The 112263-nt window shown below is 70.3% G+C and carries 107 protein-coding genes and 4 tRNA genes (1 of these 111 cut by a window edge); 47 read left to right on the top strand and 64 right to left on the bottom strand.

From position 1 onward, the window contains the following. The 3 genes in view from HCT63_RS03560 to mshD are tightly spaced (at most 52 nt apart) and all read left to right on the top strand, a layout consistent with a single transcriptional unit that may run on beyond the window. Positions 1 to 40: the 3' end of a response regulator transcription factor gene (locus HCT63_RS03560; protein ID WP_167001405.1), read on the top strand. 719 nt of this gene lie to the left of the window's left edge; only the last 40 of its 759 coding nucleotides appear in the window; its start codon lies off the left edge, out of view; its stop codon occupies positions 38 to 40. A 52-nt stretch (positions 41 to 92) separates the two neighbouring features. After that, complete coding sequence (locus tag HCT63_RS03555) at positions 93 to 1595, top strand: carboxyl transferase domain-containing protein (protein WP_167001404.1); 1503 nt, start codon at positions 93 to 95, stop codon at positions 1593 to 1595. After that, the gene (mshD, locus tag HCT63_RS03550) at positions 1592 to 2413 is read left to right on the top strand and encodes a mycothiol synthase (protein WP_167001403.1); all 822 of its coding nucleotides are present in this window, start codon (positions 1592 to 1594) and stop codon (positions 2411 to 2413) included. The genes HCT63_RS03555 and mshD overlap by 4 nt, the downstream gene beginning before the upstream one ends. A 7-nt stretch (positions 2414 to 2420) precedes the next feature. Here the strand turns inward: mshD and HCT63_RS03545 are convergent, their stop codons facing one another. Both HCT63_RS03545 and HCT63_RS03540 read right to left on the bottom strand, forming a co-directional pair. Further along, positions 2421 to 3065: a hypothetical protein gene (locus HCT63_RS03545; protein WP_167001402.1), complete on the bottom strand. Its 645-nt coding sequence runs from the start codon at positions 3063 to 3065 to the stop codon at positions 2421 to 2423. A gap of 32 nt (positions 3066 to 3097) precedes the next feature. After that, complete coding sequence (locus HCT63_RS03540; protein ID WP_243842866.1) at positions 3098 to 4150, bottom strand: alpha/beta hydrolase; 1053 nt, start codon at positions 4148 to 4150, stop codon at positions 3098 to 3100. 85 nt (positions 4151 to 4235) lie between these two features. Here HCT63_RS03540 and HCT63_RS03535 point away from each other — a divergent pair, with 85 nt between their 5' ends. Together HCT63_RS03535 and HCT63_RS03530 are read left to right on the top strand one after the other, a co-directional pair. Next, positions 4236 to 6440 carry an RNA degradosome polyphosphate kinase gene (locus HCT63_RS03535; RefSeq protein WP_167001401.1) on the top strand — a complete coding sequence of 735 codons (2205 nt, stop codon included), beginning with the start codon at positions 4236 to 4238 and terminating at the stop codon, positions 6438 to 6440. Further along, positions 6437 to 7354 carry an NUDIX hydrolase gene (locus HCT63_RS03530; protein ID WP_167001400.1) on the top strand — a complete coding sequence of 306 codons (918 nt, stop codon included), beginning with the start codon at positions 6437 to 6439 and terminating at the stop codon, positions 7352 to 7354. Before HCT63_RS03535 ends, HCT63_RS03530 begins: the two co-directional genes overlap by 4 nt. Here HCT63_RS03530 and HCT63_RS03525 read toward each other — a convergent pair. Further along, positions 7254 to 8525, bottom strand: coding sequence for an MFS transporter (locus HCT63_RS03525; protein ID WP_167001399.1), 1272 nt, complete (start codon positions 8523 to 8525; stop codon positions 7254 to 7256). The genes HCT63_RS03530 and HCT63_RS03525 overlap by 101 nt on opposite strands. Before the next feature lie 60 nt (positions 8526 to 8585). Between HCT63_RS03525 and HCT63_RS03520 the strand changes: the two genes are divergently transcribed. The 5 genes from HCT63_RS03520 (at position 8586) to pstB (ending at position 13205) form a co-directional block, all read left to right on the top strand. Beyond that, entirely contained in the window at positions 8586 to 8972 is a 387-nt protein-coding gene (locus tag HCT63_RS03520) for a MerR family transcriptional regulator (RefSeq protein WP_167001398.1), read from the top strand. 145 nt (positions 8973 to 9117) lie between these two features. Next, on the top strand, positions 9118 to 10215 hold the full coding sequence (gene pstS / locus HCT63_RS03515) for a phosphate ABC transporter substrate-binding protein PstS (protein ID WP_208322250.1): 1098 nt from the start codon (positions 9118 to 9120) through the stop codon (positions 10213 to 10215). An 85-nt stretch (positions 10216 to 10300) separates the two neighbouring features. Further along, positions 10301 to 11266, top strand: coding sequence for a phosphate ABC transporter permease subunit PstC (gene pstC, locus HCT63_RS03510; RefSeq protein ID WP_243842865.1), 966 nt, complete (start codon positions 10301 to 10303; stop codon positions 11264 to 11266). Further along, on the top strand, positions 11263 to 12348 hold the full coding sequence (gene pstA, locus HCT63_RS03505) for a phosphate ABC transporter permease PstA (RefSeq protein WP_167001397.1): 1086 nt from the start codon (positions 11263 to 11265) through the stop codon (positions 12346 to 12348). Before pstC ends, pstA begins: the two co-directional genes overlap by 4 nt. A 2-nt stretch (positions 12349 to 12350) precedes the next feature. After that, positions 12351 to 13205, top strand: a complete 855-nt coding sequence (gene pstB, locus HCT63_RS03500; protein ID WP_167002297.1) for a phosphate ABC transporter ATP-binding protein PstB — start codon at positions 12351 to 12353, stop codon at positions 13203 to 13205. Positions 13206 to 13315: 110 nt separating this feature from the next. Here the strand turns inward: pstB and HCT63_RS03495 are convergent, their stop codons facing one another. From HCT63_RS03495 to HCT63_RS03465, 7 genes are all read right to left on the bottom strand, one after another. Then, positions 13316 to 14326, bottom strand: coding sequence for an inorganic phosphate transporter (locus tag HCT63_RS03495; protein WP_279587721.1), 1011 nt, complete (start codon positions 14324 to 14326; stop codon positions 13316 to 13318). 2 nt (positions 14327 to 14328) lie between these two features. Continuing rightward, positions 14329 to 14946, bottom strand: coding sequence for a DUF47 family protein (locus HCT63_RS03490; protein WP_167001396.1), 618 nt, complete (start codon positions 14944 to 14946; stop codon positions 14329 to 14331). A gap of 97 nt (positions 14947 to 15043) precedes the next feature. Beyond that, entirely contained in the window at positions 15044 to 15211 is a 168-nt protein-coding gene (locus tag HCT63_RS03485) for a hypothetical protein (RefSeq protein WP_167001395.1), read from the bottom strand. Positions 15212 to 15456: 245 nt separating this feature from the next. Then, positions 15457 to 17550, bottom strand: a complete 2094-nt coding sequence (locus HCT63_RS03480; protein WP_167001394.1) for a S8 family serine peptidase — start codon at positions 17548 to 17550, stop codon at positions 15457 to 15459. Between the two features lie 103 nt (positions 17551 to 17653). Continuing rightward, positions 17654 to 17726 (bottom strand) — tRNA-Lys (locus HCT63_RS03475). A gap of 84 nt (positions 17727 to 17810) precedes the next feature. Then, entirely contained in the window at positions 17811 to 18620 is an 810-nt protein-coding gene (locus HCT63_RS03470; RefSeq protein ID WP_167001393.1) for an endo alpha-1,4 polygalactosaminidase, read from the bottom strand. Continuing rightward, positions 18621 to 19286 (bottom strand): hypothetical protein, encoded by a 666-nt coding sequence (locus HCT63_RS03465; RefSeq protein WP_167001392.1) that lies wholly within the window; start codon positions 19284 to 19286, stop codon positions 18621 to 18623. A gap of 156 nt (positions 19287 to 19442) precedes the next feature. Between HCT63_RS03465 and HCT63_RS03460 the strand changes: the two genes are divergently transcribed. Continuing rightward, positions 19443 to 20675, top strand: a complete 1233-nt coding sequence (locus HCT63_RS03460; RefSeq protein ID WP_167001391.1) for an SGNH/GDSL hydrolase family protein — start codon at positions 19443 to 19445, stop codon at positions 20673 to 20675. Between the two features lie 71 nt (positions 20676 to 20746). Here the strand turns inward: HCT63_RS03460 and HCT63_RS03455 are convergent, their stop codons facing one another. The 5 genes from HCT63_RS03455 to HCT63_RS03435 all read right to left on the bottom strand — a co-directional run bounded on the left by HCT63_RS03455 (position 20747) and on the right by HCT63_RS03435 (position 26688). After that, positions 20747 to 21754, bottom strand: coding sequence for a sugar phosphate isomerase/epimerase family protein (locus tag HCT63_RS03455; RefSeq protein ID WP_167001390.1), 1008 nt, complete (start codon positions 21752 to 21754; stop codon positions 20747 to 20749). Further along, positions 21751 to 22986, bottom strand: a complete 1236-nt coding sequence (locus HCT63_RS03450; RefSeq protein ID WP_167001389.1) for a Gfo/Idh/MocA family oxidoreductase — start codon at positions 22984 to 22986, stop codon at positions 21751 to 21753. Before HCT63_RS03450 ends, HCT63_RS03455 begins: the two co-directional genes overlap by 4 nt. Before the next feature lie 77 nt (positions 22987 to 23063). Then, positions 23064 to 24110 (bottom strand): substrate-binding domain-containing protein, encoded by a 1047-nt coding sequence (locus HCT63_RS03445; protein WP_167001388.1) that lies wholly within the window; start codon positions 24108 to 24110, stop codon positions 23064 to 23066. Between the two features lie 20 nt (positions 24111 to 24130). Then, positions 24131 to 25141: an ABC transporter permease gene (locus tag HCT63_RS03440; RefSeq protein WP_167001387.1), complete on the bottom strand. Its 1011-nt coding sequence runs from the start codon at positions 25139 to 25141 to the stop codon at positions 24131 to 24133. After that, a complete protein-coding gene (locus tag HCT63_RS03435; protein ID WP_167001386.1) occupies positions 25138 to 26688 on the bottom strand; it encodes a sugar ABC transporter ATP-binding protein in 1551 nt (516 codons plus the stop codon). The genes HCT63_RS03440 and HCT63_RS03435 overlap by 4 nt, the downstream gene beginning before the upstream one ends. Positions 26689 to 26798: 110 nt before the next feature. Here HCT63_RS03435 and HCT63_RS03430 point away from each other — a divergent pair, with 110 nt between their 5' ends. Next, entirely contained in the window at positions 26799 to 28004 is a 1206-nt protein-coding gene (locus tag HCT63_RS03430; RefSeq protein WP_167001385.1) for an ROK family protein, read from the top strand. A 67-nt stretch (positions 28005 to 28071) separates the two neighbouring features. On the opposite strand, the gene HCT63_RS03425 is transcribed toward HCT63_RS03430, so the two are convergent. The 3 genes from HCT63_RS03425 to xylB are packed head-to-tail and all read right to left on the bottom strand — an operon-like array spanning position 28072 to position 31789. Continuing rightward, positions 28072 to 29229 (bottom strand): ROK family transcriptional regulator, encoded by a 1158-nt coding sequence (locus HCT63_RS03425; protein WP_167001384.1) that lies wholly within the window; start codon positions 29227 to 29229, stop codon positions 28072 to 28074. Then, the gene (gene xylA / locus HCT63_RS03420; RefSeq protein ID WP_167001383.1) at positions 29226 to 30389 is read right to left on the bottom strand and encodes a xylose isomerase; all 1164 of its coding nucleotides are present in this window, start codon (positions 30387 to 30389) and stop codon (positions 29226 to 29228) included. The genes HCT63_RS03425 and xylA overlap by 4 nt, the downstream gene beginning before the upstream one ends. Before the next feature lie 14 nt (positions 30390 to 30403). Next, entirely contained in the window at positions 30404 to 31789 is a 1386-nt protein-coding gene (xylB, locus tag HCT63_RS03415; RefSeq protein ID WP_167001382.1) for a xylulokinase, read from the bottom strand. Between the two features lie 105 nt (positions 31790 to 31894). On the opposite strand from xylB, the gene menB reads away from it, so the two are divergent. Together menB and HCT63_RS03405 are read left to right on the top strand one after the other, a co-directional pair. Then, entirely contained in the window at positions 31895 to 32731 is an 837-nt protein-coding gene (gene menB / locus HCT63_RS03410; protein ID WP_167001381.1) for a 1,4-dihydroxy-2-naphthoyl-CoA synthase, read from the top strand. After that, complete coding sequence (locus tag HCT63_RS03405) at positions 32728 to 33222, top strand: thioesterase family protein (RefSeq protein ID WP_167001380.1); 495 nt, start codon at positions 32728 to 32730, stop codon at positions 33220 to 33222. The genes menB and HCT63_RS03405 overlap by 4 nt, the downstream gene beginning before the upstream one ends. A gap of 67 nt (positions 33223 to 33289) precedes the next feature. On the opposite strand, the gene HCT63_RS03400 is transcribed toward HCT63_RS03405, so the two are convergent. Both HCT63_RS03400 and HCT63_RS03395 read right to left on the bottom strand, forming a co-directional pair. Continuing rightward, positions 33290 to 33829, bottom strand: a complete 540-nt coding sequence (locus tag HCT63_RS03400) for a hypothetical protein (RefSeq protein WP_167001379.1) — start codon at positions 33827 to 33829, stop codon at positions 33290 to 33292. Positions 33830 to 34586: 757 nt separating this feature from the next. Beyond that, positions 34587 to 35978: an NAD-dependent malic enzyme gene (locus tag HCT63_RS03395; protein ID WP_167001378.1), complete on the bottom strand. Its 1392-nt coding sequence runs from the start codon at positions 35976 to 35978 to the stop codon at positions 34587 to 34589. A 77-nt stretch (positions 35979 to 36055) separates the two neighbouring features. On the opposite strand from HCT63_RS03395, the gene HCT63_RS03390 reads away from it, so the two are divergent. Beyond that, entirely contained in the window at positions 36056 to 37219 is a 1164-nt protein-coding gene (locus HCT63_RS03390) for an SLC13 family permease (protein WP_208322249.1), read from the top strand. Between the two features lie 22 nt (positions 37220 to 37241). On the opposite strand, the gene HCT63_RS03385 is transcribed toward HCT63_RS03390, so the two are convergent. After that, positions 37242 to 37634 carry a pyridoxamine 5'-phosphate oxidase family protein gene (locus HCT63_RS03385; RefSeq protein WP_167001376.1) on the bottom strand — a complete coding sequence of 131 codons (393 nt, stop codon included), beginning with the start codon at positions 37632 to 37634 and terminating at the stop codon, positions 37242 to 37244. Positions 37635 to 37728: 94 nt separating this feature from the next. Here HCT63_RS03385 and HCT63_RS03380 point away from each other — a divergent pair, with 94 nt between their 5' ends. Genes HCT63_RS03380 through HCT63_RS03370 form a run of 3 tightly spaced genes read left to right on the top strand, consistent with a single transcriptional unit; the run spans position 37729 to position 40444 of the window. Then, positions 37729 to 38808 carry a Dyp-type peroxidase gene (locus HCT63_RS03380; protein WP_167001375.1) on the top strand — a complete coding sequence of 360 codons (1080 nt, stop codon included), beginning with the start codon at positions 37729 to 37731 and terminating at the stop codon, positions 38806 to 38808. Further along, on the top strand, positions 38805 to 39602 hold the full coding sequence (locus tag HCT63_RS03375) for a family 1 encapsulin nanocompartment shell protein (RefSeq protein WP_167001374.1): 798 nt from the start codon (positions 38805 to 38807) through the stop codon (positions 39600 to 39602). The genes HCT63_RS03380 and HCT63_RS03375 overlap by 4 nt, the downstream gene beginning before the upstream one ends. Continuing rightward, positions 39599 to 40444: an alpha/beta hydrolase gene (locus HCT63_RS03370; protein ID WP_167001373.1), complete on the top strand. Its 846-nt coding sequence runs from the start codon at positions 39599 to 39601 to the stop codon at positions 40442 to 40444. The genes HCT63_RS03375 and HCT63_RS03370 overlap by 4 nt, the downstream gene beginning before the upstream one ends. 7 nt (positions 40445 to 40451) lie before the next feature. Here the strand turns inward: HCT63_RS03370 and HCT63_RS03365 are convergent, their stop codons facing one another. Next, entirely contained in the window at positions 40452 to 41069 is a 618-nt protein-coding gene (locus tag HCT63_RS03365; protein WP_167001372.1) for a hypothetical protein, read from the bottom strand. A gap of 133 nt (positions 41070 to 41202) precedes the next feature. Between HCT63_RS03365 and HCT63_RS03360 the strand changes: the two genes are divergently transcribed. Next, complete coding sequence (locus HCT63_RS03360) at positions 41203 to 42261, top strand: alpha/beta hydrolase (RefSeq protein WP_208322248.1); 1059 nt, start codon at positions 41203 to 41205, stop codon at positions 42259 to 42261. On the opposite strand, the gene HCT63_RS03355 is transcribed toward HCT63_RS03360, so the two are convergent. The 4 genes from HCT63_RS03355 to HCT63_RS03340 all read right to left on the bottom strand — a co-directional run bounded on the left by HCT63_RS03355 (position 42205) and on the right by HCT63_RS03340 (position 46236). Continuing rightward, on the bottom strand, positions 42205 to 42753 hold the full coding sequence (locus HCT63_RS03355; protein WP_167000411.1) for a hypothetical protein: 549 nt from the start codon (positions 42751 to 42753) through the stop codon (positions 42205 to 42207). The genes HCT63_RS03360 and HCT63_RS03355 overlap by 57 nt on opposite strands. Before the next feature lie 34 nt (positions 42754 to 42787). After that, positions 42788 to 44656 (bottom strand): glycosyltransferase family 39 protein, encoded by a 1869-nt coding sequence (locus HCT63_RS03350; protein ID WP_167001371.1) that lies wholly within the window; start codon positions 44654 to 44656, stop codon positions 42788 to 42790. Beyond that, positions 44653 to 45906 (bottom strand): bifunctional glycosyltransferase family 2/GtrA family protein, encoded by a 1254-nt coding sequence (locus HCT63_RS03345; RefSeq protein ID WP_167001370.1) that lies wholly within the window; start codon positions 45904 to 45906, stop codon positions 44653 to 44655. Before HCT63_RS03345 ends, HCT63_RS03350 begins: the two co-directional genes overlap by 4 nt. 120 nt (positions 45907 to 46026) lie before the next feature. Further along, positions 46027 to 46236, bottom strand: coding sequence for a helix-turn-helix transcriptional regulator (locus HCT63_RS03340; protein ID WP_208322247.1), 210 nt, complete (start codon positions 46234 to 46236; stop codon positions 46027 to 46029). A gap of 23 nt (positions 46237 to 46259) precedes the next feature. Between HCT63_RS03340 and HCT63_RS03335 the strand changes: the two genes are divergently transcribed. Beyond that, positions 46260 to 46451 (top strand): hypothetical protein, encoded by a 192-nt coding sequence (locus HCT63_RS03335; protein ID WP_208322246.1) that lies wholly within the window; start codon positions 46260 to 46262, stop codon positions 46449 to 46451. A gap of 14 nt (positions 46452 to 46465) precedes the next feature. Here the strand turns inward: HCT63_RS03335 and HCT63_RS03330 are convergent, their stop codons facing one another. Together HCT63_RS03330 and HCT63_RS03325 are read right to left on the bottom strand one after the other, a co-directional pair. Further along, a complete protein-coding gene (locus HCT63_RS03330) occupies positions 46466 to 47926 on the bottom strand; it encodes an ATP-binding protein (protein ID WP_167001369.1) in 1461 nt (486 codons plus the stop codon). Beyond that, positions 47923 to 48621 carry a response regulator transcription factor gene (locus tag HCT63_RS03325; protein WP_167001368.1) on the bottom strand — a complete coding sequence of 233 codons (699 nt, stop codon included), beginning with the start codon at positions 48619 to 48621 and terminating at the stop codon, positions 47923 to 47925. The genes HCT63_RS03330 and HCT63_RS03325 overlap by 4 nt, the downstream gene beginning before the upstream one ends. Positions 48622 to 48799: 178 nt before the next feature. On the opposite strand from HCT63_RS03325, the gene HCT63_RS03320 reads away from it, so the two are divergent. The 7 genes from HCT63_RS03320 to mnhG are packed head-to-tail and all read left to right on the top strand — an operon-like array spanning position 48800 to position 55278. Beyond that, complete coding sequence (locus HCT63_RS03320) at positions 48800 to 49078, top strand: GlsB/YeaQ/YmgE family stress response membrane protein (protein WP_167001367.1); 279 nt, start codon at positions 48800 to 48802, stop codon at positions 49076 to 49078. A 10-nt stretch (positions 49079 to 49088) separates the two neighbouring features. Continuing rightward, entirely contained in the window at positions 49089 to 51992 is a 2904-nt protein-coding gene (locus HCT63_RS03315) for a Na+/H+ antiporter subunit A (RefSeq protein ID WP_167001366.1), read from the top strand. Continuing rightward, entirely contained in the window at positions 51989 to 52429 is a 441-nt protein-coding gene (locus tag HCT63_RS03310; RefSeq protein WP_167001365.1) for a Na(+)/H(+) antiporter subunit C, read from the top strand. The genes HCT63_RS03315 and HCT63_RS03310 overlap by 4 nt, the downstream gene beginning before the upstream one ends. Next, the gene (locus tag HCT63_RS03305; RefSeq protein WP_243842864.1) at positions 52426 to 54054 is read left to right on the top strand and encodes a Na+/H+ antiporter subunit D; all 1629 of its coding nucleotides are present in this window, start codon (positions 52426 to 52428) and stop codon (positions 54052 to 54054) included. Before HCT63_RS03310 ends, HCT63_RS03305 begins: the two co-directional genes overlap by 4 nt. After that, entirely contained in the window at positions 54051 to 54638 is a 588-nt protein-coding gene (locus tag HCT63_RS03300) for a Na+/H+ antiporter subunit E (protein ID WP_167001364.1), read from the top strand. Before HCT63_RS03305 ends, HCT63_RS03300 begins: the two co-directional genes overlap by 4 nt. Then, positions 54635 to 54949, top strand: coding sequence for a monovalent cation/H+ antiporter complex subunit F (locus HCT63_RS03295; protein WP_208322245.1), 315 nt, complete (start codon positions 54635 to 54637; stop codon positions 54947 to 54949). Before HCT63_RS03300 ends, HCT63_RS03295 begins: the two co-directional genes overlap by 4 nt. Then, positions 54946 to 55278 (top strand): monovalent cation/H(+) antiporter subunit G, encoded by a 333-nt coding sequence (gene mnhG / locus HCT63_RS03290; protein ID WP_167001363.1) that lies wholly within the window; start codon positions 54946 to 54948, stop codon positions 55276 to 55278. The genes HCT63_RS03295 and mnhG overlap by 4 nt, the downstream gene beginning before the upstream one ends. Before the next feature lie 43 nt (positions 55279 to 55321). Here mnhG and HCT63_RS03285 read toward each other — a convergent pair whose 3' ends face one another. The 3 genes from HCT63_RS03285 to HCT63_RS03275 all read right to left on the bottom strand — a co-directional run bounded on the left by HCT63_RS03285 (position 55322) and on the right by HCT63_RS03275 (position 56389). After that, positions 55322 to 55732 carry a type II toxin-antitoxin system VapC family toxin gene (locus HCT63_RS03285; RefSeq protein ID WP_167001362.1) on the bottom strand — a complete coding sequence of 137 codons (411 nt, stop codon included), beginning with the start codon at positions 55730 to 55732 and terminating at the stop codon, positions 55322 to 55324. Next, positions 55729 to 55971 (bottom strand): type II toxin-antitoxin system Phd/YefM family antitoxin, encoded by a 243-nt coding sequence (locus HCT63_RS03280; RefSeq protein WP_167001361.1) that lies wholly within the window; start codon positions 55969 to 55971, stop codon positions 55729 to 55731. Before HCT63_RS03280 ends, HCT63_RS03285 begins: the two co-directional genes overlap by 4 nt. A 61-nt stretch (positions 55972 to 56032) precedes the next feature. Next, positions 56033 to 56389 (bottom strand): VOC family protein, encoded by a 357-nt coding sequence (locus tag HCT63_RS03275; protein WP_167001360.1) that lies wholly within the window; start codon positions 56387 to 56389, stop codon positions 56033 to 56035. A 90-nt stretch (positions 56390 to 56479) separates the two neighbouring features. On the opposite strand from HCT63_RS03275, the gene HCT63_RS03270 reads away from it, so the two are divergent. Next, positions 56480 to 57019, top strand: a complete 540-nt coding sequence (locus HCT63_RS03270; protein ID WP_167001359.1) for a putative immunity protein — start codon at positions 56480 to 56482, stop codon at positions 57017 to 57019. Positions 57020 to 57041: 22 nt separating this feature from the next. Here HCT63_RS03270 and HCT63_RS03265 read toward each other — a convergent pair whose 3' ends face one another. Next, a complete protein-coding gene (locus tag HCT63_RS03265; protein ID WP_167001358.1) occupies positions 57042 to 59324 on the bottom strand; it encodes an Orn/Lys/Arg decarboxylase N-terminal domain-containing protein in 2283 nt (760 codons plus the stop codon). A gap of 136 nt (positions 59325 to 59460) precedes the next feature. On the opposite strand from HCT63_RS03265, the gene HCT63_RS03260 reads away from it, so the two are divergent. Then, on the top strand, positions 59461 to 60249 hold the full coding sequence (locus HCT63_RS03260; RefSeq protein WP_167001357.1) for an exodeoxyribonuclease III: 789 nt from the start codon (positions 59461 to 59463) through the stop codon (positions 60247 to 60249). Positions 60250 to 60301: 52 nt separating this feature from the next. Here the strand turns inward: HCT63_RS03260 and HCT63_RS03255 are convergent, their stop codons facing one another. The 3 genes from HCT63_RS03255 to HCT63_RS03245 form a co-directional block, all read right to left on the bottom strand. After that, positions 60302 to 60625, bottom strand: coding sequence for a DUF2812 domain-containing protein (locus HCT63_RS03255; RefSeq protein WP_167001356.1), 324 nt, complete (start codon positions 60623 to 60625; stop codon positions 60302 to 60304). Positions 60626 to 60707: 82 nt separating this feature from the next. Next, the gene (locus HCT63_RS03250) at positions 60708 to 61352 is read right to left on the bottom strand and encodes a response regulator transcription factor (protein WP_167001355.1); all 645 of its coding nucleotides are present in this window, start codon (positions 61350 to 61352) and stop codon (positions 60708 to 60710) included. Further along, positions 61304 to 62638 (bottom strand): sensor domain-containing protein, encoded by a 1335-nt coding sequence (locus HCT63_RS03245; RefSeq protein ID WP_167001354.1) that lies wholly within the window; start codon positions 62636 to 62638, stop codon positions 61304 to 61306. Before HCT63_RS03245 ends, HCT63_RS03250 begins: the two co-directional genes overlap by 49 nt. Before the next feature lie 137 nt (positions 62639 to 62775). On the opposite strand from HCT63_RS03245, the gene HCT63_RS03240 reads away from it, so the two are divergent. Continuing rightward, positions 62776 to 64971: an MMPL family transporter gene (locus HCT63_RS03240; RefSeq protein WP_167001353.1), complete on the top strand. Its 2196-nt coding sequence runs from the start codon at positions 62776 to 62778 to the stop codon at positions 64969 to 64971. A gap of 67 nt (positions 64972 to 65038) precedes the next feature. On the opposite strand, the gene HCT63_RS03235 is transcribed toward HCT63_RS03240, so the two are convergent. Genes HCT63_RS03235 through HCT63_RS03210 form a run of 6 tightly spaced genes read right to left on the bottom strand, consistent with a single transcriptional unit; the run spans position 65039 to position 69972 of the window. Next, entirely contained in the window at positions 65039 to 65611 is a 573-nt protein-coding gene (locus tag HCT63_RS03235; protein ID WP_167001352.1) for a hypothetical protein, read from the bottom strand. 21 nt (positions 65612 to 65632) lie between these two features. Further along, a complete protein-coding gene (locus HCT63_RS03230) occupies positions 65633 to 66904 on the bottom strand; it encodes a cyclopropane-fatty-acyl-phospholipid synthase family protein (RefSeq protein WP_167001351.1) in 1272 nt (423 codons plus the stop codon). Positions 66905 to 66924: 20 nt separating this feature from the next. Then, complete coding sequence (locus HCT63_RS03225; protein WP_243842863.1) at positions 66925 to 68331, bottom strand: FAD-binding oxidoreductase; 1407 nt, start codon at positions 68329 to 68331, stop codon at positions 66925 to 66927. 59 nt (positions 68332 to 68390) lie between these two features. Further along, entirely contained in the window at positions 68391 to 68816 is a 426-nt protein-coding gene (gene aroQ, locus HCT63_RS03220) for a type II 3-dehydroquinate dehydratase (protein WP_208322300.1), read from the bottom strand. Then, entirely contained in the window at positions 68813 to 69634 is an 822-nt protein-coding gene (locus HCT63_RS03215; RefSeq protein ID WP_208322243.1) for a pirin family protein, read from the bottom strand. The genes aroQ and HCT63_RS03215 overlap by 4 nt, the downstream gene beginning before the upstream one ends. Further along, positions 69631 to 69972 carry a metallopeptidase family protein gene (locus HCT63_RS03210; RefSeq protein ID WP_167002283.1) on the bottom strand — a complete coding sequence of 114 codons (342 nt, stop codon included), beginning with the start codon at positions 69970 to 69972 and terminating at the stop codon, positions 69631 to 69633. The genes HCT63_RS03215 and HCT63_RS03210 overlap by 4 nt, the downstream gene beginning before the upstream one ends. A gap of 115 nt (positions 69973 to 70087) precedes the next feature. Here HCT63_RS03210 and HCT63_RS03205 point away from each other — a divergent pair. The 4 genes from HCT63_RS03205 (at position 70088) to HCT63_RS03190 (ending at position 71220) form a co-directional block, all read left to right on the top strand. After that, positions 70088 to 70163 (top strand) — tRNA-Glu (locus HCT63_RS03205). Between the two features lie 89 nt (positions 70164 to 70252). Then, a tRNA-Asp gene (locus HCT63_RS03200) sits at positions 70253 to 70329 on the top strand. Between the two features lie 105 nt (positions 70330 to 70434). After that, positions 70435 to 71043 (top strand): malonic semialdehyde reductase, encoded by a 609-nt coding sequence (locus HCT63_RS03195; protein WP_167001349.1) that lies wholly within the window; start codon positions 70435 to 70437, stop codon positions 71041 to 71043. 100 nt (positions 71044 to 71143) lie between these two features. Then, positions 71144 to 71220 (top strand) — tRNA-Phe (locus tag HCT63_RS03190). 100 nt (positions 71221 to 71320) lie between these two features. On the opposite strand, the gene HCT63_RS03185 is transcribed toward HCT63_RS03190, so the two are convergent. Both HCT63_RS03185 and HCT63_RS03180 read right to left on the bottom strand, forming a co-directional pair. Further along, a complete protein-coding gene (locus tag HCT63_RS03185; RefSeq protein WP_167001348.1) occupies positions 71321 to 71773 on the bottom strand; it encodes a hypothetical protein in 453 nt (150 codons plus the stop codon). Between the two features lie 79 nt (positions 71774 to 71852). Next, positions 71853 to 72068 (bottom strand): BldC family transcriptional regulator, encoded by a 216-nt coding sequence (locus HCT63_RS03180; protein ID WP_167001347.1) that lies wholly within the window; start codon positions 72066 to 72068, stop codon positions 71853 to 71855. Positions 72069 to 72245: 177 nt separating this feature from the next. Here HCT63_RS03180 and HCT63_RS03175 point away from each other — a divergent pair, with 177 nt between their 5' ends. Next, on the top strand, positions 72246 to 73322 hold the full coding sequence (locus tag HCT63_RS03175; RefSeq protein WP_243842862.1) for a Glu/Leu/Phe/Val dehydrogenase dimerization domain-containing protein: 1077 nt from the start codon (positions 72246 to 72248) through the stop codon (positions 73320 to 73322). Between the two features lie 41 nt (positions 73323 to 73363). On the opposite strand, the gene HCT63_RS03170 is transcribed toward HCT63_RS03175, so the two are convergent. Next, positions 73364 to 74236, bottom strand: coding sequence for a siderophore-interacting protein (locus tag HCT63_RS03170; protein ID WP_167001345.1), 873 nt, complete (start codon positions 74234 to 74236; stop codon positions 73364 to 73366). Further along, complete coding sequence (locus HCT63_RS03165) at positions 74220 to 75191, bottom strand: ABC transporter substrate-binding protein (protein WP_167001344.1); 972 nt, start codon at positions 75189 to 75191, stop codon at positions 74220 to 74222. The genes HCT63_RS03170 and HCT63_RS03165 overlap by 17 nt, the downstream gene beginning before the upstream one ends. A 72-nt stretch (positions 75192 to 75263) precedes the next feature. Here HCT63_RS03165 and HCT63_RS03160 point away from each other — a divergent pair, with 72 nt between their 5' ends. The 5 genes from HCT63_RS03160 to HCT63_RS03140 are packed head-to-tail and all read left to right on the top strand — an operon-like array spanning position 75264 to position 81575. Beyond that, positions 75264 to 76283 (top strand): iron ABC transporter permease, encoded by a 1020-nt coding sequence (locus tag HCT63_RS03160; RefSeq protein ID WP_243842861.1) that lies wholly within the window; start codon positions 75264 to 75266, stop codon positions 76281 to 76283. 20 nt (positions 76284 to 76303) lie between these two features. Further along, on the top strand, positions 76304 to 77356 hold the full coding sequence (locus HCT63_RS03155) for an iron ABC transporter permease (RefSeq protein WP_208322241.1): 1053 nt from the start codon (positions 76304 to 76306) through the stop codon (positions 77354 to 77356). Next, positions 77349 to 78134, top strand: coding sequence for an ABC transporter ATP-binding protein (locus HCT63_RS03150; RefSeq protein ID WP_167001343.1), 786 nt, complete (start codon positions 77349 to 77351; stop codon positions 78132 to 78134). The genes HCT63_RS03155 and HCT63_RS03150 overlap by 8 nt, the downstream gene beginning before the upstream one ends. Beyond that, positions 78127 to 79830, top strand: a complete 1704-nt coding sequence (locus HCT63_RS03145) for an ABC transporter ATP-binding protein (RefSeq protein WP_167001342.1) — start codon at positions 78127 to 78129, stop codon at positions 79828 to 79830. The genes HCT63_RS03150 and HCT63_RS03145 overlap by 8 nt, the downstream gene beginning before the upstream one ends. Further along, positions 79827 to 81575 carry an ABC transporter ATP-binding protein gene (locus HCT63_RS03140; RefSeq protein WP_167001341.1) on the top strand — a complete coding sequence of 583 codons (1749 nt, stop codon included), beginning with the start codon at positions 79827 to 79829 and terminating at the stop codon, positions 81573 to 81575. Before HCT63_RS03145 ends, HCT63_RS03140 begins: the two co-directional genes overlap by 4 nt. 72 nt (positions 81576 to 81647) lie before the next feature. Here HCT63_RS03140 and HCT63_RS03135 read toward each other — a convergent pair whose 3' ends face one another. The 3 genes from HCT63_RS03135 to purF form a co-directional block, all read right to left on the bottom strand. Then, a complete protein-coding gene (locus HCT63_RS03135) occupies positions 81648 to 81842 on the bottom strand; it encodes a DUF3073 domain-containing protein (protein WP_167001340.1) in 195 nt (64 codons plus the stop codon). 138 nt (positions 81843 to 81980) lie between these two features. Then, positions 81981 to 83030 carry a phosphoribosylformylglycinamidine cyclo-ligase gene (gene purM / locus HCT63_RS03130; protein WP_208322240.1) on the bottom strand — a complete coding sequence of 350 codons (1050 nt, stop codon included), beginning with the start codon at positions 83028 to 83030 and terminating at the stop codon, positions 81981 to 81983. A gap of 17 nt (positions 83031 to 83047) precedes the next feature. Continuing rightward, on the bottom strand, positions 83048 to 84562 hold the full coding sequence (gene purF, locus HCT63_RS03125) for an amidophosphoribosyltransferase (RefSeq protein ID WP_167001339.1): 1515 nt from the start codon (positions 84560 to 84562) through the stop codon (positions 83048 to 83050). Between the two features lie 61 nt (positions 84563 to 84623). Between purF and HCT63_RS03120 the strand changes: the two genes are divergently transcribed. After that, positions 84624 to 85091 carry an SRPBCC family protein gene (locus HCT63_RS03120; RefSeq protein ID WP_167001338.1) on the top strand — a complete coding sequence of 156 codons (468 nt, stop codon included), beginning with the start codon at positions 84624 to 84626 and terminating at the stop codon, positions 85089 to 85091. On the opposite strand, the gene HCT63_RS20640 is transcribed toward HCT63_RS03120, so the two are convergent. Further along, positions 85063 to 85188 carry a hypothetical protein gene (locus HCT63_RS20640; RefSeq protein ID WP_255490689.1) on the bottom strand — a complete coding sequence of 42 codons (126 nt, stop codon included), beginning with the start codon at positions 85186 to 85188 and terminating at the stop codon, positions 85063 to 85065. The two genes, HCT63_RS03120 and HCT63_RS20640, sit on opposite strands and share 29 nt — an antisense overlap. A 165-nt stretch (positions 85189 to 85353) precedes the next feature. Here HCT63_RS20640 and HCT63_RS03115 point away from each other — a divergent pair, with 165 nt between their 5' ends. Beyond that, the gene (locus tag HCT63_RS03115; RefSeq protein ID WP_167001337.1) at positions 85354 to 86925 is read left to right on the top strand and encodes a long-chain-fatty-acid--CoA ligase; all 1572 of its coding nucleotides are present in this window, start codon (positions 85354 to 85356) and stop codon (positions 86923 to 86925) included. Between the two features lie 188 nt (positions 86926 to 87113). Here the strand turns inward: HCT63_RS03115 and HCT63_RS03110 are convergent, their stop codons facing one another. Next, positions 87114 to 88247, bottom strand: coding sequence for a hypothetical protein (locus tag HCT63_RS03110; protein WP_167001336.1), 1134 nt, complete (start codon positions 88245 to 88247; stop codon positions 87114 to 87116). A gap of 110 nt (positions 88248 to 88357) precedes the next feature. After that, entirely contained in the window at positions 88358 to 89695 is a 1338-nt protein-coding gene (locus HCT63_RS03105; RefSeq protein ID WP_167001335.1) for a dipeptidase, read from the bottom strand. Between the two features lie 21 nt (positions 89696 to 89716). Between HCT63_RS03105 and HCT63_RS03100 the strand changes: the two genes are divergently transcribed. Then, entirely contained in the window at positions 89717 to 91039 is a 1323-nt protein-coding gene (locus HCT63_RS03100; RefSeq protein ID WP_167001334.1) for a glycoside hydrolase domain-containing protein, read from the top strand. A gap of 10 nt (positions 91040 to 91049) precedes the next feature. On the opposite strand, the gene HCT63_RS03095 is transcribed toward HCT63_RS03100, so the two are convergent. Then, positions 91050 to 91424, bottom strand: coding sequence for a sterol carrier family protein (locus HCT63_RS03095; RefSeq protein ID WP_167001333.1), 375 nt, complete (start codon positions 91422 to 91424; stop codon positions 91050 to 91052). Further along, on the bottom strand, positions 91424 to 92275 hold the full coding sequence (locus tag HCT63_RS03090; protein ID WP_167001332.1) for a patatin-like phospholipase family protein: 852 nt from the start codon (positions 92273 to 92275) through the stop codon (positions 91424 to 91426). The genes HCT63_RS03095 and HCT63_RS03090 overlap by 1 nt, the downstream gene beginning before the upstream one ends. A gap of 153 nt (positions 92276 to 92428) precedes the next feature. Here HCT63_RS03090 and HCT63_RS03085 point away from each other — a divergent pair, with 153 nt between their 5' ends. After that, the gene (locus tag HCT63_RS03085; RefSeq protein WP_167001331.1) at positions 92429 to 93469 is read left to right on the top strand and encodes an NAD(P)-dependent alcohol dehydrogenase; all 1041 of its coding nucleotides are present in this window, start codon (positions 92429 to 92431) and stop codon (positions 93467 to 93469) included. A gap of 56 nt (positions 93470 to 93525) precedes the next feature. Here HCT63_RS03085 and HCT63_RS03080 read toward each other — a convergent pair whose 3' ends face one another. The 4 genes from HCT63_RS03080 to HCT63_RS03065 form a co-directional block, all read right to left on the bottom strand. Then, the gene (locus HCT63_RS03080; RefSeq protein ID WP_243842914.1) at positions 93526 to 94458 is read right to left on the bottom strand and encodes an AEC family transporter; all 933 of its coding nucleotides are present in this window, start codon (positions 94456 to 94458) and stop codon (positions 93526 to 93528) included. 98 nt (positions 94459 to 94556) lie between these two features. Further along, positions 94557 to 96209: a cation acetate symporter gene (locus HCT63_RS03075; protein WP_167001329.1), complete on the bottom strand. Its 1653-nt coding sequence runs from the start codon at positions 96207 to 96209 to the stop codon at positions 94557 to 94559. Further along, entirely contained in the window at positions 96206 to 96544 is a 339-nt protein-coding gene (locus tag HCT63_RS03070; protein ID WP_167001328.1) for a DUF485 domain-containing protein, read from the bottom strand. The genes HCT63_RS03075 and HCT63_RS03070 overlap by 4 nt, the downstream gene beginning before the upstream one ends. Before the next feature lie 181 nt (positions 96545 to 96725). Then, positions 96726 to 98231, bottom strand: a complete 1506-nt coding sequence (locus HCT63_RS03065; RefSeq protein WP_167001327.1) for a glycosyltransferase family 39 protein — start codon at positions 98229 to 98231, stop codon at positions 96726 to 96728. Between the two features lie 209 nt (positions 98232 to 98440). Between HCT63_RS03065 and HCT63_RS03060 the strand changes: the two genes are divergently transcribed. Further along, a complete protein-coding gene (locus HCT63_RS03060) occupies positions 98441 to 99898 on the top strand; it encodes a DEAD/DEAH box helicase (protein WP_167001326.1) in 1458 nt (485 codons plus the stop codon). Positions 99899 to 99905: 7 nt separating this feature from the next. On the opposite strand, the gene HCT63_RS03055 is transcribed toward HCT63_RS03060, so the two are convergent. From HCT63_RS03055 to HCT63_RS03045, 3 genes are read right to left on the bottom strand one after another with little or no spacing between them, the layout of a single operon-like run. Beyond that, entirely contained in the window at positions 99906 to 100586 is a 681-nt protein-coding gene (locus HCT63_RS03055; RefSeq protein ID WP_167001325.1) for an SIMPL domain-containing protein, read from the bottom strand. A gap of 22 nt (positions 100587 to 100608) precedes the next feature. After that, positions 100609 to 101175: a GNAT family protein gene (locus tag HCT63_RS03050; RefSeq protein WP_208322239.1), complete on the bottom strand. Its 567-nt coding sequence runs from the start codon at positions 101173 to 101175 to the stop codon at positions 100609 to 100611. After that, complete coding sequence (locus tag HCT63_RS03045; RefSeq protein ID WP_167001324.1) at positions 101172 to 102617, bottom strand: FAD-dependent oxidoreductase; 1446 nt, start codon at positions 102615 to 102617, stop codon at positions 101172 to 101174. The genes HCT63_RS03050 and HCT63_RS03045 overlap by 4 nt, the downstream gene beginning before the upstream one ends. Positions 102618 to 102713: 96 nt before the next feature. On the opposite strand from HCT63_RS03045, the gene lpdA reads away from it, so the two are divergent. Continuing rightward, positions 102714 to 104126, top strand: coding sequence for a dihydrolipoyl dehydrogenase (gene lpdA / locus HCT63_RS03040; protein ID WP_167001323.1), 1413 nt, complete (start codon positions 102714 to 102716; stop codon positions 104124 to 104126). A 75-nt stretch (positions 104127 to 104201) separates the two neighbouring features. Here the strand turns inward: lpdA and HCT63_RS03035 are convergent, their stop codons facing one another. After that, the gene (locus tag HCT63_RS03035; RefSeq protein ID WP_167001322.1) at positions 104202 to 105698 is read right to left on the bottom strand and encodes a hypothetical protein; all 1497 of its coding nucleotides are present in this window, start codon (positions 105696 to 105698) and stop codon (positions 104202 to 104204) included. Positions 105699 to 105799: 101 nt separating this feature from the next. On the opposite strand from HCT63_RS03035, the gene HCT63_RS03030 reads away from it, so the two are divergent. Further along, on the top strand, positions 105800 to 106504 hold the full coding sequence (locus HCT63_RS03030; RefSeq protein ID WP_167001321.1) for a DUF305 domain-containing protein: 705 nt from the start codon (positions 105800 to 105802) through the stop codon (positions 106502 to 106504). A gap of 9 nt (positions 106505 to 106513) precedes the next feature. Here the strand turns inward: HCT63_RS03030 and HCT63_RS03025 are convergent, their stop codons facing one another. From HCT63_RS03025 to HCT63_RS03015, 3 genes are all read right to left on the bottom strand, one after another. Further along, entirely contained in the window at positions 106514 to 107653 is a 1140-nt protein-coding gene (locus tag HCT63_RS03025; RefSeq protein ID WP_167000410.1) for a hypothetical protein, read from the bottom strand. 89 nt (positions 107654 to 107742) lie between these two features. Next, positions 107743 to 110331 (bottom strand): ATP-dependent chaperone ClpB, encoded by a 2589-nt coding sequence (gene clpB, locus HCT63_RS03020; RefSeq protein ID WP_167001320.1) that lies wholly within the window; start codon positions 110329 to 110331, stop codon positions 107743 to 107745. A 104-nt stretch (positions 110332 to 110435) separates the two neighbouring features. Further along, the gene (locus HCT63_RS03015; protein ID WP_167001319.1) at positions 110436 to 112244 is read right to left on the bottom strand and encodes an acyltransferase family protein; all 1809 of its coding nucleotides are present in this window, start codon (positions 112242 to 112244) and stop codon (positions 110436 to 110438) included. Positions 112245 to 112263 lie beyond the last annotated feature (19 nt).

The raw sequence follows: 112263 nt of genomic DNA, 5'->3' as shown, positions 1-112263 counted from the left end.
CGACCGGGCGCCGGCGCCGAACGCCTTCTCGCGCCGCTGAGGGCTGTGCTTGGATCGAACCAACCGATCCATCGCGCCCGAGAGGACCGTCCATGAGCGCCCGCCGTACGGCGTCCGACCTGATCGAGCACGTCCTCGACGCCGACTCGTTCGTCTCCTGGGACGCACCGATCGACGTGTCGCGCTGGCCGCAGAGCTATCAGCGCGAGCTCGCCCGAGCCGCTGAGCGCTCGGGCCGCGACGAGTCCGTGATCACCGGACGCGCCACCGTGCGGGGGCGGCCGGTCGCGGTGGTCGCGAGCGAGTTCCGCTTCCTCGCGGGCTCCATCGGCGAGGACGCCGCGCGGCGGATCGTCTCGGCCGTACGACGCGCGACCACGGAGCGCATCCCCGTCCTCGCGACGACGGCGTCCGGTGGCACCCGCATGCAGGAGGGCACGCCCGCCTTCGTCCGCATGGTCGACATCTCGCGGGCGATCATGTCGCACAAGGCCGCCGGCCTGCCGTACCTCGTACACCTCGGGCACCCGACCACCGGCGGCGTGTTCGCCTCGTGGGGCTCTCTCGGCCACGTCACCGTCGCCGAGCCCGGCGCGCTGGTGGGGTTCCTCGGCCCGAAGGTCTACGAAGTGCTCCATCACCACCCGTTCCCCGAAGGCGTGCAGACCGCCGAGAACCTCGTCGCGCACGGCATCATCGACGCCGTCGTCTCCGCGGAGGACCTCCCTGCGCTCGTCGACAGGACGCTCGGCATCCTCATCGATCCCCCGAAGCCGCCGACACTGGCGCGCAGGAAACCCGCAGACGGGCCGAGCCTGTCGACCTGGGAGGCGATCGAGCGCACCCGCGGGACCGACCGCGCCGGCGTACGCGACGTGCTGCGGGTCGGCGGCGAGGACACGATCCGGCTCCAGGGGACGGACGAGGGTGAGCGCGACAGCGCCATGATCGTCGCCCTCACCCGGCTCGACGGCGAGCCGTGCGTCGTGGTCGGCCAAGACCGCAAGGCGCAGTCCCGCTCTCCCATGGGACCCGCGGCGCTGCGTGAGGCGCGCCGCGGCATGCGGCTGGCCAACGAGCTCGGCCTCCCCCTCGTCTCGGTGATCGACACCCCCGGCGCCGAGCTGTCCAAGGCGGCCGAGGAGGGCGCCCTCGCCGGGGAGATCGCGCGCTGCATCGCCTCCATGTCCACGATGACCGTCCCGACGGTCGCGGTGCTGCTCGGCGAAGGGTGCGGCGGCGGCGCGCTCGCGCTCTTCCCCGCCGACGTCGTCGTGGCCACCCAGAACGCGTGGCTCTCGCCGCTGCCTCCCGAAGGCGCCTCGGCGATCGTCCACGGCGACGCCGACCACGCCGCTGAGATGGCGGCGGCGCAGCGAGTGTCGGCGGCAGACCTGTTCGTCGCCGGCACCGTGCACGTCCTCGTCCCGGAGGAGGCAGACGACGACGACGACCCGGCCGGACTCGCGCGTGCCGTCGCCGCCGAGGCTGCGACCCAGATCAGACGGCTCCGTACGGAGTCCTCCTCCGGGACGTCATACGTAGCGAGGCCTACCGCCCACCGTTCGGATGACATCCCGGGAGGTGGGCGGTGAGCATCCCCGACCCACGGATCGCCCTCGCCGAACGAGTCTCGGACGTCGACGGCGTCTCCCCGCTCAACGAGGCGAGCCGGATCGCGATCGCCGCCGGTGAGCCGCCGCGCGTCGACCGTACGGTCGAGCAGGACGGCGCGCTCGTCGCGGCCGCGTACGCCGCGGGTGACGCGCCGGTCGAGCTCTTCGTCGCCCCCGGCCACCGCCGTCACGGACTCGGACGCGGGCTCCTCGACACCGTCCTCGACGCGGGCGAGTTACGCTTCTGGGCCCACGGCGACCTTCCCGGGGCTCAGCACCTCGCCCTTACGACGGGCCTCGAGGCCGTCCGCACTCTCCTCGTCCTGTCGCGGGACGCTGCGCTGCCGCTGCCGGACGAGCGCACGCTCGACGCGGTCACGCTCCGCACGTGGCGCGACGACGACGCCGAGCCGCTCGTCGCGGTGAACGCCCGCGCGTTCGCTGGCCACCCCGAGCAAGGGGCGATGGACCTCGCCGACCTGCGGGCGCGCATGGCGCAGCCGTGGTTCGACCCGGCCGGGCTCTTCGTGGCCGAGCGCGACGGCGCGGTCGTCGGATTCCACTGGACGAAGGTCGAGGACGGAGTCGGCGAGGTCTACGTCGTCGGCGTGGACCCGTCCGCGCAGGGGCTCGGCCTCGGCAAGGCGCTGACGCTGCGCGGGCTGCACCACCTCGTGAGCCTGGGCGTGGAACGCGTCGACCTCTATGTGGAGGGTGACAACGTGCCCGCCCTCGCCACATACGAAGGGCTCGGGTTCACCGAGAGCGCGCGCGACGTCCTCTACGAACGCGCCTGACGACCGGTCAGGCCGCGCGCCCGACCCAGAGCTGGTGCCTGGCACCGACGTCGACCGTCCCGACGCCGACGAAGCCTGCGGACTCGAGCACAGCGACGCGCTCCGGCTCGAGCGAGGCCGCGGCGGCGACACCGCCATCGAGTGCTTCCAGCGCGGGCATGATGGTCGCCCGCAGGACGGCAGGCGCCGCAAGACGCGAGACGTGCTGCGCCACCCCCAGGCCGCTGAGGATCTGCTCGGGATCGATCCGCTCGAGGAGGGCCGCCACCTCGAGCGACGCCCCTGCCAGCGCGGCGCGGACCTCGGCACCGGGGTCGAGCGCCGCGGCGAGCGAGGGACCGTGCAGCTCGCGGAGCAGGACGTCGCGCAGCCCGTCCCCCGCACCGGTCTCGACCGCCGGCATCCACACCGACGCGGCCTCCAGGACCCCGTTGCGCTCGGCGACCCAGAGCTGACCGTGCTGCAGGACGACGTGGCTCAGCGCCATCCGGGCCACCGACGCGGCGACCTCAGGGTCGGCAGGACCGTCCGGAAACCCGTCGCCGTCGACGTCGATCTCAGGTGCTGACGACTCGAGCAGACGGGCTGCGCTCGTGACGTCGACGATGCCCGCGGGGCGGACGGTCAACGGTGCGGTCGTGGTGGCGGTCATGCCTCCAGCGTGTCAGCGCGAGCCAAACATGCTCAGCTCCGGTGGAGTCCGCGGCGCAGTGCGCGAGCCGCGCGGCGCATCGCCGCAGGGGCAGCCGTGCCGAGGGCGACCATGTTGGCGAAGGAGTGGATCAGCCCGTCCTCGCAGAGGTACGTCACCTCGACACCGGCGGCGCGCATCGCCTCGGCGTACGCCTCGCCCTCGTCGAGCAGCGGGTCGAACCCGGCGGTGACGACGTAGGCCGGCGGCAGACCCTCGAGCTTGCCGTACAGCGGAGAGAGCCGCGGGTCGGCCGGATCCGGCGCGGACGCGGTGTAGCTGTCGGACGAGAGGTCGATGAAGCCGCCGGTGAGGAAGAACCCGGTCTCCATCTCCGTACGACTCGGACGCTTCTCGACGAAGTCGACGGCGGGATAGATCAGCAGCTGGTACGCCGGAGGGACGACGCCCGCCGGCTGCTCCGTACGACCGACGACCTGCTGGGCGACGACGGTCGCGAGGTTGCCGCCCGCGGAGTCACCGCCGACCGCGACGCGGTGCCGGTCGATCCCCAGCGCGTCGGCGTGCACGAGCACCCAGTCGTACGCCGCGAGGCAGTCGTCGGGCGCAGCGGGAAACGGGTGCTCGGGCGCGAGGCGGTAGTCGACCGCGACGACCCGGACCCCCGCCTGCTCGGCGAGGAACCGGCACATCGCGTCGTGGCTCTCGAGGTCGCCGTAGATCCAGCCGCCACCGTGGAAGAACACGAGCGCCGGCGCCGTCCCGGTGACCCCACGCGGCGCGTAGAGACGCAGCGGGAGCGGCCCGCCGGGTCCGTCGATCGTCCGGTCGTGCACCGAGCCGATCGGGAGCGCCCCACCGGCCATGGCTGCACTCGCGCGGATGATGCGGCGCCCGTGCGGGATCGGCACGGACTCCGCGGCCGGCCCCTCGAGCGCCTGCAGGGTCAGCAGCAGCCGCATCTGCGGGTCGAGGGTGCGGTGACGGCGGGTGACCGGCGCACCGGCGAGCCTGGCGATCACCGGCGCAGGCAGACGGAAGGCGGCGCGCAGCGCGGCTCCCTTGACGGATGTGGTGGAGGTCACGGCGGTACGGTAGCCGATCGCACCCCTCGGCGGCCGGTCGTTCGTAGGTCACCCGTAGGTCACTTTGCCGTGGCACGATGCCGTCATGGCCGAAGATCTCGCCACCACCAGCGTCGCGACCGCCACCGAGGAGCACCCACGCTCACCGGACTCCTTCGATGTGGACCCGCCGTACGAGGCCGTCACGGGAGACCTGCCCGACGACCGGTTCAGTGACCGCGAGCTCTCCTGGCTGGCCTTCAACGAGCGCGTGCTCGAGCTCGCCGAGGACCAGACGGTGCCGCTGCTCGAGCGCATCCGCTTCACGGCGATCTTCTCCGGCAACCTCGACGAGTTCTTCATGGTCCGCATCGCAGGCCTCAAGCGACGCATCGCCACAGGGCTGGCCTCCCGTCGCGCCAGCGGCATCCAACCGCGCGAGGTGTGGTCGGCCAGCCTCGAGACGAGCCGTGACCTCATGCTGCGCCAGGGCGCGCTGCTCACCGATACCCTGCGGCGCGAGCTCGACGGGCACGGGATCGCACTCCTGCACTGGGACGACCTCGACGCCGACGAGCGCAAGGGCGTGGGGCAGATCTTCCGCGAGCGCGTGTTCCCCGTCCTGACCCCGCTGGCCGTCGACCCCGCGCACCCGTTCCCGTACATCTCCGGGCTCTCGCTCAACCTCGCGGTCATGATGCGCAACCCGGTCACTGGCAAGTCCCACTTCGCGCGCGTGAAGGTCCCGCCGATCTTCGACCGCTGGCTCGAGGTCGGCCCGCAGCGCTTCGTCCCGCTCGAGGAGGTCATCGCGGCGCACCTCGACGCGCTCTTCCCCGGGATGGAGATCCTCGCCCACCACTCGTTCCGCGTGACCCGCAACGAGGACCTCGAGGTCGAGGAGGACGACGCCGAGAACCTCCTCAAGGCCCTCGAGCAGGAGCTGCTGCGCCGCAAGTTCGGGCCGCCGGTGCGTCTCGAGGTCGAGGACACGATGGACGAGCACGTGCGCGAGCTGCTGGTCACCGAGCTCGACATCAGCCCCGACGAGGTGTTCGCGCTGCCGGCGCCGCTCGACCTCGCGAGCCTGCACCAGATCGCCGACCTCGATCGGCCCGAGCTGCAGTACGAGCCGTTCGTGCCGACGACCCACCCCGATCTCGCCGAGGTGGAGTCGGCGAGCCCGGTCGACATGTTCGCCGCGCTGCGCGAGCGCGACGTCCTGGTCCACCACCCCTACGACTCCTTCGCCACGAGCGTTCAGCGCTTCGTCGAGCAGGCGGCCGCCGACCCGCAGGTGCTCGCGATCAAGCAGACGCTCTATCGCACCTCCGGTGACTCGCCGATCATCGACTCGCTCGTCGACGCCGCCCGTGCCGGCAAGCAGGTGCTCGTGCTGGTCGAGATCAAGGCGCGCTTCGACGAGCAGGCCAACATCCGGTGGGCCCGCAAGCTCGAGCGGGCGGGCTGCCACGTCGTCTACGGGCTGCTCGGGCTCAAGACCCACTGCAAGCTGTGCCTGGTCGTACGGGACGAGCCCGACGGGCTGCGCCGCTACGCCCACATCGGCACCGGCAACTACAACCCCAAGACGGCACGCCTGTACGAGGACTACGGCTTGCTCACCACCGACACGAAGATCGCCGACGACCTGACGGACCTCTTCAACAACCTGTCCGGCTACTCCCGGCGCGAGTCGTACCGCCAGCTCCTCGTCGCGCCCGCCCGCCTGCGCCCCGGGATCGTCGAACGCATCGAGCAGGAGATCGACCACCACGGCGCGGGACGACCGGCCGACATCCGGATCAAGGTCAACTCGATCGTCGACGAGGAGGTCATCGACGCCCTTTATCGCGCGTCGCAGGCGGGGGTGCGGGTGCAGATGCTCGTCCGCGGCATCTGCGCCCTGCGGCCCGGCGTCCCGGGGATGAGCGAGAACATCGTCGTCCGCAGCGTGCTCGGGAGATTTCTCGAGCACAGCCGCGTCTTCTGGTTCGCCGGCGGCGGTGACCCGCAGGTCTGGATCGGGTCCGCCGACCTCATGCACCGCAACCTCGACCGGCGCGTGGAGGTGCTCGTGCAGCTCGGGCGTCCGGAGCACATCGCCGAGGTCGGGGCGATGCTCGACCTTGCGATGGACCCCGCCACGGACGCGTGGGACCTCGGGCCCGACGGCACCTGGACCCGGCGCTCGAGCTCCGAGGGGCCTCTCCTCGACCTCCAGCAGGAGACGATCGACCGCACCCGCGCACGGCGCGCCCGCGCACGCGCCGAGGCGAAGGACCACCCCGCGGTCGGCGGATTCGTGTGAACCGGCCGATCCGATGGTCGGCCGGCGCCCTGGTGTGGCGCCCCGCGCCGGGAGGCTCGCCGACGGACCTGCAGGTCCTGCTGGTGCACCGCCCGCGCCACGACGACTGGACGGTGCCCAAGGGGACTGTCGAGCGGGGCGAGGTGCGGCCTGTCACCGCGGTGCGCGAGGTCGAGGAGGAGACCGGCGTGACCGCGCGGCTCGGCGTGCCGCTCCTCGAGCTCGAGTACGAGTATGCGCCGGGCCGGATGAAGAACGTCGCCTACTGGGCCGCCACCGCGGTGCGCGGCGACGCCGACGCGTACGAGCCCAACAAGGAGATCGACGGCGTCGCGTGGGTCCCGCTCACGAAGGCGGCCAAGCGACTCTCGTACGACTCCGACCGCAGCGTGCTCGACGCCTTCGCCGAACGTCTCTCGTCCGGGGCTCTCGATGCGCGCACGCTGCTCGTCGTCCGGCACGCGACCGCCCGGCCACGCCAGCGATGGCGCAAGGACCCGCTCGCCCGCCCGCTCAGCGCGGAGGGCAAGAACGAGGCGCGTGGGCTCCGCCCCCTGCTCGCGGCGTACGGGGTGCACCACCTGCGCTCGAGCGCCGCCCTGCGGTGCGCCGCCACGCTCAGTCCGTACGCCGATGCCCTGCACAGGCCGATCGTGCTCGACCACCGCCTCGACGAGCCCCGCGAGGGTGGTCCCGAAAAGAAGCGACCGGTCGCCGAGGCGATGGCCGAAGCCGTCGACCACAAGCGACCGGTCGTCGTCTGCGGCCACCGCCCCGTGCTTCCGCGGATGCTCGAGGTGGTCGGCGTGGACGCTAGCGCGGTCGACGCCGATCCCTTGCCGGCTGCAGGGCTGGTCGTGGTGCACCACCGTCGGGGCGAGGTCCGCGCGATCGAGCGCCACGACCCGCACTGATCGTCAGACCGAGCGCCGCCACCGTCATCATCACTCCCGCGACCGGGGCGAGGGCGTCGGCGCCGCGGTTCTCCAGCAGCCAGGCCCCGGAGGCGGCACCCGCAGCGATCCCAAGGTTGAGCGCGGTGACGACGACCGCCCCGGCGGCGCCGCGGGCCGCCGGCGAGGCGATCCGCATGACCGTCGCCTGGAAGATCGGCGGGAGCAGCCCGATCATCGTTCCCCAGACCGCGATGACCACCAGGGCGGCCGCGGTGCTGGTGTCGAGCGCCGTGAGGGCGAGCACGGTGAGCGCGAAGGCGATCGCGGTCCCCGGGAGGGCGGCCCTCGGGTAGCGGTCCGACAGCGGTCCGGCGATGGCGAGCCCAAGCGCTCCGGTGGCCCCGAAGAGCGCGAGGACGCCGCCGAGCGCCGAGGGCTCCATGCCGGCCACCCGCGTCACGAGCGGACCGACGTAGGTGAACACCTGGAAGTGGCCGACGAGCAGCAGTGCACTGAAGGTCGCGGTGACGGCCACGCGGACGAGAGAGCGGTCGCGGCCCGCCGAGGCGGTGCCCGTGGGCTCGGGACTCGCGGCGGGGGCGGTGTCACGAGGAAGCACCTTCGCGAGTGCGACGGCGGCGACGGCCAGGAGGACGCCCGCGCCGACGAGCACCACACGCCACCCGACGAGCTCGGCTGCCGCCGTGCCGAGCGGTACACCCACGATGCCCGCCGCGGTCGGCCCAACGAGGACCACCGACACCGCCTTGCCGAGGTGCCGTTCGTCGACGATCAAGGCCGCGTACGGGACGAGCAGCGCCCACAGGAGCCCGTGGGCGGCAGCCGCGACGATCCGTGCGACGACCAGCAGCCCGTACGCCGGGGCGAGCGCGGCGAGCACCGCGGCCCCCGCGCTCACCACCACCGCACCGAGCATCACCGCACGACGAGGCAGGCGGCGGGTGGCCCGCTCCAGTGGGAGGCTCAGGGCGGCGACCGTCAGCGCCCACGCCGTCACCAACAGCCCGATGCTGCCCCGCGAGACCCCGAGATCGTCGGCCATCGAGGGCAAGAGCCCGGCGGGGAGCAGCTCGACGGTCACGGTCGCGAAGGCCGCGCCGGCGAGGGTCAGCAGCGCGGCCCACGTACGGCGGGTCATGCCCGGGAGAGTTGTCATCGTCTGTGTCATGCTGGGACCGTAGACCTTGACATCTGTGTCAAGGTCAAGCCCGATCCGAGAGGACGTGCCATGCGTGTCGGAGAGCTCGCCGAGGCCACCGGGGTCGCACCCCGCATGCTTCGCTACTACGAGGAGCAGGGCCTGCTCACGTCCCACCGCGAGCCCAACGGCTACCGGTCGTACGACGACGCCTCCGTGGAGCGGGTCCGTACGGTCAGGAGCCTCATCGCCTCCGGGCTGCCGACCCGCCTCGTCCGGATCGTGCTCGACGTCGAGGCGCTGGCCGACGCCGAGCTGTCACCCTCGTGCAGCCGCGAGTTCGCCGAGATGATGTCTGCCGAGCTCACCGCGCTCGAGGACAAGATCGCGTGCCTGACCAAGAGCCGCGACACCGTCACCCGCTACCTCGAGCGCACCGAGCACGGCGACCTCGTCGGCGCCGCACACCCCGCCTGACCACGGCGTACGTCACATCCGCGCGCCGACTCGTCGGCCACCGTTCACCTTCGGTTCACCTTCGTCCGACTGCTGCTTCACCTGCGCTCCCTAACGTCAGCGTCGACAACAGAGATCGACATGACTTCCCAGAGAGGGAAAGCACGTGAACCGCACCAAGCTCCGCGTCGCCACACCGTTGGCACTGGCCGCTGTCGCGGCACTGACCCTGTCCGCCTGCGGCGCGGGCAACGAGGCCGACGCGACCGACGACGCGACCGAGAGCACGCTCAGCGGCACGCTCAACGGCGCCGGCGCAAGCTCGCAGGAGGCGGCGGTCGCCTCGTGGAAGCAGGGCTTCCAGACCGCGAACCCCGACGTGACTGTCAACTACGACCCGGCAGGCTCAGGCGCCGGACGCGAGCAGTTCATCGCGGGCGGCACCGACTTCGCCGGCTCCGACGCCTACCTCGACGACGAGGAGCTGACGGCCGCCGAGGAGCGCTGCGGGTCCGACGTGATCGAGGTCCCGACGTACGTCAGCCCGATCGCCGTCATCTACAACCTCCCGGGGGTCGACGGCCTGCAGCTGTCGGCCGACACCCTCGGCAAGATCTTCGCCGGCGCGATCACCACCTGGGACGATGCGGCCATCAAGGCCGACAACCCCGACGCCACCCTCCCGTCGTCGAAGATCACGCCGGTCCACCGCTCAGACGACTCGGGCACGACCGAGAACTTCACCGCCTACATGGCCGCAGCGGCGCCGCAGAGCTGGACCGAGGGCGAGGTCGAGACCTGGCCGATCAAGGGCGGCGAGGGCGCGCAGGGCACGTCCGGTGTCGTCGCGACCGTCCAGGGCGGCGAGGGGACGATCGGGTACGCCGACGCCAGCCAGGCCGGCGACCTCGGTGTCGCGTCGCTCAAGGTCGGCGAGGAGTACGTCGGGCCGAGCCCCGAGGCCGCCGCCAAGATCCTCGAGGCGTCGAAGCAGAAGGAAGGCCGCGGCGACACGCACCTCGTGATGGACATCGACCACACCACGACCGAGTCGGGCGTCTATCCCGCCGTCCTGCTGTCGTACCAGATCGCGTGCCTGCAGTACGACGACGAGGCCAAGGCCGACCTCGTCAAGGGCTGGCTCTCGTACGTCGCCAGCTCCGACGGCCAGCAGGCTGCCGCCGAGGGCGCCGGCTCCGCCCCGTTGACGAGCGCGCTCGAGGAGCGCATCGCCGACATCGTCGAAGGGATCTCGGCGAAGTGATGCTCCTGCGGGCGGCCGTCCGTACCGGGGGATCGGACGGCCGCCCGCAGGTCACTCCCCACCGTCTCCACCAGAGGACCGCTTCGTGACCGACACCTCCACCCCGTCCCCGCCGCGGGACACCGCCGAACCCGCCGCCGCCAAGGGCAGGTTCGGCGACCGCATGTTCCTGGGCCTGTCCAAGGGCGCCGCGCTGGCGATCCTTGCGATCCTCGCGGGCGTCGCGATCTTCCTGACCGCCGAAGGCCTGCCGGGGATCACCGCCTCACCCGACGAGGTCAAGAGCGGCAAGACGTTCCTGGCGTTCGTGCTCCCGCTCGTCTTCGGCACGCTCTGGAGCGCGACGCTGGCGCTCGTGATCGCGGTGCCGCTCGCGGTCGCGGTGGCGTTGTTCGTCACCTACTACGTCCCCCGCAGGTTCGGTCAGACCCTCGGCTACGTCATCGACCTGCTCGCCGCTGTCCCGTCGGTCGTCTTCGGTCTGTGGGGCATGCGGGTCCTCGCCGGCAAGCTCGTCGGGCCGTACGAGTGGCTCGAGGCGCACCTCGGGTTCCTCCCGTTCTTCGGCGGCCCCGCCTCCGCGACCGGTCGCACCATCCTCACCGCCGCGATCGTGCTCGCCGTGATGATCCTGCCGATCATCACGGCCATCGCGCGCGAGGTCTTCCGCCAGACGCCGGTGCTCCTCGAGGAGGCGGCGCTCGCCCTCGGAGCGACCCGCTGGGAGATGATCCGCACGGTCGTCCTGCCGCACGGCCGCTCCGGGATGATCGGCGGCGCGATGCTCGGCCTCGGGCGTGCGCTCGGCGAGACGATGGCCGTCGCGATGGTCCTCTCGGCCTCCGGCGTCATCACCTTCAACCTCATCAGCTCGACGAACCCGAGCACGATCCCGGCCAACATCGCGCTGCAGTTCAACGAGGCCTCGGGGCTGACGGTGAACGCGCTGATCGCGTCCGGGCTGGTGCTCTTCCTCATCACCTTCGCCGTCAACGTCGGCGCGCGCGCCGTCGTGAACCGGCGCAAGGAGTTCTCGGGAGCCAACGCATGACCACACCCGCACCTCCTGCTCCCGAGCGCGACGCCGCACCCACGAGGCTGCGCAGCTGGCACCAGCCGCAGCTCCCGCGCGGATCCGGCTGGTACGCCCTGGCGCTCGCCGTCGTCGTCGCGTCGGCGCTACACGCCGGTCTCGACCTCCCCCTCGTCCCGTCCCTGCTGGCGGGCTGGGCCGTGGTCGGGATCGGCTTCCCGATCCTCTCGTACGCGATCGAGGGCCGGCGCAAGGCCATCGACCGGCTGGTCACCATCGGGGTCTCGAGCGCCTTCGCGCTGGCGATGGTGCCGCTGGTCTCGATCCTGTGGACCGTGCTCAAGAACGGGCTGCCGGTCCTCTCGGCGGAGTTCTTCGGCTACTCGATGCGCAACGTCGTCGGCGAGGGCGGCGGCATCTACCACGCGATCTGGGGCACGGTCCTCATCACCGCAGCCGCCGCGGTGATGTCGGTGCCGCTGGGTCTGCTCACGGCGGTCTACCTCGTCGAGTACGGCGGCGACGGGCGTCTCGCCAAGGCGATCCGCTTCCTCGTCGACGTCATGACCGGCATCCCGTCGATCGTCGCGGGCCTGTTCGCGTATGCCCTGTTCGTGGTGTTCTTCGGACCGGGGGTCCGGATGGGGCTCGCCGGCGCGGTCGCGCTGACCGTGCTGATGACGCCGGTCGTCGTCCGCTCCTGCGAGGAGATGCTCCAGCTCGTCCCGAACGAGCTGCGCGAGGCGGCGTACGCGCTCGGTGTGCCCCGCTGGCGGGCAATCGTGAAGGTCGTCCTTCCGACCGCGCTCGCGGGTCTGGTCACCGGGATCACGCTCGCCGTCGCGCGCGTGATCGGCGAGACCGCGCCGCTCCTCATCACGGTGGGGATCACCGACTCGACCAACGTCAACCTGTTCGACGGGCGCATGGCAACCCTGCCGGTGTTCACCTACAGCTCCATCATGAGCCCGGGAGTCCCGCCCGAGCCGTCCATCGCACGGGCCTGGGGTGCCGCACTCGTGCTGATGCTGATCGTGATGGTGCTCAACCTCGTGGCCCGACTCGTGACCTACTTCTTCTCTCCCAAGGACAAGCGATGAGCATGCGATCCGTACTCCGCGACTCCGCCACGACGCCGGCAACCGGCGCGTCGGCCGCCGGCACCGCCCCCCGTCCCGCCGCGATCGGCATCGACGTGGAGGACCTCGACATCTACTACGGGGACGTCCACGCCGTCCGTGGCGTGACGCTCGCGATCCCGGCCCAGTCGGTGACGGCCGTGATCGGCCCGTCGGGATGTGGCAAGTCGACGTTCCTGCGCTCGCTCAACCGCATGCACGAGGTCGCCCCCGGCGCCCGCGTCGAGGGGACGGTCCGCGTCGACGGACGCGACCTGTACGCGCCGGGAGTCGACCCCGTGCTCGTACGCCGCGAGATCGGCATGGTCTTCCAGCGCCCGAACCCGTTTCCGACGATGTCGATCCGCGACAACGTCCTCGCCGGCGTACGCCTCAACGGCGGCCGACTCAAGAAGGACGAGGCCGAGGCGCTGACCGAGCGCTCGCTGCGTGGGGCGAACCTCTGGGACGAGGTCAAGGACCGTCTGAACCGTCCCGGTGCCGGGCTCTCGGGCGGCCAGCAGCAGCGGCTCTGCATCGCCCGCGCGATCGCCGTGGAGCCGCAGGTGCTGCTGATGGATGAGCCGTGCTCGGCACTCGACCCGATCTCGACCAGCGCGATCGAGGACCTGATCGGCCAGCTCAAGGAGACGTACACGATCGTCATCGTCACCCACAACATGCAGCAGGCGGCCCGGGTGTCCGACGAGACGGCGTTCTTCAACCTCGCCGGTATCGGCGAGCCCGGGCAGCTCATCGAGTCCGGGTCGACGACCAAGATCTTCTCGAACCCCGACAACCCCTCGACCGAGGCCTACATCACCGGCCGCTTCGGGTAGGCCGTACGGCGCTGGCCCCGTACGAAAAGGCGTCCTCCGACCCAGTGGGTCGGAGGGCGCCTTTGTGCGTGGTCTCGACAGGCTCGACCAGCGGGGGTGTCGACAGGCCCCTACGGCAGGAACAGTGCGCAGATCCAGTAGGTGACCGCCGCCACGAGCGCCGCGGCGGGGATCGTCACGATCCACGCCATCACGATGCCCCGCGCGACGCCCCAACGAACGGCGCTGAACCGCTTGGTGGCGCCAGCGCCCATGATCGACGAGGTGATCGTGTGGGTCGTCGAGACCGGAGCGTGCAGACCGATCGCCATCACGTACAGCACCGCTGCCGCCGTCGCCTCGGCTGCGAAGCCGCGAGCCGGGTCGAGGTGGATGATGCGGCGCCCGAGGGTACGCATGATGCGCCAGCCGCCCGAGTACGTCCCGAGCGAGATCGCTGTGGCCGCGCCGACCTTGACCCACAGTGGGATGCCGTCGTCGGCTGCCACGTATCCACCGGCGAGCAGCGCGAGGAACATGACGCCCATCGTCTTCTGCGCGTCCTGGAGACCGTGACCGAGCGCCATCGCGGCGGCCGAGACGGTCTGCGCGAGCCGGAACCCGCGCATCGTCCGGTGCGGGTTGCGATGCCGGAAGATCCACATGATCGCCAGCATGAGCAAGAACGCGCCGCTGAAGCCGACCACCGGCGAGATCACCATCGGGATGGCGACCTTGTCCACCACCGTGTTCCACTCGACGGTGCTCGCCGACGCGACACCGGCGCCGACCAGGCCGCCGATCAGCGCGTGGGACGAGGACGACGGAAGCCCGAAGTACCAGGTGATGAGGTTCCAGACGATCGCACCGACCAGCGCCGAGAGCACGACGGTGAGGCCGTGATTGCCGTCGCCCTCGACGCCTTCGGCGATGATGCTGCCAACCGTGTCTGCGACCTCGGTGCCGAGGAACGCTCCGATGAAGTTCATGATCGCGGCCATCACAAGAGCGATTCGCGGTGTCAGTGCCCGGGTGGACACTGACGTCGCGATCGCGTTGGCCGCATCGTGGAAGCCGTTGGTGTAGTCGAAGATCAGCGCAACGCTGATGACGAGGACGACCATGACCAGGGTGAGGTCCACCCTCAGGACTCCTTGACTGCGATCTGTTCGACCGTGTTGGCCACGGACTCGAGCGCGTCGACCGCGTCCTCGAGGGACTCGACGACGTCCTTGAGCTTGAGGACCTCGAGCGCCTTGTACTCGCCGGAGAAGAGTTTGGCGAGGATCCGGCGGTAGTCACGGTCGGCCTGGTTCTCGAGACGGTTGATCTCGATCCAGTACTCGGACAGGTCGGTCATCGTCCGCAGACGCGGCATGGCCTCGGCGGTGAGCTCGCAGCCTCGCTGGATCACTTCCACCATCGTGGCCATCCGGGACGGCATCGACTCCAGCTCGTAGAGGACGACCAGGTCGCCCGCCTCTTCAATGAAGTCCATGACGTCATCGAGGCTGCTGGCGAGCTTGTAGATGTCCTCACGGTCGAACGGCGTCACGAACGTCTGGTTGACGCGGTTGATGATCGCGTGTGTCGTGTCGTCGGCCGCGTGCTCGACCTCGCTCAGTTGCTTGGCGACAGCATCACGATCGGAGGACGCGTCCAGCATCTTCGCCAGGAGGTTCGCGCCGTCCACGAGGTGGTTCGCGAGCTCCGTGAAGAGGTCATAGAAGGATGTTTCAGTCGGTCGGATACGCAACCGCACGACAAGCTCCCGTCAGGGTGGGGTAAGGCCGCATTAATGGTAGGTCCTGCCCCTAGAGAGCGCGCAGGACGCCCTGGGTGTAGGCCGCGCGAGTGCGTCAGGCGCAGCCCTGGTGAGGGCGTACGCCTAGGATCTCATCGACGATCTGCTGGCTCAATGGACCGGGCGTCTCCGACGCGGCGATCATCAGGTTGCTCGTCATCTCGATCTCGTCAAGTGCGTCCTGATCGCGGAGACGCACGTCCAAGGGCTCCGGTGTCGCCACGACGGCCTCCTCCGCTCCAGGTCGACGGCTGTACCGCTTCAGGCTACGTGGTGTTCGGCGGGCAGGTGCCACGGATCCGAGAATCGGTGGAAAATCGACCGACCTCGCATCTGACCCCCTGGTAGAGCGGTGCGGATCGACTCTTGAGAGGGCGTTTGGCAACTGCATCCGTCGTCCGCTCAGGTAGTTTCGCGTGACATCCGCCCTCGGAAGGCGGGCGAGAGGGTCCCTCGCCCGCCCTCACGTCACCGCACCCGCAGCGACACGACCTTCGATCTCGCGCTGGCGTAGCTGCCGCTGGAGGGGACGAACGTCACCGTGATCTTGTGCTTGCCCCTCTTGAGGGTGCGCTTGCCGAGCGTGTACGAGGCCCTTCCGGCGCGGACCTTGGCCTTCTTGAGCACCTTCGTACCGTCACGGAACACGACGGTGCCCGTCGGGGAGCCTGCGCCGACCCGGACGGTGGCCTTCAGGGTTGCCCGCGTCCGGCCGTACCTGGTGCTCTTCGGCTTCACGACCAGCGTCGCGCTCGAGGCGACCTTGGGCACGACCGCGGACTGCCCGGAGGTCGCCGTCGGGATGCTGAAGCCCGCCTTGACGCCGGTCACACGGACGGCGAGACGCCGACCGACGTCGGCGACCTGCACCCGGTACGAGGCGCCCGTGGCTCCGGCGATCGGAGCGCCGTTGCGCAGCCACTGGTAGCGGAAACCGCTCGGTCCACCGATCCAGGTGCCGGCGGAGGCGCGGACGACCGCTCCCGGACGGACTGCGCCGCTGACGGCCGGGGCCGAGCGCCGGACGGGGACTCGTGCCAGGTCGAGGATGCCGGTGCCGCAGGTCGCGGTCGTGCAGTCCCAGGGCGCGAGGTCACCGCCGTAGCGGGGGAACGGCTGGACAGCCGCGCGCAACGCGCTCTCGATCTGCGCCGGAGAGGTCGTGCCCAGGGACGCGATCAGCGCGGCGGCGCCGGAGACCGCCGGTACGGCCATGCTCGTGCCGTCGTACTCGGCGTATGCCGGGTTGTCGGGGGTGGTGGTGCCGTCGTTGAGCGTCGAGAGCACGCCGCGCATCCCGATCTCGGGGATGCTCTCCCCGCCCGGCGCCGACAGGTCGACCGTGGGCCCCGAGTTGGAGTAGGAGGCCCGCTGGCCGTACTCCTCTGTCGCGCCGACCGTGACGACGCCCGCACAGTTCGCAGGTGTCACCTCCGCGGCATCGAGGTCCTCGTTTCCTGCCGCGGCGACCAGCACGCTGCCACGGGCCCGCGCTGCGGCGATCGTCGAGTTCCACACGGCCGGGCAAGCCCCGCCGGCCCCGCCGAACGACATGTTGATCACCTTGGCAGGAGTGGTGTTGACCGGAAGTCCCGGAACGACACCGCCCGATGCCCAGGTGATCGCCGCGAGGATGTCGGAGTCGATCCCGCCACACGTGCCGAGGACGCGGACGTGCTGAACCTTGACGCCCGGCGCGTTGCCGGCGATGCCCCGCGCGTTGCCCGAGGCCGCGGCCACGATGCCCGCGACGTGGGTCCCGTGCCAGCTGCTGTCGTACTCGTCGTCCAGGTCACATTGCCCGAGCTCCACCCAGTCGCCCTCGTCGGCGGGGTCCGCGTCGCGACCGTCGCCGTCACGCGCCCACTCAGCGGTGCCCTCGCTCATCATGTCGAAGCCCGCGACCGTGTTGGCGTCGAGATCAGGGTGCGTGGTGCGTCCGGTGTCGAGCACCGCGACGACGACCGAGGACGAGCCGCGGGTCGCACGCCAGAGCGCCGGGTTGTGGGTTCCGTAGCCACCCGACGGCAGTGCCGCCCCGTCGGCGACGTCGCGTGTGTCCCACAAGGCCCACTGGTCGGCGAAGAACGTGTCGTTGGGCGTCACCGGAGAGGCGGTGCGGATGGTCCGGTAGCGGTCGGGCACGACGGAGGCGATGCCAGGCAGCTCAGCAACCTCTGCGGCCGCCTTCTGCGCGTCCGCGAGCGAGGCGGGCTCGGCGAAGCGGATCGCGCTCGTGTCGGCGCTCACCGGCACGGTCGCCGGGGCGAGCGCGCCCACCTCGGCCTTGGCGACCTTCCGGGCCGCGGCCGTGACGGTGGAGGACCGCGTCGTCGCCACCTTGTCGTACGTGACGAGGAGGCCCGCGGCGCGGCTCGGGACGGAGCGCACTTCGTGGACCTGGGCAGCGGCGCGGGTCTTCGCGGCTGCGTCCGGTCCGGACCCGGTGGTCGGCGGATCGTCTGCGGCGGTCGCCGCAGGCGCGGCGGCAGCGATCAGCGCCACTGCGGTCGCCGCGAGAGCGAGGCGCCGCAGGGGGCGCGAGGGAGAGGTGGGCAGCATCGTGCGGCTCCTGGCAAGCGGAGGGATGTCGCCAAGAAGATAAGCCGCAAAACTCTCGCGCGTGGCCGAATCCGCGAGGTTGCGCCCATGCGCGGGTCTTCGGTAGGCCCCGTGGGACTCGAACCCACAACCCACGGATTAAAAGTCCGTTGCTCTGCCAATTGAGCTAGAGGCCCAGGGGATCGGGACACCCGTCCCCTGGCGGTCAGTATGCAGGACGTCGGGGAGTGACGGCCGAGGACCCGCACAGGACGGCGGTGTCAGCAGAACGTGCGTACGCCCTTGGGCTTGAGCGCGTGGTCGCGGTAGACGACCGGGAGCATGGCTCCGTAGCGCGTGCAGGTCCACCGGAAGTCCTTGCGCCGATACTCGACGGCGATGACCCGGCGACCGTACGAGCGCACGTCGGCCGCGCACTCGCGCCACTGGCCGCACTGTTCCGCGATGGCGAAGTCGAAGCCGATCTTCTTGCCGTTGAGCTCGGCGAAGTTCTTCTGCCCCACGGCGAGCCCGACGGCGTGTGCGGACTTCACGAGGCGTTTCGCGTACGCGACGGCCTGCTTGCGACTGATGAGGCCGCGGCTTCGAAGGAAGGAGTCGAGGTTGTCGAGCTCGACGGCGTCGTAGCCGGCACGGGCGCAGCCCTTCATCCAGGTGCGCATGACCTTCGCGAGCTTCGCACGCTTGGCGCCCGTCCGGATGTCGAGCAGCCACTCGTTCCACTCGGTGTCCTTGACGGCCTTGCCGTTCCTCTTCAGCACGAGGTGCCAGCGCTTGTGGCGCCAGGACTTGCGCTCGCTTCTCTGGGTCTGGAAGGCGTTGACATAGCAGATGTTGTAGCGGCCGGCGAGAGGCTTCGCCTTCCGGTCGCGTACGACGATGCCGACGCTGGAGGGAACGCTGCGGATCCCGCCGAGCTGGTAGTCGACGTGCACGCCGGTCGGGAGAGGCTTCGGCTCCGGCGCGGCCTGCACAGGAGCCACGACGAGGGAGAGCAGCAGGCCTAGCGCGATGAGGATCACCGTGGCTGCCTTGAGAGAGCGAGCCCGGAAGGTCGTGAAGACTGACATCTATTCGTCGCCGACCGCGCGGCCGGCTGCTCCCCCGTACTGGATGACGACGGCTCCGGGCTCGACGCCCCGCAACGGCCGCTGGAGCGTGTCGAGTCGACCGACGTCTGGCGGCTCAGAGCCGATGACCACGACGACGGCCTCGCGCTCGGGATCGAGCTCGACCGCGACGGCGTGCTGGGGCGCGGGTGCGAGGGTGCGCCACTGTTGCGCGAACACGGCAGCCCACGCTGCGCGGAGCTCGTCGGCGGTGCGTCCGGAGACGCGGATCTCAAGTCCTTGCCTGGCCTTGTCCGGAAGATCTGCGGTGAGCCTCGAGACGAGGGCGGCACCGTCCGTCCCTCTCGTGACGACCAGCGTGTATCCGTCCACCGTGCTGCCGATGACGCCGATCACGCCCGAGTCGAGACCGACCGGGAGTCCGTCGGCAGGCTTCTCCCCCGGAGGCGTCAGCAGTGCGGTGATCCGCCGGCCGACCTCCCGCTGGATCTTCGTCGATCGAGGCGCGGCAAGGGGGGTGGCGTCGGGCACCGCGGCGGCGGTGGGGACGCTGGTGGACACCAACCGCACCTCGTGGCTCTGCACGAGCGGACGCTCAGCGGTGAGCAGGACGAGGCCGCAGAGCACGGCGGTGACAGGGGCAGCGGTACGCGAGAGTCTGGACAAGCCGGCTCCTTTGTCGCACAGGTTGCCTCAAGGACAGTACCGCGCGAACGGCACAAGCGCGGCGTACGTGGTCAGCAGCGCCGAAGGGTGAGGGCGAGTGTGACCCACGCCACGAACACGCCTAAGGTGCTCTCACCTATCGGAGGGAGAACCCACGTGTCCATCGCACACAAGGCCGCCGCCGTCCTCGCGGCGTGCGGCCTGACCCTCAGCGGACTGGCAGCCGCCTCGCCTGCGCTCGCCGCAGACCCCGGCCCCCGCTACTACGTCTCACTGGGCGACTCGCTGGCGACCGGCTGGCAGCCGGACTCGCGGGCGGACGAGCCGGAGACCGCGTACACGGGCCGCCTGTACGAGAAGCTCAAGGAGTCCGACCCCTACCTCGAGCACGAGGCGTTCGGGTGCGCCGGCGCCACCGCACGCTCGGTGCTCACCGGCAAGCACGCCAACGGCAACCCGGGCGCGTGCGCGTACGACGAAGGCACGCAGCTGGCAGCCGCGGTGACGTTCCTGAAGGAGCACCCCGGCCAGGTCGCCTACGTCTCGGTCGGCGTCGGCGCCAACGACGTGCACCCGTGCGTGCCCGCAGGAGCCGACGGCGACGACATGCTGACCTGCCTCACCAAGCGCATCCAGTCGGTCGGTGCGGACGTGTCCGCGATCGACGCCGCGCTGCGCGAGGCCGGCGGCGCCAAGCCTCGCTACCTCGGCATGACGTACTACAACCCGTTCCTCGCCGGTTGGGTCGGAGGCAACAGGGCGCTCGCCGAGCTCTCGGTCGGTGTCGCGCAGTCGCTCAACGACACCATCACGGCGGCGAACACCAAGAACGGCTTCGTGACCGCGGACGTCGCCGGCACGTTCTCGTCGAACGACAAGACGCTGGTCGACCTCCCCGGCTACCCCGAGCAGGTCCCGCTCAACGTCGCCCGCGTCTGCGGATGGACGTGGATGTGCAGCAACGGCGACATCCACGCCAACGACACAGGCCACCAGAAGATCGCCGACGCGTTCGTGACGGCTCTCGCTCCGAAACCCCAGCTGCCCAAGCCGACCCCGCCGAAGCCGGCGCCGGCGCCGGTCGTGAAGGTCGCGACGACGACGAGTGCGAAACTCGTCGGCAAGCACCGCATCACGACCAAGAAGCGCGCCGCCGTACGCGTCCGCGTCCGTGCCGCACGGGGCGTCAAGCCCGGCGGCATGCTCGTCGTCAAGGACGGCAAGCGCACGCTCAAGAGGGTGCGCGTCGGCGCGAGCGGCATCAAGCGGATCACGCTGCCCCGCCTCAAGAAGGGCAAGCACCGCATCACGGTGACGTACGGCGGGTCCAAGACCACGAAGTCGAGCCGGTCGAAGCCGATCCGGATCACGGTCGTCAAGCGCCGCTGACCCTGAAGCCGACTGTGCGGTCGATCGGCGCTCCGTACGAGCACCGATCGACCGCACACACGCGCCGGCGCCTACTCCTTTGTGCTGAAGGCGGCGTCGAAGGCGGCAGCCGGGGCGTCGAAGAGGTTCTGCTTCACGAACGCCAGCGCCTCGGGAGCCCCGACGAGACGGTCCATGCCCGCGTCCTCCCACTCGATCGAGACGGGCCCGTCGTAGCCGATCGTGTTGAGCATCCGGAAGCATGCTTCCCACGGGACGTCACCGCGCCCCGTCGACACGAAGTCCCAGCCGCGCCGAGGGTCGGCCCACGGCAGGTGCGAGCCGAGCCGTCCGTTGCGTCCGTTGCCGACCTGCTTCTTCGCGTCCTTGCAGTCGACGTGGTAGATCCGGTCCTGGAAGTCCCACAGGAACCCGAGCGGGTCAAGGTCCTGCCAGACGAAGTGCGACGGGTCCCAGTTGAGGCCGAACGCCTCCCTGTGACCGATCGCCTCGAGCGTGCGGACGGTCGTCCAGTAGTCGTACGCGATCTCGCTCGGGTGGACCTCGTGTGCGAACCGCACCCCTTCGGCGTCGAAGACGTCGAGGATCGGGTTCCAGCGGTTCGCGAAGTCCTCGTACCCGGCGTCGATGAGGGCCTGCGAGGCCGGAGGGAACATCGCGACGTACTTCCAGATGGACGATCCGGTGAATCCGACGACCGTGTCGACGCCGAGCAGCCGTGCGGCACGGGCGGTGTTCTTCATCTCCTCGGCCGCGCGCTGACGGACGCCTTCGGGATCACCGTCGCCCCAGATCCGGTCGGGCAGGATGTCGCGGTGGCGCAGATCGATCGGGTCGTCGCACACGGCCTGGCCCTTGAGGTGGTTGGAGATCGCGTGCACCTCGAGGCCGTACTTGTCGAGCACCTCCCGCTTCGCCTGGACATAGCCGTCGTCCTCGACCGCGGCCCACGGGTCGAAGTGGTCGCCCCAGCAGGCGATCTCGAGCCCGTCGTAGCCCCAGCCCGACGCCAGCCGCGCCACCTCCTCGAACGGCAGGTCGGCCCACTGTCCGGTGAAGAGGGTGATCGGTCGCGTCATGACGCGCCTCCTTGTCGCCCGGCGTGCGGGCCCTCGGCGGTGCCCGCGTCGTGCGGCACCTTCTGGTGACGGGACTCGTCCATTGCACTGGCCTCCACAGCGGCGAGCACACGCTGGACCGAGAGCCCGTCGGCGAATGACGGGGTCGGCTGCTCGCCCGCGGCGATGGCGTTGACGAGGTCGACGACCTGGTGGGTGAAGCCGTGCTCGTAGCCGAGACCGTGACCCGCAGGCCACCACGCACCCGCGTACGGGTGGGTCGGCTCGGTGACGACGATGCGGCGGAAGCCCGCGGTCTCGGCCGGCTCGGTCGCGTCGTAGAAGTGGAGAAGGTTCATCTCCTCGAAGTCGAACGCGAGGGCGCCGTCCGACCCGCTGATCTCCAGGCGCATCGCGTTCTTGCGGCCGGTCGCGAACCGGGTCGCCTCGAAGACGCCGAGGGCACCGTTGTCGAAGCGTGCCGTGAACGCCGCGGCGTCGTCGACCGTCACCGGGCCGCGCTCGGCGTCGGCACTGCCGCTCCCCCCGAGCGTGCCGTGGTCGCCGGCGACGGGTCGGCTGTCGACGAAGGTCTGGAGCACGCCGCTCACCGAGCTGATCGCGGACCCGGTGAGGAACTGGGCCGCGTCGACGAGGTGCGCACCGATGTCGCCCAGTGCGCCGGACCCGGCGAGCGTCTTGTCGAGGCGCCAGCTGAGAGGGGCGTCGGCGTCGGTGAGCCAGTCCTGGAGGTATTGCGCCCGGACGTGCCGGATCGTCCCAAGCCGCCCGACGGCGACCAGCTGCCGGGCGAACGTCAGCGCGGGGGTACGGCGGTAGGTGAAGCCCACCATCGCGTACACGCCGCGCGTGGCGGCCTCGGCCGCCGCCTCGGCCATCAGCTCGGCCTCTTCGACCGTGTTGGCGAGCGGCTTCTCGCACAGGACGTGCTTGCCGGCGCGCAGGGCGGCGACGGCGATCTCCACGTGGGTGCTGCCGGGGGTGCAGATGTCGATCAGGTCGATGTCGTCACGGGCGATCAGCGCATGCCAGTCGGACTCGACGGACTCCCAGCCGAAGCGGTCGGCGACCGCCTGCGCGGCGGCGGCGTCTCGCCCGCACAGGGCGCGCAGCCGAGGAGCGAGGGGGAGGTCGAAGAAGGAGGGCGCGGTGCGCCACGCCTGGGAGTGCGCCGCGCCCATGAAGGCGTAGCCGACCTGCCCGACGCCGAGCTCACGTGAGGTGTCTGTCATGGGGTTCCTTCGGGCCGAGGGGCGTGAGGAGGCGGCGCACACCCCGCCGAGCGGGCCGGCGGGGTGTGCGGCCGTCGTCAGGACTCGAAGGCCGAGTCCATGTACTGGTCGACGTTCTCCTTGGTCACGGTCGGCGCCGCGAGCTGCACGACCCGCGGGACCTCGACCTCCGCGAGGTCGGACATCGAGCGGCCCTGCGCGATCAGTCGGGCGAGCTTGATGCCGTCCGCACCCTGCGTCGACGGATAGATGACGGTGGCCTTGAGGACGGTGTCGTCAGCCTCGATGGACCGCATCACGTTGGCCGAGCCGGCGCCGCCGACCATGACGAACTCGTCTCGTCCGGCGTTCTCGATCGCGGCCAGCACACCGACGCCCTGGTCGTCGTCGTGGTTCCACAGGAAGTCGATCTTCGGGGCAGCCTGCAGGAGGTTGGCCGCGGCACGTTCGCCGGTCTCGACGGTGAACTCCGCTGCGACACGGTTCGAGACCTTCAGCCCGCAGTCGGCCAGCGCGTCCTTGAACCCGCGCGAGCGGTCTTGGGTCAACGGCAGCGAGTCGATGCCCGCGATCTCGGCGACGATGGCATCGGTGTTGCCGTCGGCCTGCTCGCAGACGTAGCTCCCCGCAGAGACGCCCATGCCGTAGTTGTCGCCGAGCACGGTCGTCCGTGCCGCGAACGGCGAGTCGAACTCGCGGTCGACGTTGATCACCGGGATGCCGGCCTCCATCGCGCGGGTCGCCACGTCGGTCATCGCCGCACCGTCGAACGGCAGCAGGACGATGGCGTCGACCTTGTCGTTGATGAAGGTCTCGACCTGCGAGATCTGCAGGTTGACGTCGTTGGTGCCTTCGGCGTGGACCAGCTCGACGTCGTCGAACGCGCCAGCCTGGTCGACAGCCGCATCGGTGATCGCCCCCATCCATCCGTGGTCGGCGGCAGGGGCCGAGAAGCCGATGCGTACGGTCTCGCCAGTCTCGGCGTTGTCGCCGGCGCCAGCGTTGGCGGCGTTGTCGTTGTCGCCGTCGTCGGAGCTGTTGGTGCACGCGGTCAGGGTCAGTGCGGCGGCCGCGAGGGCGCCGCCGATCGCCAACAGGCGTCGGCGCGGGGTGGTGGTGGACATTGCCGTCTCCTCGGTGGGGTCTAGGTGCTGCGGTTCGCCAGGCGCTGTTGGAGGAGCACAGCGACGACGATGATCACGCCCTTGGCGACGGCCTGGACGGACGTCGACAGGTTGTTGAGCGTGAAGACATTGGTGAGGGTGGTGAAGATCAGGACGCCCAGGAGCGTCCCGACCACGGTGCCGCGACCGCCGCTGAGCAGCGTGCCGCCGATGACGACCGCGGCGATGGCGTCGAGCTCCCACATCAGTCCGTGGGTGGACGACCCCGTCTGCGTGCGCGACATGAGCATCACGGCGGCCAGGCCGCAGGTGGCGCCCAGCAGCGCGTACAGGTAGACGGTGTGGCGCTGGACCTTGATGCCCGCGAGGCGCGCCGCCTCGGTGTTGCCGCCGACGGCAAACGTCCGCCGGCCGAACGTCGTGCGGTTGAGCAGGAACCATCCGGCGACGACGACGATCGCGAAGAGGAAGACGATCACCGGGATGCCGAACGGCCGGGCGCCGAGAGCGTCGCGGAACCCTTGGTCCCGGATGATCTGCGTCTTGCGGTCGGCGATGATCTCGGCGAGCCCCCGGGCACTGGCGAGCATCGCCAGCGTCGCGATGAACGGGACGATCTTGCCGTACGCGATGAGGACTCCGTTGATCACTCCGCAGGCGATGCCGACGCCGATCGCGGTCGTCACGATCACGATCCAGCCGACGTCCTCGGCCATCGCCTGGGTGCCCGTGGTCGACGCCCACACCGACGCGAGCGCGACGATCGCACCGACGGACAGGTCGATGCCACCGCCAGTGATCACGAACGTCATGCCGATCGCCACCACGCCGATCGCCGAGGCGAGGCTGAGGACGGTGATGACGTTGTCGGTGCTGGCGAACCGATCACCCGCGGTGACCAGCCCGACGACGCACAGCAGCACGAGGGCAACCACCAGGCCGAGGTTGCGGGCGACCCCGAGCGACCGAGCTCGCTTCTCCGGGCCGGCCGTGGTCGGCTGCGCGCTCCCTGTCACCGATGAGGTACTCACGCGGCGTCACCTTTCGATCCGTGGGTGGCTGTTCCGTGGGTGGCCAACTCGTGGGTGGCGAGGATCCGGTCGAGGACGGCGTGGGCGTCGAGCGAGTCGGACGTCCCGGAGTGAACGACCCGACCGTCAACCACCACGAGGACGCGGTCGGAGAGGCCGAGCACCTCGTCGATGTCGCTGGAGACGACCACGACCGCCAGGCCTTCGTCGGCGAGTGTGCGGACGAGGGCGTAGATCTCGCTGCGGGCACCGACGTCGACACCCCGGGTCGGCTCGTCGAGCAGGAGCACGCGGCACGACCGCAGCAGCCAGCGGGCGAGGACGACCTTCTGCTGGTTGCCGCCCGACAGCGTGCGTGTGATCCGGTCGGGATCGTCGGGGCGCAGGTCGACGGAGCGGGCGGCCTCGTGCGCGGCGGCCCGCTCGGCCGCATCACGCGTCGCGCCGAGCCGGGAGAAGCGCGGCAGGCTCGCGAGCGAGATGTTTCGAGAGACGGCCTCGTCGAGGACCAGGCCTTGCGACTTGCGCTCCTCGGGGCACAGGCCGAGTCCGGCGGCCACGGCCCCGTCGACCGACCCCCGCCGCAGCACACGGCCGTCGACGGTGACGGAACCGCGCTGCGCCCGCCTGGCTCCGTACACGGTCTCGACGATCTCGCTGCGTCCCGCGCCCACCAGTCCGGCGAGTCCGACAATCTCGCCGGGCCGTACGGAGAACGAGACGTCGTCGAACTCCCCGTCGCGACCGAGGCCGTCGACGACCAGGAGCGGCGGCGCGTCGGGGATCGGCTGGGCGCGCCGGGGGAACTCCGCTGACACCTCGCGGCCGGTCATGAGCGTGACGAGCTCCGCGGTGGGGGTGTCACGGGCAGACAGGTCGGCGGCGACCGTACGGCCGTCCTTGAGGACCGTCAGCCGGTCGCCGATGCGTCGGATCTCCTCGAGGCGGTGGGAGATGTAGACGATCGCCTGGCCGGACGACCGGAGGCCCTCGATCACGCGGAACAGGCCGTCGACCTCGTCGGGGTCGAGGACGGCGGACGGCTCGTCCATCACGATCACGCGTGCGCGGCGCGACAGGGCCCGTGCCACCGAGACGATCTGCTTGCCAGCCGCAGAGAGGCTGCCGATCTCGCGCGCGGGGCGGATCTCGGGGTGGCCCAGCGACGTCAGCAGCTCGCGCGCCGCCCGGCGCGTGTCGGCGACGCGGGCGAACCCGAGGCGCGTCTTCTCGTGGCCCAGGAAGATGTTGTCGGCCACGCTCAGCCCGTCGACGAGATCGAGCTCCTGGTAGATCGTCGCGATCCCGGCGTCGAGCGCGGCCTGCGGATCACTGAAGGAGACCGGCGCGCCGTCCATGCGGATCTCGCCCTCGTCCACGGCATGGGCTCCGGAGAGCACCTTGATCAGCGTCGACTTGCCCGCACCGTTCTGGCCGAGGAGGCAGTGCACCTCTCCGGCACGCACGGTGAGGTCGACGCCGTCGAGCGCGCGCACCCCGGGGAACTCCTTGACGATCCCGGTGAGCTGGAGGAGGGGCTCTGACATGCGCGTGATGCTAGTCACAGTCAATGTCGAGCGTCAAGCAAAAGTACGTTCATCATCGACATGCTTCTGAAGGACTTGACGACAGAAGTAGGCATGGGAGACTACTTTTCATGGATTCGTTCGTGCCGCAGGCGAGCCCGGCGACTGCAGCCAGCGAGGTGTTCCAGCTGATGCGGGACGGGCAGGCGCGGACGAAGGCGGAGATCGCGGAGCTGACGTCGTCGGCGCGCTCGACCGTCTCCGCCCGCCTCGACCTGCTGCTGTCCGCGGGCCTGCTGGTCCCCGTCGGCGAGGCCGCCTCGACGGGTGGGCGACCCCCGGTCCGCTTTGCGCTCAACGCCGCCTCTTACGCGGTCCTCGCCGTGGACCTGGGGGCGAGCCACGCGGCGGTGGCGATCGTCGACCTGGCCGGCGAGGTGTTGGGCGAGGTCAGCGTCCCCAGCGACATCACCGAAGGCCCGAAGGCCGTCCTCGACCGCGTGACCGGGCTCGCCCGGCAGCTGCTGGCCGATCAGGGCCTCACAGCGGAGGCGATCGCAGGGATCGGGGTAGGCGTGCCCGGGCCGGTCGAGCACTCCACCGGCCGCCCGGCGAACCCGCCGATCATGCCGGGCTGGCACGACTTCGACATCCCCGCCTACCTCGGCGAGACGTTCTCGGTGCCTGTCCTCGTCGACAACGACGTCAACGTGATGGCCCTCGGCGAGCACACGACGCGCTGGCCCGAGACCGACGACCTCCTCTATGTGAAGGTCGCAACCGGCATCGGCTCGGGGATCATCTCCAACCGCCGTCTCGTCCGCGGTGCACTCGGGACCGCCGGTGACCTCGGGCACGTCCAGGTGTCAGGGCGCGGCGAGGCCGTCGCATGCCGCTGCGGCAACCTCGGCTGCCTCGAGGCGGTCGCGGCCGGCCCGGCGATCGCCACGCAGCTCGGCGCGAGCGGACTCCCGGTCGAGACCCCTCAGGACGTCGTGGTCGCCGTCGAGCGCGGCGAGGTGGAGGCGGTCCGTGCCGTACGCGAGGCCGGACGCGCGATCGGGAGCGTCCTCGCCACCTGCGTGAGCCTGCTCAACCCCTCGGTCGTCGTGGTCGGCGGCTCGATGTCAGCGACGGGGGAATACCTCCTCGCCGGCATCCGCGAGGTCGTCTATCAGCGCTCGCTCCCCCTCGCGACGCACCAGCTGCGCATCGTGAGCTCGCCGCTGCACGGGCGCGAGGCGCTCGTCGGCGCTGCCGCGATGGTGCTCGAGGACGTGCTGTCACCGCGCTCGGTCGACGCCCTCATCGAGCGCCGTACCCGCGCCACCGCCTGAGACCGCCAGTCGTCAGCCCACCGCGCGCCCCGCACCGTGCGGGGTCCGAGGGCGGGGAGGGTGGGGTTCAGAGGGCGGTCGCGCCGCTGAAGACGCCGGTCAGCGCCTCCTCCGCGGCTCCCGCGGCGGCCGCGCCGAGCCCGAGCGTGCTCAGCCGCAGGTCGAGCGGCGCGTACGGGGCTGAGGTGACGTGGATCTGCGCCGCGCGCGTGGCCGACGGCAGGAGGAACGCGGCCAGCGGGACGAAGCAGCCTCCAAGGACGACCGCGTCGGGGTTGAGGATGTTGGCGACGGTCGCCACCCCCTGGCCGAGCACCTTGCCCACCCGTGCCAGCGCGTCGGCCACGCGTACGTCCTCGGAAGCCCGGGCGGCGACGGCACGAGCGGACTCCAGCGGCGTACCGCACTCTTCGACACCGGACGCCGCGAGCACGGCGCGGAGTCCGACCGACGCCTCCCAGCACCCGCGCCTGCCGCAGCCGCACAGCGCCGAGGGGTCGCCCAGCGGGATGTGCCCGACCTCGCCCGCGAACCCGGACGTGCCGCGGACGATCGCACCGTCGGTGATGACGCCGGCGCCGATGCCGACGGTGCCGGTGATGTAGACCGATTGCCCGAGACCGACCGTGGCGCCGCGGCGGGCCTCGGCGAGCGCCGCGCAGTTCGCGTCGTTCTCGACCGTGACCTCGAGCCCGGTGGCCTCGCCAACCTCCCGCGCGACGGGGCGCTCCTCCCAGCGGAGGTTCGGCGCCATCGCCACGACGCCGCGGCGCTGGTCGACGAGTCCCGGGACGGCGACCGTGGCACCGACGACGCGCCCGTCACCCGCGTCGAGCATCGCCTCGGCCGTACGGGCGAGATCGACGAGCACCTCGTACGGGTCGCGCCCCTCGACCGGCACCGTCGTCTCGAGCCGGACCGCACCGCCGAGATCGACCGCGACCGCGGCGACGTAGTCGACGTTGACCTCCAGTCCGAGGCCGACGACCGTCGCGCCTGTGAGCACGACCGGCCGGCCGGGCCGTCCACGGACCCCGGGCGTCGCGTCGCCCTCGTGCACGTGGCCGCGGTCCGAGAGGCTCCCGACGATCGTGCCGACGGTCGCCTTCGCGAGACCGGTCCGCCGCGCCAGCTCGGTCCGCGTGGCGGGACCGTCGTGTCGCAGGCTGCGCACCACCGCCGCGGTGTTCTGGCGGCGAAGGTCCTCGATCGCGACGAGCGTCACCCGCGCACCCCGTACAGGTGCTCGAGCGCGAGCTGGTCGAGGTGCTCGAACGCGGCACCGCGCGCCGCGAGCACCTCGGGGTCGGCGAGCTCGGCCTGCTCCAGCTCGCGCCAGCCCTCGCCCTCGTCGAGCGTCGGGACGGCGAGCTCCGGGAGCCGCGCGGCGACGAGCGCCTCCTGCACCTCGGGGTCGGCGCGGAACGCCCGGACCTTGTCGCGCAGCACGAGGTAGTTGGTCATGCACGCCGCCGCCGCGACCCACACACCGTCTTCGTCCTCGGTACGAGGGGTCTTGAAGTCGAAGTGCACCGGCCCGTCGTACCCGCCGGCCTCCAGCGCGTCGACGACCCAGAACGCTCCACGGGCATTGCCGGCGCCGAAGCGCAGGTCCTGGTCGTAGCGCGGTCCGTGCTGTCCGTTGAGGTCGATGTGGAAGAGCTTGCCGTGCCACAGCGCCTGGGCGTAGCCGTGCGCCGCATTCATCCCCGCCATCTCCTCGTGCCCGACCTCCGGGTTGACGCCGACGTTCTCGGAGCGGTCGAGGGTCTCGATGAACGCGAGGGCGTGGCCGATCGTCGGCAGGAGGATGTCGCCGCGCGGCTCGTTGGGCTTCGGCTCGATCGCGAACCGCAGGTCGTACCCGCGGTCGTGGACGAACTCGCCCAGCACGTTGAACGCTTCGCGATAGCGGTCGAGCGCGGCCGCGACGTCCTTGGCCGCCCCCGACTCCGCCCCCTCACGGCCGCCCCAGCACACGTACACCTTCGCGCCCAGCTCCGCGGCGAGGTCGATGTTGCGCATGACCTTGCGGATGGCGAACCGGCGGGCGTCGCGGTCGTTGGAGGTGAAGCCACCGTCCTTGAAGACCGGGTGGGTGAAGAGGTTCGTCGTGGCGGTCGTGACGACGAGACCGGTGTCCGCCAGGCCCTTCTTCCAGCGCTCGACGATGCGTGCCCGCGTGCCGTCGTCCGACCCGAAGGGGATCAGGTCGTCGTCATGGAAGTTCACGCCGTACGCCCCGAGGTCGGCGAGCCGCTCGAGCGCGTGGACCGGGTCCATCTCCGCGCGCGTCGGGTCGCCGAAGGGGTCGCGTCCGGGGTACGCGACGGTCCATAGGCCGAAGGAGAACCTGTCTGCTGGGATGGGCTTGGGAATGGTCATGATGGCCTCTCGTGTCAGTTCCACGCGCCGGTACGGTCACGCAGGTCGGCGTACGCCTCGCGCACGCGCGGAGTCGGGTCGGCCTCGAGCACCTCGGTGCCCGCGGCCTTCCAGGTGGGAGGGGCGGCGCCTCCGCCGAGCACCCAGGCCGCTTGCCGTGCCGCGCCCAGCGCGACGTACTCGCCCGGGGCCGGCACGTGCACCGGGCGGCCGAGGATCGCGGGCGCGAGGGCGCGGACCGCGGGGTTGCGTGCGGCGCCTCCGATGAGCAGCAGCCGCCCGCCATCGCCACCGACGCGACTCCGAAGCAGATCGACCGTGTCGGCGAGGGAGCACAGCAGCGCCTCGTACGCGGCACGGGCGAGGTCCTCGCGCGTGGTGCCCGGACGCAGCCCCGACCACACGCCGGTGGCGTGGGGACGATCAGGCGTGCGCTCCCCGCCGTAGTACGGAGAGAGCGTCACGCCACCCGCGCCCGGCAGCGCGGCGAGCGCGAGGCGAGCGAGTCCGTCGTGGTCGACGCCGAGCAGCCGCGCCTGGAGATCGAGGATCCCGGCGGCGTTCATCGTCGTCACCATCGGGAGGTAGCGGCCGGTCGCATCGGCGAATCCCGTGACCGCTCCGCTGCCGTCGGCGACCGGGGCCTCTGACACGGCGCTGGCCACACCGGAGGTGCCGATCGATACCGCGACGTCGCCGGGTCCGAGGCGGAGGCCGAGCGCGGCTCCCATGTTGTCGCCCGTGCCCCCGGCGAGCACGAACCTGTCCTCGTACGCGGCCGCCCCGTCGGCGACGACGCGGGGCAGGGTGACGTCGTGGCCGAGCGCCGCCGCCGCGAGGTCGTGGCGCCACGAGCGCGTCCGGGCGTCGAAGTACCCGGTGCCCGAAGCGTCGCCACGGTCGGTGAACGGCTCGGTACGCCGCTCGGCGAGGTGCCATGAGAGGTAGTCGTGCGGGAGCAGCACCCGCGCCGTACGAGCCGCCGCCTCGGGCTGGTGGTCGCGCAGCCACCGCAGCTTGGTCGCGGTGAACGACGCGACGAGCACGCTGCCCACGGCATCGGCGCACGCCTGCGGCCCGCCCATCTCCGCGACGAGCTGCGTCGCCGCGTCGGCGGAACGGGTGTCGTTCCAGAGCAGCGCGTCGTGGACGGGCTCTGCCTCGGAGTCGAGCGCGACCATGCCGTGCTGCTGCCCGGCGACCGCGACCGCGTCGGCCTTGCCGAGCCAGTCTCCGACCACGTCGTCGCACGCCTTCAGCCAGTGACGCGGGTCGACGGCGGTCCCCTCCGGGTGCGGCTCACTGCGTTGTGCGAGGACCGTGCCGTCGTCCGCGTCGACGAGCACGGCCTTGGTGGACTGCGTCGAGGAGTCGATGCCGAGAACCGCCGTGTGAGCCACGTCACTTATTTAGTACGAGCCTTGAATTAATGTCAAGCGGCATGCATGCCGTCTCCTCACCCGGCACGACGCAGGGCCGTGCGAGCAGGCGTGGAGAATGTCCCCATGACTGACTCGACCCCCACTGTCTGGAACTCGGCCGGCGACTACTCCGACATCCGGTATGAGACCACCGACGACGGCATCGCGAAGATCACGATCAACCGGCCCGAGGTGCACAACGCCTTCCGGCCGCAGACGATCATCGAGATCTCCGACGCCCTCGACGTGGCTCGCGAGGACGAGTCGGTCGGCGTCATCATCCTCACCGGCGCCGGTGACAAGGCGTTCTGCTCCGGCGGCGACCAGCGCGTCCGCGGCGACTCCGGCTACAAGTCCGACGCCAACGCGACCGGGCGCTTCCACGTCACGGACCTGCACGTGCAGATGCGGCGCTGCCCCAAGCCGATCGTCGCGATGGTCGCCGGGTGGGCCATCGGCGGCGGACACGTCCTCCACGTGGTCGCCGACCTCACGATCGCCGCCGACAACGCGCGGTTCGGCCAGGTCGGGCCCAAGGTCGGCTCGTTCGACGGCGGCTTCGGCGCGAGCTCGCTCTCGCAGCTCGTCGGCATGAAGAAGGCCAAGGAGATCTGGTTCCTCTGCCGCCAGTACGACGCGCAGCAGGCGCTCGAGATGGGCATGGTCAACACCGTCGTCCCGCTCGCCGACCTCGAGACCGAGACCGTCAAGTGGTGCCGCGAGATGCTTGCACTCTCCCCGTACGCGCTGCGCCTCATGAAGGCGAGCTTCCACGCCTCCGAGGACGGTTACGCCGGACTCCAGCAGCTTGCGCACGACACCAACCTGCTCTTCTACGGCAACGACGAGGCCAAGGAGGGCCGCGAGGCCTACAAGGAGAAGCGCACGCCCGACTTCTCCCGGTTCCCTCGGCGCCCGTGAGCGGCGCGCTGCGGCTCGAGGACCTCTCCGGCGCCGAGCCGGACCTCGTCCTCACCGTCCCTCCGGAGTACGAGGACGGCAACGGACACGTCAACATCCGCCACTACTTCGACCTGCACGCGCGGGCATCGGACCGGGCCTTCGAGAGGATCGGCATCCACGAGCCCTATCGCCAGGCGCACGAGCTGAGCGTCTTCAGCATGGAGCACCGGATCTGCTACCTCGACGAGGTGCTCGTGGGTCAGGACGTCGCCGTGTACGTCCGGTTCCTGACGCGCTCGGCCAAGATCGTCCACGGGATGCAGATGCTCTTCAACGCCACGACGGGGGCGCTCGCGAACACGTTCGAGTTCGTCGAGGGTCACGTCAGCCTCGCGGAGCGCCGTACGGTCCCGTGGCCCGACGACGTGGCGGCGCGGATCGACGAGGCGATCGTCGACGGCTCGGCGTGGCCTGCGCTTCCGCACGAGCCCGGACTGGCCCTGCGCTGACGTCGCCGCCGAGCGCTGACGATCGGTGCTCGGCGCTCGTCCCCGGAGGCCGTCCGGCGCTGATCGGCTAGACGGGGGCACTCATCCCCTCCCTTGCGCTGTTGGGATTCTTGGTGCGGGTTTCAGTCGCAAGGGCAAGGAACACGCCCCACGCGGCGATCAGTACTGCGACCAAAGAGCTCCACCAGCTCGGTGTCAGCCAGGGGAAGGAACCGACGACGAACGCGACCGCAGCGACGATGCCGACCGCTCGCCCGCCGAGTCCCGCGCGTGTTGACCAGCCGAGCGCGACCGCAGCAACGGCGAAACCGAGGAACGCGAGGTGCAGGGCGCCGTACATCGAGCTGACGACCAGGGCTAAGACCTCGACCGACAGCTGAATCTCAAACACCGGATAGACCAGCCGCCCGACCGTGAGCAGGAGGACGACGAGAGCGACGAAGGCGGTCGCGAGAGCGGTCACTCCGACGTTGGTCCGCACCGACGGTCCGGCGTTGAGTGCGGCGAAGAGGCCGCGCGCACCGGCTCCCCAGCAGATGACCGCGAAGAACAGCAGCTCGCCGCTCCACGACAGCAGCGAGTTCCCGCGCTCGACCCACGCAGTCATCGCGGCCGCCTCGGAAGGCACGCTAGGGAGCCGCGACAGGAGCAGAAAAGCGAGGGCGGTCAGGAGCGGCCCTGCGGCCATCAGCCAGCGGGATACCCGCACGGAAATCAGTCCGCGCGTCGTGGTGTCTCGTCCGCTCGGGTTGCCGTTGAAACTCGTCATCGGTCTACCGTGCCGTGCACTGCCTGCCTGCCGCAACGATCGCTCTTGAAGTCCCGGGAAGTTGGTTGGAGAGGCGGCCCATACCCGCTCATAGGCAACCGCGGCAAGACCACTGGTAGCGAATCCCGCGGCCTCGACGACCAGTTCCCGGCCAGGTCTGCAGGGTTGGGACGACGTGGACACTTGGCCGCGGCGACAGCACGTCGAGCACTACCGCCGGCTCGTTCCGTGCACCGACTCGATGACGGTGCCCGAGCGCGAGACGTTTGCGTCGGGGCACCAACGATCCCGGCTTCGGTTCATTCCACGACGTCCCCGAACCCTGCTCGCCGAGCACGATCACGCCACGGGTTTTTCCCAGGGAAAGCCGCTAGCCATTTCGGCACGCTCGTCAACGAACGACAGGCCCTCGTCGCAGACCCCCAACCTGGCTGGAGCAGCATCGGAACCACTGGCCGAGAACGACGCGGCTCTCACACCGCGAGCGCACGACACCGACGTTTCAACGATCTCCCGCAGACACCGGCGTGGTCGGCGGGAGGCTGATGGTCGGGCTTGCTCTGCCGGGGCGTCTCGCAGCACGAATGAACGGCCGTCAGTGCTCAGCGGCCGACGCCGCCGCGCGGACGGCCTCGGCGACCCGGACATGGACCTCGGGGTGGAACACGCTCGGGATGATGTAGTTGGCGTTCAGCTCGTCGTCCGACACCGTCTCCGAGATCGCGCGCGACGCCGCGAGCAGCACGTCCGTCCCGATCCCGTGGCTTTGCGCATCGAGCAGCCCGCGGAACACCCCCGGGAACGCGAGAACGTTGTTGATCTGGTTCGGGTAGTCCGACCGCCCCGTCGCCACGACGGCGGCGTGCGCTCGCGCCAGGGCAGGGTCGATCTCCGGCGTTGGGTTGGCCAGCGCGAAGACGATGGCACCGTCGGCCATCGACTCGACGTCGTGGACGGACAGGACGTTGGGCGCCGAGACGCCGATGAACACGTCCGCACCCCCGATCACGTCGCACAGAGAGCCCGTGACGCTGCGCGGGTTGGTGTGCTCGCCGATCCAGCTCAGCTGCCCGCCGAGCCCCGGCCGGCCGGTGTGCACGACGCCGTCGATGTCGCACACGACGACGTCGGTGGCACCCGCCTCGAGGATGAGCTTGAGGATCGCAGTGCCCGCGGCGCCCGCGCCGGACATGACGATGCGGACCTGCGCGAGGTCCTTGTCGACGACGCGCAGCGCGTTGCGCAGAGCGGCGAGCGCGACAATTGCGGTGCCGTGCTGGTCGTCGTGGAAGACCGGGATGTCGAGGCGGGCTCGAAGGCGGTCCTCTATCTCGAAGCACTTCGGCGCCGCGATGTCCTCGAGGTTGATGCCCGCGAAGCCGGGCGAGATCGCAGCGACGGTCTCGACGATCGAGTCCACATCGTGGGTGTCCAGGCACAGCGGCCATGCGTCGATGTCGGCGAACGTTTTGAACAGCGCCGCCTTGCCCTCCATGACGGGCAGCGCCGCATGCGGGCCGATGTCGCCGAGGCCCAGGACGGCCGACCCGTCGGTGACGACCGCGACGGCGTTGCGCTTGACCGTCAGACGGCGCGCGTCCTCCTTGTCACGAGCGATCGCCTCGCTGATTCGGGCCACGCCGGGTGTGTAGATCATGGACAGGTCGTCACGCGTACGCAGCGGGTGCTTCGTGGCGACCTCGATGACACCGCCGAGATGCATGAGGAACGTCCGGTCCGAGACCTTCTTGACGTCCGCGTCGCCGATGGCCTTGAGGGCGACGACGATCCGGTCCGCGTGGTCGGTGTCCGACGTCGCCACGGTGAGGTCGATGCCGAGCAGCTCGGTGTGCGATCCCGTCACATCGAGGGCCGTGACGACTCCCCCGGCCTTCTCCACCACAGTGGTCAGATCGCTGACGGCCGAGCCCCCCGCGGGGACCTCGAGCCGGATGGTGATGGAGTACGAGACGCTCGGAGCAGGCACCCGACAAGATTGTCACACCGCCCCGTATGAGACATGAGGCGGCCCTCACGTTCGATCGGCGTCACTATCCTTTCCCGGTGAAGGCCCGGCACCTCCTCGTGATCGCGGCGGCGACTCTTGTCCTCGCGACCGGGTGGCTGCCTCTCGGGGACGCCCTGGAGCTCGCCCGGCGCACCGGCCCCATACTCGTTTTCGTCGTCGCGATCACCGCGTACTCCGAGCTCTGCGCCGTCTGCGGACTCTTCGACGCCGCCGCCGGGGTTGCGGTCCGGGCTGCCACCGGACGCCGCTTCCTGCTCTGGTTGGCCGTCGCCACCCTCGCGACGCTGTGCACGGTGGCGCTGTCGCTCGACACCACCGCCGTGCTGCTGACCCCGGTCGTGCTGGCGATGGCCCGGCGTACGGGCTCGACAGCGCTCCCCCTCGCCATGACCGTGCTGGCATTGTCCAACACGGCATCACTCCTGCTGCCCGTCTCGAACCTCACCAACCTGCTCGCGGCCCCGGACCTCGCACGGCACGGCACACGCTATGTCGCCGTGATGGCGCTGCCCGCCGTCGTCGTCCTCGCGACCACGCTCCTCGTCCTGTCCCTCCTCCACCGCCGGGGCATCAGCGGCCGCTTTGTCTCGGCGCCGGGCCCGCGGCCGGACGACCCGGTGCTCGTCCGGATCGCCGCCGCCGTCACGACGGTCATGGTCGCCGGGTTCGTCGCGGGCCAGGACTACGCGCTCGTCGCGACCGCAGGGACGCTCGCCCTGGGTGCTGCCGTCCTCGTCCGACGACGCAGCCTGGTGGTCCCGGTCGCCGACCTCGTGCCGTGGCCGATGCTGATCACGGTCGCTGGTCTCTTCGTCGTGGTCGCCGGTGCCCATGAGCACGGCCTCGCCGACCTCGCGAGCCGCATCGCCGGGACGGGCTCCGGCCCTGTCGACCTCGCGCAGCTCGCCGTGGCGGGAGCGGTGTCGGCCAACGGCATCAACAACCTGCCCGCTTTCCTCGCCCTCAGCCCTGTCGTGCTCGGCGACGCCGTACGCACCGCCGTGCTGCTCGTCGCGGTGAACGCGGGCCCGCTGATCACGCCGTGGGGCTCGCTCGCGACGCTGCTGTGGTGGCGCCAGGTCCGCCGGCACGGCGACCCGACCGACCAGCCCGGGTGGCGGCAAGTCGTCGGGCAGGGACTCGTGCTCGCCCCGCTCGCCGTCGGCGCCGGGACGCTGTCGATCACCCTCGTACGGTGAGCGGGCCCCGCGAGATGGGGCGTCAGCCGACGCGGCGGCCGGTCATCTCGTCGATCGTCAGGGCGAGCAGCATCGTGCCCGGCAGACCGGTCCACGGCTCAGGGTCGACGTCCGGGATCTCGACCGTCTCGTCGACGGCACTGATCTTGCCGCGGACCTTCACGCTCCAACCGGTCTGCGACAGGCGGTCGAGGTAGGTCACCAGGAACGCGACTGCCGCCGGCCCGGGGGCAAGCGCGGCAAGCGTGCCGTCTTCCACCGTCCGGATGTAGATGGTGTCTCCGCAGAGCCGATAATTGACCGGCGTGACGTCGAGCCCTCGGTGGGACTGGTAGGCGAGGTGGCCGACGCGCGCCGTGCCGAGCAGCGCCTTGGTTTCGACGGCATCGAGGGTCACGAGCGATCTGCTGCTCATCCGCCACCTCCTAGGAGTACCCCAAGTCTACGTCGCCAGTGCATGCCCATCGCAGGTCGTAGTGTGGGCTCACCACCGATCGAGAGGGGGTTCCGTGACCAGCGTCTCCCGATTTCCCGAGCCGCAGGCCGTCACCTCACCGCTGACCGAGCACGCCGTCTTCCTCGTGGTCACCATCGAGGACGGGCCGGCCGCCGCCGACGCAGCACGGACGACGATCGCCGACGTCGACGCGCTCGTGCGCTCGGTCGGATTCCGCAGCCTCCATGCCGGCCTGACCTGTGTCATCGGCATCGGCTCCGACGCATGGGACCGCTTCGGCGCACCTGACCGGCCGGCCCATCTCCATCCGTTCGTGCCGATCGACGGCTACCGCCACGATGCCCCGAGCACCGCGGGCGACCTGCTGTTCCACATCCGCGCGTCCCGCCACGACATGTGCTTCGAGCTGGAGCGTCTGATCCTCGCGCGCCTCGGCGACTCCGTACGGGTCGTCGACGACACCCCGGGCTTCCGCTACTTCGACGCCCGCGACCTGCTCGGGTTCGTCGACGGTACGGAGAACCCCGTCGGCGACGAGCTCGGCGAGGCCGCGTACATCGACGACGAGCCCGACTTCCTCGGCGGCAGCTACGTGATCACGCAGCGCTACTCCCACGACCTCTCCGCATGGGAACGGCTGTCGACAGAGGAGCAGGAGCGAATCATCGGGCGTACGAAGGCCGACGACGTAGAGCTCGACGACGCCGTGATGCCGTCCAACTCGCACGTCACGCTCAACACGGTCACCGACGACGACGGCAGCGAGCTCGACATCGTTCGGTTCAACATGGCGTTCGGGAGCTATACCGCGGGCGAGGTCGGTACGTACTTCATCGGCTACGCCAAGAGTCCCGAGACCACCGAGCTGATGCTCCAGAACATGTTTGTCGGCGACCCGCCCGGCAACTACGACCGGATCCTCGACTTCTCGACCGCGACGAGCGGGTGCCTCTTCTTTGTCCCGTCGTCGGCCACGCTGGAGATGCTCGGCGACCTTCCGTCGGTCGAGCCTGTCGAGACCACACGCCCGCCGGTCGAGCCCCAGCCGTCGGTCGAGCCTGTCGAGACCACCCACCCCACCACCGACGGCTCGCTGAGCGTCGGCAGCCTCAGAGGAGAGTACGACCGATGAACAACCTGCACCGCTCGCTCGCACCGATCTCTGCTGCCGCCTGGGCGCAGATCGAGGAGGAGGCGAGCCGCACCTTCCGGCGCAACCTCGCCGGGCGCCGGGTCATCGACGTCCACGACCCCGAGGGCGTCCAGCTCGCCGGTCTCTCCACCGGCCACCGCAGCGCCCCCGGCACCGACCCGAACGGCGTGGAGGTGCGCCGCCGCGAGGTGGCGCCGGTCGCCGAGCTGCGGGTCACGTTCGACCTGAGCCGTGAGGACGTCGACGACGTCGAACGCGGCTCCAACGACTCCGACTGGCAACCGGTCAAGGACGCGGCCCGCGCTCTCGCCTTCGCCGAGGACGGCGCCGTGTTCCACGGGCTCAGCGCAGTCGGAATCCGCGGGATCACGGAGTCGTCGAGCAACCCCCGTCTCGCGCTCCCGGCCGACGCCGTCGACTACCCCGATGTCGTCGCCCGGGCGCTGAGCCAGCTGCGGCTCGCCGGCGTAGAGGGTCCGTACGCGCTCCTGCTCAGCGCCGACGCCTACACGCAGGTCAATGAGACCACCGACCACGGCTACCCCATCCACGAGCAGCTTTCACGGCTGCTCCACGACAACATCGTGTGGGCACCCGCGATCTCGGGCGCCGTGCTGCTGTCGACGCGCGGAGGCGACTACGACCTCCATCTCGGGCAGGACACGTCGATCGGCTACCTCCACCACGACGACGAGACGGTCACGCTCTATCTGCAGGAGTCCTTCGCCTTCCTCCCCCTGACCGACGAGGCGTCGGTCGTCCTCGACCGATGAGCGCGGGCTGGCCGGAGCGGCGCGCGGTCGAGGCGGGCAGTCTGGTCTTCGACGTCGGCTTCGACGGGCCCGCCGACGGCGAGCCCGTGCTGCTGCTGCACGGCTTCCCGCAGACGTCGGAGTCGTGGCTGGACGTCGCGCCTGTCCTTGCGAACGCCGGGTTGCGGGTGATCGCCCCCGACCAGCGCGGTTACTCGCCCGGCGCCCGCCCTGACGGCGTGGATTCGTACGCGGTGCCGCGCCTCGTCGGAGACGTGCTCGGGCTGATGGACGCCCTCGGGTACGACTCCGCTCACGTGGTCGGTCACGACTGGGGTGCCGCAGTGGCGTGGGCGCTGACGGCGCACCATCCGGAGCGCGTGCGCAGCCTGGTCGCCTTGTCCGTCCCGCACCTCGCCGCGTACGGGTGGGCCCTGGTGCACGACGAGGACCAGCAGCAGCGCGCCGCGTACATCGGCCTCATGCGCACGCCCGGCAAAGCCGAGGAAGTGCTGCTGGCAGACGACGCGCGGCGGATCACCGCAATGTACGGCGGGATGGTGCCCGACGACAGGGCAGCCTCGTACGTCGCCGCGATGCAGGAGCCGGGCGCGCTGACGGCGGCACTGTCGTGGTACAGGGCGATGGGCCGCGACCTCGACGCGACACCCTCGGTGACGGTGCCGACGACCTACATCTGGGGCGGCGCCGACTGGGCGCTCGGCGCGGCCGGCGCCCGGCGGTGCGGTGAGCACGTCCAGGCAGAGTACCGCTTCGTCCCGGTCCAGGAGGCGTCCCACTGGCTTCCCGAGGAGTGCCCCGACCTGGTCGCTCAGGAGATCGTCGCGAGGGTGCGCGGCTGACCGACTGTCAGGTGCCGTCCGCGCGGTCGCGCTCGGCCTGGTCGCGATTGTCGATCTCGGTCTTGAGATCGCGGGCCCGTCGACCGCGTGCACGGTTGGCCCCGCTCAGCCAGACCAGGCCCACGACGAGCAGAGCGCCGATGATCGCGCCCCAGAGCGAAGCCGCGCGGAAGCCCGGGCCGTCGACGTCGAGGATGCGCTCGCCGGCGTGTGCTCCGTTGCTCGTCCCCACGACGATCGACAGCGTCATCAGGTTGGGCAGCGCGAGAATCACGGCGACCGCGACGACGACGACCTTCCAGAAACCCTTCACCCAGTGCCGCGCGATCGCCTGCCAGGCAAGGAGAAGGGGGACGAAGGTGAACACCACGCCGAGGAACAGCCCCCACACCGTCCCGGCCGTCAGGCTGCCGTCGACACGGCGCCCGATCCACTGCGCCCACCAGCGGGGCACGAACGCCGCCAGCGCGTATCCGACGATCACCACGACCACCGCGACGGCCAGCAGCACGAGGACGTTGTGCAGCATGCGCTTGCCGTACGACTTCCACTTGTCCGCCGCGTTTCCCCGGTGCCCTGGGCCGCTCTGCGGGAGTCCCGTGCCACCACTCTCGGAGGTCACCATGGCCTCAGGATGGCACCGATCACGGTCTTCGACCGGTTTGCGCGCGAACGGGCAGGTAACATCCGTTCACAATGATGTGACGCGCACCACACGCGCTCGGGTCGTGCTCCGCGTCGCCCGGGAAGGACACATGATGAGTCGCACGATGGACCCCCGTGGTCCGGAGGTCGTCTCGCTCGCCGGCGACAACCTGCGGGTGGTGGACAAGCCTCGCCACAGCAAGCGCGCGGCACTGCTGTCCACCGCGCTGCGGGTGACCGTGAAGCCGGCGCTCTCCGTCTGGTCGTACGCACCCGGCGCCCCGTGGCCGACCGGGCTCCTCGAGAGCGTGGCGGGACTGCTGCCGGCGCCGCGCAACGCGACGGTGGAGGACATCCGGCTCCCGCAGTGCGATGCCGAGGTGATCCGCGCCGCATCTGCCGAGCACGCCGACACCCACGCAGTGCTCTATCTGCACGGCGGCGCCTTCCTCGTCGGCGGGCTCAACACGCACCGCGGTCTCGCCGCACGGCTGTCGGCGACCAGCGGCTGCACGGTCCTCAACGTCGGCTATCGCATGATGCCGAAGCACCCGGTGAGCCAGGCCGTCGAAGACGGGCTCTCGGGCTACCGGTGGCTGCTCGACCAGGGCTATCCGCCCGAGCGCATCGTCGTCGCCGGCGACTCGGCCGGCGGCTACCTCGCGTTCGCCGTCACGCTCGCGATCCTCGACGCCGGCCTGGAGGCTCCCGCGGGCCTGGTCGCCATGTCCCCGCTGACCGACTTCGATCCCGATCGCAAGCTCGACCAGCCTGGCCGCCCGTCGTGCGCGTTGTTCCCGAGGTCGGCGTGGCGCGGGTTCCTCCGGCTCGTCGACCTGGTCGAGAACGAGCTGCTGTCCGACCTCCTGCAGCCAGCGTCGTCGCTCGTGGACGCCGACCTGCACGGACTGCCGCCCACCCTCATCCAGGTGGGGTCGGACGAGCTCGTCCTCCCCGACGCCGAGCTGATGGCGATCCGCCTCGCACGCTCGGACGTCGAGGTCGAGCTGCAGATCTGGGAGAAGCAGGTTCACGTCTTCCAGGTCGCAGTCGACCTCGTGCCCGAGGCGCGCGAGGCGACGCGCGAGGTAGGGCGGTTCGTCCGCCGCACGACGTCAGACGGTCGACGCCGCGTCGCCCGCGGACGACGCGCTGTCGGTTCCGTCCACTGACGGTCCACCCGAGCCGTCCCCGTCCGGCGCGTCCGGGAGCGACCTGCCGCCCTGGCCGTCGGGCATGCCGCCCTGGCCGCCGTGACCACCCGGACCGCCCGGGAACTGCCCGTCACCCTGGCCCTGCTGGCCACCAGGTCCGCCCTGACCGCCCTGACCGTCCTGGCCTCCGGGGAACTGGCCCATGCCCGGCGCGTTGCCGGGGCCGCCGTCCGCACCGCCGTCGTCGGCCGAGGCGGTGCCGATCGCGATGCCACCCAGGAACCCGAACCCGCACAGGGCGACGCCGGCGGCGATCGCACCGAACCGCGTGCGGTTGTCGAGCGACTTCCACCCGCGCGACGGCGTCGCGCCGGCAGTCGTCGGGGCCTGCGGAGCGGCCGACGCCGCCGTCGGCGCCTCCGTTGTCGGCATCTGCGTCGTCGGGTCCTGCACCGGCGGGGTCTCCGTCGGCTCCGGGCCCTGAGGCGTACGAGGGTTCTGCTCGTTCATCTGTTCTCCTTCTTTCATCGTTGGTCCGCGTCGGTCAGCTGTGACCGGCGAGGTCGTAGACGGTCGTCCCGCCCACGGTCTGAGGGGTGAAGTTCTCTGTCACCCAGGTCTCGATCTTGGAGTTGCGGCCACCGCCGTGCCCGGTCGCGGGGATGTAGAAGCCGATCTCGCCGTCGGCGACCCACTCCTGGAACTGCTCGAGCGACGGGAACGCGTCCGTGCCGTTGAAACCGCCGATCGCAAGGACGGGTTCGCCCGAGGCGAGCTGCAAGGGTGCGGCACCGTTGGCGGTCTGCGTGGCCGCGGCCCAGCGGGAGTCGCTGTTCTGGAGCAGGCTCACCAGCTCCTCGCTGACGCCTGCGGTCCCGCCGCCGCCGAGGAAGCTGGTCCCCGCGCCCCCGCCGGGGCCACCGCCCGTCGCAGGTCCGGCGGACACGATCGACCCGGTGTGCGCCGAGCCGATGGTCGCCGCGGCCGAGGCGGCGGGCGCCGCGAGCGAGGCGACGCCGATGAGGGTCGCAGCGATCACGGCGAGGTAGCGAGCCCCGTCGCCCAGGTTCGGAAGCTCCGGCCCGACGAGCAGGAGCACACCAGCCGCGACGGCCGCGAACACGACCACCCAGCGCAACCAGGGCACGAACGTCGGGGTCTCAACGAGCAGCCGCCAATTCCAGAGGCCGGTGAGGACGACCGTCCCCGCGAGCACGGCCCGCGGCACCAGCTCCGTACGGCGTCGCCACAGGACCACCACACCGACGCCGACCAGCGCGGCGATCGCGGGCGCGAGCGCCACCGTGTAGTAGCTGTGGATGATGCCCTGCATCAGGCTGAACGTCAGGCCGGTGACCAGCAGCCAGCCACCCCAGATGATCGCGAACGCACGCATCCGATCCGTACGGGCAAGCCGCCAGGACAATGCGGCGAGCGCGACAAGTGCGACCAGGGCGGCCGGCAGGAGCCAGCTCGCCTGCGTCTGCATCTCGGAGCTGAAGAGCCGTCCGAGGCCGGGCGTCCCCCACATGCCGCCGCCCTGCCCGCCGCCACCGACGGACCCGACCTCCTCGCCGTTGAGGCGACCGAGGCCGTTGTAGCCGAGCGCGAGCTCGAGGATGCTGTTGCTCGTCGAGCCACCGATGTACGGGCGCGCGGACGCCGGCCACAGCTCGGCGATGAGCACCCACCATCCCGCGCCGACGACGACCGCGCCGGCTGCGGCGAGGAGGTGTAGCAGGCGCGTCCGCAGGCGTGCCGACCCGGCGACCCCGTACGCCAGCGCGAGCGCCGGCAGGACGAGGAACGCCTGCAGCATCTTGGCGAGGAATGCGAACCCGATGAGCAGACCCGCGAGCACCAGCCATCGCAGCGCCTTCTTGGCGTCGATCGCCCGGGTCACGGCCCACGCGGCCGCCACCATCAGGAAGACCAGCAGCGCATCGGGGTTGTTGAACCGGAACATCAGCGCGGCCACCGGCGTCGTCGCCAGCACGGCGCCGGCGATCAACGCCGCCGACGACCCGAACCAGCGGCGCACCGCGGCGTACAGGACGCCGACGCTCGCGACCCCAAGCAGCGCCTGCGGGAGCAGCATGCTGAACGAGCTGAACCCGAACACCCGCGCCGACAGGCCCATCAGCCACAGCGACGCCGGGGTCTTGTCGACGGTGATGCCGTTCGCGGCGTCCAGCGCGCCGAAGAACCAGGCCTTCCAGTCCTGCGCCCCGGCCTGCACGGCCATCGAGTAGTACTCGTTGGCGTAGCCGTTGACGGTCAGGTTCCAGCAGTACGCGACCGCGGTCGCAGCCAGCAGGGCGATCAGCAGGGCGTGCTCCCGCGTCCACCAGCCTCGCCGGACCTCGACGGCGTCACGCTCGTGAACAGCACGTTCCTGTACGGCGGTGCTCATGCGGCACTCCTCTCGTCCGCCGTGGCGGAAGGGTTCGGAGCGACCTGGCGGGCGGACAGCCGCACGTCGAGGTCGCGGGTACGGGGCGCCTCGGTCGCGGTGCGAAACACCCAGCGATCGAGCAGCACGAACCGCACGATGGTCGCGAGCACGTTGGCCACCGTGAGGACGCCGACCTCCATCAGTGGGGTGTGGCCGAGGCCCGCGGTCAGCGCGAGCGCCGATGCTGTCAGCGCCCATCCGCAGGCGAACGCGACCAGGCCCTGGACGTGATGGCGAGCAAGCCGCTTCGTTCCGGTCACCTGGTAGGTGAAGCGCCGGTTCATGGCGGTGTTGCCGATCGCCGTCGTCACCAGCGCGAAGAGGTTCGCGACCTGGGCGGGGGCGATCTGACGCGCGAGGAGGAACAGCAGGGCGTACGCGATCGTGCTGACGACGCCGACCATGCCGAAGCGGATCATCCGGATGCCGACCGGTGTGCGGACAGGAGGCCGCCCGAAGCGGTGCCGTACGGGCTCGAGATCGAGGCGACCCGTCGTCAGACCGCGGGCCATGCGCGCCATCCCCCACAGGTCGTCGCGGACGGTCGACGCGATCGCGACCCGGCTGTCCGGATCGTCGACCCAGTCGACAGGAACCTCGGCGATCCGCAGGCCCGCGCGCTCGGCGAGGACCAGCAGCTCGGTGTCGAAGAACCAGCCGGTGTCCTCGACGTACGGCAGCAGAGCCTTCGCCACGTCGGTGCGCACCGCCTTGAAGCCGCACTGCGCGTCGCTGAACCGCGCGCCGAGGACGACACGGAGGAGGGCGTTGTAGCCCCGGGAGAGGATCTCGCGCTTGACGCCTCGTACGACCCGGGAGTCACGCCGCAGCCGCGTGCCGATCGCCACGTCCGAGTGACCGGACAGCAGCGGGGCGACCAGGGGCATGAGGGCGCCGAGATCGGTCGAGAGGTCGACGTCCATGTAGGCGACGACGGTGGCGTCGCTGCGCGACCAGACGGTCGAGAGCGCCCGTCCGCGACCCCGTTCGGGGACGCGGACCAGCCTCACGTCGCTCAGCGTCGCCGCGAGCCGCTCCGCGACCTCCGCCGTACCATCAGTGCTGTCGTTGTCGGCGATCACGACGCGGCACGCGAACGGGACCTCGAGGTCGAGGTACGTGCGCAGTCGCTGGACGCTGCGTTCAAGGATGTGCGCCTCGTTCAGCACCGGGACGACCACGTCGATCACGGGAGATGTCTCGTTCATGTCTTCGACGTTGCCGTCGAAAGTTCACGATCCCCTTGGTCGAGCCTGGGAGATCCCTGTGAGCCACCCGCCGGTCGAGCCTCGAGACCCACCCGCCGGTCGAGCCTGTCGAGACCCCCGCTAGGCGAGGGGCGTATCGAGACCCTGCCCCGCGCCGTCGAGGGCGTCGCGCGCACGTTCGATGGCGGGCATGTGCTCGGCGGCCCAGGCGAGCAGCACGTCGACAGGGGGCGCAGCGTCGTGCCGAGCGGTGATCGCGTACTCGACGGCTACCTGCCGCGTGCTGACGATCCTGCGTTCGATGACGCCGTTGCGCTTGGCATGATGCAACCCACCCCGTCCCACCAAACGATGTGCTGCGGCTGACCTTCTACGTGACCCAGTGGGCCCCCGAGAAGATCAACGACCTCATGGCTGGCCTCGAAGCCGCCGCCGCCAAGACAGGCCTCCGGCTGCCGATGCCGCCTGCTTCGCTGATCGGCGTCGAGTCCCTGTTCGAGCCGGACGTGCTCGTGGAGGTCGAGGCCACGGCGCTCATCGACTGAGGGGAAGCCAGCGCTCACCGTGCCAGCGGGATCCGTACGGTGAACGTCGCGCCCTCCCCAGGGGCGGTGTCGAGAGAGACCCGACCGCCGTGGCCCGCCACCAGGGCCGAGACGATCGCGAGGCCCAGCCCCGAGCCTCCGTCCTGCCGACTACGGGCCTCGTCCGCGCGGTAGAAGCGCTCGAACGCGTGCGCGGCCGACTCCTCGTCGAGCCCGGGCCCGTCATCGGAGACGATCAGGACGCCCTCGTCTCCTTCCGCACGAACATCGACGCGCAGCTCCGCCTCGGGCGGCGTGTGCACCAGCGCGTTGCCGACGAGGTTCGCGATCACCTGCCGCAGGCGCGCCTCGTCGCCCTCGACGATGACCGGCGGGCCGGCGGCGGGCTCGGCGACAGGCCGATCCGGCTGCGTGGCGCGCGCATCGACGACCGCGTCACGCACCAGGGTCCGCAGGTCGACAGGGTCACGGCGGAGCGGGCGCTCCTGGTCGAGGCGGGCGAGCAGCAGCAGGTCCTCTACGAGGATGCCCATGCGATCGGCCTCCTGACGGATGCGCGCCATGAACCGGTCCGTGGTCGCCTCGTCGGTCGCCGCCCCCTGGGCGTACAGCTCGGCGAACCCCCGGATCGACGTCAGCGGCGTCCGCAGCTCGTGGCTCGCATCGGCGACGAAGCGACGCATCCGGCGCTCGGACTCCTCCGCCCTGCGCGCCTCCTCACCTGCCCGTACGGCCTCGCGCTCGCGGTCGTCGACCGCCTTCTCGATGTGGCCGAGCATCGTGTTGAGCGACGACGCGAGCGCACCCACCTCGGTCCTCGGGTCGGCATCCATCGGAACCCGCGCGCCGAGGTCGCCCCCGGCGATCGCCTCCGCGGTCCGCTCCACCCGTATGAGGGGGCGCAGGCTGCGCGCGACGAGCCACGAGCTGATCGCGGCCACCGCGACGAGGACGGTGACGGCGATCGCCAGCTCGATCCAGCGCAGCCGCTCGAGTGTCTCGGTCACGTCCGTGAGGTCGACCGCGACGGCGACCGTACCCCCGTCCGAGCCCTCGAAGAAGACCACGCGCCACGGCGGGCTGCCGTCCGCTGCGGAGATCGTGAAGGGCTCGTTGTACGTGATGTCGTCGGTCGCCGGGTCCGGAAGGTCGGGGTAGTCATCCCTCTCGAGGCGCGGGTCCACCTGGGGGTCGAACGAGGTCCCGTCGGACGCGAAGCGCTGGACGAAGAAGCGCGACGGCAGCGCCGCACCGTCCTCGATGATCCGCCGCGGCGGCGGACGATCGGCGAAGCCGCGCCCTTGCGTCACGAGCTCGGTGTCCGCGCGGTCGACGAGCGAACGCTCCAGGACGACATGGGTGGCGACGGCGCTCAACACCAGCGCGAGCGTCACCATCGCGACGGCGAGCGCAGCCAGCTGGACGCGCAGCGGGACGGCGCGCCACCTTGTGACCAGGGCGGAGCGACGCTTCATCGGGGCCGACGCAGCACATACCCGACGCCGCGCACGGTGTGCAGCAGCCGCGGCTCGGTGGTGTCGATCTTGCGGCGCAGGTACGAGACGTAGGTCTCGACGACGTTGCCGTCCCCGCCGAAGTCGTAGTTCCAGACGTGGTCGAGGATCTGCTGCTTGCTCAGGACGCGGCCGCTGTTGAGCAGGAAGTAGCGCAGCAGCTTGAACTCCGTCGGCGAGAGGTCGACGACCTCGCCGTCCTTGCGGACCTCGTGGCTGTCGGTGTCCATCTCCAGGTCGGCGAACCGCAGCACGGTCTCCTCGCGGGTGCGGCGTGTTCGCCGCAGCACGGCGTGGACGCGCGCGACGAGCTCGTCGAGGCTGAACGGCTTCACCAGGTAGTCGTCGCCGCCGGCGGTGAGCCCGTTGACGCGGTCCGCCGGGGCATCCCGGGCGGTGAGGAAGATGACGGGGATGTCGCGGTGCTCGCGGCGCAGCCGCGTCACCACCTCGAAGCCGTCGAGCCCGGGCATCATCACGTCCAGCACGATCAGGTCGAGGGTCGGGTCCGTGGTCGCCATCTCGAGGGCCGTACGCCCGTCGGTGGCCGTCACCACCTCGAACCCGGCGAAGCGCAGGCTGGAGGCAAGCAGGTCGAGGATGCTCGCGTCGTCGTCGACGACGAGCAGCCGGTCGGAAGTACGCGGTGAGGTCATCAGGTTCAACCATCGCCGATCCTGCTTGAACCCGCCTGAGGAGATCCTGTGAGCGGCCTGTGAGCCTGGGACCGGACCGGGTGAAAAGTGTCACGACAGGCGGTGCCGCTCGGAGGCGGGCGGGCCGGCACCCACCCCCAACCTTTAGAATGCCCCTGAGGCGAAGGAGGCGGGTCGGATGGGATTCATCCTCAGCATCATCGGGTTCCTGGTGATCGGCCTGGTCGCGGGGTTCATCGCCCGCGCGATCGTCCCCGGCAAAGACGCGATGTCCCTCGTGCAGACACTCGTTCTCGGCGTCGTCGGCTCGGTGGTCTTCGGCGTGATCCTCGGCCTCCTCCCCTTCTGGGATCGTGACAAGGGCTTCGGCCCGGCGGGGTGGATCGGCTCGATCATCGGCGCCGTCCTCACCCTGATGGTCTACAACCGTGTCGTGAAGAAGAGCTCGGCGAGCTGATCTCGACCTGATGCTCTTCCTCCTGCTCGCCCACCTGGTCGCCGCAGCAGCCGCTCCTGCGCTCGTCCGTACGTTCGACCGGCACGCCTTCCTCCTCCTCGCTCTGGTCCCCGGCGCAAGTTTCGTCTGGCTCCTTCTGCAGGGGCCTGAGGTCACCGGCCCCGACGCGGGCACGCTCACCGAGACGTACGAGTGGGTGCCCACGATCGGCCTCGAGATCGGGCTTCGGCTCGACACGCTGAGCTGGACCCTGGCCCTGCTCGTCACGGGCGTCGGCGCGCTGGTCCTCTTCTACTGCACCTGGTACTTCCGCTCGTACGATCCCGCGCTCTGGCGCTTCTCCGGCGCATTCACGGCGTTCGCCGGCTCCATGCTCGGCCTCGTGCTGTCTCGGGACGTGCTGCTCCTGTACGTGTTCTGGGAGCTCACTACCGTCTTCTCCTACATCCTCGTCGGCCACAACCCCGAGCGTGTCGCCAACCGTCGCGCGGCGATGACGGCGCTGATCGTGACGACCTTCGGCGGCCTCGCGATGCTGGTCGGCCTCATCATGCTCGGGCAGGACGCAGGGTCGTACCGCATCGACGCGATCATGGCGCTCTCCCCGACCGGCGCCGCGACCGCCACCGCGATCGCCCTCGTGCTGATCGGCGCGCTCAGCAAGTCGGCGCTGGTGCCGTTCCACTTCTGGCTCCCCGGCGCGATGGCCGCTCCGACGCCGGTGAGCGCCTACCTGCACGCGGCCGCGATGGTGAAGGCCGGCGTCTTCCTCGTCGCCGTGATGGCCCCCGCGTTCGCCGACGCCGCCCTGTGGCGGCCGACGCTGCTCGTGCTCGGCGTGCTGACGATGATCGTCGGTGGCCTGCGCGCGCTCGGGCAGCACGACGTCAAGCTGCTCCTCGCGTACGGGACGGTGAGCCAGCTCGGCTTCCTCGTCGCCGTGGTCGGGCTCGGCACCCGTGCAGCCGCGCTCGCCGGCGTCGCGATGGTCGTCGCCCACGCCCTGTTCAAAGCGGCGCTCTTCATGGTCGTTGGCATCGTCGACCACTCGGCTCACACCCGCGACCTGCGCAAGCTGTCGCGGCTGCGCCCCGCGATGCCCTGGCTCTTCGGCTTCACCGTGCTCGCGGCGGCCTCGATGGCCGGCATCCCGCCGATGCTCGGGTTCGTCGCCAAGGAGTCGGTGTACGGCGCATTCGTTGACGTGGTCTCGACCGGCGACGGCACCGGGATCGGACCGGTCGCCGGCTCTCTCGTGCTCGCGGGGCTGGTCTTCGGCTCGCTGCTCACCATGGCGTACACGTTGCGCTTCGTGTGGGGTGTCTTCGGCGACAAGCCGGGCGTCGACCAGCCCGCCAACCTGGTCCCTGTGCCTGCCGGGTTCGCGACGCCGACCGCCCTCCTCGCCTCGGCGTCGCTCGTGCTCGCGTTCTTCGGCGGCGGTCTGACCAAGCTGTGGGCGGGGTACGACCACCAGTTCCCCGAGGGCGACCACCACGCGGAGCTCGCCCTCTGGCACGGGTTCTCCCCTGCCCTCGGCCTGTCCGTGGTCGCGGTCCTCGGCGGCATCGCGCTCTTCACCTGGCAGCAGCGCCGTGCGCTCGTCCCCGCCGCGCCCTGGATGCCGTCGGCCGAGCGGGCGTACGAGGGCATCATGCGCAACACCGACCGGCTCGCCGTCGAGGTCACCGGTCGTACGCAGCGCGGCTCGCTGCCCTTCTACCTCGGCTCGATCCTCGTAGTCGTCCTGCTGATCCCCGGCACTGCGCTCGCACTCAACCGCACGTGGACCGAGGACGTCGTGTGGTTCGACTCCGCGGCGCAGGCGGTCGTCGCGATCCTGCTGGGTGTCGCGGCCGTGCTCACCGTCCGGTCGCGTCGCCGGCTCAAGGCCGTCCTGCTCGCGGGGGTGGCCGGCTACTGCACGGCGATGCTCTTCCTCCTTCACGGCGCACCCGATCTCGCGCTGACCCAGGTGCTCGTGGAGACGGTGACGCTGGTCGTGTTCGTGCTGGTGCTGCGCCGCATGGCCCCGTACTTCTCCGACCGTCCACTCACCCGCGCCCGCTGGATCCGGGTGGGAATCGGCGCCCTCTCCGGGGCCTTCGCCTCCGCGATCGCACTCGCCACCGCCGGCGTCCGGATCGGTGACCCGATCTCGGTCGCGTTCGCCGAGAGCGCCGTCGAGTACGGCGGAGGCCACAACATCGTGAACGTGACCCTCGTGGACATCCGCGCCTGGGACACGATGGGCGAGCTGTCGGTCCTCGTGGTGGCCGCCACCGGTGTCGCCTCGCTGATCTTCCTCATCACCGGTCGCGGTGGGGCGCAGAGCCCTGCCGCCCCGCTGCCCGAGGGGCACTCGACCGGTCGCTGGCTGCGCGCGGGCCGTACGCTCGCCCCGGAGCGACGTTCGATCGTCTTCGAGATCGTCACGCGGCTGATCTTCCACACGGTCATCCTGTTCTCCGTGTGGCTGATCTTCTCCGGCCACAACGGTCCGGGCGGCGGCTTCGCCGGCGGTCTGATGGCCGGCCTCGCACTGATGGTCCGCTACCTCGCCGGCGGACGGTACGAGCTCGACGAAGCGGCGCCGGTCGACGCCGGACGGGTCCTCGGACTCGGCCTCTCGGTCGCGACCGTGTCCGCGCTCGCGCCGCTGGCGTTCGGCGGCCAGGTCTTCCAGAGCGCGATCGTCAAGTTCCACCTGTTCGCGATCGGCGACATCAAGCTGGTCACGTCGCTCTTCTTCGACCTCGGCGTCTATCTCGTGGTCGTGGGTCTCATGCTCGACGTCCTGCGCAGCCTCGGCGGCGGGATCGACGCCGACATCGAGACCGGGGACGCCGATCCCGAGCTACCGGGCTCCTACACCGACCCTGAGATCGAGCCGCTGACGGGAGGCGTCCGATGACCGTCAACCTGGTTCTCGTCATTGTCATCGGTGTGACCTTCGCCTGCGGCGTGACACTGCTGCTCGAGCGAAGCCTGACCCGCATCGTCGTCGGCACCCTGTTGATCGGCAACGCCGTCAACCTCATCTTCATCGTGGCCTCCGGCGCACCCGGCCGTGCCCCGATCGTCGACGAGTCCGACCCGTCCCCGATGAGCGACCCGCTCCCGCAGGCGATGGTGCTCACCGCGATCGTCATCACCCTCGGCGTCGCGTCGTTCCTGCTCGCCATGGCGTACAGGTCGTGGCAGCTGCAGGGGCACGACGAAGTCCAGGACGACATGGAGGACCGCCTCATCATGCGGCTGGCCGAGCTCGACGAGGCGTCACAATCGTACGAGGAAGGTGGCGGAGCTCCGGACGAGGAAGGCGCCGACACCGAGGAGGTCGAGCGATGACCGCCGACTCCGCGATGTCCTTCCTGATCCCGCTGCCGGTCGTGCTGGCGCTGCTCGGCGCCGGGGTGTGCCTCGCGCTCGGCCAGAACGCCCGCGCCCAGCGCGTCATCAGCTTCACGACCCTCTCGATCATCGTCGCCGTCGCGGGCGTCCTGCTGTGGGCAGCCGACCGGGACGGCCCGCAGGTCGTGTACGTCGGGGGCTGGCCCGCCCGCATGGGCATCGTGCTGGTCGCCGACCGGTTGTCCGCCTTGCTGCTGCTCGTGTCGGCGATCGTGACGCTGTGCGTCCTCGCGTACTCCGTGGGCCAGGGCATCATCGAGTTCGGCCGCGACACGCCGTTGTCGGTGTTCTACCCGACGTTCCTCGTCCTGTCGGCGGGAGTCTCCAACGCCTTCCTGTCGGGCGACCTCTTCAACCTGTACGTCGGGTTCGAGATCCTGCTGGCGGCGAGCTACGTGCTCATCACCCTTGGCGGCACCGGGCCACGGGTGCGCGCCGGGACGACGTACGTCGTCGTGTCGGTGCTGTCATCGATGGTGTTCCTCATCGCGATCGCGGGCGTCTACGCGGCGACCGGCACGGTCAACATGGCCGATCTCGCGGTCAAGCTGCAGGAGGTCCCCGAGGGGGTCCGCATCGTCCTGCAGCTCATGCTGCTCACCGCGTTCTCGATCAAGGCCGCCGTCTTCCCGCTGTCGGCGTGGCTCCCCGACTCCTACCCGACCGCACCCGCACCCGTGACGGCGGTGTTCGCGGGCCTGCTGACCAAGGTCGGCGTGTACGCGATCATGCGCGTGCAGACGCTGCTCTTCCCGGACAGCCCGCTGTCGGACCTGCTGCTGTGGGCCGCGCTGCTGACGATGTTCGTGGGCATCCTCGGCGCCATCGCGCAGTCCGACATCAAACGTATGCTCTCGTTCACCCTCGTCAGCCACATCGGCTACATGATGTTCGGGGTCGCGGTCGCCTCCGACCTGGGGCTCGCGGGCGCGATCTTCTACATCGTCCACCACATCACGATCCAGACCACGCTCTTCCTGGTCACGGGCCTGATCGAGATCCGTGGCGGCTCGACGTCGTTGGAGCACCTCGGCGGTCTCGCGAAGGCCGCCCCGGTGCTTGCGCTGATGTTCTTCCTGCCGGCGATGAACCTCTCCGGCATCCCTCCGTTCTCTGGCTTCCTCGGCAAGGTCGCCCTCGTCCAGGCGGGGGTCGACCGGGCAGGCTGGCTCGCGTACCTGGTCGTGGCGGCCTCGATCCTCACCAGCCTCCTCACCCTGTACGCGGTGGCGAAGACATGGAACCGCGCGTTCTGGCGGCCCCGTACGGAGGAACCCGACGAGCTCACCGAGTCCGTCCCCAGCTCCGGCACGAAGTCGGGCGAGCCGTGGGGTGACACGGTCGCGACGTCCGTACGCTCGCTCCCTCGCGCGATGGTCACCCCGACGCTGACGCTGGTCGCGCTCGGCACGGCGCTCACCCTGCTTGCCGGGCCGTTGTTCGGGATCACCGAGCGCGCGGCCGAGGAGCTGCGCGATCGCGACCCGTACATCGAGACCGTCCTCAACGACGGCAGCGTGGCAGGATCCATCGTCCCGCGCGGGTCAGGAGGTGCCGAGTGAGCGACGCGAACGACGCGAACGACGCCTCTCGTCGCACCCAGGCGCGCCGCGCCCTTCAGTGGCCCGTCGTGCTGTGGCTCACGCTCGTTTGGGTGCTGCTCTGGGGTGAGTTCACCGTCGGCAACATCCTCGCCGGGGCCCTCATCGCGGTCGCGATCATCCGGGTCTTTCCGCTGCCGCCGATCGAGTTCCACGGCCGGGTGCACCCGTGGCGGCTCCTCATCCTGGTGTACGCGTTCTTCCGTGATCTGGTCGCGTCGAGCGTTCAGGTCGCGACCATCGTGATGCGCTTCGGCTACCAGCCGGTCAACGCGGTGCTCGTCGTGCCGATGCGGACCCGCAGCGAGCTCGCCCTCATGCTCACCTCCGAGATCGTGTCGCTGGTCCCCGGCAGCCTCCTGATCGAGGCATCGAGGAGCACGTGGACCCTGCAGATCCACGTGCTCGAGACCCGCAGCCAGGCCGACGTCGAGGCTGCACGACAACGCGTCTGGGACGAGGAGGAGCGGGTCGTACGCGCACTCGGCAACGCCGAGGACATCGCCCGGATCGAGCAGCCGCGCCCGGAAGGTGGATTCCGATGACCTGGATGACCGTGGTCGCGTGGGTGGCCGGAGGCATGCTCGGGATCGCTGCCGTCCTCGCGGTGGTCCGTGCCGCCCTCGGACCATCGATGCCCAACCGTGCAGTCGCGATCGACGTGCTCGTCGCCGTGCTCGTGGGCGGGCTCGGTGTCGAGGCGGCGTACAACCGCCACACCGACACGCTCCCGATCCTGGTCGTCCTCTCTCTGGTCGGGATGGTCGGCTCGGTGAGCATCGCGCGCTTCGCCACGAGCGACGAGCCTGACGAGTCCGATCCCGAGCGCATCGACGGTACGGAGGGATCCCGATGAGACTCGCCCTCGACATCGCTTCGGCGTTCTGCCTGCTGTCCGGCGCTTTCCTCGCGCTGATCGCCGCCATCGGCATCGCGCGATTCAACAACCTGTTCAGCCGGATGCACGCTGCCACAAAGCCTCAGGTGCTCGGGCTGCTGCTCATCCTGCTCGGGATCGGGCTCCGGATGGAGGCGTGGAGCGACCTCGGCCTCCTCGTGCTCGTCGCCGTCTTCCAGCTGCTCACCGCTCCCGTCGCGGCGCACATGCTCGGACGCGCGGTCTATCGCACCGGCGGCGCGGACCACGACGAGAGGCTCGTCGACGAGCAGATGCCGGCGGACTGACTTCGGCTCTACCCCGCGCCGGGCTAACCGGGAGCGCCCGCAGTCACTCCCACGGATTGACCACGGGCACGCCCAGCGGAGAAAAGTCCGCGACGCTGCGGGTGACGACGGTCATGCCGTGGACTATCGCGGTGGCGGCGATGAAGGCGTCGCGCTCCGGCCGAGGATCGGGCACGTGCAATCGCGCGGTCTCGCGCGCGACAGGAAGGTCGATCGGGAGGATCCGCGCCTCGTACGCAACGATCTGGCGTTCGAACCACTCGCGAAGCCGCCGCCCCTGCGCACTATCTCGTCGCTCGATCCTTGCCACGCCGTGGGCAAGTTCGAAGACGGTGATGGCACTCAGGTGGCACTCATGTTCGGGGACGTTCTCGAGCCACGCGCGAACCCGGGCATCCATGCGATCGCCGAATCGCACCTCGCTGACGACGTTCGTGTCGAGGATGAAGGTCATAGCTCGGGGATCTTTGCCCCGAAGTGCATGGGCTGGGGGTCGAAGTCGACGACCGGTTCTTCCATGGCCAGCCAGTCGAGGGCGGAGCGCGTCGGCGCCACGATGCGCTCGTACTCCTCGATGGTCATCAACACGTGCGACGGTCGCCCGCGGTCGGTGATGATGACGGGCTCTTCCTCAGCGGCGCGTTTGGCCGCACTGACGTCGCGATTGAAATCGCGCGCGGTCATCGTGGTCATCGACTCACCTCCGACGTAGGTACGTACCTACTTTAGGTCAGAGGTCACCCCACACAACCGCTCAGCTCTCAGCCTGTGCCACGTCGAAGTAGTTGCCCTCTGGATCGGCCAAGGTCACCCAACGGAAGCCGGTCTCCATAGTCTGGTCGGACACCTTGTCCGCGCCGGCCGCCTCGAGCCGCGAGACCTCGGCGTCGAGGTCGGTCGCGACCAGGTCGAGGTGCATCTTGTTCTTGCCGGGCGTCGGACGCTCGACCTTCTGAAAGGCGAGCTGGACCGGCGCACCGGGGACGGCCACGACGACGAACCAGCCCTCGTTCTCCTGGACGACCTCGCCGCCCACCTGCTCGGCCCACCACCTCCCCAGCGCAAGCGCATCAAGACTGTCGACGGTGACCATGCCCACGGAGAGAGTCATGCTCAGCACGCTAGCGGGCCACCCGGACACTTCGCGCGCTCATTCTCCGGGTGTTGGCGTACGCGCACGTCCTCGGAGAGGATCGACCGCGTGACGACGGCGACTGGCGACTTCGACCTGACCATCGACGAGCTGCGCGTCGTCGCGCGCTTCGTGGCCGAGACCGCCGAAGCGGTCCTTCCCGTTTTCGAGGAGGCTCACCCCCACGATCCCCGACCTCGCACTGCGCTCGATGCCGCGCGGGAGTTCGTGAACGGCGCCCGCCGGTCCAGGCTCCAGCGCGTCACGTCGATGGACGCTCACCGTGCGGCGAAGGTGGCGTCCACCGAGTCCGCCCGGCTCGCCGCCCAGGCCGCCGGCGACGCGGCCTCGGCCGCGTATCTGCACCCGATTGCCAAGGCGCACCAGGTCGGCCACCTCCTCCGTGCCGCCGCGAACGCCGCACGCATCGCCGAGATCGGCGCGGGCGGCGATCCCGATGCGGCGGAGGCGGTGCTCGTGCAGGCCCGGGAGCGGGCGACGCCGGTGCTCATCGAAGTCCTGAGCCGCTATCCCGCCCCACCGGTCGGCAAGAGCCGCACCGCGCAGCTCATGTCGGCGCTCGACGCCTCGCTGCGCTCGTGCCGGTGACGGCGCCACCCGCTCGGCGACGTCAGTCCCGCACGCAGCGCGCCACGTACCGTCCGTCCACGACCTCCACGCCGTGCGTCTCGTGCTCGAACCCCGGGAACCGCTGGTCGAACTCCTCCAGCGCCCGCAGGTAGGCGAGGAACGGCCCGTCGTCCGGCCCCGCCGACTCGCCCGGCATGACGAGCGGGATCCCCGGCGGGTACGGGACGAGGCCGATCGCGAGCGTACGGTCGGCGAGCGCATCGAGCGGCACCGCGTCGACGGTCCCGCGGACCACGTGCGCGTACGCTCGCGCCGGCGTCGTCACCGGGACGGGGTGCGCGCCGAAGGCCTCGCGCTGCAGGGCCAGCAGCCTCGTACGGCCGATAGTCGCGTGCTGCTCCTCGGCGAGGTCGCGCAGCCCCATACCCGCATAGCGGCGCGGGTTGCGCGCGAACGTCGCAGGCAGCACCTGCTCCAGCGAGCGGTTCGCGTCGAGGTCGCGCTTGAACGACATCAGCGTCGTGACCAGCGATCCCCACTTGCCGCGTGTCACGCCGATCGAGAACAGCAGCAGGATCGAGTACGACTGCGTCTTCTCGACCACGATCGACGCCTGCTGCTCGAGGTATTCCGACAGGATCGGCGCCGGCACGCCAAACTCCGCGAGGGTCCCGTCCTCGTTCACCCCCGGCGTCACGACGGAGACCTTGATCGGGTCGAGCATCGCGTACGAGTCGGGCAGGTCGAAGCCGTGCCACTTCTCGTCCTCGCGCAGCAGCCACGGGTCGGGCGACGAGCAGAGCCAGTCCTCGTCCGCGTCCTCGAAGCGCACCTTCGCGCCGTCGGGCTGCGTGACCGTCTCCGGCTGCCACGGGACCAGTGCCCAGTCGTCGTCCGGCGTCTCGGCGGCCACCCGCGCGAGCGTACGGCGGAACGCGACCGCCTCCTGGATCGAGATGCCGGTCAGCAACGGCCCGCCACGTCCGGCCATCATCGCCGCCGACACGTCGTTGGAGGCGATGATCGAGTAGAGCGGGGACGTCGACGCGTGCATCATGTACGCCTCGTTGAAGAGGTCGTGCTCGACCGGGTTGCGCCCGTTGCGGACGTGCAGGTACGAGGCCTGCGACAGCGCCGCGAGGAGCTTGTGCGTCGACTGCGTGGCGAAGGTCGTCGGACCGTCCGCAGGGCGCTCGCCGGTGTGCATCGCGAAGCGCTCGGCATAGATCGGGTGGAACGCTGCGTACCCGTACCAGGCCTCGTCGAAGTGCAGCCTGTCGATGTGCTCGCCGAGCGTCCGCTCGACGGTCGGCACGTGATAGAGCAGCCCGTCGTACGTGGAGTTGGTGATCATCGCGATCACCGGGGCGGCGGTGGCGTCCTCGACCAGCGGGGACGCGGCGAGCTTCGCGGCGACGGCCTCGCGCGTGAGCTCGGTCGGCGGCACCGGGCCGATGATGCCGAGGTGGTTGCGGGTCGTCGTGAGATAGACCGGGACGCCGTGGGTGAGCGTCGCCGCCTGCTCGATCGACTTGTGCGCGTTGCGGTCGAGGACCATCACGTCGCCCGCGACGACGGACGCCTGGTGCAGCACCCGGTTGGAGGTGGAGGTGCCGTTCGTGACGAAGTAGGTCATGTCGGCGCCGAAGATCGAGGCTGCGCGGCGCTCCGCCTCACCGATCGGGCCGGAGTGGTCGAGCAGCGAGCCGAGCTCGCGGACCGACACCGAGAGGTCGGAGCGGAACGTCTGCTCGCCGAAGAACTCCCAGAACGCCCTGCCCGCGGGCGAGCGCAGGAACGCGGCGCCGCCCTCGTGGCCCGGGGTGTGCCAGGAGTACTCGTGCTTGCGCGCGAAGCGGACGAGCGCCCCGAACATCGGCGGGAGCACGTCCTCGCGATAGCGCTCGGCCGCGTTGCGGATGCGGCCGGCGATCCACGACGGGGTGTCGTCGAGGAGGTAGATCAGCTGGTCCACCTCGCGCAGCACGGCCGTGTCGAGCGAGTCGGCGCCACGCGTGCCCGTCATCACGAACACGGGGAGGTCGGCGTTGCGCGCCCGGACTCCGGCGAGGAAGGTGGCGAGGCGGTTCGGGTCGACGTGCGCCTCGTGCTGGTCGGAGTCGCCGCCCGCGTCGGCGATGACGGCGCACAGCGACGCGTCCGACGCGACCCGCAGCACGGCGTCATCGGGGCTCGGCGCGAACTCCGTCCGTACGTCGATGCGCTCGAGCTCCTGGACGACGCGGCGCAGCATCTCCTCGTGCGCGGTCGAGGTCTGCGGTCGCTCATCGACGATGAGGACCTTGATCGCTCGCGAGGTCATTGATCCTTCGCTCTGCTCGGGCATATGCCGCAGATCCTCCCGTCCCTTAGTGGCTTTACGGCAGATCATACGCATCGGCCGGTGGCTGATCGGCCGACCTGAGGAGCCGTCCGACCCTCCCGGTACGGTCGTACTCATGCGGATCGCCACCTGGAACGTCAACTCCATCCGTTCGCGCATCGACCGCGTCGCCGCGTGGCTCGAGCGCAGTGACGTCGACGTGCTCGCGATCCAGGAGACGAAGTGCCGTGACGACCAGTTCCCCGAGCTGCCGCTGATCGGTACGGGCTACGAGGTCGCGCACCACGGCCTCTCACAGTGGAACGGCGTCGCGATCATCTCGCGCGTCGGCCTCGAGGACGTCCAGGTCGGGTTCGCCGACATGCCGACCTGGGGCGACCCAGCAGCCGCCGAGGCGCGCGCGATCTCCGCGGTGTGCGGAGGCGTACGCATCTGGTCGCTCTACGTGCCCAACGGGCGCACGCTCGAGGACCCGCACTACGTCTACAAGCTCCAGTGGCTGCGCCAGCTGCGCGAGGACGCCGCCGGCTGGCTGGCGAACGACCCGCAGGCGCAGATCGCACTGATGGGCGACTGGAACATCGCGCCCCACGACGAGGACGTCTGGGACATGGCGAAGTTCGAGGGCAAGACCCACGTCTCCAAGCTCGAGCGCGAGGCGTTCGCCGCGTTCGAGGACACCGGTTACGCCGACGTGGCCCGGCCGCACACGCCCGGCCCCGGGACGTACACCTACTGGGACTACACCCAGCTGCGTTTCCCGCGCCGCGAGGGCATGCGGATCGACTTCGCGCTGTGCTCGCCCGCGCTCGCCGGCCGGGTGACCGGTGCGTCGATCGACCGCGAGGAGCGCAAGGGCAAGGGCGCGTCCGACCACGCCCCCGTCATCGTCGACCTCTCCTAGCGCCCCGGGGTCACTCTCCGCCCGCCCCGGGTCACTCTCTGGCCGCCCCGGGTCACTCGTCGACGAACAGGTCGGGCCGCGCACCCTCGTACGGGGCGCGCCAGACGTCCTTGCCGTTCAGCGTGCCGACGTCCTCCCATCCTGCCGAGGCGATCAGCGAGTCCTCGGGCGCGTCAGGGAAGCGCCGCGGGTCGATCACATAGCGGTAGTTCCGCCCACCCTTGCGCCACCTCAGCTCCATCCGGACGGCGCTGAGGAAGCCCAAGCGGTCGGCGACCCACCCTTGACGCGCCATCTCCTCGAACCACGCCTCAAGGTTCTCCGTGCCCCGAACACGAAACGGCACGAACCAGTACGTACGGGTCTGGCCACTCATGGCCCCATCGTCGTCGCGCGCATAGTGACCCGCGAGCGCAAGACAGTGACCCGCGGCGCGCAGAGAGTGACCCGGGAGGGGGTCAGCCTTGGAGATATGCCAGGACGGCGAGTACGCGACGGTTGTCGTCCTCCGAGACCGGGAGGTCGAGCTTGGCAAAGATCGAGTTGGTGTGCTTCGAGATCGCCTTCTCCGTCACGAACAGCCGCGCCGCGATCGCCGCGTTGGAGCGTCCCTCAGCCATCAGGCCGAGCACCTCACGCTCGCGGTCGGTGAGCCTGTCGACCGGACGGTTCGCGGCTGCTTTCGACAGCAGCACCGACACCACCTCCGGATCGAGCACCGTGCCGCCGGCGGCCACCTGCCGTACGCCGTCGACGAACCGCTCGACGTCAGCCACACGATCCTTCAGCAGGTAGCCGACCGCCCCTTCGCCCGACGACAGCAGCTCGCGGGCGTACAGCTGCTCGACGTACTGCGACAGCACGAGCACGGGCAGCCCCGGCCGCAGGGCACGCGCCTCGATCGCCGTCCGCAACCCTTCGTCGGTGAACGTCGGGGGCATCCGCACGTCCACGACCGCAACGTCCACGTCGACCTCTCGCAGCACCTTGGCGAGCGACGGCGCGTTGTCGACCGCCGCCACCACCGTGAAGTCGTTCGCCTCGAGCAGGCGCGTCAGGCCGTCCCGGAGGAGGGCGAGGTCTTCGGCGATGACAACGCGCACGGCAGCTCCATGGTGACGACGGTCGGTCCCCCGCGGGGACTCTCGACCACCATCGTGCCGTCGAACGCTGTCAATCGGCGAGCCACCCCCGCAAGACCCGTCCCGTCAGCAGGGTCCGCACCACCGCTGCCGTTGTCCGCGACGACCGCGCGCAGCCGCTCACCGTCGTACGAGAGGTCGACCGAGGCGGCACTCGCGTGCGCGTGCTTGACCACGTTCGCGAGCGCCTCGGCGACCGCGAAGTACATCGCGGTCTCCACCGGCTCCGGCGCCCGTCCCGGCACCACCGCCGCGAACGACGTCGGCACCGCGATATCGAGCGCGAGCGCCTGTGCGGCCCCGACGAGCCCTCGGTCGGCAAGCACCGGCGGATGGATCCCCCGCACGACCGACCGCAGGTCACCGAGAGCGGAGGTCGTGGTCGCCCGCGCCTCCTCGATCAGGCGTGCGGCCGCGTCTGGATCCGTACTCATGAGCTGCCCGGCGAGCCCGAGGCTCATCCCGAGAGATACGAGCCGCGCCTGTGCTCCGTCGTGCAGGTCGCGCTCGATGCGCCGAAGCTCAGCCGCGGAGTGGTCGATCGTCTCCGTACGGGACGCCGACACCTCGGCGAGACGCTTCTCCAGCTCGGCGCGCGTCGGGGACAGCAGAGCCAGGTCCATCCGAGCGCGCAACCGGCTCACCGGCGGCGTCAGGAACCACCACATGAGGGCCACGATCCCCGCCAGGATCCACATCGAGAACGACGAGGCCTGGTCGTCGATCTGCACGAGACCCAGCTCCATGTCGAAGACGCCCTTGGGCGTGACCCAGTAGATGAACGGGAAGATCAAGTACCAGATGACACCGAGCAGGAGCACAACCGGGATCAGCGAGAGGATCCAGCCGATCGTCGACGACGCGTAGGCCCAGCCGAGATCGCGCCATCGCGCGGGGTCACGCGCCCAGTCCTTCACGAGGATCTTGACGCCGCTCGACTCACGCTCGTGGTACGGGCTCACGACCGTCGTCCGCAGCACCTGCGATGCAAAGTAGCGGTGCACGTTGGCCAGCTGGCGCAGGAACGGGACGAATGCCGCGAGCACCGCCAGCCCCACGCCGAGGACGCCGAGAGGGATCGCCACGGTGATCACGATCAAGGTGACCAGCGTCGGGATCCCCAGCACGAGATAGACCAGCGCGAGCCCGGTCAGCGCGAACCGTGACGTTCGCCCGGACGGGGCGTACGTCTCGGGTATCGCCGTGGACAAGCTCATCGTCACTCCTGGGTCCGCTGTCGTCGTCATGCTCCCACTGTGCGTCGACGTCGCGCTGCGGACAGTGGACCTAGCACCACCTCGGTCCGGGACCTCGCCCCCCTGATCCGGAGCGCGCGAGACGGAATCGTCATGAGCGACGGATCCAGACGAACCGAGAGGTCATTATGACTACCACCGCACCACCTCCGCACAGGCAGGGCATTCGTCCCACGCGCCGCTCGCCGGTCGTGCGTGTCGCTCGCTGGAGCGCGACCCGTCCGTGGCGCGCGCTCGGGCTGTGGCTGACCCTGGTCGTCGGCGCGATCGCGCTCATGGCCGTGGTGCCGATGCAGAGCATGTCCGACGACGACTACGGCATCGGCGAGTCCGGCCGCGCGGCGGAGATGATCCGCGACGCCGGGCTCGAGCAGGCGCCGAGCGAGGTCGTCCTGATCACCGCCGACAGCGGAACGCTCGATCGTACGGCCGCCGAGCAGGCGTACGAGTCGCTGCGTGTCGGCGCTGAGGGCGTCGCACACGTCGAGGCAGTCGGGCCGCCCGTGTGGGCCGAGGACGGCTCCGCGATGCTCGTACCCCTGACGCTCGAGAAGGGTGTCGACGACCTCGACTCCACGGTCGAGGCGCTGCAGGACTCGACGGCCGAGGTCGCCGCGGCGAACCCCGCCCTCGACATCGCGCAGACCGGCGGCGAGTCCATCGGGACGCAGGTTGACGAGCGTGTTGGTGAGGACCTCTCCTCCGGTGAGATGCGCAGCCTGCCGATCACGTTCCTCATCATGATCGTCGCGTTCGGCGCCCTGATCGCCGCCGCGATCCCGGTCGCGCTCGCGTTCTCGTGCGTGCTGACCGCGATGGGCCTGTACGCGGTGGTGTCCGTGCTCGTGCCCGACTCGGGGACGGTCGCGAGCGTGATCCTCATGATCGGCATGGCGGTCGGCGTCGACTACTCGCTGTTCTACCTCAAGCGCGAGCGCGAGGAGCGGCTCAAGGGTGCCACCACGATCGACGCGATCGAGATCGCCGCGGCGACGTCCGGGCGCGCCATCATCGTCGCCGGCTTCGCCGTGATCGTCGCGATGTCCGGTCTGCTCCTGACCCGCGACACCGTCTTCGCCGGTCTTGCCATCGGCGCGATGCTCGTCGTCGCCGTGGCGATGGTCGGGTCCGTGACCGTGCTGCCGGCGCTGCTCGCGAAGCTCGGCCGCTGGGTCGACCGTCCGCGTGTCCCCGGCCTGTGGCGCCTCAACCGCCGCATCGGGACGGGCGGCATCAGCAAGCGCCTCATCAACCCGGTCCTGGCGCACCCGAAGACATCGCTCGCCGTGTCCCTCGGCGCACTCGTCGCGCTCTCGGCTCCCGCGCTCGGCATGACCTTGCACCAGGGCACGATCGACACCCTCCCGCAGGGCCTGCCGGCCGTCGCGACGTTCCAGAAGGTGCAGGAGCACTTCCCGGCCGAGCGTCCGACGCTCGAGGTCGTCGCGCGGGGTGACTCCGCCGACACGGCTGCGGTGAGCACCGCGCTCGAGTCGCTGGGAGCCCAGGCGCAGTCAGACGGGCTCGCCGCCAACGCGAACCCGGTCGTGGTCTCGGACGACGGGCGCACCTCCGTCCTGCGGCTGACCGCCGTCGGTCACGAGGGCGACGAGGGCAACGAGGACGCGGTCACCGCGCTCCGCGAGACCGCGATCCCGGCCGCACTCGACGATCTCGACGGGGTCAAGTGGGTCGTCGGCGGCGACGTCGCCGAGACGATGGACTCGCAGGACGCCCAGCGCGACGCGCTCCCGCTCGTCGTCGGGTTCGTGCTGCTCCTGACGATGCTGATGATGTGGACAGTGTTCCGCAGCGGGACGGTCGCGCTGCTCACGACGGGCCTCAACCTGCTCTCCGTCGGCGCCGCGTTCGGCGTGATGACGCTGGTCTTCCAGAACACCTGGGCCGAAGGGATGCTCAACTTCACGTCGCCGGGCTTCCTCGTGGACTGGGTGCCGTTGTTCTGCTTCGTGATCCTGGTTGGGCTCTCGATGGACTACCACGTCTTCGTGATGAGCCGCGTGCGTGAGGGGATGCGCCGCGGACTGTCGACGCGGCTCGCGGTCGAGTACGGAGTCCGGGAGACGGCGAGCGTCGTCACGAGCGCGGCTGCGGTGATGGTGTCGGTGTTCGCCGTCTTCGCCACGCTGTCGATGCTCGAGATGAAGCAGATGGGCGTCGGGCTCTCGGTCGCGATCCTGGTCGATGCCACGATCGTCCGGCTGGTCCTGCTGCCGGCGGCGCTGGTGCTGCTCGACAAGCGCCTCGGCGCCCTGCGTCGCCCGGAGCGGACGGGCGAGCGCGAGCTGGTCCCGACCGCCTGACAGGTCTTGAGGGATTGCGCCCACGGACTGGGCACAATCCCTCAAGATCCGTTCGTACGGGCGTGCGTCAGGTGCGCACCGCGCCACCGACGAGGGCCTGCACGTCCCGCACGATCAGGTCGATCGGGGTGTCGAGAAGGTCCTGCGGCAGGTAGGCGACGCGCGTCCACGACCCGGCAGGCCTGCGGTGCGTCCGGATCCGCAGCACCGACGTGCCGCGCAGGGGACCACGCTGACCGAGGTTCGTGAGGTCGCCCCACGTCAAGGACGCGAGCCGTGCGGGGCCCAGGTCGGGCCACGAGACGTCGATGCCGGAGCGTCGTACGGCCAACGCCACGTCCGGACCGCCAACGCGTGGCAGGCCCGCACGGAAGCGACGGGAAGAGACGAGCGCGTAGGCGGGCACGACGCCGACCATCAGGAGCAGCACCGAAAGCCACAGCGCCACGAGTCCGAGCACCGGGACCAGGGCAAGCATGCCGAGCGCCACCAAGAGGACGGCAGCGAGAGAGAACATGTACGCCCGGATCGCTCGGGCGAAGCGCTGCTCGTACGAAGGAAGCCGCTCGAGACGAAAGCGCACGACGCCGATGACGTCGTGCGCTGTCGCGTTGCCTGGCAGGTCCGAGGAGTCCGTCACGCCCGTGAGCGTACCGCCGGATCAGCTCCCCCAGGTCGGCCTCAGCGGGAAGTCGCTCGAACCGTCAGGCGCGGTCTTGGTCGCCAGCACGTGGTGGAGCTGGATGTTGTTGCGCTCGAAGCCGATCCGCGAGCCGGCCATGTAGAGCCCCCACACCCGGGCGGTGCCGACCCCCACCTCGGCGACGGCCTCGTCCCAGTTGTCCTTGAGGTTGCGGTTCCAGTCGCGCAGCGTCATCGCGTAGTGGAGCCGTAGGTTCTCCTCGTGGTGCACCTCGAGCCCCGCGTCCTGCACCGACGTGATGATGCGCCCGGAGCCGGTCAGCTCGCCGTCGGGGAAGACGTACCGGTCGATGAACTGTCCCGCTGTCGCCCGCGCCCGGTTGTCCGGCCGCGTGATGCAGTGGTTGAGCAGCCGGCCGCCGACCTTGAGGTGGTCGCGGATGAACCCGAAGTAGGACGCGTAGTTGTGGACACCGATGTGCTCGGTGAGGCCGATCGAGCTGATCGCGTCGAATCCGGTCTCGGTGATGTCGCGGTAGTCGGAGAACCGCACCTCGGCGACGTCGGACAGCCCCTCGCGCGCGATCGCCTCCTGGGCCCAGAGCGCCTGCTGCTCGGACAGGGTCGCACCGATGACCGTCACGCCGTAGTGCTTGGCCGCGTGGCGCACCATGCCGCCCCACCCGCACCCGATGTCGAGCAGGCGCTGCCCGGGCTGGAGATCGAGCTTGCGGCAGACCAGGTCGTACTTCTCGAACTGCGCCTCCTCGAGGCTCGCATCGGCCTTGGGGAAGACGGCACACGTGTATGTCATCGACGGTCCGAGGACCAGCTCGTAGAAGCGGTTGGAGACGTCGTAGTGGTGGTGGATCACCTCGGCGTCGCGTGCCTTGGAGTGGCGGAGGTGCTCGAGCGCTCGACGCCAACGAGGCAGCGACTCCTGCGGTGGGGCCGGCGGCGGGAGCAGGTGGGAGACGCCCAGCGCCCGGACCACCTTCAGCGTGTCGGCCACGCTCGGCGCGCGCAGCCGGGTCTTCTCCATGAGCAGCACCAGCGCGTCGTACGGGTCGCCGGGATGGGCGCCTTCGATGACGAGGTCCCCGGTGACGTAGGCGCGGGCGAACCCGAGGTCGCCGGGTGCGCTCATGATGTACGAAAGTCCGCGCTCGTTCTCCAGACGCACCCGGATGGTCGCGTCGGGCGGGCCGAGGGAGCTGCCGTCGTACGCCTCGAAGTGGAAGGCGAGGTCATCGCCTTGGAAGAGGACCTCGAGCGCTTCGCCGATCGTCATGGTGGGTCTGGTCGTCACAGTCATCGACGCTTCACCGCTTTCTCGTACAGCCCGGTCAGCCGGTCCTTGGGGTCGTAGGTGGTCTTCACCTCGGTGAGGTGCGGGGTGTTGTAGAGGTCGGCGAACGTCTCCGCGTCATAGAACGCCTCCGAGTAGAGCGACTTGTGGCCGCCCAGCTCGTGGACCTTGTGCTCGACACGGCGGTTGACCAGGCCCGCCGGTGCGTCGCCAGGGACCGCGACGGTGCCCCAGAACCCGACATTGACGTACGTCGTGCCCGGCTCGAGCGGGTAGAGCGGCCAACGGGTCGCGCTGCCAGGGCCACCTGGCTCGCGCAGCCGCAGCGGGCACAGCCAGACGGGACGCATGCCGACCGCCTCGTCGAACCAGGTGAGGAACTCCGCGAGCCGGTCGACGGAGACCTCGATGTCCTGGATGACCCGCTCACGCTTCTCGATGCCGTTGCGCTTGAGCACGTCGAGCTTGTGGGCGATCGCGTACTTGGTGTCGAGGCCGACGATCCGCTGGAACACGTCACTGCGCCGATGCTTCCGTGGCCACACCCGCCGGATCAACGGATTTTGTGCACCGAACGCGCCGCTGCACCAGAACCAGTCGGTGTCCCAGCGCCAGAGGTAGTCCGCCATGGTCAGCGCATCGGTGGTCCGCTCGGCGATCGAGCGGTAGTAGATCTGCTGTCCGGTGTAGTCGCTGACCTGCTGTGGCTCGTCCGTGAACTCCGCCAGCGTCAGGAACACCTCGCCGGGCGAGAACGCCGTCCCGTCGATCGCGTCGACCCGTACGCCGTCGTGGCTTCGCGCGTCGACGATCCGTGCGATCGCGTCGGCCGCCGAGTCCGGGTCGTCGAAGCGCAGGTGACGCAGGCGCACGAACGGCGGCGCCTTCTCGAGGAGGATGCGGATGCGCGTCGTGTAGCCGAGCGTCCCGTACGAGTTGGGGAAGGCGAGGAACAGGTCGCTGTGCTCCTCACGGCTGCACGTGACCACCTCGCCGGCGCCGGTGAAGACGTCCATCTCGACGACAGACTCGTGCGGCAGCCCGCTGCGGAAGGACGTGGCCTCGATGCCGAGACCGGTGACCGCACCGCCGAGCGTGATCGTGCGCAGCTGCGGCACGACGTACGGGATGTAGCCGCGGGCCAGCGTGACCGCCACGAGGTCTTCGTACGTGCACATGCCCTGGACGTCGGCGGTGGCCTCGCCGGTGGCGGGGTCGATGTCGACGCTCACCACGCCCGTCAGGCCCGAGACGTCCAGGCCGGGGGCGTCGGTCGCGTCGCGAGGGCGGAAGAGGTTGGTGGTGCGTTTGGCCAGCCGCACCGGCGCACCGCCAGGGATGGCGTCGTACGAGGCCTTGAGCCTGCGCACGGCGTCTTCGTGTGTCGCGTGTCCCACGAGGTCGCTCACGCACCTCAGGGTATGCACGACCCCTGACACCCGCTATACGGGTGTCCCGATTGTCAAGATCACGCCACGTAGCGCAGCGCCGCGACGTAGCCCTCGAACCCCAGCCCGACGATCACGCCGGTCGCGACGCCCGACAGGTAGGAGTGGTGCCGGAACTCCTCGCGCGTGTGCACGTTGGAGATGTGCACCTCGATCATCGGCGCGGTGAGCATCGCCGCAGCATCGCGGATGGCGACCGACGTGTGGGTCCACGCGCCGGCGTTGATGACGACGGGGTGACCGGCGTCGGCGGCGTCGTGGAGCCAGCCGATCATCTCGGCCTCGCTGTTGGTCTGCCGCACCTCGACCGTGAGGTCAAGCTCGGCGCCCGCCGCGTGGCACAGCGCGACCAGGTCGTCGTACGTCCGGTCGCCGTAGATCGTCGGCTCGCGCAGGCCGAGGCGGTTGAGGTTGGGGCCGTTGAGGACGAGGACGGTGGCCATCAGGGGTGCTCCTGGTTCGGTGCCGGTGCGGGCTCAGCGAAGTGCCACGCCAGTATCTCGGACGACGCGAGCGCCTTCACCCCCAACGGCCCCGCGCCGGACACGCGGACTGCGTCACCCGCGTCGAGCACGGTCCCGGCCACGTCGACAGAACCCCGCGTGACGTGCAGGTGGACCAGGCCGTCCTCGGGGAGCGCAACCACGTCGCCCGCGTCGAGCAATGCGGCGTGGAGCGTGACGCCCTCGCGCAGCCGAAGCACGTCGAGGAGGTAGCCGCGCGCACCCTGGAGGTCCCACTGCCGGTACGTGGGCGCGCCGGGGTCGGGATCCGCGAGCTCGTCGGCGGAGGGCGCGACCATCATCTGCAGGAAGCGCAGCGGCTCGGTCGCCGACGCGTTGCGTTCCGTGTGCTCGACACCGGTGCGGGCGCTGACGTGCTGCACCTCACCGGGCCGGATCACGCCACGTGTGCCCGTTGAGTCCTCGTGCGCGAGCGCCCCGTCGAGCACCCAGGTGACGATCTCGACGTCGCTGTGCTGGTGGCTGGCATACCCGGCACCCGGGTCGAGGCGCTCCTCGTTCACCGCGCGGAGCGGACCGAACGCGACGTTGTCGGGGTCGTAGTGGTCCCCGTACGAGAACGAGTGCCGCGTCGTGATGCCGTCGCGCCGTGTCTCGTTCCGCTCGTCGGCACGGATCACACGAGCGGGCCGCTGGTTGAGCCTGTCGAAACCCAGCCGCTGGTTGAGCCTGTCGAAACCCAGCCGCCGGTTGAGCCTGTCGAAACCCAGCCGCTGGTTGAGCCTGTCGAAACCCCTCATGCGTACCCCAGCTCGTGCAGCCGGTCGTCGTCGATGCCGAAGTAGTGCGCGATCTCGTGGGCGACGGTGATCCCGACCTCTTCGATCACGTCCTCTTCGACGTCGCAGATCGCGAGCGTCGGGTTGCGGTAGATCGTGATCCGGTCCGGCAGCACCCCACCGTACGCGGAGGTCCGCTCGGTGACAGGGATGCCGTCGTAGAGGCCGAGCAGCGTCGGGTCGTCGTCGGGGGCGTCGTCCTCGATGAGGAGCACGACGTTCTCGAGCAGCCCGGTCAGGTCCTCAGGCAGCGCGTCGAAGGCCTGCTCGACGAGCTCGGCGAAGCGGTCCGGCGACATGTCGATCACGAGCCCCAGTGTGCCGGAGTGCCCCCACACCCCGTCCCCGGCTTTGGCACCCGGACGATGCTGCCCGTACGATGAACCGTCCGCACCGTGGCGAACGGGGCGGGGCGCCCCCTTCGTCTAGCGGCCTAGGACGCCGCCCTTTCAAGGCGGTAGCGCGGGTTCGAATCCCGTAGGGGGTACCACCACTCAAAGGGGACCCCCCGTTTTGGAGCCGCTTGGGGCGTCCGCTAAAGTGGTGCTCGCACCGCTGAGCGGTGACAACTGAAGATCTGGCCCTGTAGCGCAGTTGGTTAGCGCGCCGCCCTGTCACGGCGGAGGTCGCGAGTTCGAGTCTCGTCAGGGTCGCCATCCACGAAGGTCCGAGCCATCCGGCTCGGACCTTCGTCGTTCCACGGTGACCCTTCCCACAGGTCGTTGCGGAACACACCTTTAATGATTGCCGTTTCAACAACCATGACCGCAACACTCCCCGAGTTGACGCTGCCCGCCGCCGCACAGGACCTCCTGTTCCGTGAGGCCAGGACCGCGAACGCCTTCACCGACGAGCCCGTGACCGCTGACGAGATCCGCGCCGTCTACGACCTCGTGAAGTACGGCCCGACCGCGATGAACAGCCAGCCGCTGCGCATCACCCTCGTGGCCAGTGACGAGGCGCGCCAGCGCCTCGTGCCGCACATGAACGACGGCAACCGCGCCAAGACCGGCGCCGCACCGCTCGTCGCGATCCTCTCCAGCGACGTCGACTTCCACGAGAACCTCCCCGAGGTGTTCCCTCACGCGCCGGGCATCCGCGACATGCTCCACGGCAACGTCGACGGCCGCGCCTCGATGGCCACGCTCAACGCAGGCCTCCAGATCGGCTACTTCATCGTGGGTCTGCGCGCCGCCGGCCTGTACGCGGGACCGATGACCGGCTTCGACGCCGCCGGCATCGACGCGGAGTTCTTCGGCGGAACCGCCCAGAAGACCCTCGTCGTGGTCAACATCGGCCACCCCGCCGAGGACGCGTACATGGATCGACTCCCCCGCCTCGACGAGTCGCGGGTCATCACCGTCGCCTGACCCGAACCGGTTTCTCCCGCCCCGGGCGCGCCTTGTATAGTAAGGCTCGCCCGGGTGCTCCCGGGCTGCTTCTTGAGGCGAGAGTCTTGACGAGGCAGACGGCCAGGTAGCTCAGTTGGTACGAGCGTCCGCCTGAAAAGCGGAAGGTCGCCGGTTCGACCCCGGCCCTGGCCACCACCACGATTCCCCGGCCCACGGCCGGGGAATCGTCGTTTCGGCACACAGTCGCCGGCCCGCCGTACGTACGGCGACTACCCTGGCCCCGTGTCCGCAGGCCTCAACGACGCAGCGCGCGGTAGCCGGCGTAGGCCAGCCCCACCGCGACGGCATCCTCGGCGAGCGCTGCAGGAAGGTCGGGACGGCCCGTGCGTGCCCAGGCACCTCGCCACGCCGCGCCCGCGTACGAGCCGGCCAGCGCAGCACCCGCACCGACTGCAGCGGGCACGAGACGACTCACGCCTCCGCTCCCAGCAAGCAGCGAGCCCGTCAAGGCGCCCGACGCGACGCGACCCGCCAACGGGGCGGCCTTCAGGCGGCTCGGCGTGCGCGGCAGCTTGTCGCCGACCAGCTCCGCCGCGACGCCGCTGAGGGCAGCAGCACGCGACCATGTCGACCGATTGCCGGTCGACATGCGCGCGACCACCGGCCCGAGCGTCGAGCGCCCGCCGGTCGCAGCACCGAGTACGACGCACGCGATCACGATCCGTCGCGTAAGTCTGTCGTCAGCCATCACGCATCTCCTCTGACTCTGCCTGGCCTCGAGGTCCCCCGACCCCTCGCCCGGCTCGCTCAGCCTAGAAGGTGCTTGCTCAGCTCGCGCGGCTCTCGTCCTCTGGGCCGAATCCCTCCTCAAGGAGGCGACGGACCTCCGCCTCGCGGAATCGACGGTGGCCGCCGAGAGTCCGGATCGAGCTGATCTTGCCTGCTTGGGCCCACCGCGTGACGGTTTTGGGCACAACTCGGAACATCTTGGCGACCTCGGACGGCGTAAGAAGGCGTTCCGCATCGGGGGAGTGCGAATCCATGGTTTGAATGATGCCAAACCCGCCCTTTGGAACCGAGAGGGCATGGCGAATACGTACCGAGATGTAACCGAACGTCGCAGAATTCGTACCACCCCTGTCACGCCACCGCATCCGGACGGGCACTCCTAGAGTGGACACACGACGCGGTGTGATCGACGAGGAATGTGGAGGTGGGGCGTGAGCGGTCTGCAGGTGTCTCCGTTCGGCAGCGGCCATGAGCAGGTGGTGTTCTGCCAGGACGAGCAGAGCGGGTTGAAGGCGATCGTCGCCGTGTGGTCCACGGCGCTCGGCCCGGGGCTCGGCGGGACCCGCTTCTATCCCTACGCGAGCGAGAGCGCCGCCCTCGCCGACGTGCTCGCCCTCTCTCGCGCCATGGCCTACAAGGCGTCGCTGGCGGGGCTCGATCTCGGCGGCGGCAAGGCCGTCATCATCGGTGACCCGCAGCGCGACAAGTCCGAGGCGAGGCTGCGGGCGTACGGGCGGTTCGTGGAGTCGCTGCACGGTCGCTACTACACGGCGTGCGACGTCGGGACGTTCTCCGAGGACATGGACGTGATCGCGCGCGAGACGTCGTACGTGACGGGGCGGACGACCGCGCACGGCGGTGCCGGCGACTCGTCGGTGCTCACCGCGTACGGCGTGTTCCAGGGCATGCGGGCCTGCGCCGAGTTCGTCTGGGACAGCCCCTCGCTTGCGGGCCGTACGGTCGGTGTCGCCGGTATCGGCAAGGTCGGGCGACACCTCGTGGAGCACCTGGTGGCCGACGGCGCCGACGTCGTGGTGACCGACGTCAACTCTGCGGCCATCGAGAGCGTGCGCACCGCTCACCCGAGCGTGCGCGCCGTCGCCGACACGGCCGCGCTGGTCCGCGAGCCGCTCGACGTGTACGCGCCGTGCGCGCTCGGCGGTGCGCTCGACGACGAGACGGTGTCCGTGCTGACTGCGCGCATCGTGTGCGGCGGCGCCAACAACCAGCTGGCGCACGCCGGCACCGAGGACCTGCTGGCCGACCGGGGGGTCGTGTACGCGCCCGACTACTGCGTCAACGCAGGTGGGCTGATCCAGGTCGCCGACGAGCTCGAGGGATTCTCGTTCGAGCGGGCGAAGGCGCGTGCGACCCGGATCCACGCGACCACGCTCGACGTGCTGCACCGCGCCAAGGACGAGGGCATCGCGCCCTCGACGGCGGCCGACCGCATCGCCGAGCAGCGCATGCGTGAGGTCTCCCGGCTGCGCGGCATCCTGCTGCCCTGACCCCGACGACCCCGCAAACGGGAGGCCAGAGGGCCGGGCGCTCAGTCGTCGTCGAGGTGCAGCGCGTGCTTCAGGCGGTGCGTGATCATCCGGCGCGTCGTGACCGCGTTGCTCCGACCCTGCTTCCAGTAGCCGGAGATGTCGGCCGTCGCGCCGTTGACGAGGCCGTGCCCCTTGGCCCACCGGCGTACGGGTTTGAGCAGCCCGGCCTCACCGCCGGCCCACAGCGTCCACGGCTCGTCCGCGGGCAGGTCGAGCGCAGCGAGGAACGGACCGAAGCCGTCCGCGCCCGTGCCGTCGTCCTCGTGGAGCCAGGTGACCTCGACCCCGTCGCGTACGGCGAGCTGCTGCTGCTCAGCGGCATCCGGGACGAGCACCGCGACCCGCGCACGGACGCCCCCGGGCAGCTCCTCGAGCATCCGTGCGACCGCGGGCAGGGCGGTGTGGTCGGCGAGGATCACGCGGTACGTGAATGCGTCGGGCGTCGCGTGGCCGCAGCGCGGCCCGGCGACCCACAGCCGGTCCCCCGGCTCGACCGACTGCGCCCAGTCCGACGCGAGTCCGCCAGGGTGGACGACGAAGTCCATCCAGACCTCGCCAGCCTCCGCGTCGTACCGGCGCACCGTGTACTCCCGCGTGGGCGGGAAGGGCCGGGGCCAGTCGAGATGGTCGCCGTCGGGGACCGGGTGGCGCGTCACGCCGGTGTCGGGGTCGGGGAAGACGAGCTTCACGTGCTCGTCGGGCGTCCTCGCCTCCCAGCTCGTGCCGGCGAAGTCGCCCCCGAGCACCAGCCGCACCATGCGGGGCGTGAGCTGCTCGCGCCGCAGCACCTCGAGCTCGCGCGCCCCGATGGGGTGCTCGACGTCCTCGAGCACCGGTCCCTCGAGCGCCACCGCGTCACTGCGCCGCGGCATACGCCTCAGCCACCTTCGCGATGTCGGCGGCCTGCCGGTCGGCCGCCTCGAACGTGTAGATCGTGCCGGAGGTCAGCGGGTACGCGTGCCCGGCCGCAGCGGCGGGGAGACGCTTCCAGGATGGCATCGCGAGGAGCTTCTCGTTCTCCGCGGAGACCTCACCCCCGAGTCCCGTGTCGTAGAGCAGCACGTTGCTCGTGTTCAGGCTCGACAGGTTCTCCGTCGCGAGCTCGGCCGAGTAGCGCTCGGGGTCGTCGGTGTAGGTCGGGTTGTAGCCGAAGCCGGCCGCCTCGAGGCGGCGGTACGTGAGCGACTTGCTCGTGTCGACGTAGAGGACGGACTCGGAATAGCCGAGCGACGTGGCGCTCGCATCGGCCAGCGCGTCACCGTACTGGTCCTTGATCGCGGCGAGCCTCTCGTTCAGCGCCTTGTCCCGCTCCTCGAAGTCCGTCGTCTTGCCGACCAGGTCGGCGACAACCGGGTAGTTGTCCCACACGTCGGTCGGCTCGGCGATCTTGAGGATCACGGTCGGCGCGACCTCCGAGATCGCCTCGTAGTCGATCCCGAGGCCGCCGTTGTCCATCCCGATGATGAGGTCGGGGTCGGCCTCGATGACCTTCTCGACGTCGATGCCCTCCCAGCTGCCGATGACTGGGGTGTCCTTCACCTCGGCGAACTGCTCGGCCGGGATCTCCTCGGCCATCAGCTCGGCCTCGAGCTGACCGACGGGCTTCACACCGAGCTCGGTGAGCATCGCGCCGGTCCGCCAGAGCGCGACGACGCGCTTCGGCTCGGTCGGGATCTCGACCTTCTCGCCCGTGAAGGGCGACTCGACCGTCCGGGTCTCGCCCTCACCGCCGGCAGCCTGGTCGTCGCCCCCGCCACAGCCGGAGACGGCCAGCGCCGAGGCGGCCAGCAGCGCGGCCACCGTCTTGAGAGAGCTTCTGAGTCGCATGTCACTCCTCGTCCGCGACCGGCTTCGCACCCGGTCGCACCATTCGATGATTGGTAAGGCTAACCTAAGACCGTGAAGACGCCATCTCCCGGGTCGCCAGCCGGACGCCACACGGCACTGGCCTTCGCCCTGCTGGCCGCGACGGTCGTGGCCGCCGTCGTCAGCCTCGCGGTCGGGAGCAGGACCATCGGCTTCGGCGAGGTGCTGGGCGCACTGTTCAGCGGCGTCGACTCCGACAATGCGACGGTGATCACCTCCCAGCGGCTTCCCCGTACGGTGCTCGCGCTCGTCGCGGGGGCGGCGCTGGGTGTCGCCGGAGCGCTCATGCAGGGCCACACCCGCAACCCGCTCGCCGAGCCGGGGCTGTTCGGAGTCAACGCCGGGGCCACGTTCGGCGTCGCGGTGCTGGTCTTCGTCTTCGGCGTCGAGGCGAGGGGAGCGACGGTCGTCGCTGCGCTGGTCGGCGCGGGGACGGTGTCGGCGGTGGTCTTCCTTCTCGGCCTGGGCAGCCTGCGCCGAGGCGCGATGGTGATGCTCGCCGTCCTTGGTACGACGATGGCGGCGCTGCTGTCCGCCCTCACCTCGGCGCTGATCCTGCTCGACCGTCAGACGCTGGACGTCCTGCGGTTCTGGGAGGTCGGCGCGGTCTCGAACCGTGACCTCGACCTCGCGGTGCCGCTGCTCGCGATCGCGTGCGTCGGGTTCGTGCTGGCCGCCGCGAACGCGTTCTCGCTCAACGCCCTCGCGCTGGGTGAGGACGTCGCCCAGGCGCTGGGGACGCGGGTACGCCGGGCGCGCGTGGTCGGGATCGCCGGCGTGACGATGCTGGCGGGCGCGGCGACCGCGGTGTGTGGTCCGATCGCGTTCGTGGGCCTCGTCGCGCCGCACGTCGCGCGGGTGCTGAGCGGGCACGACTACCGCTGGCTCGTGCCGTACGCGGCGCTGATCGGCGCCGTCGTCCTCACGGCGGCCGACACGTTCGGGCGCGTCGCCGCGCCGCCCGGCGAGCTCCAGGCAGGTGTGGTGGTCGTGGTGGTCGGGGCTCCGTTGTTGATCGCGATCACACGGCGCCGAAGGCTGGTCGCGCTGTGAGCGCGCGTCAGGACCGCGTTGTGAGCGCGCGGGCGGGCGTCCGGTTCGGCCCGTTCGGCATGCTCGTACGCCGCCGGGCCGCGCTGTGGGGCGTGGGCGTCGTCGCCGTGCTGGTGGGGACGACCTTGTTCGCGGTGTTCACCGGCACGCTCGACCTACCCGCCTCGCGAGTGTGGGCGACGCTGCTCGGCGAGGGGTCGCGGGTGGACGAGCTGGTCGTGATCGACCGCCGTCTCGTACGGGCGGTGGTGGCCGTGCTCGTCGGGTTCGTCCTCGGCCTGAGCGGCGCGCTCACCCAGACCGTGACACGCAACCCGATCGCGACGCCCGACCTGCTCGGCGTGACGGCGGGCGCGAGCGCCGCGGCCGTCCTCGTCATCACGCAACCGTGGCTCGTCGAGACGATCACGGGCACCGCCACGGTCTCGCTCGTCGCTCCGGCCGCGATCGCGGGCGGCCTGCTGACGACGGCAGCGATCGTGGGCCTGGCTTGGCGGGGCGGCTTCGACGGGATGCGCCTGGTTCTGGTGGGACTGGGCGTGAACGCGATCGCCCTGGCGCTGGTCTCGTGGGGCCTCATGCGTGCCGACCTGGAGAGCGCGGCGGTCGCGACGCGATGGCTGACCGGGTCGTTGTCGGGGGTGCGCACCGCGGACCTGTGGCTGCTGCTGCCCGTCGTCGTGCTGGCCGCCGCGTGCAGCGTGGTCCTGTCGCGCGACCTCGGCGCCCTTCGCCTGGGCCGCGACGTGGCCGCGTCGTTGGGGACCCGACCGGCACGCGCGGAGGCATACGCGGTCGCGCTCGCCGTCGTGTCGGTCTCGGCAGCGACCGCGGTCGCCGGTCCTATCGGGTTCGTGGCGTTCGTCGCGCCGCAGGCTGCTCTGCGCCTGTTCGGCACGGCGGGTCCGACGCCGCTGGCCGCCGGCCTGGTCGGCGCCGCGGTGGTGCTGGTGTCCGACCAGACGGCGCAGCGGCTCCCCGTCGAGCTCCCGGTGGGGGTCGTCACCGCGGTGATCGGCGCGCCTGCTCTGATGTTCCTGCTCATCCGCTACGTACGGAGAACCAGTGTCTAGTCCGCTCCGCGCCGAGGGCGTGGTCGCCGGCTACGGCGGTCGCGACATCTTGCACGGGATCACGCTCGACATCCCGGCAGGTCAGGTCACGACCGTGATCGGGCCCAACGGCTGTGGCAAGTCCACGCTCCTGCGCACGCTCGCGGGCCTGCTGCGCCCGCACAAGGGCCAGGTGCTCCTCGACGGGGAGCCGCTGTCCTCGATCAAGCCGCGCGAGGTCGCCCGGACGATGGCTGTCCTCCCCCAGAGCCCGGTCGCGCCCGAGGGCATGAGCGTCGGCGACCTGGTCGCGCGCGGGCGGCAGCCGTACCAGCCCTGGTATCGCCAGTGGTCGGCCGAGGACGAGCGGATCGTCGCCGACGCCATGGCGGCGACCGGCGTGGAGGAGCTTGCCGACTCCGCCCTCGACGAGCTGTCGGGCGGCCAGCGCCAGCGCGCGTGGATCGCCATGGCACTCGCCCAGGACACCGAGCTGCTCCTCCTCGACGAGCCGACCACCCACCTCGACCTCGCGCACGCGGTCGAGGTGATGGACCTCGTCGTCCGGCTGCGCCGCGATACCGGCCGCACGATCGTCGTCGTGCTCCACGACCTCAACCTCGCCGCCCGCTACAGCGACCACCTCGTCGTCATCGACAACGGGCACGTGGTCACGCAGGGCACTCCCGCCGAGGTCATCGAGCCAGGCCTCCTCGCGAAGGCGTTCGGGCTCTCGGCCCACGTCTTCCCCGACCCGGTCGACCGCCTCCCGACGGTCATCCCCACACTCCATGGCTGAGGGCAGGCCGCTGACCGGCGGCGGGATCGTACGGCGCATGGTGCGCCGCAACACCGGTCGCCTCAGCGCCTCGTTCGCCCTGCTGTGCGTGTGGCAGCTCAGCGAGGCGCTCGTGCCGATCCTGATCGGTGTCATCATCGACCGCGCGATCGCGCCCAGCGACACCACCGCCTTCGTCGTCGGCGCAGCCGGCCTGTGCCTGCTGATGGGCACGCTCAGCTACTCCTACCGCTTTGGCGCCCGGATCGCCTTCAACGTCGTCCAGCGCGAGGAGCACGCCCTGCGCATGGAGGTCGCCGCGCACGTCTTGCACCCGCGCGGAGCCCGTACGGGGATGCTGCCGGGCGAGACGCTGTCGATCGCGACCGGCGACGCTCAGGCGGCCACGCTGGTCGTCCGCTGGATCGGCTTCACGGTGAGCTCGACGGTCGTCCTCATCGCGGCCGCGGCGTACCTGCTCTCGATCGACGTCGTCCTCGGCGTCGTCGTCCTCGTGGGGGTGCCGACCGCCGTCGGGCTCTCGCAGCTGATCAGCCCGTTCCTCGCCCGCCGCTTCAGCACCGAGCAGCAGGCCGTCGCCGAGGCCTCCGGCATGGCGACCGACCTCGTCCAGGGCATCCGCCCGCTGAAGGGCATCGGTGCGGAGCGCGCGGCGAGCGAGCGCTACCGCCGGTCGAGCCGTGGCGCCGAGCGTGCGGCCGTGGGGACGGTACGAGGCTGGGGCGCGATGGGCGCCATCACCAAGGCCCTCAGCGGCGTGCTGCTGGCAGCCGTCGCGCTCGTCGCCGGGCTGCGCGCGCTCGACGGCGAGCTGACGCTGGGGCAGTTCATCGCGATCGTCGGTCTCACGCAGTTCCTCGCCGAGCCCGTCGAGCTCGTCGCGCACATCGGCGCGCAGTTCGCGACCTCGTACGCCTCGGCGAAGCGCGTCGCCGCCTTCCTCGCGACCCCCCGCCTCGTCCCGCCGGGCACCGGGTCACCCTCTGCCGAGATGCCGTACGTCCTCGAGCTCACCGAGGTGGGCGGAGGCAGGCTGCGCCACGTGGACCTGCGCGCGGAGCCCGGCGAGCTCGTCGGCGTCGTGGTCGACGACCCGGCGGCCTCCGACGCGCTCGTCGACCTGCTCGCCGCCGAGGCCGAGCCTGAGTCGGGAGCCGTCCTTCTCGGCGGTACGCCGCTGACCGCGCTCGACGTCGACGCGCGCCGCGAGGTGCTGCTGACGGCCCGGCACCAGGTCGACCTGTTCGACGGCACGGTCGCCTCCAACGTCGACCCGCACGAAGCGCTCGACGACGCCGCCGTCCGCTCGCTCCTCGAGACGGTCGCCGCCGACGACCTCGTCGCCACCCATCCGGCAGGCCTCGCGCGGCCGGTCCGCGTCGACGGCGCGCTCTCGGGCGGCCAGCGCCAGCGCCTCGCCCTCGCGCGGGCGCTCGCGGCTGACGCACCGATCCTCGTGCTCCAGGACCCGACGTCCGCGGTCGACGCCGTCACCGAGCAGGAGATCGCCGCGCGGCTGTTTGCGCGCCGGCACCACGACGGGTCCCCGCGCGCGACGGTGGTCTTCACCAGCAGCCCCGCGCTGCTCGCCGGCGCAGACCGGGTGGTGGTCGTGATCGACGGTCGTACGGTCGCCTCCGGGCGGCACGCCGACCTGCTCGACCGGCCCGACTACCGAGAGCTGGTGCTGCGATGACCCGCCGCATCCTCCCCATCGCCTCCCGCCGCGACACGACGCGTCTTGCCTGGGCGCTGCTGCGCCAGCGGCGCGGACCGCTGATCACCTCCGCGGCCGCGTTCGCGCTCGCAGGCGCACTAGGCCTGGTCGCCCCGTGGGTGCTCGGCGACCTCGTCGACGTGATCAGCGACGGCGACGGCGACCGTACGACCGTCCTGCGCGGTGCCGCCGTGATCGCCGCCGCCGGGCTCGGCGCAGGCCTGTCCGCCGGGGTCGCCATCGCGGCGCTCGGCCATGCCGTCATCCCCGCGCTCGCTCGGCTGCGCGAAGAGGTCGTCGCGCGCGCCCTCGACCTCGAGCCCGACCGTCTGGAAGAGGCCGGGCGCGGTGACGTGCTCGCACGCGTCGGCGACGACGTCCGTACGGTCAGCACCTCGCTCGACGAGGGCGTCCCGATGACGATCGATGCACTCGTCGCCATCGGGTTCACCGCCGTCGGCCTGTCCGCCCTCGACTGGCGGCTCGGGCTTGCCGGCCTGTGCGCGATCCCGGTCTATGCGCTGGGGCTTCGCTGGTACCTCCCCCACTCCGGGCCCCGTTACCGCGCAGAGCGGGTCGCCGAGGGCGAGCGGGCAGAGGCGCTGCTGACCGGCCTGCAGAGTGCCTCGACCCTCCGCGCCCTGCGGTACGAGGATGCGTGGCGAGGACAGATCGAGAACCGGTCGTGGCAGGCGGCAACCGTGGCGATCGACGTCTTCCACCTGCTCACCCGGTTCTTCGCGCGGAGCAACAGGGCTGAGCTCATCGGCCTGCTCATGGTGCTCGGGACGGGCTTCCTCCTCGTACGAGGCGACCTCGCGACGGTCGGCGCGGCGACCACGGCCGCGCTCTTCTTCCACCGGCTGTTCAACCCGATCGGCGGGCTGCTCGCGACGTTCGACCAGGTGCAGGCGGCAGGGGCCTCGTTGGCGCGACTGGCCGGGCTGGCGCTGCTCCCCGCGAGCGACGCCGCGAGCCCGCCGGCGACAGCCACGCGTCCCGCCCTCGACCTGGCGGCGATCCACCACCAGTACGGCGAGGGCGACGAGATCCTCCACGACGTCTCCCTGCACGTCGCACCCGGCGAGAAGGTCGCCCTCGTGGGCGCCACCGGCGCGGGCAAGAGCACGCTCGCGCTGATCGCAGCAGGGCACCTCGTCCCCTCCCGCGGCAGCCGCACGCTCGACGGGACCTCGTACGACGACATGGGCGCGCAGGACGTCCGAGCCCGCGTCGCACTCGTCACGCAGCAGGTCCACGTCTTTGCCGGCACGGTGCGTGACAACCTCACGCTCGCGGCCCCGGAGGCTGCCCCCGACGCGGTCCAGGACGTGCTGGAGCGTACGCGCGCGAACGGGTGGGTCGCGGCGCTTCCGGACGGCCTCGACACGGTTGTCGGGGCGCACGGGCACGCCCTCACGCCCGCCCAGGCACAGCAGATCGCTCTGGCCCGTGTCCTCCTCGCCGACCGCCCCGTGGTCGTGCTCGACGAGGCCACCGCCGAAGCCGGATCATCCGGCGCGCGTCAGCTCGACGACGCAGCGGCGGAGGTCCTGCGCGGGCGTACGTCGCTCGTCGTCGCCCATCGCCTGAGCCAGGCCGTCACCGCCGACCGGATCGTCGTCCTCGACCACGGCAAGGTCGCCGAGGAGGGCACGCACGAGGAACTGCTCGCGTTCGGCGGCCAGTACGCCACGCTGTGGTCGTCCTGGTCGCGCGCCTGATCTCCGGGGAGATCGCCCGCCCCACACGTGACGCAGCCCGCGGGGATTCCCGGCGGGCTGCGTCAACGAATGTCAGTTCGGGGGGCCTGTTTCGCTTTCGGCGAAGTCGGCGTACTTCTCGAGAAGCTCGGGGTCCGGCTCTTCGACCTGGCCGTCGGGCTCACCATGGAGCTCGCGCTGCAACTGGTCGAAGTCGGTGTCGAGCGTCTGATACTTCAGGTTGCGTGCAACCTTCGTCTGCTTGGCTTTTGCACGGCCGCGCCCCATAGGGTCCGACCCCCTCGCGAAGTCTCGGAATGTGGTTTCTCGTAGGGGTAAGGCTACCTGTTCGCCCCAATGATGCGCGAACCGACCCGGCGGCTTGCCTCCGGGGACTCCGGGGCGCCGTCAGGTATGTGACATAGATCACACTACGCGGTAGTCACCGACCAGCTCGACCTCTCCGCCTGCACTATCAAGCACCTCGCCGCACGGCCACGCGTCCACTCCCTGGGCGCTCAGGACCTCGACGGCACGCTCAGCATCGGCGGCACCGACGAGGGCGACCATGCCGACTCCCATGTTGAGCGTCTGCTCCAGATCCGCACGACTGACCGACCCGAGCTCGCCCACAAGACCGAACACGGGACCCGGCGCCCACGTCGAACGCTCCACCCGGACCGACAGGTGCTCCGGGAGGACCCTCGCGAGGTTGGCAGCAAACCCGCCGCCCGTGATGTGCGACATCGCGTGGACATCCGTACGGGCTGCCAGCTCGAGGCACGGCTTGGCGTAGAGCCGCGTGGGCGTCAGCAGAGCCTCGCCCAGCGTGGAGCTGAGCTCGGGCACCTCGCGCTCGAGATCCCAGCCGGCGACGTCGAAGAACACCTTGCGCACCAGCGAGTAGCCGTTGGAGTGCAGCCCGGACGACGCCATCGCGATCACGACGTCACCCGCCTCGACCTTGTGGGCGCCGAGCAGCGACTCGGCCTCGACCACACCGGTCGTGGATCCTGCGATGTCGTACTCGTCAGGCCCGAGCAGGCCGGGGTGCTCCGCCGTCTCGCCACCGAGCAGCGCGCAGCCGGCCTCCTCGCACGCCTGGGCGATGCCCTTGACGATCGCGGCGACCCGCTCCGGCACGACCTTGCCGGTCGCGATGTAGTCGGTGAGGAACAAAGGCTCCGCCCCGCAGACGACGAGGTCGTCCACGAGCATGCCGACGAGGTCGTACCCGATCGTGTCGTGCACGTCCATGCGCTGGGCGATCACGACCTTGGTGCCGACACCGTCGGCCGAGGTCGCCAGGAGCGGGCGCTCGAACCGCTTGAGCTGTGAGGCGTCGAACAGCCCGGCGAACCCGCCGATGCCGCCGAGGACCTCGGGGCGGCGGGCCTTCTCGACCCACTCCTTCATCAGCTCGACGGCCCGGTCTCCGGCCTCGATAGAGACTCCGGCGCTTGCGTACGACGTCACGTGCGACCCTCCGCCGCTCAGGGGTTGACCATGGTCACGGAGACGCGGTCGTCCGCGTGCTCCTCGGGCTCGAGCAGGTTCTTGCCGACGAGGCTGCCCTCGGGCAGCGGGACGGGATACTCCCCGTCGAAGCACGCGCGGCACAGGTTGGCCTTGGGGACGTTGGTGGCGTCGACCATAGCCTCGAGCGAGATGTACGACAGCGAGTCGGCGTCGATCGAGCGGCAGATCTCCTCGACGGAGATGCCGTTGGCGATCAGCTCGGCACGCGTCGCGAAGTCGATGCCGTAGAAGCACGGCCACTTCACCGGCGGGCTGGAGATGCGGACGTGGACCTCCGCCGCACCGGCCTCGCGAAGCATCCGTACGAGCTGGCGCTGGGTGTTGCCGCGGACGATCGAGTCGTCGACGACCACGAGGCGCTTGCCGGCGATCACGTCGCGCAGCGGGTTGAGCTTGAGCCGGATGCCGAGCTGGCGCAGCGTCTGGCTCGGCTGGATGAACGTACGGCCGACGTAGGAGTTCTTGACGAGCCCGTGGCCGAACGGGATGCCCGAGGCCTCCGCGTAGCCGATCGCGGCCGGCGTGCCGGACTCCGGGACCGGGATCACCAGGTCGGCCTCGACGGGCGCCTCGGCGGCGAGGCGGCGCCCGATCTCGGCGCGGACCGAGAAGACCCGCTGCTCGGAGATCTGGGTGTCGGGGCGCGCGAGATAGACGAACTCGAACACGCAGCCCTTGGGAGCGGGCTCGGCGAAGCGGTGCAGACGCAGCCCGTCGGCGTCGATCGCGACGAACTCGCCGGGCTCGATCTCGCGGATGAACGAGGCGCCGACGATGTCGAGGGCCGCCGTCTCCGAGGCGACGACCCAGCCGCGCTCGAGGCGGCCGAGGACCAGCGGGCGGATGCCCTGCGGGTCACGCGCGGCGTACAGGGTGTCGTTGTCCATGAAGACCAGCGAGAAGGCCCCGCGCAGCTGCGGGAGCACCTCGAGCGCCGCATCCTCCAGCGAGAGGTCCTCGTACGAGGCCAGCAGCGACGCCATGACGGCGGTGTCGCTCGTCGCGAACTCCCGGACACGTCCGACGAGCTCGGAGCCGGACTCGGCCGTGCGCTTCTCGAGGAGGTCGGCGAGCTCGGCGGTGTTGGTGAGGTTGCCGTTGTGAGCGACAGCGACCGAGCCGTGGACGGTGGGCCGGAACGTCGGCTGCGCGTTCTGCCAGACGCTCGCGCCGGTGGTCGAGTAGCGGTTGTGGCCGATCGCGAGGCTGCCCTGCAGCGACTCCAGCGTCGCCTCATCGAACACCTGCGAGACCAAGCCCATGTCCTTGTAGACAAGGATCTGCGAGCCGTTGCTCACCGCGATGCCCGCCGACTCCTGGCCGCGGTGCTGGAGGGCGTAGAGCCCGAAGTAAGAAAGTTTGGCTACTTCTTCGCCTGGAGCCCAGACTCCGAAGACACCGCAGGCATCCTGGGGGCCGACGTCGTGGGGGTCCAGGTCGTGGGTCAGACGACCGTCTCCGCGAGGCACGCCTCAAGTGTAGGTGTCGAACCCGAATGCGCCGCATCGGCGACCCCTTCACCCTGGACCCATGGATGCAGACCGACTACGAGCCGTCCGCACGATCGACGCCTCGGCCGCCAAGATCTTCGCCGTGCTGACCGATCCGTACGAGCATCCGGCGCTGTCGGGCGCGGGCGATGTGGTCACGGTCGTGGCGGCGGAAGTCCCGCTGCGACTGGGCTCGGAGTTCCGGATGAGGATGCGGCGCGGACTGCCGTACGAGACGCGCAACGTGGTCGTGGCCTACGTCCAGAACCAGACGATCGCCTGGCAGACCACGATGCTCGGCGGGCTGGTCGGAGGGCGCGTGTGGCGGTACGACCTCGAGGTCGTACCGGCGGGGACGATCGTCACCGCCACGTGGGACGTGTCGGAGGACAAGCAGCGTTGGCTGCTGCTGCGGGGCGGCATCGGGGCGAAGACACAGCGTCAGATGACGCGCTCGCTCGCTCGCCTCGCGGGGCGGGTCACCGGCTCGGGCGGTCCCAGAAGATGAAGAAGATCGCAATGATCAGGATGGGGATGCCCACCGCGACTGCCCCGACGACGGGTTGCGGGATGTTCACGGCGGCGTAGATCTGGTCGAGCGGCACGTCCTCCAGCGTACGTGGGGTCTCGACAGGCTCGACCGCCGGACCTCCGCCGGTCGAGCCTGTCGAGACCCCCACCGCCGGGCCACCCTTGCCTCGCCTTGTGAGCCGTGTCACAGTCTTGCCACTGCCCGACGCCACACCCGCGCCGCACCGAGGAGTCCGTCCATGACCGCAGCCCCTCCGACGCCCACGTTCCTCGACGACCGCCTCGCCTACTGGGCGGACGCCACTCCCGACGCTGAGTGCATGGCGTACGGCGACCGGGCGTGGACGTACGGGGAGTTCGACGAGCGGGTGCGTCGCGCCGCTGCAGGCCTGCGCGACCTCGGTCTCGGGCGCGGCGACGTCGTCGGGTTCCTCGACAAAAACCACCCCGCGTGCGTCGAGATCACGCTGGCCGCCGCATCTCGCGGGATGGCGACGGCGATCGTCAACTGGCGCCTGGCGGGCGACGAGCTCGACTACACGATCAACGACTCCGGCGCACGCGTCCTGTTCGTCGGCACCGAGCTCGCGCCCGCGATCGAGCTCATCCGCGACAAGCTGCCGCACGTCGAGGAGATCATCCAGGTCACGCCGGACGGTGCCGAGGGCGACGAGTACGAGGCGTGGCTCGCCGCGGCCGAGCCGACGGGGCCGTCGCCCGACCACACACCCGACGACGTCTGCCTCGTGATGTACAGCTCGGGGACGACCGGACGACCCAAGGGCGTGATGCTGACCCATCGGGCGATGGTCGCGCACACGATCAACGCGCACGACGGATGGGCGCTCGAGCCCGGCGACAAGAGTCTCGTCGCGATGCCGCTGTTCCACGTCGGCGGCACCTCGTACGTGCAGTTCGCGCTCCACGACGGGTTCCCGAGCATCATGACGCGCGAGCCCGACCCGGTCTCGCTGGCGACGGCGATCATGAAGGGCGCGAACTCCGCCTTCCTCGTGCCCGCCGTCGCGCAGATGGCACTGTCCGGCGGGCCGGAGGCGGTCGCGCTGTTCGGCAAGCTGAAGTTCTTCACGTACGGCGCCGCGCCGATGCCGCTCCCGCTGCTGCGGCGCGCGATGGAGGCGTGGCCCGACACGCAGTTCATGCAGGTGTACGGCCTGACGGAGGTGTGCGGCGTCATCACGCACCTGCTCCCCGAGGCACACCTGGACGACGAGCACCCGGAGCGGCTCCTGTCGGCGGGCGTGCCGATCCCAGGCGTCGAGACCCGCGTCGTCGACCCGTTCTCGCTGGAGGACGTGCCGGAGGGCGAGGCGGGCGAGCTCTGGTTCCGTACGCCGCAGCTGATGAAGGGGTTCCTCGACAAGCCCAAGGCCACGGCCGAGGTGATCATGCCGGACGGCTGGTTCCGTACGGGCGACGTCGGTCGGTTCGTCGACGGATACGTCTATGTCGAGGACCGGATCAAGGACATGATCGTGACCGGCGGCGAGAACGTGTACTCCCCCGAGGTCGAGCGCATCCTGACCGGGCACCCGGCCGTGGCGGAGGTCGCGGTCATCGGCGTGCCGGACGAGCGGTGGGGCGAGAGCGTGAAGGCCGTCGTGGCGTTCCGCGAGGGCGAGTCGGTGACCGAGGAGGAGCTGATCGCGTTCACCCGTCAGCAGCTCGCCGGCTACAAGTGCCCGCGCACGATCGACATCGTGGAGCTCCTGCCGCGCAACCCCTCGGGCAAGATCCTCAAACGCGACCTGCGCAAGTCGTACTGGGCGGAGACCGGCCGCCAGATCTGACGGCCGCAGGAAGCACGCCCCCAACTCGCACCGCCAAGACACCGGTCGGCCACGGTTTGCCACGCCAATCGAAGAGGGACCACGTCGGTCAACGGGTCTGGCGTACACCCCGACAAAAGGACCCGACGTTTCACTCCTGATATGGGGGTGAAACGTCGGGTCTTTTTGTCGGGTCTTGCGTCAGGCCCTTACTTCTTGACCTTGACGGCCTTCGACTTCTGGACGACCGACTTGTAGCCGGGCTTGGTGTAGGTGACCTTCACCGAGATCTTCTTGCCCTTGAACGACTTCTTGAGCTTGAGGCTCTTGGCCTTCGCGCCCTTGATGGCCTTGCCGTTCTTGAGCCACTGGTACGAGACCTTCACACCGGCGGCCTTGCCCGGCTTGGCGGTCAGCTTCTTGCCGACCTTCGCCTTGCCCTTGATGGCCACCTTGCCCTTGACCGCGAACGACCCGGCGGCGACCTTGCCGACGGAGACGTTCGAGACGCGCGTGACGTAGCCGACCTTCGTCGCCGTCGACCGAACCGCCACGGTCTTGCCGAGGTCAGCAGGCTTCACCACGTACGACGTGCCGGCGCCGGCGGCCTTGCCACCGACGAGCCACTGGTACGCGACAGTGCTGGCGGGGTTGGTGGTGCCGCCGCTCGCGACGATGCGCTGTCCGACGACGGCCTTGCCTGTCGCCTTCAGCGCCGTGGCGGGCGCGAGGGTCCCGGGGGTCGGGGCCGGAGTGACGTCAACCGTGGCGATAACGGGCGCCGTGCCGACGACCGTGCAGTTGACCGCGACGTCGATGAACCCGCCACCCGTGTAATCCTTGAGGGAGATCTTCGCCGCGAAGTCGACCTTGCCGAGCGAGATCGAAAGGTCGTCACCGGACGTCGTCGGAATCGCGGGGAACGTGATGCTCGCCGGCCAGACGACGGAACCTGCAGCCGGGACCGTGAAATCGGCGTCGTTGAAGGCGAGCGTCGCGGGGCTGGGGACCCCGGCCTCATTGGCGTTCACCGACACCTTCGCGGACACGCCCTTGGCGCCCATCGACTGCGCGCGGGCGAAGTCGCTCCACTTTGTGCCCCAGGTCCACGTCGCGTCGGCGGTGAGTGTCACGGCCTGCCCCTGCGTCACCTGAGCCGGCGCGGTGACATCGAGGCTCAACTTCGCGTCGTATCCGGCGAACGAGAGGGCCGTACACGTGTAGTCCGTCGTCGTCGCTTCCGCAGCCTGTGCCGCGGTCACCGGGAGTGCCGCGAGCGCCCCTGCGACCAGGGCACCGGCCGCGATCATGCCCGCACCACGGCGGGTCGGAGTCGTCTTCATGTCTTCTCCTTCCGCGGCCACCTCTGCAGCAGCCGTTGAGAAGAACGTAGAACGAATTCGTGGAAGATATATGGTTACAGATATATCTTCTCACTGGTTGAGCCGAGCACTCACCTCTCTGCGAGCTTGCTCAGCAGCAGCGTCTCCGCGAGACAAACCCTCGCAAACTCCCCCAGATGCAGCCCTTCGTCGATGCCGTGAGCCCGCGTGTCCGGGTCCTCGACACCGGTCACGAGCACCGCCGCGCCGGGATAGCGGACGGCGAACTCCGCGATGAACGGAATCGACCCACCGACCCCCATGTCGATCGGCGCAACGCCGTCCCACGCCTCGCGGAACGCCTCGCGCGCGGCGTCGTACGCGGGTCCGGTCGCGTCGACCTCGTACGCGTCTCCGCGGTCGTTGGGCGTGACCGTGACCTTCGCTCCCCACGGCGCGTGCGACTCCAGGTGGGCGACCAGCGCGTCCATGGAGGCGTCGGTGTCCGAGCCTGGCGCGATCCGCATCGAGACCTTCGCCCGCGCCCGTGGCACCAACGTGTTTGATGACTCCGCGATCGACGGCGCGTCGATACCGATGACCGCGATCGAGGGCTTGGCCCAGAGCCGCTCGACGACCGAGCCCTTGCCGATCTGCTCCACCCCCGGCAGCACGCCCGACTCAGCGACGAGGCGATCCGCCGGATACTCCACATCAGCCGCCATCGTCGCGTGCAGCCCGGCGACCGCGACCTCGCCGGAGTCGTCGTGCAGCGTGGACAGCAGCCGCGTCAGCACCATCAGCGCATCGGGGAAGACGCCACCCCACATGCCGGAGTGGACGGAGTGCTTCAGCGTCTCCACCTCGACGACGCAGTCGACGAGACCGCGCAGCGTCGTCGTGAGCGCTGGCGTACCGATGTCCCAGTTGCTTGAGTCCGCGATGACGATGACGTCGGCGGCGAGACGCTCGCGGTACGTGTCGAGCAGCGCACCGAGGCTCGCCGAGCCCGACTCTTCCTCGCCCTCCACGAAGACCGTCACGCCGACGGGCGGCTCGCTGTCGTACGCCCGAAACGCCGCGAGGTGCGCCGCGATCCCGGCCTTGTCGTCGGCGGCACCCCGGCCGTACAGGCGCTCTCCACGCTCGGTCGGCTCGAACGGCGGTGACGTCCAGGCCGCGGGGTCACCGGTGGGCTGGACGTCGTGGTGCGCATAGAGAAGGACCGTCGGGGCCCCCTCGGGAGCGGGGTGGTTCGCGATCACCGCGGGACCGCCTCCGGCCTCGACGACGTCGACCTCCGCGAACCCGGCGTCCCGCAGCAGCGCGGCGACCGCGTCGGCGCTGCGCCGGACGTCGCCGGCCCGTGCCGGATCGGCACCCACGGACGGGATGCGTACGAGGTCCTTCAAATCCGAGAGGACCGAAGGCATGATGCTATGGAGGCGTTGCACCGCTTCAGGGCTCATGTCGGCACCATACGGGGGACCATGTCCATGCATCTCGCACGCATCCACCACGCATCCAGACGTGGGCTCACTGCAGTCGTCGCGTCGCTCGCGCTCGCCGCCGGGCTCCTCGCTCCGGCGCTCGCCGCCAGCCCGGCCCACGCGGTCTCGGCCCCGGGCAACTTCACCGGTTTCGGCTTCGACGCGTGCACCGCGCCGACCCAGGCGCAGATGGATGCCTGGTGGGTCTCGTCGCCGTTCGCGGCGGTCGGCGTCTACATCTCGGGCTCCTCACGCGCCTGCGCCCAGCCGCAGCTCACCCGCAGCTGGGTGTCGACCCAGGCGAAGCGCGGGTGGCGTCTGATGCCGCTCCACGTCGGGATGCAGGCGCCCTGCTACACCGGCAACAAGCAGAAGATGTCGACGAACCCGACAACCGCCCGCGCCCAGGGCATCGCCGCCGCCAACGAGAGCGTCGCGGCGGCGCGTGCGCTCGGCATCGGCAAGAAGCGCGTCCTCTACCTCGACATCGAGGCGTATCCGATCTCCAACGCCGCCTGTGACAACGCGGTGATCCGCTTCCAGGACGGCTGGACGGCACGCCTGAAGCAGCACGGCTACAAGTCCGGCCTCTACTCGAGCGCCTCCGCGGCCATCGCCTCGATGAACGCGCTCAAGGAGGCGGGCGTCCGCAGCTACAACTACCCGCACCACCTCTGGATCGGCTGGTACAACGGCAAGCCCAACACCAAGGCCGAGCCCTACCTCGACGACGCGTACTGGGCCAACCACAAGCGCATCCACCAGTACGTCGGCAACACCCTCGCCCGCTACAACGGCGTCACGATCAACATCGACCGCAACTTCCTCGACGTCGGCAAGGGCTCCAACCCCACCAAGCCGAAGGCGCAGTGCGGGACCCACAAGATCAGCAAGTACCGCACCGTCAAGCCCGGCCAACGCCGCCCCGACCTCGCGCCGGCCGTGAAGTGCCTGCTGCGGCAGCGCGGCTACTTCAAGGGCTCCACGAAGAGCAAGGTGCACAACGCCAAGGCGCAGCGCGCGACCAAGCGGTTCCAGAAGGCGCACGGCATCAAGCAGTCCGGGACCGTCACCCGCCGGACGTGGGTGGCCCTGCTGTCCGACGGCTCGCAGCCGGTGCTCAAGCGCGGGTCGACCGGCAAGTACGTCTACCGGCTCCAGCGCTCGCTGACCGCCGCACTCGGTCGGTCGGTGCCTCGTACGGGGCTGTTCGACACCACGACGGAGAAGGCGGTGCAGGCCTACCGCAAGAAGGTCAAGCTCCCGGGCTGGCGCACCGCCGAGCCGAACCTGTGGGCGTCGCTGCAGGCCGGCAGGCGCTGACCGGGCTCGATCACACCAGCGGCAGGTACGGCGTCAGGTTGCTCCGCTCTCCCGACGCGTGGACCCGCCCCGCCGCGACCGTCTCCGCCCACGTCGTACGCCCGGTGGCGAGCGCGATCCATGTGGCGGGGTCCATCTCGACGACCGCCGGCGGGGTGCCGCGGGTGTGACGCGCCCCGGGGATCACCTGCACAGCGGCGTACGGAGGCACCCGTACCTCGACGCTGTTGCCCGGCGCCCGCTGGTCGAGCAGCGCCAGCAGGTGCTTCGTGGCGGCCCGCAGATCGGCCGGCGTCGCGTCGGTGCCGGACTCCCGCGCCTCGTCGAGCCGCGCGGCCAGCTCCGCCCACTGCTCCTCGCTCAGCGGGGTGAGGCGTCGTGCCATCAGCCCCACACCTCCGCGACCTGAGCAGCGATGCCCGTCGCCTGGGTGAACCCGGCCCGAGCCGTCGCCGCCCGCGCGGAAGGATCGAGCACGTTCTTGCCGATCGCGCGCCGTGCCTCGGCACGGGGGGCGACGACGGTCGTCCGCCCGCTCACCTTGCGCAGCTGCGCGGCAGCACCGCGTGAGGCGGGAAACGAGCTGGCCAGCGGCGTCAGTGCGACGACCCGGTCGTACGACACTGCCAGGTCGGCGTTCGCGGACGAGCGCGTCCCGCCGTCGATGTAGCGCCGCCCGTCGATCGACACCGGCGGGTACACCCCCGGCACTGCGCAGCTCGCGGCGACCGCGCGCACGAGCGGCACCCCGTCTGCCGCGCTGAACACACGGAACTGCCCCGACGCCGCATCGACGGCCGTGACACGCAGATTGCGCGTGGGCCAGTCCTGCGAGACGAGGCGGTCACGGATCACTGCGATGCGCTCGTCCTCCGACGGCAGGCGACCCGACTCCGCAGCGCGGACGGCGTACGCGCCGAGACGACGCCCGAGTTCCTCGAGATCGCGCCCGGCCCGCAGCGCCGACCACACCCACTGGGCGGTCACGGCGCGGCCGATCGCGGACATCGGCTCGGGCCCGTGCGTCCCGAGCGGCGCGAGCTGTCGGGCGTACAGGGCTTCGGTCGTCGCCCCGTTGGTCACCTGCGCCCCAACGACGGAGCCCGCCGACGTCCCGACGACGAGGTCGGCCGAGGTCAGGTCGAGGCCGGCCTCGGCGAGTCCGTGCAGCATCCCGATCTCCCAGGCGATGCCGGTGATGCCGCCACCGCCCAGGACCAGCGCGCGTGAGGTCATGCGCGCCATTGTGCCGGAGGGGTCTCGACAGGCTCGACCAGCGGAGGCGGCTCGACAGGCGGAGGGTCTCGACAGGCTCGACCAGCGGAGGTGGCTCGACCAGCGGAGGTGGCTCGACCAGCGGAGGTGGGGGTGCCGACTTAGCGTGGACGGATGCGCGCACTCCAGTACCTCGAGATCGGGCAGCCTCCTCGTGTCGTGGAGATCGACATCCCGGAGCCGGGCCCCGGCCAGATCCGCCTCAAGGTCACCGCCGCCGGTGTCTGCCACTCCGACGAGTTCGTGATGAGCCTGCCCGAGGAGGCGTACACGTTCGGGATCCCGCTCACCCTCGGCCACGAGGGAGCAGGCACGGTCGACGCCCTCGGCGACGGGGTCGCCAACCTCGAGCTGGGGACGTCCGTCGCCGTCTACGGCCCGTGGGGCTGCGGGCGATGCCACGCCTGTGCACGCGGCGCGGAGAACTCCTGCCCGTACGCCGCCGAGCTCGGCATCGCGCCGCCGGGTCTGGGCGCGCCGGGGGCGATGGCGGAGTACATGATCGTCGACGACGCGCGACACCTCGTGCCCCTCGGCGATCTCGACCCCGTCCGCAACGTCTCGCTCACCGACGCCGGGCTGACGCCGTACCACGCGATCCGGACGTCGATGCCCAAGCTCGTCGCCGGCAGCACGGCCGTCGTCATCGGGGCGGGCGGGCTCGGGCACGTCGCGATCCAGATCCTGCGCGCCCTCACCGGTGCTCGTGTGATCGCCCTCGACGTCAACGAGGAGAAGCTCGCGCTCGCGAAGGACGTCGGGGCCCACGAGGCAGTCCTGTCGAACGCGGACGCTCCCGCGGCGATCCGAGCTCTGACCGGCGGGCTCGGCGCCACGGTGGTCTTCGACTTCGTCGGGGCACCGCCGACCGTCACGATCGCCTCGGCGTCGGTGGCGATCGAGGGCGACGTCCAGATCGTCGGGCTCGGCGGCGGGACGGCGGCCGTCGGGTTCGGGGTGACCCCGTACGACGCCACATTCCGCTCCCCGTACTGGGGGACGCGCAGCGAGCTGATCGAGGTCTTCGACATGGCGCACCGCGAGCAGGTCCATGTCGAGATCGAGACGTACTCGCTCGACGACGCGCCGCGGGCGTACGAGCGGCTGCACGCCGGGCAGATCCGCGGGCGTGCGGTGGTCCTGCCGAACGGGTGAGGTTTCGACAGGCTCAACCACCGGGCCTCGGTTTCGACAGGCTCAACCACCGGGACTTACGCCAGCAGGGCGGCGATCGCCAGGATCGTGACGAACGAGAGGACCGTGGTCGCGAAGACGACGTCGCGCACGACGGGCACCGCGCGGTCGTACCGCACCGCGGTCACGAACACGTTCTGCGCCGTCGGCAGTCCGGCGACCACGACGACCGCGAGCAGCGCACTGCCGTCGAGCCCGAGAAGGAAGCGCGCCACGACGTAGGCGACGAGCGGCTGGACGACCAGCTTGAGCATGCTCAGCACCGCGACCTGACCACCCGCACCGCTCGCCCCCGGCTTCGGGCCAAGCCGCAGCGAGATGCCGAACGCGATCAGCATGCCGGGGATCGCGAGGCCGGCCAGCAGGTCGATCGGATCGGCCACCCATCGCGGCACCGACACCCCCGAAACCGCGACGACCACGCCGATCAGGGCGCCGACGGTGACGGGGTTGCGAAACGGGCGTGACAGCACGGAGAGCACCGTCGGCCGCTCCCCCGAGCCGGACTGGTCGAGCACGACGAACGCCAGCGGCGCGATCACCAACAGCTGGAGCAGCAGCGCGCCGGCGACCGCCGACGCGTCGCCGAGGACGTAAATCGCGATCGGCAGGCCGAGGTTCCCGGCGTTCACGTAGCCCGCCGTCAACGCCGACAACGTCGCATCGCCCCACCCGCGCCGCCACCGCCAGCGCGCGAGGGCGAGCGCGATCGCCGCGACGACGACCACACTGACGGCGTTCGCCACGAGTGCCTGCGACAGCGCACCCGCCACGTCGACCTCGGAGAGCACCGAGAAGAGCAGTGCCGGGCTGCCGACGAAGAAGACCAGCCTCGACAGCATCCACTGGTAGTCGAGCGTGACGACGCCGAGGTGGGCGAGGACGAACCCGACGGCGATCACCACCGTGATGACGCCGAACCCCTCGAGAACCCCGATCACACCCACCATCCTCACCGACGCGGCCGCGCGGACGTACAACTCCCCGTTCTCGCGCGCCTGCCGCACGGGAACGGGGGAGCTGTATGCCTTGGTGGCCGCTCAGCCGCTCACTCGGCGCCGGCTCCGGTCATCGACCGGACCTCGAGCTCGCGGTACTTCACCGGATCGGCCTTGGACTTCGAGGTGACCGTGCCCAGCCAGCCGAGGAAGAAGCCGATCGGGATCGACACGATGCCGGGGTTCTCCAGCGGGAACCAGCTGAAGTCCACGCCCGTGCCGAACAACGACAGGCTCTCTCCGGTCTCCGGGTTGACCTTGCCCGACACGACGGGCGAGAAGAACACGAGACCGACCGCGGAGATCAGGCCGCCGTAGATGCTCCACGTCGCACCGCGCGTGTTGAAGCTCTTCCAGAACAGGTTGTAGATCAACGCCGGGAGGTTCGCCGACGCCGCGACCGCGAAGGCGAGGGCGACCAGGAAGGCGACATTGAGCGACTGTCCCGGGATCGCCAGCGCGATGGCGACGCCACCGATCACGAACGCCGCGATCCGCGCCACCTTCACCTCGTCCTGCCCGGAGACCTTGCCCTTCTTGATCACGTTGGCATAGAGGTCGTGGGCCACCGACGACGCCGACGCGAGGGTCAGCCCCGCCACGACCGCAAGGATCGTCGCGAACGCCACCGCCGCGATCAACGCCAGCAAGATCGCGCCGCCCGTCGACCCTTCGCCACCGCCGACAGCTTCGGCGAGCAAGGGTGAGGCGAGATTGCCTCCGGACTCGGCGACCTTCGCGTACTGGCTGTCCGACAGCAGCGCCGCTGCGCCAAAGCCGAGGATCAGCGTCATCAGGTAGAACGTGCCGATCAGGCCGATCGCCCAGTTCACCGAGACGCGGGCCTGCCGCGCCGTCGGGACCGTGTAGAAGCGGATGAGGATGTGCGGCAGTCCGGCGGTGCCGAGGACGAGCGCGATGCCGAGCGACAGGAAGTCGAGCTTGCTGGTGAAGTCAGCGCCGTACTTCAGGCCCGGCTCGAGGAACGCCTGCCCGTGACCGGAGTTGCTGGCCGCCGTGCCGAGCAGCTCGGAGAGGTTGAAGTTGAACTTCGCGAGGACGAGCACGCTGATCAGCAGCGTGCCGACCATGAGGAGGACGGCCTTGACGATCTGCACCCAGGTCGTGCCCTTCATGCCGCCAACGACGACGTAGAAGATCATCAGGATGCCGACGCCGACGATCGTGAGGTTCTTCAGCGTGTCGCCCTCGACGCCGAGCAGCAGCGACACGAGCGCGCCGGCGCCGACCATCTGGGCCAGCAGGTAGAAGATCGAGACCACGACGGTCGAGACCGAGGCCGCCGTACGGACGGGCGTCTGCCGCATCCGGTACGCCAGCTGGTCGGCCATCGTGAAGCGACCGGAGTTGCGCAGCAGCTCGGCGATCAGCAGCAGCGCCACCAGCCAAGCGACGAGGAATCCGATCGAGTAGAGGAATCCGTCGTAGCCCGACAGGGCGATCGCGCCCGAGATCCCGAGGAACGACGCCGCCGACATGTAGTCGCCGCCGATCGCGAGACCGTTCTGGAAGCCGCTGAACGAGCGGCCGCCTGCGTAGTAGTCGGCCGCGGTCTTGGTGTTGCGGCTTGCCCAAAAGGTGATGGCGACCGTCAGCAGCACGACGCCGACGAACAGCACCGTCGTCAGTGTCTGGTGCCCGCCCTCCTCGCCCGCCGCGAGGATCACGTTCGTCCCGCTCATCGGGCGACCTCCTCGTCGAACTCGGCGCGCAGCTCGTCAGCGATCGGGTCGAGGTTCTTGGCGGAATACTTCGAGTACCAGACGGCGATCGCAAACGTGGTCACGAACTGCAGGAGGCCGAAGACCAGGGCCACATTGATGTTGCCGACCAGCTTGGTCCCCATGAATCCGGGAGCCCAGTTGGAGCAGACGACGTAGAGCAGGTACCACGCCATGAAGCCGATCGTCACGGGGACGACGAAGGTCAGGTACTTGCTCTTGAGGGTGCGGAACTCCTCGGTCGCATGGATGCGTTCGTACGCCGCATCCTGCGCCGCGCTGGTTCTCTCGATCACGGCTTCGCCTCTCGGGGTGCACGGTCAGGGCTCTTCGCGTGAACCTAAGGCGGCCGACTTGCTGTGTGCCAGATCACATGCGCGGGGGTCGGTGGGCGCGTCCGAGCGGTCGGCGTACGGTCCCGCACGTGCGACGAGCGGTGGCGCTGAGCCGTTGAACGGCACGCCTGACGAGTCGCGCTCAGTCGAAGTGCTGGAGCTCGTCCCAGAGCTCCGGCCACGGGTGCAGCGGCCCGCGACACACCCCAATGGGCAGCCCTTCTTCTTCGTTGTCGACGTCGGTGCCGTTCGCGAGCCGCCCCACGACCTCGCACCCCTCGAAGAGCATGCGGGCCTGGGCGTACTGCCCGCCCACGACCACCACCGTCTCGGTGTCGCTGGGCGGTCGAGCCTGCTCGTGGAGAGCGTTCTGCCCGCTGTACGGGGTGGGCAGGCCGAGCGCAGGCCCGTACCGGTCGATCGCCCCCGCCTCGCCGTAGTTGGACGTGAAGATCGCCGCGCGCTCGCGCTCGTCGCTCGGCACCGTCTCCCAGACGTCGGCGACCTGACGGACGTACGTCGGCCAGCCGATCTGGTCGACGACCGTCGTGTTCATGTCCGGGACGGGCGTGCTGGTGAGGGCGCTCACGGGGATCACGGGCAGGGAGACGGCGACGCTGACCGCCGCGTAGACGGTGAGCGCAGCGCCGATCGCGACCCGTACGGCGACCGACGAGCGGGCAAGCCACGCGGCGGCCGGCACCCAGCCGGCGGCGAAGAGCACGGCAAGGAGACCCGCCGGGTAGTAGAACTGCGCTCCGCCGACGTACGTCAGCACGAGGACGACCACGAACGCGACGACGAAGGCGCGCAGCACCCGCCACTCCGGTCGCCGCCAGAGCGACACCGACCCAACCACCCAGATCGCCGGGAAGAGGATGAAGAGGAACGGCCACATCATCACGCGGACCTCGTCGGCGTTGTTCTCGGCCAGCGCCGCCCCCATCTCGAGCTGGGGGAAGTCGTTGACGACCTGGTAGACGAGATTCGGCATCCCCACGACCGCCGCGACAGCGCCGCCGGCCCAGAACCACCCCGAGCGGAGCACGCGTCGAGGACCGACGAGCGCGAGCCCGACGACAAGGCCGAGCACCCACCACGGGATCAGCAGCCGCCCGTACGTCGCCAGGCCCACCGCGACACCGACCGCCAGCCACCACCGCGCCTCGCCCCGCAGCAACGCACGGATCGCGAACCACGACGCGACCATCCAGGCGAGAAGGTCCGTCGACGTCGTCACCAGCACGTGCCCGGCCACCAGCGGGAACGACGCGAACGCGAAGGTCCACGCGCACAGTCCTTGCGCGAGCGCCCCACCGCCGAGCTCGCGGGTGAGCGCGGCGGCGACCAGCGTCGAGGCGACCACGGCCACGATCGCCGGCAGGCGCACCGCCCACGGCTCGTCGGCGACGAGCTCGGTCATTGCGTTCGCGAGGAGCGGGATCAACGGCGGCTGGTCGACGTAGCCCCACGCCGGATCGAGCATCCGGAAGTAGAGCTCGTCGCGGTGGAACCCGTACCGGTTGGCCGTCGCGAGCAGGACCACGGCAAGGGCGGCCGCGGCCGAGAGCACGGGAACGCGCGCGTACGGCGGGACGGGATCGGTGACCGGCCCGCCTTCTCTGGTCGCACGGGCCGTCGTGCCCATGCCCTGCAATCTAGGGGACTACCGGCTCAGGCCGCCGTGTGACGGCCACCACTGAATTCGTCACGTGCTCAGTCATGCGGGTATTGTGGAGAGCAGGACGCACCCTGCGTCCGCGGTCGTCTGCTCGAGCGGCGCGCACCATGCGCCCTCCCGTCCTCACTCGTGAGTGGCTGCAATCACGGCCACCCCCACGATAGAAGGACACCTCTGTGCCCACCTTCGCCGACCTCGGCGTGCCTGCTCCCCTCGTTGACTCCCTCGCCCAGCGCGGGATCACGACCCCCTTCCCCATCCAGGCGGCCTCGCTGCCCGACACCCTTGCCGGCCGTGACGTCCTCGGCCGCGGCCGTACGGGCTCCGGCAAGACCGTCGCCTTCAGCCTCCCGACGCTGGCCGTGCTCGCGTCGAGCGAGCGCCCGCGCCGCGCGAAGCAGCCCCGCGCACTGATCCTCGTCCCGACGCGCGAGCTCGCCGTCCAGGTGCTCGAGACCCTCGCCCCGCTCGCGAAGGCGATCAACCTGCGCGCGATGACGATCTTCGGCGGCGTCGGTCAGAACCCGCAGGTCGCCGCACTGCGCAACGGCGTCGACGTCGTCGTCGCGACCCCCGGTCGCCTCGAGGACCTCATCGCGCAGGGCCACTGCGATCTGCGCGCAGTGGAGGTCACGGTGCTCGACGAGGCCGACCACATGGCCGACCTCGGCTTCCTGCCCGTCGTCAAGCGTGTCCTGGACCAGACCCCGCGCAACGCGCAGCGCATGCTGTTCTCGGCGACGCTCGACAACGGCGTCGACGCGCTGGTCAAGCGCTACCTGACTTCGCCCGTGACGCACTCCGTCGACGAGGCCACCTCGCACGTGCCCGACATGGAGCACCACGTCCTCGCCGTCGCGCACGACGACAAGGCCGCGGTCATCAACGAGCTCGTCGGCGGCGAGGGCAAGACCCTCGCGTTCACGCGGACGAAGCACGCCGCCAAGAAGCTGGCCAAGAAGCTGACCGACGCCGGGATCCCCGCGGTCGACCTCCACGGCAACCTCAGCCAGAACGCCCGCCAGCGCAACCTCGCGGCGTTCTCCGACGGCTCGGTGCGCGTCCTGGTCGCCACCGACATCGCCGCCCGCGGCATCCACGTGGACGACGTGTCGCTCGTCGTGCACGTCGATCCGCCGTCCGAGCACAAGGCCTACCTGCACCGTTCCGGCCGTACGGCACGTGCGGGCGCTTCCGGCATCGTCGTCACCGTCGCCACCAGCGAGCAGCGCCGCGACGTGCGTTCGCTCATGCGTGCCGCCGCGATCAAGCCGACCGAGCACGCCGTGGCACCGGGTGCGGAGATCTTCGCCGAGCTCGTCGGCCCGCAGGCCGACCGGATCGCGCCTCCGCCCGTGGTGGCGTCGCAGCCCTCCGCCAACGGCGGTCGTGGCAACGGCCGAGGCCGTGGCGGCCAGGGCGGCAACGACGTCGCACGCAACCGCCGCCGCCGCAGTGGTGGCGGCAGCGGCACGGGGAGCGCCTCTTCCGGCGGGAACAGCTCGCGTAGCGCGGGTGGTCAGCGCGCGGGCAGCGGCGCGCAGCGTTCCGGGTCGGGCTCCGCGTCGGGCGGTTCGCGTACGGGTGGCGCAGCGGGATTCTCGTCCCAGGCGCGCACCCGCCGCGGACGCTGACGCTGGATCAGATCGTCGCGCCGGCCTCGAAGTCGGCCGTGACGACGGCGGTGACGTCGATGTCGTCGGGCTGCAGCTCGAAGCCGCCGCCGTTGCCGCCGCCCCCGGCGGCGGCGCGCATCGCCACGCCCGGGCCAGGAGCGCCACCGCTCCCGATGTGGGGTCGCAGCCCGTCCTCGTACAGGGCGGTCAGGCGGACGGGGCCGAGCCCCAGCGCGTCCGCGTAGGCCTGCGCACGCGTGACGGCATCGAGTGCGGCGGCCGCCCGTACCTCTGCGACGACGCGGTCGCGGTGTGCCTCGGTCAGCGCCCAGTCGATCGACCGGATCGTGACACCGGGCTCCAGCGACACCGCGCCGACCCAGGACGAGAGTGCCGCGAAGTCGGCGAACTTCACGTGGATCGCCGCATTCGTACGGAAGCGCCGGACCTTGATCTGGTCCTCGTGAGCGCTGGGCTTGATCCACTCGTCGTACGGGAAGGCGGCGACCTGGTCGGCGCCCCACCATGTCGCGGCACCGCCGGCGACCGCATCCTTGGCCTGCTCGACCAGCGAGGCATGGGCCTGCTCGGAGCGCGCCACCACGTCGGCGCGACGCTCTCCGGCGAAGCTCACGAGCACCTGGACGGTGCCGCGTTCGGCGGGGTGGCTCTGGGTGGCACGACCGGCGACGGTGATACGAGGCATGGCCGCACCCTAGCCGTACGAGTCAGGTGCGAGGCGGCTCGTCGCTGAGGATCCGCTGGAACAGCAGGTGGTCCTGCCAGCGGCCGGCGATGAACAGGTAGTCGCGCGCCTGACCGATGTGCGCGAACCCGGTACGCCGCAGGACGGCCTGCGACGCCTCGTTGTGGAGCAGCGTCGCGGCCTGGACCTGGTGGAGACCGAGGCCACGGGCGTGGTCGCAGACCGCGTCGACGGCCCTGGTCATCAGCCCGCGGCCAGTGTGCGCCGAGCCCAGCCAGTAGCCGAGGTGGCCGTTCCGGTAGGCCCCGGCGACGACGTCGTTGAGGTTGAGCGAACCGGCGACCGCGCCGTCGTCGGCGACGATCAGCGCCGTGATGCTGCGACCGGCAGCGTCGTCGGCCATCCGGGCGACAAGTCGCTCACGCTCTGCAGCGTCGGTGAAGTAGCCGTCAGGCCTGACGGGCTCCCACGGCGCGAGATGCGTGCGGTCGCCCCGTGCCGCCGCCGCCAGCGCGGGAGCGTCGTCGGGTGTCGCTCGGCGCAGGACATACCCGTCCGTCAGCGCGACGTGCAACGGCGCGGCGCTCACGCGGTGCGGTCCGCGGACTCCTCGACGCGCTCGGGCGCCTTCTCGTCGGCCGGCCCGGCCGCCAGCTCCTCCGGCTTCGGCGCAGGCTCGACCCCAGGCACCTCGGCTGGCACAACCGTCTCGGTCAGCACCCCGACCGGCGTGCTGAGGACGGCCCTCGGCGGCGCATGCCGCGCGATGACCGGCGGCGTCTCGCCGACGATCGCGTTGTGGCCGCCCTTCCAGAAGATGTAGCGCGAGCCCAGGTTGATCATCGTCGCGAGCCGGTTGCGGTTGCCCAGCAGGAAGTACAGGTGGATGAGGATCCACGTCACCCAGGCAGCGAAGCCCGTGAGCTTGCCGAAAGGCCTGAGCTCGGCCACGGCGGAGCTGCGGCCGATGGTCGCCATCGTGCCCTTGTCGACGTACCGGAACGGCTTGTGCTCCTGGCCCTTGAGCCGCTTCTTGATGTCCTTCGCGATGTACTTGCCACCCTGGAGCGCCGGCTGCGCGAGCTGCGGCAGCGCCCGGTCGCCGTCCTCGACGGCGATGTCGCCCACGGCGTACACGTTGTCCAGACCCTGGACCCGCAGGTGATCGTCGACCATGATGCGGCGCCCACGCCCGAGGGGGACGCCCCAGTTCGCGATGATCGGGTGCGTCGTGATGCCGGAGGCCCAGATGACCATGTCCGCCGGGATGAACTCACCGTCGTTCACGACGACCCCGTCGGGTCGGACCTCCTTCACCGACGTCTCCAGACGAAGGTCGACGCCACGCTTCTCGAGCGACTTCTTCGTGTAGTTGCGCAGCTTCGGCGCGAACGGGCCGAGCACGTGCGGCGCCATCTCGACGAGCGTGATGTGGATGCGCTCGTTGTCGATCTCCGGGTAGGTCACCGGCATGTCGACGTTGCGCATCTCAGCCAGCGCGCCCGCCGTCTCGACACCGGTCGGGCCGCCGCCGACGACAATCGCCCGGAAGTCGGTGTTCTGGCCGTTGACCGCGGCGTCCTCGAGGATCTCGAACATCCGGTCGCGCACCGCCAGCGCCTGGGAGCGCTTGTAGAGCGGCAGCGAGAACTCCTCCGCCCCGGGGATGCCGAAGAAGTTCGCGGTGACGCCCGAGGCGATGATCAGGTAGTCGTACGAGAGCGTCAGACCGCCGTCGAGGCTGATCGTGCGGGTCGAGTGCTCCATCGAGACGACCGTGCCCTTGAGGAAACGTACGTTGTCCTGCTTCGCGCGGATCGAGCGGAGGAACCACGTGATGTCGCCGGGATTGAGCGTTGCCGTCGCGACTTGGTACAGCAGGGGCTGGAACGTGTTGTAGGTGTGCCGGTCAACCAGCGTCACGTCCACGTCGGCCTTGCCGAGCGCTCGCACCGCCGCGACGCCACCGAAGCCACCGCCGACGACGACGACGTGAGGTCGCGGGCGCGGCAATACCTGCGTTTCTTCCATGACTTCGAGCGTACGCCGCGGTTTCACCTGGCGCGGATGAGGGCAGAATCGCCGACCGCTCCGACGTGATCTGTCTCACCTCCCTACGATTGAGGCATGAGCGATCACTTCGACGTCGTCGTCCTTGGCGCCGGACCGGGCGGCTACGTCGCCGCGATCCGTGCCGCACAGCTGGGCAAGTCCGTGGCTGTCATCGAGCCCAAGTACTGGGGAGGTGTCTGCCTCAACGTCGGATGCATCCCGAGCAAGTCGCTCCTGCGCAACGCCGAGCTGGCGCACCTCATCCAGCACGAGGCCGAGTCCGTCTTCGGCATCGGCGTGGGTGAGGTCACCCTCGACTACGGCAAGGCCTACTCGCGCAGCCGTGAGGTCGCCGACGGCCGCGTCAAGGGCGTCCACTTCCTGATGAAGAAGAACAAGATCACCGAGATCCACGGCACCGGAGCCTTCACCGGTCCCCAGTCGATCGCGGTGTCCCTCAACGACGGCGGGACGCAGGAGGTCACCTTCGACTCCTGCATCATCGCCACGGGGTCCTACACCCGACTGCTCCCGGGCACGCAGCTGTCCGACCGCGTCGTCACGTACGAGGAGCAGATCCTCGCCGACAGCCTGCCCGAGTCGATCATCGTCGCCGGCGCCGGCGCGATCGGCGTCGAGTTCGCGTACGTCCTCAACTCGTACGGCGTGAAGGTCACCATCGTCGAGTTCCTCGACCGCGCCGTCCCCAACGAGGACGCGGACGTGTCCAAGGAGCTCACGAAGGCCTACAAGAAGCTCGGCATCGAGATCCTCACCTCGACCCGCGTCGACGCGATCGACGACTCCGGCGACAAGGTGAAGGTCACTGTCACCCGCGATCCCGAGGGCAACGCCAAGGAGGAGGTCCTCGAAGCCGACAAGGTCCTCCAGGCGATCGGCTTCGCTCCGCGCAGCGAGGGCATCGGGCTCGACAAGGCGGGCGTGACGGTGTCGCCGCGCGGCGCGATCGAGATCGACGATTACATGCGGACCAACGTCGACGGCATCTTTGCGATCGGTGACGTCACGGCCAAGCTCATGCTCGCCCACGTCGCAGAGGCGCAGGGGATCGTGGCGGCCGAGATGATCGGTGGCGTCGAGACGTTCCCGCTCGACTACGTGATGATGCCGCGCGCGACCTTCTGCCACCCGCAGATCGCGTCGTTCGGCTACACCGAGGCGCAGGCCAAGGAGAAGGGCTTCGACGTCAAGGTCGACAAGTTCCCCTTCTCGGCCAACGGCAAGGCCCCGGGTCTCGCCGACACGGCCGGCTTCGTGAAGCTCGTGACGGACAAGACCTACAACGAGCTGCTGGGTGCCCACCTCGTCGGCCCGGAGGTCACCGAGATGCTCGGCGAGCTCACCCTGGCGCAGCGCTGGGACCTCACGGCCGACGAGGTCGCCCGCAACGTGCACGCGCACCCGACGCTGTCCGAGGCCGTGCAGGAGGTCATCCACGGCGCAGCGGGCCACATGATCAACCTCTGACGCTGAAAGACCCGGCGTTCCGACCAGATGCTGGCCGGAACGCCGGGTCCTTTCGTCGGGTCGTACGTCAGGCGATCAGTGCCTGCCGCCGTGGCCGTGGCCACGCGAGAACGACGGCTGCGACTGCGGGTTGAGCTCGTCGTACTTGTAGCCCTTCGCACCCGCCAGCCTGCGGTCCTTGACCCCGAACACGTCGAAGCCCTTCTGGATGTCGTTCGAGTAGATGTAGCCGTTGTAGTAGTACGCCGACCACGATCCACCGAGGATCAGCCGCTCCGCCGAGAGCGGGCCGCGGTCGAACCACGCCAGCTCCTTCGGGTTGGCCGAGTCGGTGAAGTCCCACACCGAGATCCCGCCCTGGTACCAGGCCTGGACCATGATGTCCTTGCCCTTGATCGGGATCAGGGACCCGTTGTGCGCCACACAGTTCTCGGTGTTGGCCTGGGTCCGCGGGATCTTGAAGTAGCTCTTGAACTCGAGCTTCTTGGCCTTGGTGATGTCGTAGATCGCGTCCGCGCCCTTGACGTCGCCGACGGTCGGGTTGCAGGTCGGGCCACCGCCGCCGCCGAGCTCGTCGGTGAAGACGACCTTGGTGCCGGCGTTGTTGAACGTCGCCGAGTGCCAGAACGCGAAGTTGGTCGTGTCGCGGACCTGCTCGATGACCTTCGGCTTCTCACGGTCCTTGATGTCGAACAGCACGCCGTCACCCATGCAGGCGCCCGCGGCGATGTCCTTCGACGGGTACGCCGTGATGTCGTGGCAGCCCGACGTCGTCGACGAGTAGCCGCCGGGCGGGTTGCCGCCGTCGGGGAACACCACCGGCTCAGCGACGATTGCGGCTGCGGCCGGGTTCTTGACCGGGATCTTCACGATGCTGATCAGGTCGTGCGGCGGCTGGCAGTCGGGGAACGCGACGTTCGGCGAGTACGACGAGACGTACGCGTAGAGGTTCTTCTTGTCCTTCGACGGCGCGAGCGTGTGCGTGTGCGATCCGCATTTCGTCTCGACCGACGCGACGTACTTCGGCGACGCGGGCTTGCTGATGTCGAAGACCTTCAGGCCCTCCCACGACTCCTTCACCGACGCCGACTGGCCGATGTTGTCGCAGGAAGCGTTGCTGCGGCTCGAGTCGGTGCTCAGGATCAGCAGGTTGCCGCTCACCGAGATGTCGTTCTGGGAGCCCGGGCAGACGACCTGCGCGACCTGCGTGGGGCGGCTGCCCTTCTTGATGTCGTACACGGTGAAGCCGTTGTAGTTGCCTGCGTAGGCGTAGTTGCCCTTGAACGCCAGGTCGGTGCTGAACGCCGCCTCCTCGGCGAAGGCGCCGTTCTTGGGGATGTTCGCGAGCAGCTTCATGTTCGGGCTGGAGGCCGTCTCACCGACGCCGAGCTCGGTGTCGGCGTCATCGACGGCGGCCAGACGCTGAGCGGCCACCGGTGCGGGCGACTCGCTCCCGTCATCGGGGACGCCGATGGAGGGCGCTGCCCCTGCCAGGGTGCTGACGACGAGCGCCGCGGCGCCGGCGGTCACGGCGAGGGCGCGGGGTAGTCGATCACGACGCGTGGGTCTCATGCGGAGGACCTTCCTGGAAGATGTTGATCGAAGCATTGCGCCAAATGCCTAACTCCGCAACGCTTCGTAGGTCGCAATGAGTCGTCGAAGGGAACATCTCCGTGGTAGATCGCGTGCGTGGTTCGGTCGTCGTCAGGCTCTCCGCCCTCGCTCTCGGCACGGCGCTCCTGGCCTCGTGCTCCGGTGACGGCGACGCCGACGGGGCGGACGCGACGGATCCGCCACCGGCGCAGAGCACGGTCATCCAGCCCGGTCTGCCGGGGGAGTCGAACCGGACGCTCGCGCCGAGCGACTACCCCGACTCGACGTCCTACAACAAGGCCGACGTCGAGTTCGTGACCGGCATGATCGCGCACCACCTGCAGGCGATCGAGATGACCGAGCTCGCGAAGACCCGAGCCGAGGACGCGAGCGTCCGGAGCCTCGCCGACCGCATCTCCGCGTCACAGGGCCCCGAGATCCACGCGATGGCCGCCTGGTTGGAGGTCCGCGAGCTGCCGGTCCCCGAGGGCGCGTCCGGACACGGAGGGCACGGCGGTCACGGGGGCACGACCGCGATGCGCGACCCTTCCCACGGGATGCTCACCGAGGAGGAGATGGAGGAGCTCGCCGACGCCGACGGCGCCGCGTTCGACCGTCTCTTCCTGCGCGGGATGATCCAGCACCACGAGGGCGCGGTGGCGATGTCCGACAGCGCGCAGACCGAGGGCGCGGACCTGATGGCCAGCGAGATGGCGGCCGACATCGCGTCGGGCCAGGGCGCCGAGATCGCGCGGATGCAGGCGCTGCTGGACCAGGTCAGCTGACCCGTACGGTCAGCGACCCACCCGAAGCCACGCGGTGACCTCGCGCCGCCACACGAGCATGACGCACGCGACCTGGGCGACGAGCCAGACCAGGCCGAGCGGCGCGAGGGCCACCGACGCCACCATGCTGAGGCCGGCGACGACGGTGAAGACGATGCGCGCCGCCGGCTTGCGCACCAGCAGCGTCAGTGCCGACACGGCTCCGGCGACCGCGAGGACGCCGAGCGTGAGCGAGATCAGGAACATGTCGCGGGCATAGCCCTGCGGGTCGTCCCCGACGAGCTGCTGCACCTCCGACTCGGAGAACATCGGCGGGTTCGTCAGCATGTCGACGTACTGGGACGGCGACACGAGGTAGATCAGCGCGTTGAGGCCGAACACCGCGGCGACGATGCCCGACAGCACGGTCGCGGTGACGGCCGCGGTGATCAGCGGACGGGGGCGCGGGAGCTGCCCGGGGCGGCCGTACGGCGGCTGCTGGCCGTACGGCGCGGGCGGCTGGCCGTACGGGGCCACGGGCGGCTGCTGCTGCGCGGGGCCGGGGAACGGGTGCTGGTACGAGCCGGGGCCGGCGGCGTACGGGCGTGGCGACGGCGGGGGCTGCGAGGCCTCCGAACCGGGCTCGGGCGCACGCACGGGCGGCGTGGTCGTCGTGTGCACGGGACGAGGCGCGGGCGCTTCGCGCGGCGAGGTCGCCGCGTTTGCGGGCTCGATCTCCCGTCCGGCGAACCAGGCACGGGACTCCGCACTCCACAGGAACACGACGACCATCACGCCGAGCATGGCGGGGATGATCCCCGTGGCACCCGTCGACGCGAACGTCACGGTCGACAGGAGAGAGGAGACCGTGAGCCCGATGCGCGCACCCTTGTGACGCTTGGCGGTCCAGACCGCGAGGACGATCGACGTCGTCGCGAGCGCGCCGGCGGCCATGAGGATCACCCGCAGCCAGCTGAGCGCCTGGTCCACGGTGAGCGTCCCAGTGATGGGAGAGGCGTCGAGCGTGCGCTCCACCTGCTCGCGGACCTCGAGCGAGCCCCAGCCCGACAGGGTCGTCAACACGCTGATCAGGACCAGGACGGACGCCACCCCCGCCGTGAGGCAGGCCATCATCACCTTTTGCGGACGGGCGGTCGTCGGGTTCGCCATGGGGTCATCCCATCACGGGAGTGGTGGTGCGCGGTGAGCCTGGTCCCACCCCTTTGGTCGTGGTGGGACCTGGCTCACCGCTGCCGGCGTCATGCAGCGCCGACGGTCAGGCCTTCCTTGGTCGGGTCGACATCGACGACGACCTCGTCACCGTCGCGTACGTCGCCCGCGAGCAGCTCACGCGCGAGCTGGTCGCCGATCGCCTGCTGGATGAGGCGACGCAGCGGGCGGGCACCATAGGCCGGGTCGAAACCGGTCGTCGCGAGCCACGACTTGGCCTCGTCGGTGACCCGAAGGCGGATCCGGCGCGACTCCAGTCGGTGAGCCAGCGCCTCGATCTGCAGGTCGACGATGCGGGTCAGGTCCTCGACCGACAGCGCGTCGAACATGACGACCTCGTCGAGCCGGTTGAGGAACTCCGGCCGGAACGACGCCCGTACGACCTCCATGACCTTCTCGCGCTTCTGCGCCTCCTCGAGCGCAGGGTCGGCCAGGTAGACCGAGCCCAGGTTCGAGGTGAGGATCAAGATGACGTTGCGGAAGTCGACCGTACGCCCCTGCCCGTCGGTCAGGCGCCCGTCGTCGAGCACCTGGAGCAGGAGGTCGAAGACCTCGGGGTGGGCCTTCTCGACCTCGTCGAGCAGCACGACGCTGTACGGGCGCCGGCGCACCGCCTCCGTGAGCTGACCGCCCTCGTCGTACCCGACGTAGCCCGGAGGGGCCCCGACGAGCCGTGAGACGGAGTGCTTCTCGGAGTACTCGCTCATGTCGATGCGGACCATCGCCCGCTCGTCGTCGAACAGGAACTCCGCGAGTGCCTTGGCCAGCTCGGTCTTGCCGACACCGGTCGGGCCGAGGAACAGGAACGAGCCCGTCGGCCGGTTCGGATCGGCGATGCCCGCGCGCGAGCGGCGTACGGCGTCGGAGACCGCCTTGACCGCCTCGGTCTGGCCGATCAGCCGGTTGCCGAGCTCATCCTCCATGCGCAGCAGCTTGCCGGTCTCGCCCTCGAGCAGACGGCCCGTCGGGATGCCGGTCCACGCCGCGATCACCTCGGCGATCTCGTCGGGCCCGACCTGGTCGTTGACCATCTTCTCCTCGGGCTCGGCTGTCTCGTCGGCCTCCGCCGACTCGAGCTGCTTCTCCAGCGCCGGGATCTCGGCGTAGTTGAGCCGTGCGGCCGTCTCGAGGTCGCCGGCGTTCTGCGCCCGCTCGGCCTCGCGCCGCTTCTCGTCGATCTGCTGCTTGATCTCGCCGACCTCGTTAAGCCCGGAGCGCTCACGCTCCCAACGGGCCTCGAGCCCACGCAGCTGCTCCTGGGCGTCGGCGAGCTCGGCGCGGAGCTTCTCGAGGCGTTCGCGACTGCCCTCGTCGGTCTCCTTCTCGAGGTGGAGCTCCTCCATCAGCATCCGGTCGACCGAACGCCGGAGCGTGTCGATCTCGATCGGGTTGGAGTCGATCTCCATGCGCAGACGGCTGCTTGCCTCGTCGACGAGGTCGATCGCCTTGTCGGGAAGCTGGCGGCCCGAGATGTAGCGGTCGGACAGTGCCGCCGCCGCGACCAGCGCCGCGTCAGAGATCTCGACCTTGTGGTGCGCCTCGTACGTCTCCTTGAGGCCGCGCAGGATCGCGATGGTGTCCTCGACGCTCGGCTCGTCGACCAGCACCTGCTGGAAGCGCCGCTCGAGCGCAGGGTCCTTCTCGATGTTCTCGCGGTACTCGTCGAGCGTCGTCGCGCCGACCATCCGCAGCTCGCCGCGGGCCAGCATCGGCTTGAGCATGTTGCCGGCATCCATCGCGGAGTCGCCGGTCGCACCGGCGCCGACGACGGTGTGGAGCTCGTCGATGAACGTGATGATCTGGCCGTCGGAGTCCTTGATCTCCTGCAGGACGGCCTTGAGCCGTTCCTCGAACTCGCCGCGGTACTTCGCGCCGGCGACCATCGCGCCGAGGTCGAGTGAGATCAGGCGCCTGCCCTGCAGCGAGGTCGGGACGTCACCCGCGACGATCCGCTGGGCCAGGCCCTCGACGACGGCGGTCTTGCCGACGCCCGGCTCGCCGATCAGCACGGGGTTGTTCTTGGTACGGCGGGTCAGCACCTGGACCGTACGACGGATCTCGGCATCGCGGCCGATCACCGGGTCGAGCTTGCCCTCGCGGGCGGCCTCGGTGAGGTCGACGCCGTACTTCTCGAGTGCCTGGTAGGTGTCCTCCGCGTCCTGGCTCGTCACCTTGGCGGAGCCTCGTACGGTCTGGAACGCACCACGGAGCGCCTCGGCGTTCGCGCCGACACTGTCGAGCACCTCGCGGGCCTTCGACTGCACCGTCGCGAGCCCGACCATGAGGTGCTCGGTCGAGACGTACTCGTCGCCGAGCTCACCGGCCAGGTCCTGGGCGCGCTGCAGCACCTCGAGCGTGGCGCGCGCGTACGACGGCGTGGCGACGCTCTGACCTGCTGCGGAGGGCAGGCTCGCGATCGCCTCTTTCGTACGGCTGCGCGCGACGGCCGGATCGGCACCCGCGGCCTGCAGGAGCGGGACGGCGGTGCCGCCGTCGGCGTCGAGCAGTGCGTCGAGCAGGTGCAACGGGTCGACCGCAGGGTTGCCGGCGGCGGCGGCGGCCTGGATCGCGGCCGCAAGCGCCTGCTGGCTCCGGGTCGTGAGCTTGGAAGCGTCCATGTATCTCCCCTGGTTCTCCTGATACGTCAAAGGTCACCAGAATCAACGCTCAGAAACTTGAGTCGATTCCGCTCAACTCTACTCCCGGGGACGAGACGGGCGGATCAGCAGTCGCCGAGGGCGCTGCGGAGGGTGCGGGTGTAGACGCGGGCGCCCTCCGCGTTCGGGTGGACCCGGTCGGTCGCGAGCACGTTCTCGGCGCGCGACGCCGCACGCTGCCAGTCGACGAGGGTCGCGTTGTCGTTGTCCGCGGCGACCCGCCGTACGGCCGACGACGCGGGCCGCTGCCACGAGCGTCCCGGGACGTGCGGCGAGACCAGCAGCACCTGCTTGTCACGAAGCTGCCGCCTGACCAGGCGCTGGAGGTCCTTCCGGTCGATGACCCCGTTGGTGCCCGTGCCGATGACCACGACCTTCCCGAGCTCTCCGCGCGCCGCCGCCCTGCGCACCGCGCGCGCGACGTCGCCGTACTGCCAGCCGACCTCGGCCGTCGCGTCGAGGCGCGGCATCGCCTTGACGAGCGCAGGCGCGGCAGCGATGAGGACGGAGTCGCCGAACGCGCTCACCCGTACGGTCTTGCCGACGGTCCGGCAGGTCGCACCGAGGGCGGAGGCGGCCGCCTTGGGGGCCTGCTCCACCACCGGGTCGGCAGCGTGCGCCAGAACCTTCTGGCCGCGCAGCAGGCTCGCCTGGAGCGCGCTACGGCCCGGCGCGGTCCCCACGGCGAAGGCCGCCCCCGCGACCACCACGCACGCGGTCCCGAGCGTGACGACCCAGCGGTGGCGCGGGTGGCGGCGCTCGACGACGAGCCAGCCCACGGGCGCCACCCACCGGCGGAGGGTGAGCACGATGCCGTCCTCCCGCATGGGCGTCTCGACATACCGGTACGACAGCTCCGCCGCCGCCCCCGCGAGGAGCACCGCGACCATGCCCGCCGCCACCGCGTGCTCCGGTGCCGCGAGCCGCGTGGCGAAGACGATGAGCGGCCAGTGCCAGAGGTAGAGCCCGTACGAGCGCGAACCCAGCCACCGCATCGGCGGGATGGAGAGCAGGGTCGCCAACGGGGTCGGGTTGGCTGCGGCCAGCACGAGCGCGAGCGCCGCGACGCTGGCGACGAGCAGCCCCCCGCGGTACGGCCAGGCGCTCGACCAGGTCACCGACGCGGCGTACCAGGCGATCACGACCAGCCCCGCCACACCGATCCAGGTGATCACTGCGCGCTTGGCAGGGCTCGTCGCAGACCCGTCGGTGCGGAGCAGGTGCGGGACGCGGGTGAGCGCGAGAGCGGCGCCGATCAAGAGGCCGAAGACGTGCGTGTCGGTGCCCACGTACGAACGCGTCGGGTCCGCCGGGTCGTACAGGACGCTCATCAGGACCACCGAGGCGAGCGCGAGCGCCACGACGACGACCGCGAGCCGGCGGCGCGCGAGGAGGAGCAGCCCGACGGCGAGCAGCAGCGGCCACAGGAGGTAGAACTGCTCCTCGATCGCCAGCGACCACAGGTGGTTGAGGACGGACGGCTCCCCCTGCTCCGCGTACGCCCACCCGCCGGCGACCTGCACCCAGTTGGCCGTCCACGTCAGCCCGCCGAGCACCTGCGCGCGCAGTCCGGCGCCGGTGTCGCGGCCGACCGCCAGGGTGAGCGCCGCGACCACGACGATCATCAGCGTCGCCGCGGGGACGAGCCGGCGCGCGCGTCGCGTCCAGAACGCGGGGAGGTCGAAGCGCATCTGGCTCGAGGCGTCCTCGAGGAGGACGGCGGTGATGAGGAACCCGCTGAGGACGAAGAACACGTCGACGCCGACGTAGCCGCCAGGCATCTCCGACGGCGCGACGTGGAAGGCGACGACGAGAATGACGGCGAGGGCACGGACGCCGTCCAGACCGGGCGCCGTGACGCGGCGCGGGGACATGCGGGACTTCCTCCGAGAC

The organism is Mumia sp. ZJ430, assembly GCF_011751845.1.
In the GTDB taxonomy this organism is placed as follows: Bacteria; Actinomycetota; Actinomycetes; order Propionibacteriales; family Nocardioidaceae; genus Mumia.
The sequence above is the reverse complement of the archived record's forward strand: the minus strand, read 5'-3'. Positions and strand labels throughout refer to the sequence as shown.

What these genes read in the sequence shown, in the direction of transcription:
- HCT63_RS03455 (WP_167001390.1), bottom strand. Translation starts at nt 21,754, where the DNA reads ATGACGCGACCGATCACCCTCTTCACCGGACAGTGGGCCGACCTGCCG.
- pstA (WP_167001397.1), top strand. Translation starts at nt 11,263, where the DNA reads ATGACCACACCCGCACCTCCTGCTCCCGAGCGCGACGCCGCACCCACG.
- HCT63_RS03075 (WP_167001329.1), bottom strand. Translation starts at nt 96,209, where the DNA reads ATGAGCGGGACGAACGTGATCCTCGCGGCGGGCGAGGAGGGCGGGCAC.
- HCT63_RS03240 (WP_167001353.1), top strand. Translation starts at nt 62,776, where the DNA reads ATGACTACCACCGCACCACCTCCGCACAGGCAGGGCATTCGTCCCACG.
- HCT63_RS03470 (WP_167001393.1), bottom strand. Translation starts at nt 18,620, where the DNA reads ATGTCAGTCTTCACGACCTTCCGGGCTCGCTCTCTCAAGGCAGCCACG.
- HCT63_RS03090 (WP_167001332.1), bottom strand. Translation starts at nt 92,275, where the DNA reads ATGACCTCACGCGCGCTGGTCCTGGGCGGTGGCGGCATCACCGGCATC.
- pstB (WP_167002297.1), top strand. Translation starts at nt 12,351, where the DNA reads ATGCGATCCGTACTCCGCGACTCCGCCACGACGCCGGCAACCGGCGCG.
- HCT63_RS03360 (WP_208322248.1), top strand. Translation starts at nt 41,203, where the DNA reads ATGAGTCGCACGATGGACCCCCGTGGTCCGGAGGTCGTCTCGCTCGCC.
- HCT63_RS03015 (WP_167001319.1), bottom strand. Translation starts at nt 112,244, where the DNA reads ATGTCCCCGCGCCGCGTCACGGCGCCCGGTCTGGACGGCGTCCGTGCC.
- HCT63_RS03230 (WP_167001351.1), bottom strand. Translation starts at nt 66,904, where the DNA reads ATGACGATCGGCGAAGCGCTCGAGGTCCTCTTCCAAGGCGATGACCTC.
- HCT63_RS03140 (WP_167001341.1), top strand. Translation starts at nt 79,827, where the DNA reads ATGACCCGCCGCATCCTCCCCATCGCCTCCCGCCGCGACACGACGCGT.
- HCT63_RS03280 (WP_167001361.1), bottom strand. Translation starts at nt 55,971, where the DNA reads ATGACCACGATGACCGCGCGCGATTTCAATCGCGACGTCAGTGCGGCC.
- HCT63_RS03345 (WP_167001370.1), bottom strand. Translation starts at nt 45,906, where the DNA reads ATGAACGAGACATCTCCCGTGATCGACGTGGTCGTCCCGGTGCTGAAC.
- HCT63_RS03215 (WP_208322243.1), bottom strand. Translation starts at nt 69,634, where the DNA reads ATGAGGGGTTTCGACAGGCTCAACCAGCGGCTGGGTTTCGACAGGCTC.
- HCT63_RS03065 (WP_167001327.1), bottom strand. Translation starts at nt 98,231, where the DNA reads ATGGGCACGACGGCCCGTGCGACCAGAGAAGGCGGGCCGGTCACCGAT.
- HCT63_RS03170 (WP_167001345.1), bottom strand. Translation starts at nt 74,236, where the DNA reads ATGCCGCGGCGCAGTGACGCGGTGGCGCTCGAGGGACCGGTGCTCGAG.
- HCT63_RS03330 (WP_167001369.1), bottom strand. Translation starts at nt 47,926, where the DNA reads ATGAAGCGTCGCTCCGCCCTGGTCACAAGGTGGCGCGCCGTCCCGCTG.
- HCT63_RS03320 (WP_167001367.1), top strand. Translation starts at nt 48,800, where the DNA reads ATGGGATTCATCCTCAGCATCATCGGGTTCCTGGTGATCGGCCTGGTC.
- HCT63_RS03115 (WP_167001337.1), top strand. Translation starts at nt 85,354, where the DNA reads ATGACCGCAGCCCCTCCGACGCCCACGTTCCTCGACGACCGCCTCGCC.
- HCT63_RS03400 (WP_167001379.1), bottom strand. Translation starts at nt 33,829, where the DNA reads ATGACTGCGTGGGTCGAGCGCGGGAACTCGCTGCTGTCGTGGAGCGGC.
- HCT63_RS03480 (WP_167001394.1), bottom strand. Translation starts at nt 17,550, where the DNA reads ATGCTGCCCACCTCTCCCTCGCGCCCCCTGCGGCGCCTCGCTCTCGCG.
- HCT63_RS03325 (WP_167001368.1), bottom strand. Translation starts at nt 48,621, where the DNA reads ATGACCTCACCGCGTACTTCCGACCGGCTGCTCGTCGTCGACGACGAC.
- xylA (WP_167001383.1), bottom strand. Translation starts at nt 30,389, where the DNA reads ATGACCATTCCCAAGCCCATCCCAGCAGACAGGTTCTCCTTCGGCCTA.
- HCT63_RS03445 (WP_167001388.1), bottom strand. Translation starts at nt 24,110, where the DNA reads ATGTCCACCACCACCCCGCGCCGACGCCTGTTGGCGATCGGCGGCGCC.
- HCT63_RS03285 (WP_167001362.1), bottom strand. Translation starts at nt 55,732, where the DNA reads ATGACCTTCATCCTCGACACGAACGTCGTCAGCGAGGTGCGATTCGGC.
- HCT63_RS03100 (WP_167001334.1), top strand. Translation starts at nt 89,717, where the DNA reads ATGTCCATGCATCTCGCACGCATCCACCACGCATCCAGACGTGGGCTC.
- HCT63_RS03105 (WP_167001335.1), bottom strand. Translation starts at nt 89,695, where the DNA reads ATGAGCCCTGAAGCGGTGCAACGCCTCCATAGCATCATGCCTTCGGTC.
- HCT63_RS03355 (WP_167000411.1), bottom strand. Translation starts at nt 42,753, where the DNA reads ATGAACGAGCAGAACCCTCGTACGCCTCAGGGCCCGGAGCCGACGGAG.
- HCT63_RS03545 (WP_167001402.1), bottom strand. Translation starts at nt 3,065, where the DNA reads ATGACCGCCACCACGACCGCACCGTTGACCGTCCGCCCCGCGGGCATC.
- HCT63_RS03185 (WP_167001348.1), bottom strand. Translation starts at nt 71,773, where the DNA reads ATGGCTGACGACAGACTTACGCGACGGATCGTGATCGCGTGCGTCGTA.
- HCT63_RS03435 (WP_167001386.1), bottom strand. Translation starts at nt 26,688, where the DNA reads ATGTCAGAGCCCCTCCTCCAGCTCACCGGGATCGTCAAGGAGTTCCCC.
- HCT63_RS03450 (WP_167001389.1), bottom strand. Translation starts at nt 22,986, where the DNA reads ATGACAGACACCTCACGTGAGCTCGGCGTCGGGCAGGTCGGCTACGCC.
- HCT63_RS03080 (WP_243842914.1), bottom strand. Translation starts at nt 94,458, where the DNA reads ATGGTGGGTGTGATCGGGGTTCTCGAGGGGTTCGGCGTCATCACGGTG.
- HCT63_RS03025 (WP_167000410.1), bottom strand. Translation starts at nt 107,653, where the DNA reads ATGGCGAACCCGACGACCGCCCGTCCGCAAAAGGTGATGATGGCCTGC.
- HCT63_RS03295 (WP_208322245.1), top strand. Translation starts at nt 54,635, where the DNA reads ATGACCTGGATGACCGTGGTCGCGTGGGTGGCCGGAGGCATGCTCGGG.
- HCT63_RS03035 (WP_167001322.1), bottom strand. Translation starts at nt 105,698, where the DNA reads ATGAGACCCACGCGTCGTGATCGACTACCCCGCGCCCTCGCCGTGACC.
- HCT63_RS03520 (WP_167001398.1), top strand. Translation starts at nt 8,586, where the DNA reads ATGCGTGTCGGAGAGCTCGCCGAGGCCACCGGGGTCGCACCCCGCATG.
- lpdA (WP_167001323.1), top strand. Translation starts at nt 102,714, where the DNA reads ATGAGCGATCACTTCGACGTCGTCGTCCTTGGCGCCGGACCGGGCGGC.
- HCT63_RS03255 (WP_167001356.1), bottom strand. Translation starts at nt 60,625, where the DNA reads ATGAGTGGCCAGACCCGTACGTACTGGTTCGTGCCGTTTCGTGTTCGG.
- menB (WP_167001381.1), top strand. Translation starts at nt 31,895, where the DNA reads ATGACTGACTCGACCCCCACTGTCTGGAACTCGGCCGGCGACTACTCC.
- HCT63_RS03245 (WP_167001354.1), bottom strand. Translation starts at nt 62,638, where the DNA reads ATGACGACGACAGCGGACCCAGGAGTGACGATGAGCTTGTCCACGGCG.
- HCT63_RS03135 (WP_167001340.1), bottom strand. Translation starts at nt 81,842, where the DNA reads ATGGGGCGCGGCCGTGCAAAAGCCAAGCAGACGAAGGTTGCACGCAAC.
- HCT63_RS03385 (WP_167001376.1), bottom strand. Translation starts at nt 37,634, where the DNA reads ATGAGCAGCAGATCGCTCGTGACCCTCGATGCCGTCGAAACCAAGGCG.
- HCT63_RS03430 (WP_167001385.1), top strand. Translation starts at nt 26,799, where the DNA reads ATGGATTCGTTCGTGCCGCAGGCGAGCCCGGCGACTGCAGCCAGCGAG.
- HCT63_RS03315 (WP_167001366.1), top strand. Translation starts at nt 49,089, where the DNA reads ATGCTCTTCCTCCTGCTCGCCCACCTGGTCGCCGCAGCAGCCGCTCCT.
- HCT63_RS03365 (WP_167001372.1), bottom strand. Translation starts at nt 41,069, where the DNA reads ATGGTGACCTCCGAGAGTGGTGGCACGGGACTCCCGCAGAGCGGCCCA.
- HCT63_RS03210 (WP_167002283.1), bottom strand. Translation starts at nt 69,972, where the DNA reads ATGTCGCCGGACCGCTTCGCCGAGCTCGTCGAGCAGGCCTTCGACGCG.
- HCT63_RS03305 (WP_243842864.1), top strand. Translation starts at nt 52,426, where the DNA reads ATGACCGCCGACTCCGCGATGTCCTTCCTGATCCCGCTGCCGGTCGTG.
- HCT63_RS03310 (WP_167001365.1), top strand. Translation starts at nt 51,989, where the DNA reads ATGACCGTCAACCTGGTTCTCGTCATTGTCATCGGTGTGACCTTCGCC.
- HCT63_RS03375 (WP_167001374.1), top strand. Translation starts at nt 38,805, where the DNA reads ATGAACAACCTGCACCGCTCGCTCGCACCGATCTCTGCTGCCGCCTGG.
- HCT63_RS03085 (WP_167001331.1), top strand. Translation starts at nt 92,429, where the DNA reads ATGCGCGCACTCCAGTACCTCGAGATCGGGCAGCCTCCTCGTGTCGTG.
- mnhG (WP_167001363.1), top strand. Translation starts at nt 54,946, where the DNA reads ATGAGACTCGCCCTCGACATCGCTTCGGCGTTCTGCCTGCTGTCCGGC.
- clpB (WP_167001320.1), bottom strand. Translation starts at nt 110,331, where the DNA reads ATGGACGCTTCCAAGCTCACGACCCGGAGCCAGCAGGCGCTTGCGGCC.
- HCT63_RS03555 (WP_167001404.1), top strand. Translation starts at nt 93, where the DNA reads ATGAGCGCCCGCCGTACGGCGTCCGACCTGATCGAGCACGTCCTCGAC.
- HCT63_RS03535 (WP_167001401.1), top strand. Translation starts at nt 4,236, where the DNA reads ATGGCCGAAGATCTCGCCACCACCAGCGTCGCGACCGCCACCGAGGAG.
- HCT63_RS03350 (WP_167001371.1), bottom strand. Translation starts at nt 44,656, where the DNA reads ATGAGCACCGCCGTACAGGAACGTGCTGTTCACGAGCGTGACGCCGTC.
- HCT63_RS03145 (WP_167001342.1), top strand. Translation starts at nt 78,127, where the DNA reads ATGGCTGAGGGCAGGCCGCTGACCGGCGGCGGGATCGTACGGCGCATG.
- HCT63_RS03110 (WP_167001336.1), bottom strand. Translation starts at nt 88,247, where the DNA reads ATGAAGACGACTCCGACCCGCCGTGGTGCGGGCATGATCGCGGCCGGT.
- HCT63_RS03055 (WP_167001325.1), bottom strand. Translation starts at nt 100,586, where the DNA reads ATGCCTCGTATCACCGTCGCCGGTCGTGCCACCCAGAGCCACCCCGCC.
- HCT63_RS03195 (WP_167001349.1), top strand. Translation starts at nt 70,435, where the DNA reads ATGACCGCAACACTCCCCGAGTTGACGCTGCCCGCCGCCGCACAGGAC.
- HCT63_RS03275 (WP_167001360.1), bottom strand. Translation starts at nt 56,389, where the DNA reads ATGACTCTCTCCGTGGGCATGGTCACCGTCGACAGTCTTGATGCGCTT.
- HCT63_RS03165 (WP_167001344.1), bottom strand. Translation starts at nt 75,191, where the DNA reads ATGCGACTCAGAAGCTCTCTCAAGACGGTGGCCGCGCTGCTGGCCGCC.
- HCT63_RS03180 (WP_167001347.1), bottom strand. Translation starts at nt 72,068, where the DNA reads ATGGATTCGCACTCCCCCGATGCGGAACGCCTTCTTACGCCGTCCGAG.
- HCT63_RS03265 (WP_167001358.1), bottom strand. Translation starts at nt 59,324, where the DNA reads ATGACCTCGCGAGCGATCAAGGTCCTCATCGTCGATGAGCGACCGCAG.
- HCT63_RS03525 (WP_167001399.1), bottom strand. Translation starts at nt 8,525, where the DNA reads ATGACACAGACGATGACAACTCTCCCGGGCATGACCCGCCGTACGTGG.
- HCT63_RS03095 (WP_167001333.1), bottom strand. Translation starts at nt 91,424, where the DNA reads ATGGCACGACGCCTCACCCCGCTGAGCGAGGAGCAGTGGGCGGAGCTG.
- HCT63_RS03045 (WP_167001324.1), bottom strand. Translation starts at nt 102,617, where the DNA reads ATGGAAGAAACGCAGGTATTGCCGCGCCCGCGACCTCACGTCGTCGTC.
- HCT63_RS03260 (WP_167001357.1), top strand. Translation starts at nt 59,461, where the DNA reads ATGCGGATCGCCACCTGGAACGTCAACTCCATCCGTTCGCGCATCGAC.
- HCT63_RS03370 (WP_167001373.1), top strand. Translation starts at nt 39,599, where the DNA reads ATGAGCGCGGGCTGGCCGGAGCGGCGCGCGGTCGAGGCGGGCAGTCTG.
- HCT63_RS03120 (WP_167001338.1), top strand. Translation starts at nt 84,624, where the DNA reads ATGGATGCAGACCGACTACGAGCCGTCCGCACGATCGACGCCTCGGCC.